We start from the raw sequence: 115,343 nt of genomic DNA on the forward strand, positions 1-115,343 counted from the left end.
TCTAACAAAAAAGTGGCCCGCTTAACACAGGGAGCAGCATTCCGTTACCTCTCTCATCTATCTGAAATCAACTATCAGGCAGCAAGGGATCTCGATAAAGAACTATTGAACCGACTTTCTTCGTGTCAGTTTATTCAACAAAAAGAAAACGTTCTGGTTACAGGTCCTACTGGTGTTGGAAAAAGCTTTATTGTATCAGCATTGGGGCACCAGGCTTGTGCAATGGGTTATAAAGTGGCTTACTACAATACCTCTAAACTTTTTACCCGACTGAATGGTGCCAAGGCAGACAACTCTTTGTACAGAGAGATAGCGCGTATTGAAAAACAGGATCTGCTCATTCTTGATGACTTTGGGCTTCAAAATCTGGATAAAACGCAACGAGATCTATTGATGGAAATTATCGAGGACAGGCACAATAAGAAATCTACCATAATTGCTTCACAATTGCCTGTAAGTACCTGGTATGAAGTGATTGGTGAGGGAACTATTGCCGATGCGATACTTGATCGCTTGGTGCATGGCGCACATCGTATAAGTTTGTCGGGTGAATCGTTGAGGAAAGTAAAAAAATAATCTTATAATTGCTGGCCCGGTATCACCGATACGGCTGGCCCATCTTGAAGCGATACGCTTGGCCCACAATCACCGATATATCCAGAAACTACAGACGGTAACACACCGCCATAAATTGCATAAATCGCACAGAGAATAAAACCTGATGTACAAGTTGGCGTAGTTGGTGAATAAACATAACTTGATGGTAGGCTAATAGGAGATGGTACTCCCAAATAAGCATACCATCTTCTATAATGTGGTGTTCCTGCAGGCATAATAAAGATTCTTTTATAGATCAAAAAGAAACAAAAACTTTAATGTAAGACCTACTCTTTTTAAGGTTTTCGGTTTTCCCTTAATTATAAAATGACTTAATAATACAATAAATATTAGTCTAAGCAGTTTTGCCGTATACAAAAGCTTTGGCTCCAAGTGCACTTGGTTGAGGAACTCCTGTAGACAACACGTTTGAAATATAAATTTGCAATCCAGAAGTAATTAAACTAGGGTTTGCCCCAGCATAACATGCATATATTGCACAAACAAAAAAACCATTACGACATGTTGGCCCCGCAGGGGAGTAAAGCCAACTAGATGGTAAATTGAAACTACCTCCTACATAATTGTACCATCTTCTTTTGCAGCCTGGCATGATAAAGATCCTTTTGTCTATCAAAAAGAAACAAAAACTTTATGTTAACACCTACTCTTTTAAAGGTTTTCGGTTTGCCCTAAATAATTACTGATTATTAAGTTACAACAATTCATTATCCTATTTCAAGACAATATTCACAAAAATCCCCATCCAGAATATCCTAAACGAACATTCCATTTTTTTTTAAAATAAGGTAAATCTTTATCAATGTACTGTTGTTGCTGTTCGACAGTTTTACTGCTTAACGTTCTGCTTTCTAAATGATCTACAATAGAAGAGGTAACTAGAGCATGTTTGATATCTAGGATAAAAAGTGTATTCGCATAATCATTATCAGAGCACCAGAATTTATAATTTTCATCCAATTTGCCAATTAATTTTAAAATATCCCTTTTCAAAAAAATGCACCATCCTGAAATTTCCCGTCGAACGCCATATCCAGGATATATTCCGCTATTTAAGTTAATTTGAATTTTAGGATGATGTATGGAACATATGGGAGATCCGCTGGAGAGATTATAATTTTCGAAGGCTTCAACCATATTTGTAGCCCAATGATAATGAAATATTAAATCATTATTACACAAGCAAATGAAAGGAGAAGAAGTTAAGCCGATGCCAATATTCATATATTTATTATAACCAAATTCCTGATCGGTATAAACGGTTTTTGAATAAGGATATTGGTAAGGTTCTAAATTTCTATTAGATTCTATTACAATAATATTAAACTTTATAGTTCCCGGATCTTCAGAAATCATCAACGACTGAATACATTCATTAGTCATTTGTATAAAATCCAAGTTTTGCGCATAACTCAAGATAATAATATCTATTTCTATAGTAGGTAACATGTTGATATCTGTTTTTCTCCATCAAGGATGATATACAAGTTAACGCTAAAAGACTCAAAATTCCGGGACATTTGCCCCTTTTTGTCAGTGTCAAATTTCTTTAATTTTATTTTAAACATAACGGGAGAAACCGAACACCCATAATATAGTAGGAATAACTAAAGTTTTTAAAGCTTTTGATCAACAAAGCATCTTAAAATTATGGACAATGAAAACAAACTCAAAAACTGGTATGCCTATATTTCAGGAAGCCCATTCGATTGTGAAAATTATTTTTTAATACTTACTAAGCCACATCATGTAGGCATAGGCAAAACCATCTCTGCTATTTATGCTACAAGCAACGGATTAAAACCAGAAGAATTTTCCGTTGAAACGAAAACTGAAATTGCTAACGCATTAGCTATGCAGGTTCCACAACCTGTACATTCTAATTATCCAACTGTCTTATTAAAATCTTAAACACAGATGAGTACACCTCTTGTTTCCTGCATCATGCCAACAGCCAACAGGCAAAAGTATATTTCTTTTGCCATTGACTATTTCTTAAAACAGAGTTACCCTAATGCTGAATTAGTAATTATAGACGATGGCATAAAATCTGTCGCTTCATTGATTCCTGATCACCCGAAAATTAGATATTTCTATTCAGATCCTATAGGAACTATTGGCATAAAACGTAATCATGCATGTGAGAAATCAAGTGGAGAAATCATTATGCATTGGGATGATGATGATTGGTATGCACCCGAATGGATTAGTAGACAAGTTGATGCATTAATTACTTCTAATGCTGACATAACAGGATTAAATAGGGTAATCTTTTATTCTCCAACAATTGAAGCACGATGGGTGTACGAAGACCTGGACATTGAGAAGCCCTGGTTATGTGGCGCAACAATGGCTTATAAAAAATCTTTCTGGCAAGACAACCAATTTATAGATCTTCAAGTTGGTGAAGATTATGATTTTGTATGGAATTCTAAGGCAAAAATATTTGCTCATGACTATTTTGAAGGTTTTGTAGCCATTTTACATCCTAATAATACAAGTATTAAACCAGTAGAAAATCCAAAACATAAAAAAAATCCCACACTTTGGAAGGATCCTAGTGAAATAACTGAATCATGAAAACGCCATATGTTTCCTGTATAATGCCAACAGCCAATAGAGAAAATTTTATTCCTTTAGCCGTTAGTTCCTTTTTAAATCAGGATTATAGAAATGTGGAATTAGTTATTATTGACGATGGTAAACGATCTGTTAAAAATTTAATTCCAGATCACCACAGAATTAAATACTATTACACATCACCGCTAGGCACTATTGGTCAGAAGCGCAATTATGCCTGTGACAAAGCAAATGGAGAAATCATTATGCATTGGGATGATGATGATTGGTATGCATATGATTGGATAAGCAAGCAGTTAAGCTTTTTAGAGACTTCTAAAGCTGATCTTTGTGGACTGAATAATATTATCTTTTTCTCTCCTCTAGTGGGCAAGTTTTGGAGATATCATGATCCAGGAAATGAACGTCCTTTCATCGCAGGAGCAACCATGGCCTATGGAAAAAAATTCTGGGAAAAACATCCATTTAAAGATTTACAAATTGGAGAAGATTATGATTATGTCTGGAATTCTGGAGCTAGCATTTTTGCACACGATTATACCGATGGTTTTATAGCCACTCTGCATGCAAGAAACACGACACTTAAGCCTTTTGAAAACCCCAAACATAAACTGCATGCGATACAATGGATGAATATTCCTTTTAATGGAAAAAGAGAATCAGAAGAAAATAAACAGTAAAATAGTTTGTAACACCTGACCCTATGAAGATGCGAAATAGCATCGTAAATTAGTACTATGATTTAGAGATTCATCTATTTCACCTGATCAGGTAAAAGCAAAGGGAAAACCGAAAACCTTGAATAGAGTAGGTAAAAAAATAAAGTTTTTGTTTCTTTTTGATTGATAAAAGATTCTTTATTATGTCAGCAGTAGTAAAAAAAAGATGGTATAGTTACCTCGGTTCACCAGCAGCTGTGAATTTACCATCAAGTTATATTTATTCGCCAGCTACGCCAACTTGTACAGCAGGTTTTACACTCTGTTCAGTTTATGCTATATATGCAGGGGCGCTCCCTTCTATAATTACATCAAATCTACAAACTTATATAGCTTCAGTGTTATCAACAGGTGTTCCTCAACCAACAGGAATAGGTAGCCCTAAAGCATTTGTTTACGGTAAAGCTTAATTATATTTAAAATTATTGCAGGAGGAAAATCTCTTCCTGCAACAATTTTAAACATATCAACTCGAATTTACCTTGATATTTCTTGCTTCCTTAGTACACTAAAAGCCTTATAAGCATTTACAATCCCCCCTGACAAACATAAGTCGGAAAAAAACAATTCTTCACCCAAATTATTTTTCACCTTATGATCAGGTTTAACGACTGTTTTCATTATAATATCTTTCACTTCTGTTGCCTTCAAAGCGGGATAATAAGATCTGATTTCAGCTGCTAATGCAGAAACTACTGGCGCGGCCATACTAGTTCCACTTAATTTCAAATATCGATTATTTGGCCAAGTTGAATATATATCTACCCCTGGAGCAAAGACATCTATTGTATTTTTTCCGTAAGTTGAGAATGCGCTCAATAAACTTTGATCATCTTTCCAGCCTGAAGCGCCAACTTCTATCCATGCTTTTGCCTCTTCACCATTTAAGTATTTTTTATTTGGATAGCTATCAGATTTTTGTTCTATTCCTTCATTCCCCGCACCATGAACAATTAGTACATCATTTAACATTGCGTATTTAACCGCATTATCTATTACTTCCTTATCAGGCGAGAAACTAGTAATCAAACTCAAATTAATTACTTTTGCTCCATTATCCACCGCATAACGGATAGAATTAGCAATATCTTTATCATAAGCTTCTCCAATAGGTACTGCACGCAATGACATAATTTTGACGTCTTTTGCAACACCTTTAATCCCTATATTATTACTCCTATCTGCAGCCAGAATACCAGCTACATGAGTGCCATGACCAGGCTCCTCCCCGATTATATCTGTATTGCCATAACATTTTCTTTGATATTCTTTATTTCCGGCTCTAGGATCATAATTGATATTCACTAAATAAGCTAATTGATATTTAAGTTTTCCATATCGCCCATCTAGATTAGATTTAAATGTTAGAAAATCGATTTTATCTTTTAATGCTTTAACTATAGTAATCTGCATCATAGTCTCATCTTCACTTTTACAATGATAATTTCTCCATTCTTCTTGGGTAGGATTTTCTTTGCCTATACTTTTAACCATAGAATAGAGCAATTCTCGCTGTATTTCCACAGCTTTCATTTCCTTTTGTAAAGGAAAAATATAATCATCCAATTTGGATTGTAATTCTTTTCCTTTAGCTGAACTAGGCGATTTATTTAATTCCGCTCTTAACAAGCGAACTAAGTCAATATTATCATATTGAAAACTGCCTTTGGAAGATCCAATGAAATTCCACCCATTAATGTCATCCACATAACCATTTGCATCATCATCTTTACTATTTCCCGGCAATTCTTTTGGATTAAAAAAAATTACGGACTTTAAATCTTCATGATTAATGTCTATCCCACCATCAATCACAGCTACGATCACCGGCACTGATTTTTTTCCATTTAGCAACTTGGAATAAGCTTTTTCCATACTAATACCATATACACGATCAGTTGCCAAATCCATATTTTGCCAGTTTTTTAAGTCATTTGTGGATTTCTGAGCATAGCCATTACAGAAAGAAAAAAAAGAAAACAGACTTAAAGCCAATTTTTTATATATCATATTATTTAATAATTTGAAGTAATTCCAATTCAAAGATCAAAGTACTATTTGGAGGAATTGTTCCTCTCATGGTATGTTCACCATAGGCTAATTCCGCTGGAACATAAAGTATCCATTTAGAACCAACGCTCATTCCTGCTAATGCTTCTTTCCAACCTTGAATTACATCTGTCGTATTAGTAATGAACGGTTTTCCTTTTTCAAATGAACTTTCAAAAACCTGACCATTAATTAACATTCCAGTATATTGAACACTAACTCTTTCATTTCCTATGGGTTTAGTGCCATTTCCCTGTTTTAAGATTTTATACTGGAGGCCAGATGGGGTATTAACTACTCCGACTTTCCTTTTATTAATTTCTAAGAATGATTTGTTATCAGTAGGATCAATAGTCTTCGCTTGTTGTATTGAAGTTCTTCTCCTCGCATCAGCATCTTTCATCATCTTACTATCTAATACCATTCCTCCATCAACTTCAGTAAAGATTAACTTATCTACTAACCTCTTTTCTTCTATTAAGTCAAGACCATAAGGTTGAATAGTTTTTCGAATATTCTGAATATCTGTCCAAGAAGAAAAATTAAAATCAATATTAACTTCTTCTGAATATCCAGTTTCGTCAAAGACGTAAGGGTTATTTTCCTTTTGATTTAATTGATATACTAAAGTTTGCAGAAAATTTTTATGATTGAAATTATGTTTAGATAGTAAATCAGATTTTGAAGTAATAATTAGTTTTAATACTTTTTCATTCCGCTTTTCCCAACGTACATGTAATCCTAAAAGTCGATCTAAATCATTAACTATACTTTTATATACCATTATATCCGCCTGTCCGGTATCAGGATTCACAGATTCAAAGCAAATACCATGTATCCTAATCCAATCTTGTGTATAACCCGATTTTGTTTCATATTTATATTTAGATCTATCTGATACCTCCCAAACAATTTGATTTGGATCAACCAAATAAGAAGGTTTAACCAAAGAATCCATAGAAACGATTTTCGCGAAACTTTGAATATACGATGTGTAGATAGGTTGGTTCAAGAAATAGGCTCTTACCGTTTTACTATTCGCATCTCTTATCACACCAGCCCCTCCACTAAAACCTTCAGAATTCACTTTTTCTCTATAGTCGCTAATTGCGGAATATTTAACAGCAGTAGATTTTACATCTACTTGATTGCTATCTAATATAAATAATGATTGTTTTGATCCATTAAAAGAATAAAAATCATACTTTAATGGCCAGTCTACTTTTTCATCATTTAATACTTTTTTAATATGATAGGCATCAACATATTCCGAAGAAGTTATTGCAATAATTTTCCCTTTGTTAACCCATACTTCATGCGGTATACTTTTATGTGGAAAATAAAGAGAGAATACTTTATCTTCAATCACACTAGGTAGATGAACATTTTTAGTATACTTATTTCTCCTCCAAAAATTGACAGTTAACGTTCCAGGTTCATCTGTGACCGGAAGAATTTTTATTTTGTAATTGAACTGATGCTGTAAGGTATCATATCTGGGTAAAGAGGCAACGCAACCCGAACAAGTTGTCTCCCAAAAATCAATGATTAAAAGTTGATTTTTAAAATCTGAGGTTTTAAAACTTTGTAGATTTGAATTAATTATCTTATTTATGGTTATTTCAGGTAAATTATCACCTAAGGTTAAAGGTTTAATGTCCTTTTGAGCCATTATATTGGAAAAAAAGAATATAGCAATAGCAGTTATAATATATTTCCGTCTCATTAGTTATTTACTTCTTTAATGACAAACATTTTCATTTCCCTCATCTCTTCTTTTATGTCCAAATCATAACGCTTTAGTTCTTTCCGTAAAGAATTTAAATCAATCGAAGAATTAGTTTTTAAATCAAGATCTACAGGGAGCGTATATCCTGTTTCATCAACTAATAAAGGTAACCCTACATCATATATAAACTCATGAAATCTAGACAAAGGTAAATTATGAAATAAACCATTTTGATTATAGTCACCGGTTCCGGATCCTGAGGATTTGAGCTTATCACTGCTAGAAGTACGAAATAAGACCAGTATTTTAACCATTCGATTCTCGTATCCAAATTTAATTTTCAGATTATAAGCGAGTTCACTCTCTAACTCTGACAGAGGTGTTAAACCAACAGGAAGCACGAGTTCAAAACAATGTCCATTTTTTCTCAACCAGTCATCTTTTGTATCAGATTTAGCATCAAAGCGATATTTTGAAGGATCTTTAACCTCAAGAATAATACGATCAGGATCTGCAAATCCATGTGTAACGATATCTACAATAGATAAATTAAACATACTTATTCTGCGCGTATGAGTAATTGTATCTGTAAAACCATTAAAATTACTTATACCCTGTATAGGCTGAACACCTTCCCGATAACCAGTTAACACAAAAAATCTTAATGATCCATTCTTATTAACAGATTGTTCTTCATTGTATTTAAATACAGGGCTTATATATTGAAAATCAAATAAAGGCTTATGATAGCTATATGAACTATCGATTTGAGCATTTACCTTATTTATTAAGGTTGCTAAAAATATTGAAATAAAATATTTACTATTCATATTTATGATTTAATTAAAATGGCATTTTATTATATTTATTCAATAATAAAATACCATCTTAGCATGCTCTAACGTGGGTTTTGTGGTATACTGGAATTTTTTATTACAGGATCAGGAATCTCTAAAACATATCTCAAATCATTAGGCGGTAAAGTATAAGTTTGATTGTTAATCACTCTTTTCAAAGTGACAGCGAATCGCGAATCTGTGTTTAACCGCTTTAAATCCATCCACCTGACACCTCTCATCAATAACTCTTTTCTTCTCTCAGTCAATATTTGTGACAAAGCATCATCCGCAGTAGTAGCCGCCATTGCAACATAGGAGCCTGTTTTCCAGCGTGTAATCAACAATGTATTTAAATCTGCCATTGCTGCTGTTATATTTCCAGATCTGGCATAACATTCTGCACGTGTTAAATACACTTCATCTATTGCAAGACCATTAAATAAATTTGTATATGTATTGGGCTCGTAGTTGCCTGTAAAATAATACCCTCCATTATAACTTTTTAAATAAATACTTTTTCTTAAATCATTAGTTTGATAAGAAGAAGCAACTGTGGAATCCATTAAAGCATAATTTGCGCTTGTTATTTGTGCACTAATGGTATAAGAATGAAATAATACTTCCTTATTAAAGCGAGTAAATGGAAAATCGGTAGATGGATCTAAATTGTTAAAATCCATCAATTGAGCGTTGATATTTAATACAGAACTCGCATTACTCAGAGCATCTGTATAATTACCCATAGACAAATAGATTCTGGATAACATTGCATAAGCAGCCTCCTTACTTGGTCTAGACGTTATGCTTGGTGTCGGCGGTAAAAGGGTTGCCGCTTCTTTTAAATCCTGTATAATTTGATCATAGGTTTGTTGAACGGTTCCTCTAGTAGATACTCCATTTAAATCAGAACTTAATCTTAAAGGAATACCGGAATCCTGATTCGCTGTAGATCCAGTATAAGTTTTGGTATACAACTGTGCGATGTGCCAGAACGCATAAGACCTGTAAAATAATGCAGATCCCCTCAATGCGCTTAAAACAGTTAAATCCGTTGTCCCTCCTTTTAATTTTTCTATTGCTTCTAATACTAAATTGGCATTATAAACAATATAATATGGATCTGTCCATTCTTCTGTAGCGGTACTTCTTACGGCATTAGAAGACCATTTATAGATGTTTTGATCGTCCCCTGGTTGTAAAGCAAGATCACCATCATGCAAATAATAATCATCGGATGAAGCCACCTGATCATTCGGATAATTGGAATTCATCGTATTATAAGCATCCAATAACAATTGGCATTGACTAGCTGTGGTAATAAAAACTTGAGTACTATTCGATTTCTCCTCTAAATATTTTTGACATGAAAATAAAAATGTAAAAACAAACAATAGGAGTAATAATTTATGTGTTTTCATCGGAATGTAATTAATTAAAAGTTAGCACTAAACCCAAGACTGTAACTTGTTGGCTGGGGATAATCAAATGAATCAGGATCAAGCCCTAATTTATTCGCTCTCCAAATAATGCCTAAATTATTGATGTTTGCATAAATCCTCGGGTTTTTAACAAACCAATGCGATTTATTAATAGCATATGAAAAGTTAATTTCCTGCAATCGGATATTATCCCCCTTCTCAACATTTATATCTGAGTATTGATAGACAAGATCTCTCGAAGGCGAATTTACATTTACTAAAGAAGGAACGTTAGTAAATTTCTCGTCACCTGGTTTTTGCCATCTATTTTCGTATTCCGCACCAGAAATAGCTCCTTGATAAAATTCACCGTAATAGTTTACTAAATTGGATAAAGGTCTCCTAAAAAAAAAGCCCAATTCATATTTGATATTTGCAGAAATAGAAAATTGCCCGTAGTTAAATGTGTTCCTAAAAGATCCGAAATACACCGGAACTGAAGAACCAAAGTAGTGAGCTTCTGATTTCGGTTGATTAATTAGGGGATTAACATCTGCAGATGTAGTATTATTATTAAAAGTAACAATTTTACCGTTTGGCCCGTACAATCTTGGATCGCCAGTATTTGGATCCAGACCAGCCCACTTAAATGCGAATATCCTATTTAGATCTGACCCAACATTATATGAAGGAAATCCAGTTACAACATTTCCAACTGTTTCAGCTTCTCCTGTATAAACCTTAGTTACGATCACTCTACTGTAACTAAATAAAAAATTACTTACCCAACTAAATCGACCAACTTGTAGGTTTTTAGACTTTAAACTAAAGTCTATACCAGAGCCTTTTAAATCAGCGGTGTTATATGTAGTGTAATCATACCCTATACTTGGATCTAATGGAGAGTTTGATAATAGATCTGTGGTTTTCTTTAGATAATACTCAAAACTGCCACTTAAACGATCACTAATTCCAAAATCTAATCCCAAATTTAAAATCCCTGTTTTTTCAGGACGAAGCTTACTATTAGTAACTCCACCACCAAGAACATTATAAGGTAATTTAGTATTCGGATCTATTAGATTGTTGGAATAATTACCTATTGTTGGAGCAGCAAGAACCAAATTATTCACATTTCCATTATATCCAAAAGTGGCTCGCAATTTCAAATAGGGCAACCATGATAAATTATAAAAGTGTTCATTATTAATTACCCATGCTGCCCCAAGTGAATAATAAGGTGTTCCCGTTTTATTCGTGCCAGGGCCGAACAGACTCGAACCATCTTTCCTTATACTAGCAGATAAATTATATTTATTATCATATGAGTAGTCTGCATTGGCATATTCACTTAAAGTTCTGGTTTTATAGTCATAAAAACCATTGTTAAATAAAGGAGTAATGGAGCCGCTAGATGCATTATTATAAAACAATTGGTTAAAAGTAGAAACATAATCAACTCTACTCGTTCCAGCCAATGTATTTGGATCATATCCAAAATAGCCATCAGTTGTCATTTGAAAAGTTTTATTCGCACTTATATCTACACCAGCTATAGCTGTTAATTTATTCTTATTCCATGTCTTATTTAAATTCAGGCCACCACGTAAGGTCTGTGTATTAGATGTATTACGATAAGGATTATAATAACCACCTAAAGGTATAGCTCTGTTAAAATTTACAGGATCAGTATATCTATTAATTAGATCACGCATGAACCAGGAATCTACGCCTTCATATGAAGCATAATCCAATAAGGTTTTCCCATAATTGTATGAAATATTCGCTGATAGAGAAGAAAGAATATTATAATTTGCATTTAGTATAATTCCCATCGTTTGGTTTTCTGTCTTAACATATCCGTCATTGATATCATCTAACGGTTTGTAATCATAATTTAAAATATTACTTCCATATTTGGCTGCCAAAAGCGATTCAAACTCTGTTCTATATTTTTTTGGAACTACTGATGCATTTCCCTCGGCATCAGCTAACGAAGTGTATAAAAAAAATGGGGCAGATATACTTGCACCCACAGAATTATTTTGTGCTTGTCCTGTTATATGACCTTGTGAATAAAATATATTTGATGAAATACTTAAATCTTTCATTAATTGATAAGAAGTATTATAACTCAACACAAGACGATTAGAACTTGAATTAACTGTATTATTTAAGCTATTGTCATAAGCAGCGGAGAAACGATAAGCAACCTTTTTAGATCCTCCATCTAAGGATAAAGAATAGCTTTGAGTTACTGCAGCACGATCAATATATTTGTCTAAATCATTTCTAATATCATGATTCCTTAAAGCATTAATTTGGCTATTTCCTTGTGTCTGAGTAATTAATCCCTGTTGTATCTGACTTAGAATATCCACAACCGGTGACACGGCTACTCCAGCCTGAGTTACTGAAGTAACAGGTGGCAAGACTGTTCCGTCTGCTTTATATTTATAAATTTCTACATCGATATAATCTGAAGGAGTCATAATTTTTGTATAGAATTGATTCAATTTATCAGTAACATTTATACTACTATTGAAAGAAATTCTTAACGGATTATTGTATTGTCCTTTTTTAGTTTTAACTACAATTACACCATTGGCAGCTCGAGATCCCCAAATCGATGCTGCTGCTGCGTCTTTTAAAATAGTAATACTTTCTACATCATTTGGATTTAATTGATCAATGGAATAAGCACTTGCAATACCGTCAATAACAACCAAAGGTTGTCCACTTGAGTTACTACCAGCACTATTATTAGTGTTACTGAAACTATTTAGTGTGTTTCTACCGCGAATAGTTAAAGTGATTAGCGGAGAAATTCCATAATTAACAGCCGCAGAGTTTACAGCATTATAGTTATTACTTGGATTAAAATTCAGACTGGTTGTTATACCATCTAAACGTTTCAATAAATTTGGATCAGTACTGTGCTGTAAATCTTCTTTGGTGATCAATTCGAAAGATCCAGTTGTACTTTCCTTACTTTTATCCTCGTAACCCGTACTCACAATGTTTACTTGTGATAATTGTTTTGGATTAATCGCTAAAGTAATTTTAAAAATATTTTTGGAATCCGCAGTTGTTAAAGTAATTTCTTTATCAATAAACCCTATGTATGATATTACTAGGACGGCTTCTTTTGGTGCAGATATATAAAAATTACCATCTGAATTAGTTAATGTTGCTTTTTTACTATCTTTAATTCTTACAGTTGCCCCTGGCAAAGACTTACCTTTTTCATCTTGTACAATACCTTTATAATAAACAGAATCCCGAGGAGAACTTTGATCTATCCTGCTGCCAGTATCTTTCTGTCTAATTATTATACTTTTGTCATCTATTATAAAAATTAGCCCTTTATTAGTGATGCATTGTGCCATTACATCATTTAAGTTCGCTTGATTGAAATTAACATTTAGACGCTTATTGGCATTTAATTTATCCGCTTGCCAAAGCACGTCATAACCAGTTTGGGCTTTAATCTCTTTAAAAACTTGTTTAATCGTTATATTTTTTTTTTCTAATGTTATTTTCTGCCCGTAAGTAGTTATTGCACTTACCTGCATGATTCCTACAAAAAACAAAATGATCATGAATCGCATTGCCAATAAAAATTTATACAGGTTACCTGACAGGCAACCTGAGAGTTTAGTATAAAATTTCATACATTTGTTTGCTTGGTTTATTTGCGAAGAGAGGGATCGGCTAGGTTATTCTCTGCGCATTAATTAATTGGTTGTTTGAATTGATTAATGTAAACCACATAGTCAGGGGTGTTGTCGCACTCCTGGCTTTTTAGTTTAATGAGGGTAGAGTTCATTTCATGACCATAATCCTCCTTCCATTGATACTAAAGTGAACAGATTGTGTTAATTCTAATTTTTTCAGCACTTTAGAAACATCACTGTATTTAGATAGCGTACCACTAAATAATTTATTATTCAAATCTCCGTCCTGATATTCAATATCTACATCGTACCATCTGGATATTTTTCTTAAAATACTTTCCAGCGGTTCATTTTCAAACATAAAATATCCATTTTTCCATGCTACAGCCTCGTCGGTATCAATTTCGGAACTATTGATCGTGGTTTCACCACCCTTGCCCTCCAGGGAAGATTGCTCACCTGGTTTAATAATAATTTTAGCATTGGATTGTAAACTGCTCACACTCACACTTCCTTCCAGTAAAGTAGTTTTAATAGTCCTCTCATCCGGATAGGCATTCACATTAAAATGAGTGCCTAATACTTCTACCTTTTGGCGTTTGGTGAATACTCTAAAAGGCTTAGCCTTGTTTTTTGCTACTTCGAAATACGCTTCTCCAGTTAATTCCACTTTTCGTTCATTAAGAGCAAACGTTAAAGGGTAGCGTAAAGACGATGCTGCATTCAACCATACTTTAGTTCCATCTTGTAGAATTAATTGGTATTGTCCGCCTTTAGGAATTTCTACCTTATTGTAAGCTAATTGTCCTTCGGTATTTTGATGTTCATTATTATAGATGAGCTCACCATTTTTTGTTTTTTGAATACTCATTCCAAATTGTTCAGCAATCTTTCCATTTTTTGTACCATCTAACGAGATCTTTGAGCCATTAGCTAAGGTTAAGATCGCTTTATTACTGCCCGGTAAAATAGCCGCTGCTGTTTGAGAACTTTTATTAGATAACAACATAAATTCACGATGGTAAAAAAAGACTCCTGCAGAAACAATTAATAAAATGGCTGCCGCTACTGAAAATGCTTGTTTTTGATATAAAGAAAAAACTGGTATTTTTTCATTTTGTATACGTTCATCAATAACAGCTTTCATCCGGTTGCGAATATTTTGCTCCTCTATAGGAGAAGAGTTATCCAAAAGATCAACTGATCCGGAAAATAATTCATAATATTTCTCAACGATAGTTACCTGTTGAGCAGTGGCCCTACCTTTTAACCAGGCACTGACTAATCGTAAAAACTTTTTTTGTTTGGAGGATTTCATAAGCTTATACCTATACAGTATATAAAAACATAACAATGTCCTATGCCGACCAAAAATATTTTTTTGAGACTTTTGACCCAGATTAAACCCTATTTGATGAGTAAATTCAGGACTAATTGATCTAGATAACATTGAAATGGAAAAGCCACTCGTTTCCTGTATTATGCCGACAAATTCATACAGACAAGTATTTATTCCTTATGCCATAGATTATTTTGTACATCAGGATTATCCCAATGCTGAATTATTGATCTTAGATGACGGTCCAGAGCCTGTCTATGACAAAATCCCTCATCATCCACGTATTCATTATCATCATAGTACTTTAACGTATCGCTTAGGTATATTGAGAAATATCTGTTGTCTGGAAGCAAAAGGAGAAATTATTCTGCATTGGGACGACGACGACTGGTATGCGCAGGACTGGATCAGTAAACAGGTTGAGGCGCTAATCAGTTCTGGAGCGGACATTACCGGTATTAGCAATGTCAATTTTTTCTCCACCCGATTGAACAAAATATGGAAATATAGAGACACAGCTAATCTTCCATGGGTTTATGGTGCAACCCTCGCCTATTGGAAATCGTTTTGGGAAAAACATCCTTTTAAAGAAATGAATGCCGGAGAGGACAATGAATTTATCAGGTCATCCGGAGCGAAAATTTACGCACATGATTATTCAGCAGGTTATTTGGGAATTGTACATACCGAAAACGCAGGCATACAATGGCAGGAAGATCCAAGACATAAACGGCAGCTGATTAAATGGCTGAAAAAGATTGAAAGCCCAATAGTTTATGAAAAGAACAACAGAGTAACCCTGGGATCGGATTCTCCGATGGTTACCTGTATCATGCCTACAGCTAACAGACCTAATTTTATTTCGCCGGCAATTGATCATTTCCTAAAACAGGATTATCTGAATAAGGAATTAGTCATCATTGATGATGGATTAGAACCGATCGAAGACTTAGTGCCAGCTCATCCTGCAATCCGTTATTTTTATTTTGAACCATCAGCAACTATCGGTAAAAAACGTAACATAGCTTGTGAAAAAGCTAAAGGAGAATTGATTACGCATTGGGATGATGACGATTGGTATGCACCAGACTGGCTTTCACACCAGGTAGATGCGATAACGAATTCAGCAGCAGACATCTGTGGAATCAACCAGGTTCAGTTCTTCTCTCCTACGCTCGATACCTATTGGATGACTAAAAATAGTGATTCTAAACGCCCCTGGTTAAGTGGACAAAGCCTGATCTACTGGAAATCATTCTGGGAAAGGCATCCGTTTAAAGACCTGCAGATTGGCGAAGATGACGATTTTATCAGGAACTCCGGTGCCAGGATTTGTGCACATGACTATTTCCAGGGTTTTATGGCTACCCTTCATTCCCATAATACCAGTCTTAAATTTTTTGAGGATCCAAAAGACAAAATAGTCAACTAACGTTTGCCTTTAATGAAGCATTTATGACATCAACCGTTTATGTACTATGTCCGGATTTAAAATCACCTTTTGGAGGAGTAATGAAATTATATGAACTGGCGGATACCCTGAATGCGAATGGAATAAAAAGTTTTATCGTTCATGAAGATAAGAATTTAGAGATAGATTGGTTTAATCACACCACTCCTGTAACCGATTTTAAGTCTATAAAAGTTAAAGCGGATGATCTATTGATCATACCTGAGGTATTTGGAAGCCAAATTCCTAATTTTTATCCTGGTGTTAGGAAAATCATCTTTAACCAAAATTCCTTTTATACCTTATTACCATTTAACTGGGATATAGAACTGGCTAGAAAGGTATATTTTCATCAGGACATTGTACAGGTGATTGTAGTATCCGAATATGATTTCGACTTTTTTAGCTGGTTATTTCCTGGACTCAAAATAAGCAGGATCATTTTAGGTATCACTGATAAGTTATTTTATGATCAACCTCATAAACAAAAAATCATTGCGGTAATGCCCAGAAAAGTAATTGATGATTACAACCAACTCATTCAATTATTACTGTTAAAAAATGATCTGGATGGATATACCATTAAAATTATTGATAACCTTACCTTAAAAGAGTGTGCTGCCATCTTACGTGAAGCAGCGATTTTTTTGTCCTTTAGCCATAAGGAAAGTTTTAGCCTTCCCCCTGCAGAGGCCATGGCCTGTGGCTGTATCGTCATTGGTTATCATGGTCAAGGAGGAAAAGAATTTTTCAGAAATGATCTGACTTTTGTAATTGAACAATCTGATATGATCAGTTATGCAAAATGTGTGATGGATGTAATCGACAAATTTAAGACCAACCCACTGGAAACACAGAAAATTGGAAAAAGAGCCTCTCAATTTATTTTAGAGAGGTATTCTTTGGCCAACCAGGAAAGATCGATATTAGAGGTGATCAGAAAGTTCATATAGTATTGGTCTGATCCATCCAGGTTACTGTATTGATATTCTTTAAGTTTTTAATGCTAGTGTTGTGGTCATGTAAGGTGGCAATAAAACCATTGGGATAGTCTAGTACAGCTATTTGTCCCTTAGTATTAAAAATAAAGTCAGAATCTTCACCAACCTGCAGATCAGCGAAAGGATGACATTTCCATATTGATTTTTTAAAAGCAAGAGTTGCTCCGCATAACCATTTATGATGTTCGGCATCTTCATATCCAAGGTACTGCTGCAATGAAGTAGAATAAAATACAATTTTATTTAAACCCGTAATGTCAGCACCAGAAATTAACAATAGATTTACCTGTCGACTGATCCAGTCAGGCGCATACCAATCATCGTCGTCCCAGTTTAAAATGAATTCTCCATTTGCTTTTTCACATGCCACATTACGCTTCTTACCAATCGTACTTATAGGCTCAGTATAAAAATAACAAATTTGATTGTTATCAGGAATCAGATCAGCGCAAGATTTAATGCCATCGTCTATAATGACCAGCTCTGCATTGGAATAATCTTGTTTTAAAAAATTATCGATAGCAAAAGGAATAAATTCTTGTCTATTTGCTGTTGGCATAATGCAGGTAACCAAAGGTATGCTCATTATTAAAAGATTTAATTTATTTAAATTTCTATCATAAAATTAAACTTAATCAGAATGGCTAACCGGGACAGATGGCACAAAATCTTAAAACTAGGTAAGACAGTTCAATATCTTTTTAACTTGTTTTGAATTTATAAACTAATTGAGCAAAGAGTTATGGATATCCAAACAATAACAGCAATCGATGTGATTATATTGAGTTATGCACACACCAATGAATTAATGCAAACCACTATCAATTGTATTAACTCGCTCCAGACCTCAGAAGATTCCTCGAAAATAAAATTTAACATCCTTGTGATGGAATCTCAAAAGGATTTAGGAAACTACCAATATCCATTTTCTAAAACTATTTACCCCGATCAGCCTTTCGGTTACCATACCTATATGAATCTGGGTATTGAAATGACCAATGCCGCTTATATATGTTTATGCAACAATGATTTGATATTTCATCCCAATTGGGCTTCAGAGATATTAAAAACAATGAACCAAATTCCCGATTTGTTGAGTGCCTCACCGATCTGTTCCATTTTACATCCAAATCATGGTTTCGATCTATATAGCGGGATAAAACAAGGTTACCGCATAGGACTTGAAATTGCAGGCTGGTGCCTTTTTATGCGGAGAGAGCTCTTTCAGCTTACCGGAAAGCTGGATGAAAATTTCACTTTTAACAGTGCCGATTACGATTATGCCAATACTCTAGCTGTACTCAACATCAAACATGCATTGATCACTTCTTCTATTGTTGACCATTTATACAATACCACCGTAAACACGCATAGTAAAGAGCGACAAGAAGAATTAAATATAACAGATTATTATTATTTTAAATGGAGCCATCGTTTGTTGCCTTTTTAGCTTTTATAAACTAATCAGGATCATTAGCTTACTCAAGAACTCCCTTAAGCTGGCAAAGGAAGTCAGCAGTTGATTCTGTACAGTTTTTTGAGAAATCCCAAGAATCTCACTAATCTCTTTCGTAGACCGCTCCTCCATATACTTCATTTGAAAAATCACACGTCTCTTTTCTGGTTGTAAAGACATCCATATAGCAATACAACCTTTTAGCTCTTTTTCATTCAGCAAAGAATCTGCCTGCAAATCAGCTAAAGCGATATGTTCCAAAGGTTCTATAAACTCTGGTCCTGCCTGCCCTCTTCTGTAAACCATGAATACCTGATAGCGCAATGCGGTAATCAGGTAAGGATAAAGACTGTCAATTTTCCTGCTGCCCCTTTTGGTCCAGAGGTCAGAAAAAACATCCTGAACTATTTCATCAACAACTTCAATTCTGCGCATCCGTTTAAAGGTTTCATTATATAACTTCTTCCAATACCTCTCATAAATTTCATCAAAAGCCCCCCTATCGCTTTCTCTTAAATAAGCGATCAACTCGGCATCAGTGAAAGACGTGTAATTGGCAAGTTTCGATATCATAGTCCTCTTTAAATAAATCCTCGATTGCCAAAAAATGGCCATCACATAAAATTTTTATTAAAAAAATGAAGTAAATAATAACTTTAGCTAAATGCTTTTAAAATTATTCTATAAACGTTTTTGGAGTAAAGACGGATTTTAGACCGGCTAAAATATTTTTATTTTATACCGTAATATTCTAAAATACAAATATTTATGTAATTTAGTCGCGCTGATTTTCACATTTACGTATATGAGTGTGGTTAGCAATTAACCAAATATAATGCAGCCTGTGGACCCGGTCTTAAGGCTAAAAGTATGAATATGAAATTTAAAGCAATTTTAATCAATCATTTAGTGCTGTTTGGAATATTTACGGCAAAAGGCCAATCATCGGCCATCAATCCGGCCTTGTTAAAAGGTGCCTGGAGTGCCGGCTGGATTACCCATCCTACAGCAATGCAGCGTGAATATGGTGTTTATCATTTTAGAAAAACCTTTACCCTTCCCATTGTTCCTGCAACTTTTTTAATTCATGTATCAGCAGACAACCGCTACCGTTTATTCGTCAACGGCATTCCTGTTAATTCCGGGCCAGCCCGGGGTGATCTATTCAATTGGTATTATGAATCACTGGATATTGCAGCTTATTTAAAACCAGGCGAAAATACGATTGCCGCGATGGTGTGGAATATGGGCACGCTAGCTCCTGTAGCACAGGTATCCAATCAGACCGCTTTTCTGGTTCAGGGAAACACCAGTGCAGAGGAAATTGTAAATACCAATACAGGATGGAAAGTTTTACAAAATAAAGCTTATACCCCCTGCTCATTAGATAACGGAGAAAGATTGAAAGCTTATATGGTGATTGGTCCCGGAGACCAGGTAGATGGCAGCCAATACCCATGGGGTTGGGAATATCCGGGTTATAATGATGCCAGTTGGGAAAATGCAATGGAAATTACCCATCCCGAACCAGTAGGTTATGGTACTGATAACCGCTGGACATTGGCACCAAGGAATATTCCTTTATTTGAAGAACATTTGTCACGTTTTCCGGTTGTCCGACGTTCTTCAGGTATAAAAGTGGAACCAGAATTTTTAACTGGAAAAAAAACCTTAAAAATCCCTGCGCATCAAACTGTGAGTATATTACTGGATGCCATCAATAATACAGTTGCTTATCCCCAGCTACTGGTAACTAAAGGAAAAGGCTCTTCTATAAAAATGACTTATGCGGAAGCCTTATTTGACAAACAGGGAAATAAGGGAAACCGGAATGATATAGAAAATAAAGAGATTAAAGGAAATTATGATATTTTTTTACCGGACGGCGGAGAAACCAGAAAATTCAGACCATTATGGTTTAGAGGTTACAGATACCTCCAGCTGGATATCACTACTGCAGATGAACCGCTTTTAGTAAATGATATTTACAGTATGAAAACAGGTTATCCTCTGCAGCTGAATGCCACCTTCACCAGCAATGATCGTGAATTACAGGAAATCTGGAAAGTTGGATGGCACACAGCAGAACTTTGCGCAGGAGAGCTCTATTATGATTGCCCCTATTATGAGCAGTTGCAATACACAGGAGACAGCCGGATACAGGCACTGATCTCTTTGTATGGAAGTGGTGATGACCGGCTGATGCGCAAAGCCATTTTAGATTTTTATCATTCCAGAACACCAGAAGGGTTAACGCAAGGCAGGTATCCAAGCAACCGCTTGCAGATCATCCCTACCTTTTCCTTGTTCTGGATCTCTATGGTATATGACTACTGGATGCACCGACAGGATGATGCCTTTGTTAAACAGTTCCTGCCAGCAATCAATGAGATCCTTGAATGGTATAAAACAAGAGTAGACCAGCGGAAAAAAATGCTGGGACCACTAACGTGGTGGAATTTCGTAGACTGGGATAATTTTAACGACTGGGGTACTGCTCCCGGCGCAGATACCGGGGGTTCCTCTATTATTACTCTACAATATGCTTATACCCTAAATCAGGCAGCAGACCTTTACCGGGCTTTTGACCATGCCGGACAGACAGTAGATTGCAAATTGCTGGCCAGGGAACTAAATGACCATACCTTTGCTGCTTGTTACAACGCAGAAAAAGGATTACTGGCAGATACACCTGAGCAGAGAACTTATAGTCAGCATGCCAGTATCTGGGCAGTATTAAGCGGGGCAGTTCCATTGCCTGAAGCCCAGCGTTTAATGAAAAATTTGCTGAAAGATAAATCTATAGGCCAGGTGACTTTCTTTTATCGGTTTTACCTGATCCAGGCGCTTAAAAAAGCAGAAATGGCTGATTTATATTACAGCGAGCTGCAACCATGGAGAGAAATGCTAAAACTGGGCTTAACCACCTTTGCAGAAAAGCCTGAGCCTACACGCTCGGATTGTCATGCCTGGAGCGCCAGTCCCAATTATGATTTCCTGGCTACGATCTGTGGGATTATGCCCGAGACACCGGGATTTCGCACGGTATTGATTAAACCTGCTTTAGGAGAATTGACTGAAGCAGCAGCTACCTTTCCCCATCCTACAGGAAAGATTACAGTGAAATTTATACGACAAGGAAAAGACGGCATTCATGCTGAGATCACCTTACCTGAAAGCCTGACTGGAACATTTATCTGGCAAGACAGGATCATCAAGATACATGGTGGCAAACAGGCCATCACTATTAACCAACCTAAACAAACCAATTCATGATTTCTTTAACCAAAATTCCACGTCCGCCTTAAAAGTCATTTATCCTTTAGGTTTCGATCACAACCAGGCTAATATCCAGACAGAATTATTAACATTTTGAGCGGACATGAAGCTCCAGGATTTTAACTTTTAGGATAGCATCTCTGAATGAGACTGATTTTTAGGGTTTAAAGGGATCAAATTTCAGCAATGAATTTGATCCCTTTGTTAGTGGATTGAGTGTTAATTAAAATCAGCTTCGATATTAAATAATTAGTTTATTATAAATATTTTTTAAAAACAAACATAAGAATAGGCAGTTTATTTATCTTAAAATTCTTTTGGTATCCATCAATAAAATTGATAAATCCACGAATTTTAATCCATAAAATAGCGCGACAAGGGAACGATTTTAAAAAAAGACAAGGTAGTTAATGGGCTTTTTTATAATGTGACAAATGACACATCGTCTATAGATGTAAAAATTAAAACGTTAAAAAGGGTAATTATGGGTAATAATTGATAGCTATTATAGATTAGCAAGGATCAGAGCAATTATTTAAGTAAAATGATAATATGCAGTTATAACTTGGTAAAAAATTGTTAGTATATTTAGTGCTAATAAATAATTTATTAAATGTATTTTTTCGTATTTTGTTGAATATAAATAATTTGATCGCCTATGAATTGCACATTATTGGTTCCTACTTAAAGATTTAAGCAGGATAGTTACACTAAGAATTTGCCGTAGTGTTTTAACACTGCGAGGCAAATCAGCCCGAAATTAATTAATTGTTCGTGTCATATTTAAATTATCGTATGAAATGGAAAATGAGGAATTGTTCAAGTTATTAGCTGGAAAATATTCTTTGCGTTTGGAGTTAAAAGAAAAGCTCAACGACATGATTAAAAGAGAATACTACGCTAAAAGTCAGATTATCTTAAAGCCTGGTCAGATAGCCAACCGGGCCTGGTTTATCGAAAAAGGATCTGCTATGGGGTTTGTGTATAAAGAAGAAAAGAAAGTACCATTCTGGTTCTGGAACGAAAATGAACTCATGGTTTCGCTCAATAGCTTCTTTAACCAGGTGCCATCAGAATCTTACATTGAATTGCTGGAACCCAGCGTGTTGTTATCGATCTCTTTCGACCATGTGAACGAGATCGTGAAAGGATTTCCGGAATCCAATGATTACATCCGGAGGATCATGAATGAATATCAGCGGATGAGCGAAAAAAGGATACTGGAGTTCGCCGCTTACACACCCGAAGAACATTACCTTCATTTGATGAAGGACTGTCCTGCGATTTTCAGAAAAGCTTCTGTAGAAAGCATTGCCGCTTATTTAGGCATATCACGTAAAACACTCAACCGAATTAGAACCAGAACCAGACGGATGTAAAATTTATTAAATTAATGCTTCTCTGAAAAGGGACAAAAGACCGGTTTTTGGGTCCTTTGTCCCTTTTTTTTTGTCGCCCCCACCCGTAACTTGGTGATATACTAAGTGCAAAAAATATGAACCCACAACCTTTTATCATCATCATTACCGGATTTCTTATTCTGCTTTGGGCCTATGCTTCCTTGTCTAAAGTATTCAATTTTTATAAGTTTAAGCAGGCTATGCTGACCCAGGTTTTCCCAAGATGGGTAGGTAAGATCTTTAGTTACCTGGTGCCTTTAGTGGAACTGGTGATCATTGTGCTGCTGGTATTACCTGATACGAGGTTACTGGGTATGTATGCTTCGCTATTCCTGATGGGACTATTTACCCTCTATGTTGGAGGAGCCGTATTCCAGATCTATGAGCGCCATCCATGCGCCTGCGGTGGCCTATTTGCCCGCATGGGATGGTACAAACATTTTAAAGTAAATATCGTGCTCACCTTTATCGCCCTTGCAGGTGTGATACTGATGCAGCTATAAAGAAATTAACTACGAGCCTGGTTAATGAATTGTTTTTTTCATGATGACAGAATGGGAAGCCTGGATGGATGTCCGGCTTCCTCTTCAAATTAAACAGTCACATTTAGGCGATATGAGATTCTTCCAATTTGGCATGAAGCTGATGAAGTCGCAGCATAAAAACATCCGCAGATTTTAAATGGCCATTTTTTTTGATATAGCTAAAATGCGAATCGAGAAACAAGGGCAGGTCTTCTATGACTACTCCTTGCACCAATTCAATCTTTTCCGGCAGTTCAATCCCGGTAAAATAAGCTTCTAATTCTTCTATTGACATCCGACGAATATAAATAAATTAAAAAAGAGTTTTATGAAAACACTACTCACCGTTTTAAAAAATATTATCGTCGGTTTAATTATCCTTGTAGTAATTCAGATTGCCATCAATTTATATAAAATTATGAAAGCACCGGATTCCTATCATTCTTATAATCCTTATATTTTTTATACCAGTTTTCCGCCACATCAGGATGCTGTAACTGTATTGTTATTATTCATCGCTTTTTTTCTCACCATAGCCTTATTGATTATAAAGAGCCTAAATAGTTGAGCTCAAATGGGTGATTTATGTAACCTTTGGCCGTTTTAGCACTCGCTGTTATCCTTAATTTTAAGAATGAGCGAAAATTATCCTTTAATTTCATGCATTTGCATATCAAATGGCAATCATGCGTTGCTTAACAGAGCTATTGCCTGCTTCCAGTCGCAAAATTATCCGAATAAGGAGTTGGTCATTTCTTATGATCAAAACAAACAGCAAATTAAAGCTGTAATTGAAAATTTATCTGATGATCGGGATTTACAGCTATCAACTATCGAACAGACAGATCGATTTGGAGACGCTTTGAATAATTCGGTAAACGTAGCTACAGGAGATTATATTTGTTTGTGGAATGATGATGACTGGTATCATCCAAGCCGTTTATGGTTCCAATACAATTGTATACAGGGAACCCGATATGATGCCAGTGTACTCAACCGGATCATATTGTATGATGCAATTTCGTTTAAAGCTTATGTTTCCTCTTCTTATCTCTTGTCCAGCAGTTTATTGTGCAAAAAAATGTTGATCCAAAGCCATCCGTTTAACGGTTTAAGTAGTGGCGAAAATTTGCCTGTCATAGATTTTCTGGTAAAAGAAAAATCGCTGTTCTACATGGATGACTGCCCATTTCTTTACGCATTTATATATTATGGGAGAAATAATATTGACTATTGGATTTACAAACATATTTTCAACAAAAGTGAATTGCTCAATAAGGAACTCACAAACACTATTTATGATCTATTGGAAATACCTGATTAATAACATATTCCATTATGAGACATTTGACCTGTAATAACCATTTAATCGTTCATAAATTGCTAACAGCTTAATTTATAAATAAAATGATAGATAAACTTTACAAAGAATTTGCGGAATATTATGCAAAAATAGCTAGTGATAGAAACTACAAAGACCATCTGGATATAATTTTGGAATCATATGAACCTGAACATCAATGCCATACTTTATTAGAATTATTTGCTGGTCAGGCATTGCATAGTATTAATGCATCAAAAAGAAACAGTATCGATGTATGGGCAATAGATTCAAGTGCCGAATTGAGACAGGTAGCCCTGGTTAATGGATTTAAAAACCAAGGTCAATATCTGGTTGGTCATCTTCCTGAAGCAATTTTAGATTATGTAGGTAAAGTGAAATTTGATTGTATTATCTGTTTGTCTCTCTCCATTGCGCATTTAAACAAAAAATCAGTTTATGAATTACTTTATAACATTAAAGAAGTATTAAACGAAAAAGGTAAAGTATTTATAGAAGTTGACGATATACGTGCAATCATGGAATATTTACAAAGTGGGGCTCCTATTAGTTATTATGAAGTCCAGGACACTAACGGAGATCACATCAAATACGCATGGCCATCCAATAAAATGAAATTTAACCATTATAGTCATACAGCAGAAGTTCCTGTGAAAGTAATTATAGAATCTACAACGGGTACAGAATCTATGGAATTTATCTCGGAAGAAAACATGTATGGTGCTGATGATATCCTATTTATAGCTGACCTTTTGGGCTATAATGGTAGAATATTAAGTAAAGAAGATCAATGGGCAAAAGCTTTCGAAAACACAGTGGTCATTGAATTGTCGCATAATTAATATGAAAACAGGGAAGATCTAAAATACTGTTTAGTAACAATGGGTTTTCAATTTATCAAGTTGATAAGAAATTAAATAGCGGTGCCAAATTATTAAAGAGAAAATTCCTTCTTAATAGTTTGGCGCCGCTATTTAGGCTTTACCGTATGCGAATAATTTCGCACCTGTAACGCTGGTTGGTTGGGCAACGCCTGTCGACAAGACAGCTGCAATATAATTTTGCAATTTAAAAGTGATCACACTAGGGTGCGCTCCTGCATAACAAACATAAATTGCACAAACACTAAAGCCGTTGAGGCATAGTGGTCCTGCCGGGGAATAAAGCCAGTCGACTGGTAAAGTAGGATCTCCACCAGTATAGTTATACCATCTTTTTTTACAGCCTGCAGACATAATACAGATCCTTTTATACATCAAAAAGAAACAAAAACTTTAAGTTTTACCTACTCTATTTAAGGTTTTCAGTATTTCCTTTTTATCTAATTAAGTATGCATAAAGGAATTTCTAATGCGATCTTATTAGATTTTCATTAAAATTATAATTTTAAATAGATCATTTAGTACACGAATAACAATACCAATTTGAGTAATTTTTTATCTTCATTTGAGGCCATTGTCCTCAAACAATTAATGCATAAATTCTTTTGGGACAATTGACTCTTTTGACAACGCTAATTCATCTTTAAATTGCTACAGAAAAGGGATATACCGAACACCCTGAAAATAGTAGGTCAAATATTTAATTCTTTTAATATGCCATGGTTTGAATTAATTAATAATGATTTGGATTTATGTAATCCTGATAGTTATGTAATGTTAGAAAAAGCACCCGATGCAGTAGATGGACAGTATTTAAATGCCATCTTTGCCGACGAAATACCAGATGATCCTCAACACAGACCAGATATTGAGGGTACTCCGGGATTATTGTTTTATATGATCAGAGCTTTAGCAAAGGGAAAAGGACAACCAGCATCAGATTTCCCTCCTGTACCCTTGGAAGTTAGAATGTCTCCTACCCCCGCCAATGGCACGATTAAATCACCGGAATTAATTGCAGAAAATTGATTAGCTAAAGAGGATAAACATTTATCCTCTTTGGGTTTAATATCCTACTTCGGCTAATTCAGTACAATCCAAATAATATGCTTTACTAATTGCCAATACCTACATCATTAATGGAAAAAATAAAGATCATTGAAGCCACCAATGGATTAGGTATTGGAGGTACAGAATATGTCATCCAGTTGTATTGCAAATACTTAAACAAGGAACACTTTGATGTTAAAGTAGTATGCTTGTATGCTGGAGGAGAGAGAGTAAAACTTATTCAGGATATGAGTATAGAGGTGATTGTATTGAATGGCGATTTAAACAGACTACCGCAATTATTAAAGGAAACTGATGTGTTTCACTGGCACGGTCCAGGTAGATTAAATTTGGAACTCTTTACACTGGTTAAAACCAATAAACCCAAGGTTGTGATACAGACTAATGTTTTTGGAGATTATGAGGATTCATTATTATACGATACCATAGACTATGACCTGTATGTATCAAAGATGATTTTGATACGTCGGATGTTAAAGGATAAAGAGCTGAAAGATCATTTTTCTGAAAAGCGGAAAACATTATCCAATCCTGTTGATCTTGATCACCTTTGCAGTTTGCTCCCATCGGAAGAGCTGATCAAAAAAATCAGGGAAGATAATCAGCTTAAGGATGTTTTTATCGTAGGAAGAATAGGCCGAGCAGATGATGCTAAGTTTGATGTTATTACATTAGATGGATTTGCAGCATTCGCAGCCAAAGTCAGCAATGCAAAGTTTTTATTGGTTGGAGCTACGGCTAACATGATGGAATATGCAAAAAAACTGAATCTATTGGATAAACTGATTGTCCTGGACAATTCTTTAAATCTGGAAGCGTTGCTCATCTATTACAGATTGATGGATGTATACCTAGCAGTGAGCAATCTTGGCGAAAGCTTCGGAATGGTGATTGCAGAAGCCATGACAGCAGGAGTTCCGGTAGTAACGGTCAACACACCAGATAAGGATAATGCGCAGATTGAATTGGTCGACAACGAAAAAACAGGATTGGTAGTAGCATATGATGTTAAAAAAATTGCTGCCGCTCTTTTCTATTTGTATAAAAATGAGCCCATCAGGACGGCCATGGCTATAGCAGCCAAAGAAAAAGTAAAAAATGAATACCAGGCATCCAAAATTGTAAATAGCCTGGAAAATTTAATCTATAATCAGCTCCAATTAATCAGCCCTCATCAGGAAAAATCAATGATAGCAGATTATTCACCAGAAATGAAAAGGGATTATGAAAACAGATGTTTAAACCTATGGGAACCTGAAATAAACTAGTCAACTAGTTTACTCAGCATGAACAGCAATGATTTCACTACCACCTTTCCAAAGTACTTTTAAAGTAAAAGGTACAGATGACTGTACTTTAATTTTAGGCCGATCTGTTTCCTTTTTCCGTTTGGCGCACCAAAAGTTAATCAGACCTTGTGCAGCAAAAGGATATTTTTTTACACCAAATTCATCGAGCAAACGTATATCCCAGGTAATCATATTTTCGGGTACATTAGGTCTGATGCCAAACACATATTCAAAAAGAACTGAAATAGGCACCAGCCCGGTCCAGCCCACCATTTCTTTCTGACCATTTCCCTGAACTTTGTCGGGCGCATAGTTTTCCCAGATTGTTCCAGTCTGACTGAATACTTTGACCACATTCTCCAAATGATTTAAGGCAATAACATATGCTAATGAATCTTGTTTATATTTAGTCAGCCCCCTGAGTACCATGTAAGAAGTCGGCGCCCACACACCGCCACGCCAGTATCCCCCATCAGCCTTAAAATCCACATTATCTGCAGAAAGCGTGGGCACCCGGTGCAAACGAGCAAACTCATTGGGGTTCTCCAAATGTTCCACAAATTTATCCAGTTTACCTTCGGGCACAACTTCAGCCAATAATCCCCAGTAAGCTGCGATACTTTTTACCGTAGACAAAGATCCGTTACGGTATCGATCATAAAAAAAGGAGGTCTTTTCATCCCACATCTGCTGCTGCACATAACCAGTGAGACGTTTTATTTCAGTTTCAATATCCTTTACCTCGTTTTTGCGGTTTAACTGGTTGGCCATTGCCAGTAAAATCTTTCCGGTAAAAATCTGTTGTAAGGTAATATCTATCCAGGACATAAAAGCAGGGCTGAATTCCGGGCTAAATCCTGCTGGTACACGCGGCAGATTATCCATACCACAACCCCAGCCTGTCGAAAAATAAGTACCGTCTGGCCAGGAACGATAAGTACGGTACCATTGGTAATAGGCTAATAAAGGATCAAAGACTGCTTTTAACCTTTGGATATCATTAAAATTCAGAAAATATTCCCATTCTGACCAGGCCATAATATTAGGACCTGTACTGGATGGATCAAACCGTTCAAAAATTTCATCACCATTGCTTTCCGCTATCTCCCGGCAGATATAACCATCTCTGTGCTGCCGGTGATAAAAGTTATCCAGGCTGGACTGAAAATTAAAAGCATTGTGCCCATAACGACCAAATAAAACCATGAAACTGGTATCCCACATAAAAATGTGCTGGTTAAATGCAGCGTCTATATAGGGTGAAATAAAGCCATTTTCTTTAGTTACCTGATGCAGGTTTGAAAATGCGATCTCCCATGCTTTCCAATAACATAAGAGCACATCTTTTCTCGCAGGCCATACCGGCTCCGGCAATTTTGACTGACTATTTTTAAATGTAACAGGCAACTGTAGATCAGGATTTTTTTTCAGGTATTCGTTATGCTGAACGATTGGATTGACCACATAAGTATCTGCATAACTTTGCGCCTCACTATAACCAGGAAACATAAAAAGGCAGCAGGAAAATAACAAGATATTTGACAATCGCATAACGGCAGGTTTGTTCTGTTAAATAAACAAAGCTATTTAATAACATTATCCCAACCATCCTTAACAGTCTTATTACCTATTGGTATTTTAATCGTATTCAATTTATCTGCGGGTAAATTTCACCAACCGTTCTTCTTAATCCCACAGAAAGTAAAAATAATTTCCAAAATAGCACAACCGGTCAAAATTCATTATTTTTATAATTTACTATTAAAGATCTAACCAAAAAATCCTTAAGAACCGTATGATCAAACGACTTACCCTATGTTTATTATTGAGTACCAGAATAATATCAGGTTACGCACAACGTATTGAATTGACCTCACCATCTGGCAATATCCATGTAATTGTACAAAATATAGATAAACTGAGTTATCAGATCTTAATGGATGAGAAATTGATCATCGCTGATTCTCCACTCGGATTTAAGTTTAGTCATGAACCTGATATGGGGACGGATCTTCTGTTAACGGATCAAAAGGAACAGGAGGTTAAGGAGAATTGGGTACCGGTAATCAAATCCAAACATGCCGTCATTAACGATTATTACAAATCCATTCAGCTATTTTTTATAGAGAAGGCCGGATTAAGAAGAAAAATGGATATGGAATTACGTGCCTATAATGATGGTATAGCTTTCCGTTATCATTTATATCCAACAGAAAGAATTGGCAATAGGAACCTGACCAAAGAACTTACGGGTTTTAATTTTGCAGGAGATCCTAAAGCCTGGATCGCTGATTATAAAAAATATACTTCCTCGCAGGAAGAATCTTTCCAGCCACAAAAAATAAGTACAATGACAAGGGATACAAAGGCTGGACTTCCCTTTTTAGTTGAGGTAGACAAGGAACATTATGCGGCAATAACCGAAGCCAAAATCGATAATTATCCTGGTTTTTATATGGGGATAGATCAAAACGGCTCATCTTCTACAACTCATTTGGTGACTAAGCTTGCTCCTATACCATTTGAGGCAGAAGATAGCGTGAAAGCAAGGTTCTCTGATAAGTTCTTTACGCCCTGGCGCATAGTCATGCTGGCCAAAAGCCCCGGTAAATTGATTGAATCTGAGATCATACAAAACCTGAATGATCCTTGTATCCTGAAAGATGTTTCCTGGATCAAACCAGGAATCAGTGCGTGGGACCATTGGTGGAGCGGTGAAGTGAAACAGGATATGCCAACGATTAAGCAGTACATTGATCTTGCTTCTGCACAGGGGTGGCCCTATATGATCATCGACTGGCAATGGTATGGTCCATTTAATAAACCTGAGGCAGACATTACCAAAGCTGCACCGCAATTAGATATGCCAGAATTACTGAGTTATGCCAAACAGAAAAATGTAAGACTATGGCTCTGGTTATACAGTTCTGATGTAAACCGTAACAACCAGTTTGAAGAAGCTTTTGCATTATACGAAAAGTGGGGTGTTGCAGGGATAAAAATAGACTTTATGGATAGTGATGATCAGGAAATGGTAAATTGGTACAGAAAGATTATAGTAACTGCTGCTGCGCATCATTTGATGGTAGATTTCCATGGGGCTTATAAACCGGACGGAATTATCAGAACTTATCCAAATATGATTACCCGCGAAGGTGTGATGGGTGAAGAATATTCAAAATTTTCGACCAATATTATACCCGAACACAATGTCACATTACCCTTTACACGGATGTTAGCCGGCCAAATGGATTATACACCCGGCGGTTTTTTAAATGTGACTAAAGCACAGTTTAAAAAAGGTTCGCTCCCTACCCAGGTCATGAATACACGTTGTGCAGAGCTATCAAAATTTGTCATTTATGAAAGCCCGCTGACAGTTTATTGCGATCGTCCTGCTAATATCTTAAACCAGCCAGGGGCCGATTTCTTAAAGGACGTACCTACTGTATGGGATGATATCCATGTGATTTCGGGTTACCCCGGGGAACATATTGCCCTGGTTAAACGCACAGGTCGGAATTATTTCTTAGCTGCCATGAACAATAGTTCAGCAAGATCGTTAAAAATAAAGCTTGATTTTCTGCCTGCAGGCATATACGAACTCACTTCCTGGGCAGATGCTAAAGATGCGGGTACAAATCCTTCAAATCTGGTTAAAAGTAAACAACTCGTCACTTCAGCCAGCATGATCAATATTAATATGGCTATAGGTGGCGGTTTTGTGGGAGAATTGAGACCAGCGGTTAAATAGCGCTGGTTTCATCCTGAATATCAGCCAGCATTCTTTCTGACATTTTAAGATATTGCTGGTAGATCAATAGATGTGGCTCTAAAGTTTTGTCGCCCCCACTTTCAATGCGTGCCATGGTAGGTCCGGTAAAATGAACCAATACAACGGGGAATTTATCTTCAATATTTTCACCCCGGTTTAAATAATCGTTTCTGATCTCCACATTCCAGTCGGCCATGTTGTATCCCAGATGCCGGCAGATGATAGTCTCTGGAAAGTGTATACACATTAAATCCAGGTAGCGCTGATCCAGCATCAGCCCTTTCGCCAGGTCAATTTCAATACCCGTCATGCAAGCCTGTGCCCACCAGTTGAGCGCAGGAATGCCTTTCGCATTTGCGGTGATGCAGCCTGCGTTAAAAAGCCCATATAAATAATTATCCCTGAATTTACCCAGGTTAGGTGTCGGAAATAAGGGACCCCAATGAGGAGTTAGGACTATCCCACCCTGATCGGCGTAATCAAACAAATGTATTGGATTTCTAAAAAAACACATATCGCAATCACAATAAATCACCCTGGAATCTGAATACTGATTCAATAAATACCGGATAACAACCGTTTTAAATGCCCACCTTAATTCATCATTTTTTCCCAAATAAATTTCTGCCAGCAATTTAGCTTGCTCATCTTGTTCTATAAGTTGGTCAAGGCTTAAAATGGTAATATCCTCTACAATTAGGTCCACCGGTTCAGTAACGATCAGATATAACAATACATCCTCATTATGCATTCGGAGAGACATCAATGTGGTAATACCCTTATGGAGGTGTGACGGTGATACAATAGTACAGCAAATGTTTTTTCCCATAATCGTTAAGCTTAAATTAACTTAAAGATAATGTTGGTTCAAAAAGACAACAGGGACAATTGGGACAATAATTAAACCATCTTCCAGTTTCTCCCTAGTCTTGGAAACCATTTCTTTTCATAATATGGATTTTGCGCCTGTGTAAGGTCCCAGGTTATTTCTTCATTCTGTTTGTGCAGCGTTTCGCTGCACAAAAACTACTGAGCATTTCACCAAAATATGTTTCAGGTTTAAAACCTAGAGTGTAAAGCCATAATCATTGGTGGCACCGTAGATTTTTCGTCTCAGCAATAACGGTTAATCACCACTTTCCGTTTTTCTACCAGCTTATTCCAATTACATTCACCTGAAAGCTTAAGTCCTGTGCAAATCCATTCAAGATTTTTTATAAACCATAAAGAAGGTAATTCAGGTCGACTTTAACAAATTGAATACAATAATTTTCAAATCAAGGTGTAAAATCTATTTCTGCTTCAGTAGCATAGATAAATACAATACTGATTTTCTATTCATCAAGTACACCCTTCTCGAGGTTAGCTCTTCCAGCTATGTTATTACAAAACTTGTTTAACTCTGCATTCATCAGTTATAGCTAAAACGTTGAGGGCCGACTACGGAAGTTTGGTGGTCTTCAATTTCAGATGACTATGTGGATGTCCAGACAAGATATCCCTTTTATGAAAAATAAATAAGCATAATATAAGAACTCGATATTTTTCTCCAAACCTTAAACATCCCTGATCATAAAAGATAAATAAGGTGTTTGTAAACGGGATATTCCCTCATTGTGAAAACTGAATTTCCCAGAGAATCAAAACGGTTGACTACATCTAATATATTAAGTGTGTTTTGTTTTCCAAATTTAAGATGGTAAGTAGCAATTGATCCTTAATTAAGGAAGTAGGTATCTTAATAATACTTGTTTTAGTCACGAAAATATATGGATAAGTAAAGTCATTATTTATGGCGAGTTCATTGTCCCAATTTTGACTGATGATAGTATTGACGGTTTGAAAATGAGTTTTTTCGGGATGAAAAGATTGTTCGTATGCAGTAGTGACAATAAAAAAATACCCATAAAATGATACCTCTTTTAATCGTGATTATTGTGTATTGATTGATTAAAACCAGCGTATAGAAATATACTACCGAAATAAAACGGCAAATTCACGATTTAAATGACTAAAAATAAGTAAATAGTTTTTGCTGTATACGATTAACTAATTTTAAATTTCATATTATTATATATTTTCCAGGATATTCAAATATCTTTTATAAGGTTTTTAGTATATAACTATAATTTGGGATTATTGGCTAACTTCCTGTGTATATAATTCTGTAACTTGATAATGAGCTTTTCTAAAATAATTTTCATTATTAAAATGAGAAAAAAGCTAATAGGGAAACCGAAAACCTAAAACAGAGTAGGTAGAAATCAAAGTTTTTAGTTCTTTTTGATGGATAAAAGAATTCACAATATGCCAGCAGGAGGAGGAGGTTCAAATAGAAGATGGTATTCATTTACAGCAGGAGGGGTTTGTATAGTAACAAGTTATATTTATTCGCCGGCTACCCCAACTTGTATAAATGGGTTTACACTATGTGCAATTTATGCAATTTATGCAACTAGTAGTCCATCAGTAATTTCATCAAGATTATGTTCTTATATTGCTGCTTTATTAGCAACAGGCGTTCCTCAGCCTAGTGGAGTGGGACAAAAACCATATGTTTATGGAAAAGTTTTATAAGTTCAATTTGTACTTTTAATTCTGGAAGTTAATAATCCAGAATTAAAAGTACATTAAAACACTTTAGTCATTCCTTAAACTCCAAAGAAGCGCAAGTGATTCCGGAGCGGTAAAATATGTTTTACCCTCTCTATTTTGCATCCTGTATAAATTATAACAATCCTTTTTTGACAAGGTTGTTTCATCCTGCATACCACCCAGCCAATCCTCATAATACCACCTAAATGTTTTGATTTCAGGTTCCCCACAACTTAACAGATAATTACCCCTGGCATACCAGAAGTTAAACCAGATCCAGCCTCCCCTTGATCCTGATTTAAACTTGTGGTCCATATCTTCTAAAGCAGGGAACAACCCTACTTTGTTAATGGCTGGATCTTGAAAAGGTTCTAATTTTTTGCGCCAGTTTTCAAATGTTCCGATTAATAGCGCAATTTCTTCAGCTGTCCTTGATTGAATATTATAACTCATTCCTTTGGTATGGAAGTACATGAAAATGGTATCTGGATCTTCTTTTGCTAAATCAAAAGCCAGTTTAAGGGCATGGTATTCAAATCGGTTTTCATTTGATGTACTGATGACCGCATGGGGAACTATGTCCTTTAGCCTATCAATCACGTCATCAAAAACATTGGTAGTATCAGTGATGTGAACGTATACATCTGCCTCATCCAATAAACCATAACTTTTAAGTTGTCCTAATTGACCGGAAATCACTGCTTTCCAATTTGAATTCCTATTGATGTAAGCATAGTAGATCAGCTTAAATTGCTTCTTGATCACATTAAGATCAATTTCGATATCAAGGTGATAACTATCCTCAATGATATTATATTTTCGATTTCCAGTTAATAATTGTAAAAAGGCTGTTTTTCCGGGATCAGGGTTTGGAAAGATTTGATGAAAATCAGTTTTAGCCGGGATGATAATTTTCCCTTTGGAAAGAAAAAGATCAGTGACCATCGTTGTAACATCAGTTACCTGCTCTGCTTCCATATCCTGATTAAAAGTACCATAAATGGCCTTAAAATTTAATTGATCCATATTTATTTGTCTGGTGATTAGTCAAATAAAGATCAATAAAAAGCAAAAAGTAAACAGGGTCATATGCCCCAATGTCATATGACCCTGTTTAAACTAATATGCGTCGTTTAATGCAAATGAAGGTTCACTGTACATCCATTTTCCGCTGGTGAAATCAGGGAAATCTACCGTCTCATTCCCCAATTCGATCGATTGTTCACTTAATGGGGCAATAGCGCTCCAGGTAGCTGCATCATACACATCCATCGGGGTTTTGGCGCCATGTTTTACGGCTTCAATAAACGCGTTGATCACGAAGAAATCTATGCCCCCGTGTCCGGAGCTTTCTGCAGCCTTACCATATTTTTTCCAGAGTGGATGATCATATTTTTCCAGCCATGCTGTAGCACTATCCCATACATGCGGTTTACTCACACCTTCTATGAAGATTGTATCGCTCACCTCCATCCATAAGCCGTCGGTTCCCTGCACTCGAAATCCTAAGGAATAAGGTCTTGGGGAGTTGGTGTCATGTTGTAAAATAATTGTTTCTCCATTTGCGCAAACGATGGTAGTAGTTACGATGTCACCCAATCTGAAATTAACCTTGGCGTTTGGATGACTTTCGCCCCCATGGTCGACAATGTATTTATGCAATCCTCTGGACTTGGTAGCGAAAGAGCTTAGTTTAAGGAATCTATTTCCTCTGTTGATATTGATACATTGCGCTATCGGACCAATGCCATGTGTTGGATATAAATCCCCATTACGGTGAACAGAATGGTTTGTTCTCCAGCGGGCTTCTGAAAACCCTTTTTCATTAAACTCTACCCCACCGCCATATTTTTGAATACCGTTATTAAATTTCACTTCCCTCAGGTCATGCTGATATCCTCCCTGCAAATGTATGATCTCACCGAAGATCCCCTGTCTTACCATGTTAAGGACAGCCAGCACATCTCTTCTGTAACATACATTTTCCAGCATCATGACCTGTGCGTTGTATTTTTCGGCAGCATGAACCACATCCCAGTGATCTTCCAGGGTAATCCCTAAGATTACTTCGGTAGCCACATACTTTATACCTGCTTCTATCGCTCCGATGATCATTGGCTTATGCCATTCCCATGGAGTGGCAATTAAGACACACTGAATATTTTTATTCCGGAGCAGTTTCTTCCATGCATAGTCATCTCCGGTAAATACTTCCGGCATTGGATTTCCGCTTTTATTAATTAGCCCTTTTGCGATGTCCAGCATCCGCTGATCAATATCGCAAATGGCTACTAACTCAATGTCAGTTCTGTCCATTAAATTTTTAATATGATCTTGTCCCCGGTTACCTACACCAATAATGGCTATTTTAACCTTGGTATCTTTAGGGTTGGCAAAAAGTGTTTCTTCTGGCATTACAGTTAATACTGCGGCAGCCATACTGCTCATATTAACAAATTCACGTCTGTTCATAGCTTATTATCAGTCAAATTATATATGGTTAGCTCATCTACGATGAGTTTATCAATATATTAGCTTACAGATAAAATCAGCATAAAATAAATTATATTTATTTTTAAGGTTTTATTTAACCTAAAAAGAAATCATGCTTTAAAAAACTGCTATCCATAATATTTTCCGGATAGACTTTGTAGTTCACTTGGTGTTTATATAATAAGTAAGGCAGGCTCAATTGATCCTGACCTGAGTACAGTACATTCTCTAAAAACCAGTCTTTCATCAGATTAAATTCTTTGTTTTTTACCAGATCACTGGTGAACATAAAACAACCTAAAGAAAAAAGCTGATCATCAATAAAATTCTCATCTGACAGATATAAATTTACCTGCTCTTTTATATATTCACCACCGTATCTTTCTACCCAATAGGTGTACATATCCCCAATTTTATTGTTTACATAATCGGATTCTGCTTTTATAGATGATCTTCGGGGATGCTTAAACAGAAACAGATCTGCTTCGCCTTCATAACGGAACAGATGCTCCAGGAAACCTTCGTGAATGGTAAACTTGGAATCTACCCAGATATAAAAATCGTAATCTGGATAATGCAGCCATTCCATCATTTTGGGGATCTTACTTTTTAACCTGGTGGTTAAGCTATTGTGTCTTGATTTCGTGTTGTCGTTATTATATAATGCCACATCAACCACATAATCCTTATAGATTAAGGGAGATTGAATAACCAATTCTTTAGTATCATCTCCAAACGCTGCGCTAACTAATCTTATTCGTTTCATATAAATGTACTTATGATTCTAAAATAAGGTTATTTAAAAGAGATTCTTTAGCCATTCATACTTTGGGACATTTGTCTGCAGATTACAAATCTCCTTTTGAGTCCTTTGACCCTGTTATAAAGGGTTATGACTGATTAACTTTAAACTGTTTAGCGTAATTAAATGATTTTCACACGCATGGTAATCATTCAATTCTCCTTACAAAAACAAGGTCTTTTTCAGACATAACTCAATAAAAATGATTGACAGATTATATCAACAATATGCTGGCTATTACGCCGGGGTAACAAGCGACAGAAGTTATAAGGATCATTTGGATTATATCATAAATTCGTTCAGCCCTGAACAGCCCTGCCAGTCTTTTCTGGAATTATTTGCAGGCCAGGCCTTACACAGCATAGAAGCACTGAAAAGAAAGGACATTGATGTTTGGGCTATAGATTCGAGTGCAGAAATGAAGCAGCTTGCATTGGAAGGCGGTTTTGAAAAGCCGGATCAATATCTAGTTGGTTTGCTGCCGGATGCGATTTTAGCATTTGCCGGTAAGGTGAAATTCGATTGCATTCTTTCTTCCTCCTGCTCTATCTCTTACCTGAATAAAAAAGAGGTTTATCAATTGCTTCAAAACAGCAAAGAGCTACTGCATAAAAACGGTAAGGTTTTTATTGAAATGTATGACATCATTAGTTTTATGGAAGGTTCACATTTTAGTGCTTACGGATATTCCTGGTTTCCTAAAGTTCAGAATACAGCTGGTGAAATTATCAGATTAATGTGGCCAAGTGGCAAAATAAAATGGGACCAGAACAGTTACAGCGTATCTATACCAGTAAAATTAATGGTTGAGTCGTCTAAAGGTACAGATGTAACAGAATTTATCTCTGAGCAGCATATCCATAGTGCTGAAGATATAATATTTATAGCTGATCTGCTGGGCTATACCAACAAAGTATTATCTAATGACATAGAATTGAAAAATTCATTTGATAATGGAGTAGTTATTGAACTCACCTACGAATAAAGGATATGATGAGCAGCCATAACAGCCACCCACCATAGAACCCTAATCTTAAAATTCATTTTCATCTGCACTCGGCCCATAAGAAGCCGGTATCGGTACATCCAACAATCTCAGAAAAACACCCAGTTGCGCACGATGATGGATGGTCTGACTGATGGCATGACGAACCAATTCCCTTTTAGTCATGGTAACCAAGACCTGATCTCCATTTTTTAACAACCAGGTTGGATTTAGTTCTTCTTCCTTACCTTTCTCCAGATGCATAGTTGCTTCTGCCAGCGAACGCTCAAAAATATCCAGTAATTCCAAATTATCTTTCCATAAAACGGGTTCGTAAGGCACTGTAGCAAAGTTGAGCTCATTAGTAGTAAAAGCCATGGTGATCCATTGCGGTAATTCTTCCAGATGGCTGGAAAGCCGCCTGATCGTCATACTTTTTACATGAGGCTGCCACTCGTATTTGTCTGCCGGAATACGTTCCAGCATTTTACGGGTAACTTTAGATTCCTGATGAAGCTCTTTTAAAAATTCTTTTAGTGTTGACATAGTTTGTTTTTTATATATACCAAAGTAATGAGGAGTGAGTGACAGCCCTATGTCAGCAGGAACTTTAGAATTATTTTTTAAATAGATAAAGCGTAATTCATATTTAGGGAGAATCAGGAGCTTTTTCATCTAAAATACTAGCCTCAATTTTTGCCCATAATCGCTGGCGAATGACCTCAGTTTGACTGTCAGTAAAAGTATCTAAATGACCCACTTCAATGGAGAATAGGATGAAATAATCCTCCAATGTTAAATCTTGTTTTAGATTATAATCGCAATCCAGAAATGCGCTTAGCATTCTTAAAAAATCTTTTTCCCTAGATGATCCCATAATTTTAAGACATTAATATATAATTATAGTATACAAATGACGGGCAATGTCCTATAAGAAATGAAAATATATTTTTACTAAGTGAATTTCCTGTTCCTATAACGAGGTTATTCCTTTGTTTTTAAAGCTACTAATACGTTTTTATGAAAATTAGGAAGCCTATAAATCCTTCATTTTTTTTGAAATATCCCGGAAAAGGGATTTGACCCTGGCTTTGAGTTCTTCGGAATGAATGATCGTTGCATAATCTGCAAAGGTCATAAACCACCTGGCGAAGCCCTCAATAGAAATGGTAAGGAAGTACATTTCTACTCCGTCTGGTGTATAATTTTCAGATACATATCCTTCATAATACTTTTGTTCTCCCAGATGGAGATAGGCTTCCTTATCTACCCTCAAAGTGATCTCTTTGAACTCATATTTCTGATACTGATCATGAAGATAACTTTTCAAAGATGGGTGCTGATCTTCAAATAATTCTTCAGTAGCAAAAACTGAGTTGATCCTGTCAAAACGAAAATCACGATAACTTTCACGCTCACGGCACCAGGCAATCAGGTGCCAGTAATGATCCAGATAAAATACGCCAATAGGTTCTATCAAACGGCAGGTATGTTCCTGGCGGTAATAGGAAAAATAGTTGAGCAGCATCACTTGTTTGGAAGCGATTGCACCCAGAATGAGCTGTAAAGGATTGGCCTGGGAAAGTAATTCTGGTGGCCGCTTGTTTTTCACTACCTCAATCCGGTGGTCGATATGTTCCAGGTAATCTTTATCGGCTATCTTTAAAACTGCCCTAATCTTGTCCAGTGCCAGGCTATAAGCATTACCATTAGCCGGATCAGTGAGGCTTAATACCAGTTTTTCTGCAGTGACCAAAGCTGTAGCTTCTTCCCTGTTAAATACTACCGGAGGCAAACGATAACCTTCTACCAGGGAATAGCCTACCCCTGCTTCCCCAATTAAAGGTACACCCGCTTTTTCCAGCGATCGGATATCGCGGTATACGGTACGCAGGCTAATTTCGAAACGATCTGCTATATCCTGCGCCTTCAGAATTTTCCTGGATTGCAGTTGGATGATAATAGCAGAAAGGCGGTCAATTCGGTTTAACATCAATTTAAATTCAGGTTTGGAACTCCTAAAGAATATACAATAAGATAAGCAAATAATTTTAATCTTCAAATAGGTTATCAAACATTAAATCCTTCCAAAGCGCTTAACACCACGAAAAATATTCAGTATCATTACGTTTTGTAATGATACTGAATATGAAGACTGTTTTAAAAAATATTACCTTCTGGGTATTGATCGCCATTATCGCAGGAGTTTTATTGGGATACTACCAACCAGCAACAGCGGTAAAGATGGAAATCATCGGTAAAACGTTTGTGGATATCATCAAACTCTTTATTGGTCCTATTATCTTTTTAACAATAGTTTTGGGTATTAGCGGAATGGGAGATTTAAAGAAAGTTGGCCGGATAGGTTTAAAGTCTTTGGTTTACTTTGAGGTCCTCACCACCTTTGCCCTGGCAATAGGTATCATCGTTGGTGTAATCATTGAACCAGGAAAGATCAGTAAAGCCGGCTTACAAACCCAGGATCCTTCAAAATACACACAAGGCTCTGCCCATGCCGGTTTCGACTGGGCGAATTTCTTTTTGTCCAATTTCACCTTGCAGGTATTGCTGGTAGCCATTATTGTTGGAATTGCTTTGAATTTCTCAAAACACAGGGAAACTGCAATCATCACCCTGGGAAAACTATCCAAACTCGTTTTTAAAGGCCTTAAATACGTAATGTACTTAGCGCCATTGGGTGCTTTCGGCGGAATGGCCTTTACCATCGGTAAATTCGGCTTGCACACGCTAGTCCCTCTGGCAAAATTAATGGGTACAGTTTATCTAACCATGTTTCTTTTTGTATTCATTATCCTTGGAGCCGTTTTACGCTATTACAAGATCAGCATTTTTAAATTCCTGAAATACATTGAAGAAGAACTATTGTTGGTGCTGGGAACCTCTTCTTCTGAATCAGCCCTTCCTTCATTAATGATCAAACTGGAAAAAATGGGTTGCAGTAAATCTGTTGTGGGACTGGTAGTCCCGACAGGTTATTCCTTTAATTTGGACGGGACTTCAATCTACCTCTCCATGTCGGTCATTTTCCTGGCACAATTGTACAATGTCCACCTTTCCCTTGCTGAAATGGGCAGTATCATTGCCATCCTGATGATCACCTCTAAAGGTGCTGCCGGCGTTACAGGAAGTGGTTTCATTATCCTGGCCTCTACCCTTACCGCCATTCATAAAATCCCCCTGGAAGGCCTCGCTTTCCTATTAGGTGTTGACAAATTCATGAGTGAAGCCAGGGCCATTACTAATATCATTGGAAATGGCGTTGCCACGATCGTGATTGCTAAAAGTGAAAATGAATTTATCGCTCCAGCCAGCGGAGAATTTGGGTAACCCGATGACTCTTATTGCTTTTCGTCTTCCATAACTCATAACTTCCTAAACAGAAGTAAGCTATTCCAATTAGAATCAGGGATGCCACCTTTAACGACAGGTGATAGTGCGTACTATAGGAAACATATGCCAATACACCAGATATAATGGCCATCAAATATCTCCAGAATACAAGAGGGAATAAATTGATCATATTTTAAGTATTAATGTTGTTCTAACAACCCACCAAAAAAAATGTTTAGTCAAAAACAATATTTAACATTTACAACCGCTCTCCTCTTGATTTTACATCAGGCATATTGAAATGGATTATATTAAAGTGCTTTTAATATCAGAAAAAGTATAGGATAAAAATTTATAAGAAATCATGCAATATGCCATTCTATCCATCATGCAAGTTTATACATCTTGCAAGCTCATACATAATGCGGTTTATACATCATGCAAGTTTATACATCTTGCAAGCTTATACATAATGCGGTTTATACATCATACAAGTTTATACATCATGCAAGCTTATACATAATGCGGTTTATACATCATACAAGTTTATACATCATGCATGTATCCAATTTCCCCTTTCGGTTTTCCCCTCATGTCGGATGGAAAACATTCATTGCTGTCAGTTAGAAAAACCAGAGATGGTCTTAAGCTCCATGCCAGACATGAAATAAAAAAAACAGGCTGGTGTATTTCGACATGCAAGATTTTGCCCTTCAGCAAAATATTGAGGAGAAATACACCAGCCTGTTTTTTTTATCTATTCTTACGCAGCATCTCCAGCCTGCTCTTCTGTTCAGCAATGCGGCTTTCTAACCGATCATGCTTATCCTTGTCATGTAGCGTTCCGCTAATCCCACGATCCAGCTGATGCTCATGCGTAGCCACCCAGGTTTCATACTGTTTCTCCTGATGTTCTGCTTGCCCACTCAACTTCCTGATCAGGTTTTCTCTTTCAATCTTCAACAACAACAGCTTCTCATTCCACTCTGGAAGATCTTCTTCTTCAGCAGCCAGATATCCTGTTTCAGCTTTCTCAATCTCTGTATGTAACCTTTCCAGCTCAGTCTGCGCAGGAACAAAAACTTCATCCTCCAGGTTAGTTCGGTAAATGGTGGAAGTGAGCGGTTGCAAAACCGTATCTATGGGCGCTTCCCAATCTTCCCATATATGGGCAACCAATAAAGACTTCCCATTAGGTATATTTGCTGATACGGTATCCAGGTAATCTGAAACCCCTTCAGCACGGACAGTATCTCCGGCGGCCCCGGCCACCATTCCTGCTCCGATACCTACCAGTAAACCCAAAGGTCCGGCCAGTAAGCCAATTAATCCACCTATAATTCCTCCGCCAATAGCGGTATAACCTTCTGCCTGATCCTTAGCAGAATTGATAGATATGCTTCCAGCCTCATCCTTGGATAACACGTAATACTCCCCTAACGAAATATCCTGTGCAGAATCCAGTTGCTGCAAAGCTAACAAACCTTTAAACGCCTCATTGTCAGTATCAAATAAGGCTTGAACCATTCTTTCCATAATTATAATCGATTTTAAAGCAGATATACCTTATATAATAAAATAACAGCCATTTTGTTTTACCTAACCATTGATTATCTCATAAAAAGAGAAGGAAAAAAAACAGCTAAAATCTTATAGCAAATAGTTTCACCAAGGGAATATGGGCGTTCGTGTAATAATGTTGAATGCAAAAAAAGTAAGTCTTAAGTTTGGAGTATGAGATACTTAGCCATAAACATCAACTACAAACTAGATCAGGATTGGTACCATAGATGCGGATCAGTGCTGGAATGTTACAAGTACTTTGAGAGACTGGGCCCCGGCGACGGAGGCAAAGCGGCCATTTACGACACGGAGATTAACAAATACCTGTGGATAGATGAAAAACAGTTTGATAACGACGACAGGTTAAACAAGATCGTAGTTGAAGCTGTTAACAAGATTAAAACCAACCTTAAATAACATCTACCTCAAAGGGCAATCCTTACAGCGTTTGCCCTTTTTCCATTTCTCACAGCACTTCTTTTTGCTGGATTTATCTTTTTTGTCTTTCTTTTTCTCCGCCATCCACTCTAAGCCGGGGATACCTTCAGACCAATCTGATGTCACTGAACCATTTTTCATAGATAGCATCAAAGGTACCATTTTCTTTAAGCAAGTCCAAGGTTTCATTGATCTGCTGCTTTAAGGCCAGGTCACCCTTTTTCATAGCAATAGCATATTGTGAATCTGTTTCGGGCATGAACATGCCGATAGCGAGGTCGTTATGTTTGTGTAAGAACCCACCAACAATTGGCGAGTCATCTATCAGTACATCGATTCTACCTGCCTGTAATTTCTGGTACAACTCATTATTGGTTTCGGCATGGAAAGTAAGGTTGGCAGGAAATTGCGCCATCACATACTTCTCTGCTTCTGTAGCGATACGGATACCGATACGTTTATCTTTAAAATCACTCATGGAGGAAAGATCCTCTCCTTTTTTAACCACTGCACATAAGCGAAACTGCAGATAGGGCTTACTGAACTCCAGGATCATTTGCCTGGAGCTGGTCATGGTGACTGCGGAGCAGATCATATCGAGTTCACCTTTGTATAACTTTTCCAGAATATTTTGCCATAAAGAAACTTCATAATGTAATTCCAGATCAAGAACTTCAGCAACAGCACGGATCATGTCGACTTCAAATCCTTCAAATACAGCAGAGTTGTAATCACTGTGTAGTGGAAAGGGAGCGGCTGAATCCAGTCCTATTTTCAATATTCGCTTCATATGTATATTTATATTCTGTTTTAGAGACCGGCAATCCGCCTTTTACTCCAATTTATAACTCCAAAAAGCGCTTAACAAGTCGCTGTTTGAATATATCGTTTAATTCTGACAATTTTAACAAAATTTAAGACTCTTTTCTTCACTAATTACAATATAAAGCATCTTTTGACGGTTAGTAAACTAATGCAGCCAAATTAGGCTGAGCAATAGCGCTACTCCTGCGGCAAATAAGGTGCTGAGGAAATTTACCCAGTCGTTGGTCAATAGGTTTCGCCGTTCTAGAGTGGCACCAAATAACGAATCGGAGAAATTGCCTGCGGCAGCGGCAATGACGATGATAATGATCCGGTAATCAAGTTTTACACCCAATGCATAGATCAAAGCGATAAATATTGCCCCTGCAATGCCAATCAATGTTCCCTCTAAACTGATCACTCCATCCAATCCGCGCTGGTCTTTTTTCCAGGTGAGACAATTGTAAAAACTTCTTCCATAAAGCATACCCAGTTCTGAAGATAGGGTATCGGCAGTTGCCGAAGCAATACTTGCCGCCAGCGTTAATAAAAACAGACTTGCCTGGTTAGGAAACAGGATCATCAGCAAAGCAAAAAACGTAGCAGTACCGGCATTGGCCAGTACCTGACCAGGTGTACGCGCTGTAGATTCTTCTCCGGGAACCAGATCCTGTTTTATTCTTTTCCCCCAGGAAGTGGATAAAGTACCCATTAGGAAAAAGGCGGTCAGCAGCATCAATCCGGTATATCCGGCACCGAGATAAAGAATTGAACCACAAACAAAACCTGTTAAAGCCGCCAAAGATGTAAGTTTTTTACGGCTGACACTAAAGTAAACCCCTCCCAGTAAAAGGAGAAAAGCCGGAAGCGCATGGAGATAAACAGGCATGATATTCAAAGATATTCAATCAGGTTTTAAAGTTAAATTAATGAAACGGGATTAAGTATTAAATAGTAATTTTACCTTTCAAACTCAATTACATGAATAAAAAATTACCTACTTCAGTTTTTCTACAGCTTTCAGCTGGATATTTGAACCCATCAGCGCGAGCTTAATAAGCTGGCCCCAAATCAACGATAGTGTTTAAATTTGTCCTTTCCTGTATCCTTTCTGCATTGCTGCTGCTGACAAGCGGTGGCTTTCTGTTTGCACAGGAAAAGGTGGCGCTGGATAAAAAGGCAACGAAGATAGTACTGAAAGAAGACACCTTAAGTACAGATGTAACAGGACAGGTGGATGTAAGTGATGTATTCAACAGCGTTTTTAATAAGGGCAAAAAGAAAGATGATAAAATAAAAAAGAGTAGTTTAGCCTTATTACCATCTATCGGTTATACGCCAAGTACAGGTTTTCTATTTGGCGTGGACGTTTCAGGTTCTACTTATTTTGGAGATCCAAAGAACACGACCTTATCTGTTTTTGATGCTTTTGCAGCTATTTCCACCAATCAGCTAGCCCTGATCCAGTTAAAACATAATATCTATTCCTCAGGCAATCAATGGAACCTGCAGGGCAACTGGAACCTGGGGAAAACATTGGTACTGGATCATGGGATTGGTACCGAAAGAGAACAGCCTGAAACCTTCCCTATTACCTATACTTACCTGAACATTAACGAGAGCGTTTACCGGAATGTATTACCTCACTTTTATGTAGGTGCAGGACTAAGCTTAAATTACTATACCAAAATTGACGATAAGCTGTTAAGCCCGGAGGTGATGCGAACACACAATACTGTTTACAGTTTAAAAAACGGTTATCCGCCGAATGACTATTTTGCGAATGGAACGGTGATTAACTTTCAATACAATACACGTGATCAACCCTACCGGCCTTACCGGGGTTTATATGTAGATGTAATCCTGAGAACCAATAGAAAATGGATGGGCAGTGAGCACGATGCCGTACAGTTAAAAACCGAAGTCAGGAAGTATTGGAGTTTATCAGCTAAAAATCCTGAAGAGGTGTTGGCTTTCTGGTTATGGGGTTCTTACCTGCTAAAGGGTTCTGTTCCTTACCTGGAATTACCCGGAACAGGCAGTGATACCGATCAGCGGATTGGCCGCGGATATACGATCAGCCGTTTTAAAGGACCTTCCTTTTATTATAATGAACTGGAATACCGTTTTCCCATTACCAATAATAAACTGCTGAGCGGCGTAACATTTTTCAATATAGAAACTGCCAGCGATCAGCATGACATCAAGTTGTTCCAATACTGGGAACCAGGAGGTGGTGCAGGATTACGTATCTTATTTAATAAACATACCCGCTCCAACCTCTGTATCGATTATGGTATCGGAAACTATGGATCGAACGGGATCTTTGTTGGGTTAAACGAAGTGTTTTAGAATTCAAACTGTATCCTGCCCCTGATGCCATTTTTAGAAACCCCCGGGTTTTCCAGGTAAGTAAAACGTCTCACATAGTCGATACGAATAATTTTAAAGATATTTCCAATCCCTACACCACCTTCAATATAAGGCGTGTGCCCCAAAGCATAAGTGACAGGTACGCCAGCGCTGTTGGTTTGAAATTGCAGTAATGAAGGGTCTTTATTGGGATTATTCTCATCACGCAATCCGCCATATAATGCCTTGAAAGAGAAGTACTCCCTAAGTTTTAATTTATTGACCAAAGGGATATGATTAAAAATCAATCCGTTGAAATTATGGTCGATATTGATACTCGCATGGTGATCATCTACAAACTCCAGGAAGTTCATCAGGTTATAGGCATATTGTTCATAGTCATAAGTTTGGTTAGCGCGACTAATGTTCAACAGCGGAAAAGGTACTCTTCCTGAAGTATAGCCAAATTCCAAACGTACATCGGTACGTCCAAACTGCGATAAATAGAATCTTTTATCGATGGTACCAACAATATTCTGATAGGCATACTGACCTCCAAATAAGCCTTTCACATCTTGTGAGATATTCAGTTCAAACACAGGATATTTCTCGATGATCCGCTCCCGGTAGGTTTTACCCTGATAGAAATGTTCATTGGGGGCATAACGCAGATCGAGATTAAACTCCGAACTGGTGACCGACCCTACATTAGTCAGCACATTGTTCTGGTAGTTCTGGTAGATCAGCGCACTGGCAGGATTTTGTGTCCATTTGCGGAAACTCAGGTTAAAGGAGAAATGACTCTGGTATTCCTTCATCCATTCCAGCCGGTAAAAATCATCGTACAAGAACAGGTCATTTACTCCACGGCGGAAGGATTGGCTAAAGTTATCTTCTGGCACGATCGTTTTGGAGGCATCACCAGGAATATCTACATCACGCTGGAAGCTGGCCCGGATAAAGTCCTGGGGAAAAGTATAGATCGACTTATTGTTAAAGGCATAAGCGGCTGTACCTGAACCTTTCCATTTTTCATCCTTAAAACCATAGGCACCATAGGCGCTCAGGTACCAGCGGGTACTAAACTGGGTAGTGGTCCTGCCGCCCAATCTTCCGCGGAAACCCTCCAGGTTATTGTAACTGTAAAAACTATAAAATGGCCCTACTTCTATAGGCCCGAATTGTTTGTAACCAATAAAGAAGAAAGACATCACGTCCATCAGACGCTTAAAAGACTTCATCTGGCTCAGGGAATCAATATTCCCGTAGATCTTGATTTTATCCTTAGCTAAAGTATCCAATCGGTTATTCGCCCAAAACTGGTCGGACTTTTTCTCCGCATCCGGAGCGGTGACGATACTTAATCCTTTATATACACTATCAGGACGGACAATACCAGTTTTGTAATCTTTAATCACTACCGTTCTCTCCCCTTTGAAACCTCTTCCACCTTCCTTGCCCAGGCCAAAATCTTCCAGCAGATGGCTCTTGCTCAAATGGTATTTTCCGGTAGTAGAATCTTCTTCAAAATTCAGTTTCACTTCCAGCGCCCTTACAAAATTGACGTTCACTCCTTTTCCGATCTTCAGAAAAGCATCCTGAACAGCATATTTGCCATCCATGGTGATATAGATCTTGCCTTCAAACAACAATGCATTTGGATTGCGGGGAATAAAAGACAGCTCAATTAAATTGGGTTGGTGTGTTTTGATGGTATCTGTGATAAAAAACTTATAAAAAGCGGGTGCACCATCGGCAATAGGACTCAGAAACTGGCTGTTGGTAAATACGATATTGTTATCATAGATATTTACATCTGCATACATCCTGGCGAAATAAACACCAATGGCATTGTTATCTACCAGGCCTTCATCAAAATTTACATGTTTATCGGCCAGCGTGATCACCTTGGTTTTCTCCGGGTTCTTACGATAATAGTTTTGTGATAAACGTTCGCGGAAATAAACCGGCAGCGTATTCTTACCACCTACTTCCGTAGAATCCTGCTGATCGAACAGGAACTGGTATTTCTTAAAGATCTTTTTGTTTTTGAACTTATCCGACAGATTACTCATTGAGAACTGCATCCAGTCGTACTGCTGAAATTCTACCGCCACATCGCTCTGCATCCTGTTCATCGGTTTATGCTCAATCACCTTGCGGATCAACTCTACTGCGGGATTATCCTTGTTGCGGTATTTGGCTTTTTTGCCGGAACTGATGGTGACTTCATTGAGGTTCTGTGATTCTACAGAGATCCTGACATTGATTACCTGTGTAGTGGAGGGCACTACCGACAAAATACGGGTTTTATACCCCACGTAGTTGACCTGTAGCTGTGTATAGGGTGTGGCACTACTAATGGAGAATTTACCCTGGTTATCCGTTTTAGCAAAAATTTTGGACCCTTTAAAAGAAAGGGTTACATAAGGCAAAGGATTTTTATCCCTGCTATCGGTTACCGTTCCGGAAACTACCGTACCCTGGGCAGAAACCCCAAGTGTAAAGCATAAAAACAGACCTATAAAAACGCAAAAAGACTTTTGTTGAATATCACTCATAATTGGAAAACGCCGGGCATGAAAAGTCTTTTTTGTTACTGGAGCGAAACATATAGCTCAATCTACGCTATATAGACATCATTTCCCAATGCAAAAACACGAAAATGCCAAATTAAATCTGCATTCAGATGTTAATTAGTGTTAAATGTTAAAACGGCATTAAAAATGTTACCTGACAGATGAACAGCAGGACTAAGGATTTGTTTTCTCCCGGAAAGATTTAGGCACCGCCATGGTTTGGCGTTTAAAGAAGAGATTGAAGTTGGCAGGATACTCAAAACCAAGGCAATAACCAATTTCAGAGATGTTCCACTCTGTATGTTTGAGCAAAGCGATCGCTTCATTGGCAATACGGCCGGAGATATGTTCTGACGTGGTTTTGCCGGTAACCTCTTTTACGGCATGGTTGAGGTGGTTGACATGGATAGACAGGCGTTCTGCAAAATCGTTGGCGGTACGCAGCTCCAGTACATGGTCGGGCGAATAAATAGGGAATTGTCTTTCCAGCAGTTCAAAAAATAACGATGAAATACGGGAAGAAGCATTGTTTAGTTTAGCATTGTTATCTACTCTGGGCTGCATTTTGATGGCCTCATGGATAATAAGGTTCACGTAATTGCGGAGCAGATCATATTTATATGCATAATCACTATCCATTTCTGCCATCATTTTTTCAAATATGCGGCTGATATAGGCTACCTGGTTGCTGTTGATATAGAGCACAGGATTATCCTGTAAGCGGGACAGGATAGAATCTTTAGAAGCCTCCGTACGCTCGCGCATAAAGTTCTCGGTGAACACACAAAAGTAGCCCGACTGAAATTCTGAAGTGGTTTCCCAGGAATAAGGGACAGTAGGATTATTGAAAATCAGGGCAGTACCATTGATTTCGATTTGTTCATTGGGATAGTGCAGAATGCCTTTTCCGATGATCAGGGAGATCTTATAAAAATCCCTCCTGTTGTATGGGGAGGGATTTAATATACAATATCCTAATCTTTTAAATACGTTAAAATGTCCTGTATGAACGTCCAGGATTGAATTGGGAATAGTCACATCTGGTCTGTTTGCAGCAAACATTTGATAAAATTCCAAAAGAGACATACTTTTCTTCACGCCCTAAAAATGCATAAATTTTTAGAAGCGTGAAGATTTTATTTTTAAAATTTCCTAAAGCGATCAGTGAATGTAAGTTACAAACTAAGGTTTGATCGGGTCACCCTGACGAATTTCTTCGTTACCTGAGGTTACCAATTGATCGCCTTCTTTTACATCACCAAAGATTTCAATTTTGCCATCTTGCTCGCGTCCGGTTTTCACTTCTACCCTTTCGGCTTTGTTGTTATTGTTACGGATCACATAGATACCTTCTGCCCCATCAACCACTGCTGTTTTAGGAACTACAAAAGTTTTTGCGTCTGCCGGCAATGGAATAACTACATCTGTTACCATATTTGGCAATAATTTTTTGTTGGTGTTTGGTACATCCATCTCAATTCTTTCTGCACGTAAACGCGGGTCTAAAGCACCGGCTAAACGTACTACCTTAGCAGTGAATTTTTGATCTGGCAATGAGTTCACCGTAAAAGTGATTTCATCACCTTTGGTTAAATAACCAGTATACAATTCCGGTACCGAAACGGCCAGCCTTAAATGTGTCTGATCTACTAAAGTAAACAATGGCAGTGAAGAGCCTGATCCTGAAGGACCAACATAAGCACCTAAGTTTACATTTCTGGCAGAGATAATTCCTGAGAATGGTGCGCGGATCTCCAGGTATGCCTGAATATTTCCTGCTTCTTTTAACGAAGCTTTTAATGCATTTAACTGTGCCTGATCAGAATTCTTTTTCGCAGCGGCGATATCCAGGTCATTTTTAGAAATGGTTCCAGGGATTTTTGCAGTTTCAACCATACGGTCATAAGTAGCTTTGCTGGACGCATAAACAGCTTGCTGAGATTGCAAACGTGAATCTGCTGCAGCCAGCTGAGCGTTAAGCTCTGGTGCTTCCAGGGTCATTAATAATTGGCCCTTTGTTACTTGTGAACCGATATCAGCCTTTAATGTTTTCACATAACTGGCCACTTTGGCATAAAGATCTACCTGCTGATAAGCAGTTAGCTCTCCCGGCATGGTTAGCGTAGTGTTTAAAGTTTCTTTGGTCAGGGAGAAGGTCGGGATAGCCGGGTCCTTCTCTACTGTTTTTACTTCTTCTTTCTGATGACAGCTACTTAGGAGCGCTACGAAAGCGATACTGCTAAATAGGTAAGTGCTGCGACGTAATATTGTATTGTTCATTGTGTTTGTTGCTCTATGTTTTTGAATATAACTAACCTTCTGTTAAACCTTTAATGTAATGTGTACTTTCTGCATCTTCCGGATCCAGTGATGGAGATACCAGAGGCACATTGCCTTGTACCCATGTAAATACCATTGGAAGAATGATCAGCACCGCGAAGGTAGAGAAAAGTAATCCTCCGATTACCGCTCTTCCCAGTGGAGAAATTGCATCACCACCTTCACCTTCACCGATCGCCATTGGCATCATACCCACAATCATGGATACGGAAGTCATCACGATTGGACGGAGACGTAAGCCGGCTGCCTCTCTGGCCGCACCCCTTGCGTCACCACCGTTCGTTTGCCTGATCTCTTCTGCATTGGTGATCAGCATCACGGCATTGGATACGGATACCCCTACCGACATGATGATACCCATATAAGACTGCAGGTTGAGTGTTGAACCACATAAGGTTAACATGATGAGTGAGCCTAAAACTACCGCCGGAACAGTGGCCAGTACAACTAATGGAATCCTGAACGATTGGAAGTTGGCCGACAGCATCAGGAAGATCACTAAAATAGCAACGATCAAACCTGATTGTAAACTAGATAAAGTATCGTTTAATACCGGACCCATACCTACTTGTTTTACGACCAATCCCCTTGGCAGTTTACCCAGTGAGTTTAAGATTTTCTCTACATCTTTATTAGCAGAACCTAAATCTTTATTGTTGATGTTAGCTGTGATTGACAGATAAGGTGTAGCACCCATATCATCAGCCTCACCATAAGTGGTATCCTGAACGATAGTAGCCACATCGCTTAAATTCGGACGGGTATTATTAGCTGTCAGGGAGATATCACCAATATCTGATTTACTTCTCATCTGGTTGAAAGGAACCTCTACCTGAACGTTGTAAGAAAGACCGATCTTGGTATCAATCCAGGTATTCTTATCCGTAAAACGGGAAGAAGAAGTGGAAGCTACCAGTGATCTGGTGATTTGATCCAAACCTAAGCCCAATTGTGCAGCACGTACCCTATCAATGTTAATATTCAACGCAGGGTAATGGTTAGGCTGTCCAAATTGGATATCCCTCATATAATCTACTTTTTTCAATCCGGCAATTACTTTATTTGCGAATGCCTCATCAACTTTTTTGTTCTTACCGATAAAGCGAACTTCAATTGGTGTGGTAGATCCCTGACTCAATACTTTCTCTGTTAATTCGATTGGCTCGAAGGAAAGTTTCATTTCCGGAACCAGTTTTTTCATGTGTGCACGAAGTTCATCTTTGAACTCGTCCATATTACCTTCATAATCTTTAAAGGCAACCTGGAAAACAGCTTCATGAGGACCACCCATAAATAAATAGATTGGATTTACCGAATAGGCTGATGGATGCTGACCTACATACACAGAAGAAATACTTACGTGTTCTGGTCCGACAATCTTTTTGATCTCTTTTAAGGTGATGTCTACTTTTTCTTCTGTACGCTCTAAACGGGTACCATCTGGTAGCCTGGTACGCAATTGGAACTGGCTGCCGTTTACTTTTGGCAATACGTCGCGTCCGATACTTACTACAAAGAAAGCGGCAAGCATAATTACCAGCACCAGGTACAGCATTACCACTGTTTTGGTGTAGACAAACAGACCATCGATCATTTTCAGGAAGCCATTTTTGAACCTGTCGAACAATCCTATTTTACCGTTAGGTTTTTCGTGATTGGCTTCAATCAGTATTTTTTTCTGACTTAAGGTTTCTTTTTCTGATTCCAGTGATAAACCGGTCTGGTTAAATTGATCTTCATCATCGGTAATCGTTGGATCAGTTTTAACATGCGGGTGTGTATGTGGTTTCATCATCCAGTTGGCCAGGATAGGCACAAAAGTTTGAGATAACATGAAAGACACGATCATAGAGAAACCAATCGCCAACGCTAAAGGTAAAAATAACGCACCCGGTATACCTACCATGGTAAATGCAGGAGCAAATACAGCCAGGATACATAATAAGATCAGTAATTTTGGGAAGGCAATCTCTTTACAGGCATCCCAGATCGCTAAAGCTTTGGGTTTGCCCATGTCAAAATGCTGGTGAATATTCTCAATGGTTACCGTGGACTCATCGACGAGAATACCGATGGCTAGCGCTAGCCCGGACAGTGACATAATATTGATCGTTTGCCCGGCAAGTTTTAAGAAGAATACCGCGGAGATGATACAGGTAGGAATGGTAAGGATTACAATTAATGCCGCACGTCTGTCCCCTAAGAACAGCAGTACCATTAAACCTGTTAATACCGCACCGATGGTACCTTCCTTGATCAAACTTTTAACCGCGTTGATTACATAAACCGACTGGTCAAATTCATAGGTCAGCTTTACATCTTCCGGTAAGGTATTCTGAATCACACCTAAGTTAGCTTTTAAGCCTTTTACCACATCCCATGTAGAAGCATCACCAGATTTAGCGATACTTACATATACAGAACGTTTTCCGTTGATCAGGGCGTAACCGGACGTTAAATCTGCACCGTCTTTTACCCTGGCTACATCACGCATATATACGTTCTGTACGCCTCCTTTAAATAAAGGAATATTTTCGAAATCTTTTACGCCATCAATGGTATAGTTGGTTGGGGTAAGGTAATTCATATTCCCTATCCTCACGTTTCCTGATGGTGCTGTTTGGTTATTGACATTGATCGCATCTACGATCTGTTGTGTTGTTAAGTTATGCGAGCGCATTTTAGCCGGATCTACATCCACCTCAATGGTACGCGGGCTACCTCCAAAAGGTGCTGGTGCCAGCAATCCCGGAATGGCAGTAAAGGAAGGCCTTACGTAGGTATTGGCCAAATCCTGAAGTTCATCATTACTACGTTTTGCACTGCTCAGGATCAGCTGGCCAACTGGCAGTGATGAAGCATCAAAACGGATAATGAAGGGTGGCTGTGAGCCCGGAGGGAAACTTGCCTGGGCTCGATTGGACAGTGCACTGAGCTCCGCCGCCGCCTGGGCCATGTTTGTTCCTTCGTAATAGGTGATCTTCATCAGCATGAAACCCTGTGAGTTCTTGGTGTCGATGGATTTGATACCATTGGCAAAAAGCAACACGTTCACATAAGTTTTTGCGAAGTAAGCTTCCATTTGGTTTGGTGTATAACCCCCAAACGGGTGGGCAATATAGATAACTGGCAGGTTCATCTGGGGTAGAATATCTACCTTGATACTGGTCATGGCATTGATACCAAAGAACAACATCCCTGCTACAAACACCATTATGGAAATGGGTTTTCGTAGTGCAAAACGTATTAGATTCATATTGTGTAGTTGTGGAACTGCTTAAAATTCATTAATAAATATGTTATAATCGCCTACCGCTGCCGATTTCAGTAAAAGTGCCTGCCATACATTGGTATAAGCGATATCCTGATCTGATTCTGCACGGTTCAACGCGAACAAGGCTGTGGTTAAATCAACCAGTGTAGCCAGTCCGTTTTTATACAAAGCACTTTTTTGCAGGTAAGCCTGTGTAGCGGCCTGTACCTGTTTTGGTGCTTCAACATAATTGGCGAGTGCATTTTTGATTTTGGTTTGCGACAGTGCCAATTGTGAATGCAACTGTTGATCTACCAGATCGTATTCATTTTGAAGTCCCATTGTGGTATAACGCTGCGCCCTAACCTGAGGTGCATTACGTAAAATGGTAGTTAAGTTCCAGACCACACCTACACCTACCAGGTAATTTGCACGGACAGGATTTACCCCATTTCCGTAACTGGTAGAATAGTTGCTCTGATCAGTTCCATAGCTAGATGGGAATCCTGATCCCCTGCCCTGAAATACACCCAGAGCGGTGAAAGTAGGATATGCTAGTCTTTTATAGTAGTTGGTTTGTTCATTACTTACATCTACCCTATTTTTTAAGAACTGTAAGGTAGGGTGATTGGCAAAGTTTACACTGGTATCCTGATTCTGAGAAGACATGATCTCTTTAGGCACACGATTTACAAACGTAGTATCGAGTGTGAAGTCGGTAGCGGTAGTACTTAGCAAAACACCCAGCGCATTTGCTTGCTGTTGTTGTAAGTCGATTGCGTTAGTGAGCAGAATTTTAGCAGCAGATACTTCTGCATTGGCCAGTGTAGAATCTACTCCTGCCAATAAACCATTTGCTGCACGTGCTACGGCATCGTTTTTAAATACGATAGCCCTGTCCAGGTTTTTCTTTTGTGTAATGGCCAGGCGCTGTGCTGCCAGTAAATTCAGGTAAGCTGCTGAAACACGAATTTCCTGTTGGAAAATTTCTTGTCCCAGGTCGTTCTGATCTCTTTTCAGCGATTGCTGAGCAACTTTAACTTGTTCTTTAATACGACCGAAAGTGAAAAAATCCCAGTTAATACTACTGAGATAAAGTGCGCCGAAGGCAGCATTCCAATTCTGGCTGGCTAGTGTTGGTCCGGAGGAGGCGACGTTTAAACCGCCTAAACCAGATAGCGGTCCGTTTTGTCCGTTGACTGTACCGTAATCCTGCTGTGCGCTTAGGGTTACTACCGGAATGTAATTCCGTTTGGCTTGCTCCACATATTGTTTGGAAGCATCCGCATAATTTGATTTTGCTTTAATCGTACCGTAGTTGGTTATTCCAGTTTTCACCGCATCCTTCATATTGAGGGTTTGGGCTTCTACAGTAATAGTGGTACACAGACAAGAGCAAAATAGAAGGGTAGATAAGGGTATTCGAGGCATCACCAATGATATTAAATTTATATTCTACTTAGTGTTTTTGTTACACAACAAAGGTATATTATGAGTGCTAACATGAAAATATTCCGTTCAAATCAATTCTTATTAAATTCAAACAATTACGTAACAAAAGCATCTCAATTTTATTCCATTTATCACAGAAATCTCATTTGAAGGCTATAACACCCCTATTTTTGTTACAAATTATGAATTAAACATCTGCCCTTTGTTTCGCATAATTTACACGTTCTATTTCAGGTTTCTGACCTTTTACAACGTATCTTTTGATCAACTCAAATCGTCAGTTCCTGGTTAAAACGTCTGTTCTTTGTTTTGCTTTATCAAAATATCTGATCCTATTTCTACTACTGTCAACATATCTTTTGATCAGTCAGGATTGTCAGTTAGTGATCAAAACATATATTTCTGTATACTGCAATATTGGGTATTTTCAATTGGACAAGACCTCTCCTTTTCATGATCTGGCTGCTTAATTAGCTGGCGATCTCAGTTATTTATAACATCTTCTGTTTTCCTATACACAATGGCTTTGATAAATTTGCCATAATAAAAAGCCGTATCCAGCAAAAGGTAATGATGTTCTTCAAAGTGATGCTCCGTATTGATCAGCTCTTTTGCATCGATATTTGAAATCTGAGCAAAAAACAGGTACATCACTTTTAATAAGTACGATTGCCAGCGCTTTCCGGATCTTTTTGTATAATAAAAATCGGAAAATAGCCATAGTCCACCTGGATTAAGCAGTAAGTGAAGCTGTTGAAAGACGGGCGGCAGGCTTATTGCAGAGAAATTATCAAAGAAAAAGGCAGTGAAAATGACGTCGTACTTCGCATGACCAGAAAACTTTTCCATGGAGGAATGAACGTAAGTCACTGTATTTGCTTTGACGTCCCGCTTACGGGATAAGTTTAGCATTTCTGATGATATTTCTACATAGGTGATCTGTAAGCCTTTGGAATGAACTTTAGCGATTTCCTCCAGGATCCAGCCTGTTCCTCCACCTGCAATAAGAATGGTACTGTTTTCCGGAATGTACTGGAGTTGGTGGATTTGCGATTGGAGCTGTGAACGAAAGAAGACCATCCTGCTCAGAACATCATAATACCGGGCTATGCCGTCGTAATTGTTATTCATGTCCTACTATTCATCTTTATTTAGATTAAACGATATGGGGTGCCAAATAGTTTTCAAATCAATTTATAGTTTACAAAAGCTATCTTTAATTTTGCTTACCTATCAATTTTGTAAGCTGGTTCTAAATTATTTGTGGCATTATTGATTAAATAAATGATGACTTTAATGATCAGGATCAGATAAATTGCATCCCAATGATCCCACAGAGCGCTTTTACCAGGATCAATCCGTCAATAACGATCAGGTAATAAAAGATCTTTTTTCTTTGGTTCATTGACCAGGCAACAATGATGGTGAGCACAAAAGGAATCAAGTTAAAAAATATCCGCCCCGGAAGGAAATGCTCAATGAAAGAAAACAGCAGCAGGGATAGCAAACCTGCAATCAGCAGAGGCGTAAGCACATAATAAATGGTTTTCTTTAAGCCCATCCGCACCACAAAGGTTTTGAGCTGACTGTTGGAATCAATGGCATAATCTTTCATGTCAAACATGATTGCATTAACCGTGCAGAACATCCAGTTTTTCATAAACAGGAAAACCCAGAAACTGGATTCTGTAACATCTACACCAGATTCGATCTTTAGCAGGATCAGCGGGATCAGGTTTGCCGTAGCTGCCCAGATAAAGCCGATAATAAAAGGCTTAAGCCAGCCGGTATTCCTGAGGTTAAGGTTAAAAAAGAAAACCGGAACCAGGCCATAATATAAAACCGCCATCATGACCACGATGCCTACAATGATCCAATATTTAATGGGTAAATGCAGGATAGCCATATAGTCTCTCCCCAGCATATGAAAAAATGCGGCAAGGGTGATGGTACATAAGATCAATTGGCTCCACTTAACCAACATGGAATGCCTCGAATACCAGTCTGTCCGGGGATTTTGACTACCATCACTGATGGTTGCCCCCATGTAGGCATAAGTATAATAGATAATGGGCACCAGGAACACCAGTATATAATAACTCAGGGAATTAAAGGGAACTTTTAATTGTAAAGTAGATTCAATGGTTAAGGCCACGGCTAAAAGCCCTACGAAATAGTTACCAAAAAAAATGAACTTTAAAATTTTTAATCCCATGTTTTAATTCCCTGAGTCTGATGAACCCCTATTCACCCGCCTTAGCCTTTCCGTTACATCTGGTTCAGGTTCCGGCTTTTTTGAGTTCCTCAATTATCTTGTGAATCATAATTTGAACAAACAAAAATAGCCGTAATTTTCAGCAAACGTCCAATTGTAAACATTCATTTTAAATGATATGATTAATCAAACAAAATATGTTAGTCGGAGGGATTATTTCTCTGACAAGTATTTCAGGACTGCAATCATATCTTCTTCACCATGTTTCTCTAAAGCGCCCTGTAAGGTAGCAGATAAAGACTCACCTACTGGTGTATCCATTCCGCTTGCTTTGGCCAAACGAATATCTTTAGCCAGCAATTTCAGTGCAAAGGCAGGTTTGAAATCATTATGGATGATATTTTCCGTTTTCATTTTGGTGAGTCCGCTGCCTACAGCTGCTGCATTAATGATAGGAAGTAATGCTTCGGCAGCAAGGCCATTTTTACGGGCAAAGATCACTGCTTCTGATAACCCCTGTACAACAATACCCAGGAAAAGGTTAACAGATAGTTTAGCCACATTAGCTTTACCGTTTTCGCCCAGGTAAATAGAAGCTTTTCCCAGTGCATCAAATACTGGTTTAACTTTTTCATATACCGCTTCTTCACCGCCAACCATAATGACCAGCTGAGCATCTTCTGCTGGTTTAACACTTCCTGCAACAGGGGCATCCAGGTAAGAAATCCCTTTTTCCCTGCATAAGGCAGCCAGTGTTTGCGTGGTTTCTGGTGCAACAGTACTCATATCAACCGCGATCAGGTCTTTCCGGCTTGCCGCAGAAAAGATCCCATCAGCGCCTTCATAAACTGATTTGACTGCCGCATCATCAGTTAGCATGGTGATGATCACATCCGATTTTTCTACCAGTTCAGCGGGAGAACCGGCAATACCGATGTTGATCTCTGCTGCCAGGGCTTTCGTTTTATCCGCACTGCGGTTATATACGGTAACAGCAAAACCTGCTTTTACCAGGTTTTTAATCATTGGAGTACCCATGTTACCCAGGCCTATCCATCCTATGTTCTTCATATAATTCTGATCTTTTTTTCTTCGCTAAAGATATTGTGTTATTTGCAATAAAGCGATCATGTGCTTATTTTGTTGCATTCAGCAGAAGTTGATCAACTGATCGAGGTGATGAATTTTTAAAATTTAATGATAGTAGTTAAGGATACTTTAAGCGCCGGGATATTTCTTCAGGATATCTTCTATCCTGGCATCGGGCACCAGTTCTGTAACAGCAATCAGTTTAATCTGCTTAAAATCAGGATGCAGGGTATTGATCACATAATTGCTGGATTCTGGCATTACTGCAGAAGGAACTTTTAAAACAGGCATCCTTAAATCGTCAAACCAGCGATTGCCTACAGGCTGACAATGGCTGTAATCATAGGGATCACGCCAATCGGGATCCAGTTCGCTTTCATCCACCTTGCTGATCAGCAGGTCGTCGGGAATTTCTATACAGGTAATTTTGAAATCATGATTAAAGCCCACTCCCTGTCGCCTTACCATATTTTCGAGGAAGGCTAACGGGATATTCTCTGCACAGTAGATCACAGGCCTGCCTGCAGCTGCCCATCTTCCGTTTACCCCGGAAGCAGTAAGTGAAGTAGCGTAGTTTTTATGCCCTATTCTAAATACGATCATTTGGAAGGATTGCGTTCTTCAAAGACTATACGGCATCGCCATAAGCCATTTTCATCAGTTCATCCGCAACCAGGTCTACACCGCCTGGTGTGGTTAACCAATCCATAGGGCGCTCTTTTGAATTCCAGAAAGGCTTGTTGAGCCAGTAGCTAAATTCATCTACTGTGCGAAACATTTCTACACCTTTTTTATACAGCCCGATCAGTTTGAGCAGGTGTTCCCCGTAAACAGGTTCCAGTAATTTCTTTTGCTCTTTGTAGTTGCTGATGGTGCGGGACGAAATATTGATCAGATCTGCCAGCGATTTGTTAGAAATATTGATCGCTTCGGCAAAGTCATAAAAAAGCCCTGGTTTTAAGCCCTGACGGGCATATTGAAAAACCTTCATATCGTCACTTACATCAATCGCGCTGAACTTAATACGAAGTGTTTCTGTTCTTTTATCTGAAAGTAAAACATTGGAAACTGACATAGCTCTGTTTTTAAATGACTAATGTACGAATAATTTCACTATTAACAGTGAAATTATTCGTAATGATATTTAAGGGACAAATGTCCGGATCACTTCACCAATTTCTCTGCCCTGAAAAGATTATCTGCAGCCTGAAGGATCTTCGCTTTCAGCTTAGGGTTATAACCGGGATGATGTTCCAGGAAACCACGCACAATAGAGGCAGCAGCAGCACTCTGATAAGGCCCTATACTGGCCTGCAGCCAGGATTGCGGGAAGAAAATATCACCCGTAGACTGTATTTCTCCAAGCAGATCTAAACTTTGCTGTAAATAATTAATACCTGAAGCCTGTCTGAGCGGATGATGCAGATAATATAAAGCAGCCAGTACATTAGCCTCTTTGCCTCTGTTAGACAATAACTTCAAGCTTTGAAAGAAATCATCACGTTTTCGCTGATCAGGAGAAACAGCAGGCATAATAAATTCAAACCTCTTTTTACGATCGGGGTTAGTGATGCGTCCATCCTGAACTTTTAATATATCAGGATCGGCATCATTTCTCAGCACGAGGGAAAGTGCCAGACCCGTATAATCATCTTCTGAAAGACTGATACCGACCGGTGCCTGCTGGTTTTTCCATACCTGATATAACCTGTTGCGGGCAATGGAGCTCAAAAAAACATCCTGATATGCTTTAAACAGCAGTTTTTTGTTATTTGCGCTTTGCTGGTGGAGCATAGCGGTCCAGATTTGATCTTCCAGCATAGCTGATGAACGCTGCCTGTCCTGCGGACTGCTGAATTGCCAGTAAATGCTGCTGATATAATTGGTGAGCAGTTTAACATTCAGCTCTTCCTGTTCTTTTTCCAGCCCCTGACCAAAAAGCGATAATAAAACCGATGGTTTAACTACCTGGCCACTTAGCATTTGCTCATAAAGGGCTATGTAGGCAGATGCCCGGTGTAAAGGTTTTTCAAGCGTAAACAACGACTGAGGCAGTGCAGGATCAACAGGCCATAAGCCGTAACCATCACCAGCGGAATTAAATAATATCAACTGTGGTTTGTCTAGTCCTTTTGCAGCACTGAGTTCCAGTTGTTCTCCCGTTAAGCTGACAGGTAATACTTTAACCGATCCGGGGTAAAAAAGACTGATCTCAAAAGTTTGAGGCCAAACCCTTTTTTTACCATATTCAGATTGCTGATTAAGCAAAAAGCTATTGATCTTCCCGTTTTTGTAGCTAATGGTATAACTGATCACAGGGCGTCCGCTTTCATTTACCCAAACTTTATTCCATTTCTCCAGGTCGGCAGGCGTGTAACGATCCAGGATCTGGATCAGATCTGGCCACGAAGCATTACTGTTGGCAAATTTATGCAGGTATTCCCTTACCCCTTTTTGAAAAGACTCTTTGCCCATCAGGCTCTCCAATTGCTGCATCATAATAGGTGCTTTATGATAAATGATATTGCCATAAAGACTACCTGCATCTTTGAGGTTATCTAAGGGCTGACGAATAGGATTAGCACCCGTGGTGCGATCTACTGCGTAAGCAGATGTAAAGTGATCGATCAGGAATTTGAGGTCATAATTGTCTTTTCCACCAGATTCTTCCGAACTTTTATCGGCCATAAAATTGGCAAACACTTCTTTCATCCACACATCAGAAAACCAGTCCATCGTCACCATATCGCCAAACCACATATGTGCAGTTTCATGGGCAATTACATTACTTCTGGCATTGAGCTGATCTTTTGTCGCGCCCGCATCCAGGAATAAGGCCCCGGCTTTGTATTGAATATTACCAGGATGTTCCATGCCGCCAAATTGGAAGTCAGGGATAGCCACAAAGCCGAATTTCTGAAAAGGGTAAGGAATGCCTGTCCAGTCCTCATAATACTTTAGCGCAGCAGAATGGGCAGCAAAGATTACAGGCACGCTCAGGCCAATTTTAGCTTTATCTGTTTCACGGTAAAGGAAATCTGCATTTTGACCATCTAAAATACCGCTAACACGCTGAAAATTACCGGCAGCGAAAGCAAAAAGATAAGTACTCAATAAATTAGAAGGCTGATAATGATATGTTTTACGGCTTTGTTGCAATACTGAATCCTTAAGCTGCGCATTGGCTATAGCTTTCCAGGATTGTGGAATATGCAGGGTAAGGGTATAGGTGGCTTTGAGATCCGGCTGATCGAAACAGGGGAAAACAGTTCGGGCACGATCAGGAACAAATAAAGTATAGAGGTAATCTGAATTTCTGTTTAATGCCCCATCTCCTGCCTGGAACAGGATCTGCAACGTATTTTTACCTTTTTGCAATAAAGCCGCAGGTAATATCAAATGTTCTTTCTGGTAGTCGACAGCTATTTGATGTCCATTGATGATCAATGAACTGATCTTTGCAGGGTCTTCTTTAAAATCCAATTGTATTGGCAAGCGCACAGAACTCAATTGAAAGCTAAGGTTTTCCTGTGCAGTAATAGGTGCTGATTTTTCTGCAGGGATATCTAATTCCAGTGTATAGCGGATATCACTCAATACAGCTTTACGGTATAACGCCAGCGACCTGTCTATACCAATGTCCAGTACAGGATCTGATATCGCCCTGCGCGATGAACAGGAAGCAAAGATAAGCAAGAGAGGGAGCAGTAATTTAAAGTGACGAACCATTCGGCAATTTACATTTTTACAGCATAACCAGGAATGCGTAACAAGGATATTTCTTTTGTCACTAAATTTGAATTATCGAGTTAGAAAGGCTGCCAAAGCTGGTATGATAAAAAGAATAAATACGGAAAATAGTTACGGTTTTAAATACTCCTTATAAAGGACCTGTTTAAGTTTGATCTGCTGCATTGGGATACAAACAAGTGCGGAACATCTTATCAAAACCATGAACCTTAAGCTGTTTACCAATGATCACAATTTTAGTTTCCTTTACCTCATCAGGAAGCCAGGTTTCCCCAAGCGTGATCGCCAAAGATTTCCCAACCGTTTGCAGTACCAACCGGCTCTCAAAAAGGTGGCTGTAAATAATACCTTTTACGCGGTAAACACTGGCCGACTGCAATATGAGAAACACCATCATCCTATGCTCCAGTTCGCTGGCGTTCATACTCTCTTTATACTTCAACAAAATAGTTTCAATATCACTGTGCTCGTGACGGTTATGTGAACTTGAAGAAGCAACCAGAGATTGTTTTTCAAGTGTTCCGCTACCCAGACTGAAGATTCCCCTCGGGGTAACCACAGGTTTGGGGTTACTGTAGAAATTGGCATAACGTTCCCTGGCAAACATAGTTTTGATCTTAAAATCCTGTCCGGAAGCAACCAGTGCTGATGCAAAGGGATTGATCGTTTTTAATATTCCCTGAAGTTCAATAAGGTATTCTGCACTTACTTTCTCCACTTTATTCAGCAGGATAATATCACTGAAAGCAATCTGCTGGATAGCCTCAGGGCGATCTTTTAGCTGGTCTTCGATCAGTTCGGCATCTACAATGCAAATTACCCTTTTCAGGTCGAAACCACGTTTTACATTGTCGTTGGTTAAAAAAGGGTGTGCAATATTTGCAGGATCGGCAATTCCGGTAGCTTCAATGATCAGGTGGTCCCATGATTCTCTTTTGTCCCACAAGCTGTTTAGCAGATCGTATAAGTTATCGTTCAGGGTACAGCAGAGACATCCGTTATTCAACTCTATGATATCATCCTCCCCTTTCAGGATCAGTTCTGCATCTATACTTTCTTCACCAATTTCATTTTCGATAATGGCAAAGCGGGTGTCTTTCATTCCTGATATCACCGCATTCAGGACGGTTGTTTTTCCTGCACCTAAAAATCCGGTTAATAGTGTTACTTCTTTAGCTTTCATCACATTCTGGTCATCATCATAAATTAGTTACAATTCCTCAGCGGTAATTTTTGATCGTTCTTTTTAAAAACTACCGAAATATTGTACATTGCCCGGCAAAGATACATTAACGCAATACTGTTGCAAAATAGATTTCAGCAGTATGCTAATTTAACACACAATATGACTAAATTATTAATTAAACCAGTAATCCTCGCCACAGGACTACTATTCACTTCGGCCTTTGGTTTTGCCCAGGATAACCTGGTTAACTCGTTAAAGAACAACCAGTCGGCCAACAGTACCGCAGGTTTCAAGTTTACGGATGTAATCAACCTGGAAAACACCTCCGTTAAAAATCAAGGTTCTTCCGGAACCTGCTGGAGTTATTCTACCAACTCTTTCCTGGAATCGGAAATGATAAGAATGGGAAAAGAGCCTGTAACCCTGTCTGAAATGTTTTCTGCACGGAATGTGTATGTAGAAAAGGGAATTAACTATGTGCGTATGCACGGATCGGTTTCACTGGGCGATGGAGGTGAGCTGCATGATGTAATTAACATGTATAGAAAATACGGTGCGATGCCACAGATCGATTATACAGGTTTAAACTATGGTACTAAAATCAACAAATTCGGTGAGCTGGGCGCTATCATGAGCGGCGTACTGGAAGCTGTAGTTAAAAATGGCAATGGCACTTTAACCCCTAACTGGCAAAAAGCTTATACTGGCGTAATTGATGCTTACCTGGGTGAAGTTCCTGAGAAATTCGATTACAAAGGCAAAAGCTACACGCCGCAAACTTTTGCTAAGGAAGTTGTGGGTATAAAACCAGATGATTACGTAGAGATTTCTTCGTTTAACGATCATCCTTTTTACAGCAAATTCACCCTTTTGGTACCGGACAACTGGTCGTTCGATCAGGTTTATAATGTACAGGTGAATGAAATCACTGATATTATCGATAATGCATTGAAAAAAGGCTATTCTGTAGCGTGGGCAACAGATGTAAGTGAGAAATCATTCTCTTATAAAAACGGTGTAGCTTATATCCCTGCTAAACCTGTAGAAGAGATGTCTGCGGAAGAGCAGCAAACAATGTTCAGTGGCCCGAAACCAGAAATGGAAATCACGCAGGCTAACCGTCAGGCAGCTTTCAATAATTACCAGACCACTGATGACCATGGTATGCACATCGTAGGTTTAGCAAAAGATCAGAATGGTAAAGAGTATTACATCGTTAAAAACTCATGGGGTGCAACCAATGATTACAAAGGTTATTTATACGTGACTAAAAACTATGTGAAATATAAAACCACTGCTTTCTTATTGAACAAAGGTGGCGTACCAGCTGCTATCAGCAAAAAACTGGGTATTTAATTCGATTCCACAAAAAAACAGGGGTGCCTTTCGGTTACCCCTGTTTTTTTTTGCAGCAAAGCTGCATATTCTGGCCGTGAATCAGGTTGTCCTTTGACCTGTATCAAATAAACAACTCGATAAAATTAAGTATTCAACCTATTTTATCATAGGGTAATACGTCACTAAATAAGGATGTTATATCAATCACAACAAGGCTTAACGAAACAAATCAGTCCATCCTATTTCAATATGGCAGTAGGCTTTTTGTTTTCATCAATCGCGACAAAAGAAAACTCCCCGCTCACTGCCTTTTCACGATGATCAGAATACATCTGTTCTACAAAAATATCTACTTTAACTTTCATACTGGTATTACCGATATGGGTAATAGACCCAACTAATTCTACAATTGTTCCTGCTGGAATGGGTTTGGTAAAATCTATCCTGTCGCTACTGATAGTAACCATTCTCTGGCGGCTAAACCTTGTAGCAGTGATAAAAGCTACCTCATCCATCATCATCATTGCCGTACCACCAAAAAGCGTATCATAATGATTGGTGGTATTGGGGAATACAGCTTTAAATATCCGCGTTTCTGCGGATTGAATCTTTTCTTCTATGGTCATTTAATATATATTTCTTTTTTTAACTGGCCAGGATCTGGTCAATACGCTGCAATTCTTCCTGACTAAAGTGAAGATAGTTCAGGCATTTTAAAGAATCTGCCAGTTGTGAGGCTTTGCTTGCCCCTACCAGTACCGAGGTAATCCTTTCATCACGCAATATCCACGACAAAGCCATTTGGGCCAGGCTCTGTTCACGTTCCAAAGCCAGGACATTTAACTTTGTTAATTGAGAAAGAACTTCTGGAGTGATCTGACTTTCCTTTAAAAACCCGCTCGGTTTAGCTGCCCTTGAATCTTCAGGAATACCATGCAGGTATTTGTTGGTCAGTAAACCCTGTGCCAGCGGAGAAAAAGGTATACACCCTACTCCTTCTGTTTCCAGGATATTCAGCAACCCATTCTCTATCCACCTTTCATACATGGAATATTTAGGCTGGTGGATCAGACAAGGTGTACCCAGGTCTTTTAATAGTGCTATGGCTTCAGCTGCCTGAGGAGCAGTATAATTTGAAATCCCAATATACAGCGCTTTACCCTGACGAACCATCAGATCGAGCGTTGCCATGGTTTCTTCCAGCGGGGTTTCGGGATCTGGACGGTGATGATAAAAAATATCCACATAATCCAGTCCCATGCGTTTTAAACTCTGGTCGAGACTAGATACCAGATATTTCTTAGAGCCCCAGTCGCCATAAGGCCCGTCCCACATGGTATAACCTGCTTTGGTAGAGATGATCATTTCGTCCCGGTAAGCCGAAAAATCCTGTTTTAAGATCCTGCCGAAATTCTCTTCTGCTGAGCCCGGAGGCGGTCCGTAGTTATTAGCGAGATCAAAATGGGTAATCCCACTGTCAAAGGCGAGTTTAAGAATATCCCTGGAATTTTCCAATTGATCTACGTGACCGAAATTATGCCATAAACCCAGGGATATGGCTGATAATTTTAATCCGCTTTTACCACTGCGGCGGTATAACATGTTTTGATAACGTTCCGGAGCTGCTTGATAGGACATAAATGTAAAATACAAAGAGGGTATCAAAATAAGTAAAAAGGCTTTCACGCCCAGATACTTTCCCTTTGAATACCCTCTTTTAGGTTAGGTTGTGCTAAAATTATTTAGCTGAATTTTTTTTCTCTGTTACTTCAGTACGAATGTCCTGAGCAAGAACTTTTAAATCCTGCATGGCTTTACGTACCCTTGTACCTGCTGCACTGTTTCCAGAATTGTAAAATTTGTCTGCATCAGCTTCAACTGAAGCAAGCAATTCTTTTAGTTTTGTAAATTTTTCCATGTTCTAATTTTATTAATATTGGCCAAATATATAACTTTTAAGAAATAAACGAATAAATCCGCATTTTAATTTCATTTTAATGGTCAAATAAATGAGATAAAACAATTTTGCCCCTCATTGGTTCTATAATCACACAAATAAATGTAGATGGCTAAACAAATATATATTTTGGAAGATGATGAGGATATCAGGTTTATTGTGAGTTATATCCTCAATGAAATAGGTTACGAAGTGACAGAGGCAGAAACACTAAAACAATTTCATCAGCAACTGGAAACTGGCCTGCCCGACCTGATGTTGCTTGATATTATGCTGCCAGATGGAAACGGATTGGAACTTTGTGAAGAGCTTAAAAAAGATCCTGCGATTAGCCATATCCCTATTATTATGATGTCTGCACATGCTGCCCAGGAATTTGTACAGGAAAAGGCCTGTGCGCAGGATTTTATCAGTAAGCCTTTCGATCTGGATAACCTAACCAATATGATCAGGAAGTACCTGCCCAATTAAAATGTGACTTTATATCTATTCAATTTTAATTTTTCTATCTATATTTGTATATTCCAGTATTTCATCAGTTTAAGGCCTGTCTGGAACTATAAATCGATTTATGAAAAAGAAGATACTGGTATTAGAAAAGAATAAAGACATTCTTGATCTAATTGAATACATCCTCACTGATCATGGCTACAATGTTGATTTGATCTCATCGGATAAAGAAGTATTCAGCCATATTAAAGACTTTCAGCCAGACGCTATTCTTTTGGATGTAATTACTCCTACGCCGGAAGGAACTGCCATCTGCCAATCCATAAAGGCCGCAGAAGACACCAGCCATATCCCTGTTATTGTATTGTCTACCCATCCTAAGGCCGAAGTAGTAAAAGATATTTGTGCCGATGAAGTAATTCACAAACCTTTTGATATCGATTTGCTGGTCAGTGTAATCCAACAACAGCTACTCATCGCTTAATAAAATGAGCAGCTGCTGTTTAAATGTATATCAGCTTAATTAAAGCTCGTGGTGTTTTTTCAGGAACTTAAGATACTTTTTATCATCATCAAACAGCTGTTGTCCTTCCATTTGATAAGCAGTCAGTAAATATCCCAATGCTTTTTCTTCCTGGCCCAGTTCAAAATAAGCTTCTCCCAAACGTAGCAATACAAATGGGTTACTATTTTCGGTGCCGTAAAAAGTATTGGCAATCAGCATTTGCTCCAGAGCACCTGCAAAATTACCTGCGCTAAATAAAGCATCTCCTAAAGAAGCGGTAATGTAACCTGTAGCTTCCCAGTCTTCCTGAGGTTCAGGTAACACAGCGTAAGCTTTCTGAAACCATTCGGCAGCAGCAGCATAGTTTTCTTCGTCCATCTCGTGGTTACCTTTTTCACAATAGCTGTCCATCAGATCCTGCTGTTCATCCGTCAGTTCATCGTCTTCTTCATCCTCATCTGCAGGAACATAGTTCTTTTTAAAATCTTCAAAATCCTCATCAGCGGCTAAGGCCATGAAAAGAAAATCAGGATTGTAATCTGCAAAAACTTTTTTCTTTCCTAATTTAAAGGCGATCTTAAAATATTCCCTTGCTTTATCCAGGTCTTCCAGTGCATAATAAATGCTTCCGGTAGTAACGAAATGGACGATACCTTTTACTGGTTCGGTTTGCATTTTCTCTTGCAGGTAAGCCGTTTCAGTCAGGAAAAAAGGCAGTGCTTTTTCCACCTGGCCAATCTGATCATAAAAAGAGTAAATATTATCCAGCATGAGTGAACCAACACTGCAGCTTTCTTTGGGATCTGGGATAGAACCTTCAATCTCCAGCAGCAGTTCTTCTGCGGCTTCAATATCCTCAGCTTCTGCCAGCAGGTAAACCTGTTCTATCTGATCAAAAAACTCTTCTTCTTCTTCGGGGCTGTATACTAACATGAGCTGTTTAAATTATTTCTTGACGAAGTTAACAATTATCGAAGGTTTTATAAGGGTTGGTTTTCCATCTGCTTTATAATTTTGTTGACCTCCGTTTCGGTAGAGCGGAGCTTGGTTTGGCAAAAGGCGATCAGTTCTGATGCACGTTTTACTTTTTCTGCCAGTATATCTACTGAAACAGCTTCCGTTTCTATTTCCCTGGCGATCTGTGACAGCTCACTGTAGGCTTCTTCATAATTCAAATTCTTTTCCATGTTGGGGTGATTTAGCGATTACTTTAGTACGAATTTCTGTCTGGGCAAGAGTAACGGTCATCTCCATTCCCGGAGTGATTTTATCGGCATTGCCGGCGATAACCCCGTTTACCTTTACAATTGCAAAACCTTTGTTTAATATATTTTGCGGGCTCATTAAGCGCACCACAGATTCAAAATGACCGATATACCTTACCTGATTGGTGAAATACATGCGGCTGAAAGAAGTAAAATTGGTTAGCAGGTTGCTGAGGTCTTTTCTTTTATTGGAAATGATGATCCTGGGATTGGTGAGGATCATTCCGGAAAGGTTAAGCATGTCCCTGTGTTTTTCATGCAGCAGGTTTTTCACCGAATTAATGGTGATCTGATTGAGATGGTTTAGCTGTTCCTTATGATAGGTCATCATTTGAAAGGTCTTGATCACCAATTGCTGCTGGATAGACAACATCAATTCTTCGAAATTCCTGTTGTGGGCAATCAGCAGTTCTGCTGCTTTGGTAGGGGTTTTTGTAGAAGTGTGCGCCATCAGGTCGGCAATCGTTTCATTTTTCTGGTGCCCTATCCCAGTGATTACCGGAATGGGAAATTTCGCGACGGCACGGCTCAGTTCGTAATTATCAAAGATGAGGAAATCTGTCTGGGCACCTCCGCCCCTGATGATCAGCAGTGCATCGTATTTTTTACCTGAATCAAATACCTCAATCAGCTTTTGTAAAAACTGTTTCGCATTTCCTTCTCCCTGCACCAGGGCAAAGTAGTCATCGATCTCAAAATGATAACCAAAAGTATTATTTTCCAGCGTATGCCTGAAATCCTGGTATCCCGCGGAGGTAGCCGAGGAGATGACTGCAATGCGTTGCAATACACTATTTAAGGGCAGTGCACTATTTCGGGTAAGGTATTGTCCGCCTTCAAGTCTGATGAAAGCGGGGTTATCCCTGAGCAGCCTATGGAGCGTTTCTTTGCGCTGCTGTTCAAACCTGCCCAGTGTGAAGTTGGTATCAATATCCAGTAAGTTTAGCTGCAGTCCAAAAGCAGGGTTATATTGTACAGCTACCTGCACGAGTACATTGATATCATTTTTAAATTGCTGACCGGTAGCTTTTTCAAAGTTAGAGATATTCACAGCAGCATTCCCCCATGCCCTGGCCCCTATTTTAGCGAGGATCTTTACAGAAGACTGATCTTTTTCTACCAGTTCAAAATAATGAAAGTTACTTTGTGGTTTATACGTGTGACTTGTTACATCAGCAATTACCCAGAACGTACGTGACCCGAAAACACCACTAATGGTATCATGGATCTGCGTGGTCAATTCAGATAATCTGATAGAAGGTATCGCTGTCACAATTTTATAATTACACTCCTAATTTAGACAATATCTAGCGGATAACCACCAGCATTTTTTCTACGAAGGCATTCAGCGGCTGGCGTTTTAGCAACCAGTTAAACAGGAGGATGCCCGTTATGGCACAGGTAATACCAGCAAATACATCCAGCACGTAATGGTGACTGGCATATACCGCTGTAAACCAAATTCCAAGAACTACTGTTCCAAAGATCAGATTAACAGCTCCCAACCTGTTTTTTATTCCATAATATAATACAATTACCGGATAAGAAGAATGCAGGGAGGGCATTGCTGCAAAAACATTGGAACCCTGTCTGTAAATGGACTGGAAGATACCAACCTTTAGCAGATGGTCAAATTTAATCAGTCCTGCGGGATTGGAATGCGTATGTGCGATAAATACAAAACCGTGGTATTGTACATACCATGGCGGTGCTGCAGGGTACAGATAATAAATTACAAAACCGATCAGGTTAACCAAAACAAAGGTCATGGAAAACTTAAGAAACTCCTCTTTTTTTGCAAAAAACAGATAAGCGGCAAAGCCCAGGGGAACAGGGATCCACATCAGGTAGAATATTCCACCAACGATATCGATCCATGCACTTCCATGGATACGCAGATATTCATTAGGAGTTAACAATACCCCATTGGAATGAATACCAAACAGGTGTTTTTCCAGCTCATATAATTCACGGATATGAACCCTATTGAAATTATAATTAGGAAAGGCCTTCATGTAATCGAACAGGATCCAATACACAATGAAGATAGAAAAACCAAGAATGAATTTCCTGGTAGGTACCGAAGCATAATAGAGTCCGTTAAAGATCAGCACCAGCACTACCTGGTTGGAATTGAACCCTACTAAGTAATAGGAAAGAACAAGATAAAATAAGGACATCGCGGTAACGATCACGATGTCCTTGATATTGTAAAATGGCTGGTTAGACCCTAACTTTTCTGACATTATTTTTTATCGAAATCTGATCCAAGGACCTTATCCCAAATTGCAGAGCTCACGCCATAACCTTTGGAAGGATCTGAATAATGATGTAACATATGGTGTTGTTTTAATTTTTTCCAAAATGGGCTTTTAAAATTGGCATGATGCAAGGCATAATGTAACTCGTCATAGATCAGATATCCCACCAGGAAACCAGTGTAAAATGCGTATATCGTTCCTGAAGGTAAAAGGTACAGGAACATGAAATATAAGGCCGTAGCCATAGGAATGCTCGCGGATAACGGCATCACTAACCTTTTCGCATCATTTGGATAATCATGGTGTACGCCATGGAAAATAAAATGTATCCGCTGCCCTATTTTAGAAGAAGGATAATAATGAAATACCCAGCGGTGCATAATATATTCCGTAATGGTCCAGATAAATAAGCCAATGGCAAACCATTCAATAAAATGAAGAAAGTCCATATGTTCACTGGTAAAAGAGAGATAGCCTAGAAATATGATTGTAGGAACAAATACAACCAGAGGTACTAGATAATGAACTTTTGACAGATTCTCCAAAAAGTCATTTTTAAACATTCTTATAGAATCGGACGAGTTCGAAATAAAATTCTTTTTCATGGTTTTAGATTTTTATCCGTTCGGTAATTAAACTATTGGTTGAAGTGTTCATGCCTTTGATCTCTACGTATTTTACATTAGGCAACCAGAATGAACCGCCTTCTATCCGCAAAAATATGCGTTCTATTTGAATCTTTTTGTTATTTACTGTCACATAAACATGATATTTTTTATCTTCTTCAGATTTAATGAGATACATGGGTAATTTTTTATGCGAAACGAAACGTAATTCGTATTGATCTTTACCAATAAACTTAGATTCTACTCCGTAAGCAAACTTGCGCTGAATATATCCAAGCTCCTTTCTTTCCCCATTTTCCTGGTAGCGCAACCAATAGATCAGCACAGGCTGGTCTTTATCCACTACGCCCTGGCCGTCTACATTAAGCTGGCAGATAATTGTATTCGTATTGGGGTCGCGCTGCAAATAAAATAACTCATTAGAAATCCCTTTAGGTACAGGAAATTTGAGCGGCGAAGGATCACTTGTATCCTGTGTTTGTGAAAAAGCTGTACTTACGTTTCCTAAACTTAATAAGCTGGTCAGCAAAAATAATCCGATCACTACCGCCGGCAATGCGCGTTGTTTTTGCACCGGTTCTTCCTTTACTTCTTCTTTTTCCAATAACTCTCTCGCATCCAATGATTTTTTCGCATCAATTAATCTTTTTATCGCTGTAATATTTGTCATTACTGCCATCACGGTGATGGGAATAGTAAAGATAGACATGGTTTCAAAAATGTGAAAAGAAATTCCTGGTACATAGATCTTATAATCACCACCAATATAATGGCCGGTAATGCCACAGGCTAAAGCACAGATACCAATAGTTACCACACGTTCCGGGCGCTGCATTAATCCACCTTTACTTTGTACGCCTAATCCTTCTGCCCTGGCCCTGGTATAACTTACCATAATGGAACCGATCAAAGCGATAAAGGCAAACAGTGAGCTTAAAAAATAATGGTGGGAAACCAGGTAATAACAGATTCCCAGGAACATGATCATTTCACTGTAGCGGTCCAATACAGAATCATACAATGCCCCAAAAGTAGAACTCATATTTCCCAATCTGGCGACCTGACCATCGAGCATATCAAATAAGCCCGCAAAAAGTACCAGCGCACCACCCCAGCCAATAAAGGAAAGATCGCCCCTGTTACTTTCTTCTGCACCAAAAACAAAGATCACTGCTACACCAATGTTTAAGATCAGGCCAATAGTGGTCACCGCGTTTGGCGTGAGACCCATCCTGATGAGGCCTTTAACAAAAGGGTTAATGACCTTATAAATCATTTGCTGTAAACGATCACGAAATGATAATGCTTGCATAATACGCTGTTTTTTATTCTATTCTATTAAAAATCTAATTTAGCCAGTGCCCTCAGACCATATTGGGAGACACCTGGATTATTAAGGTAATTAAAACGCTTCACCATGTCTATACGTAATATCTTAAATATATTACCGATACCCACACTCCCCTCCATATATGGCGTTCTGCCCAATGCATAAGTAGTTTGCTGGCCTGCCGCATTGGTTGGATATCTGAATAGAGAAGGATCATTATTTGGATTATTCTCGGATCTTACCCCACCATACAATGCTTTGAACGATATTGTTTCCCTTAATTTCAGTTTTTTGATCAATGGTATTTTATTAAAGAAGAAGCCATTGAAATGATGATCAATATACAAACTGCTATAGTGATCACTGACAAACTCCAGGAAGTTCATTAAGTTATAAGAATCCAGCTGATAAGCATAAGTCTGGTTGGCACGGTGGATGGTCATTAATGGAAAGGGCACCTTACCAAAAGTATAACCACCTTCGAGCGTGACATCAGAATAACCGAACTGGGAAAGATAAACACGTTTGTCAATACGTCCGATAACGTTCTGGAAATTATACTGACCATCAAATACACCTTTGAAGCCCTGTGTATAGTTCAGTGTGAAGATAGGATCTTTATCAATGATCGGCACCCTGTAGATCTTACCCTGATAAAACTTCTCATTCGGTGCATAACGCAGCGTTAAGCTTACCTCAGAAGTGGTCACCTGATCAACTGAGTTGATGGTGTTATTTTCTGTATTTTGATAAACCAAAGCACCTGCGGGAGCTTGTGTCCATTTCTGTGCGGTCAGCTCATAAGAAAAATGGCTTTCAAACTCTTTCTTGTAATCCAGTTTATAGTAATCATTATACAATAAGATATTATTTTCACCACGCTTAAAGGAAAGCAGGAAGTTGTCTTCCTGAACAAACTGCAGTTCCTGACCCGGAATTTTAGTATCCCTCTGGAAACTTGCCCTGATATAATCCTGAGGGAAAGCATAGATAGACTTATTATTGATAGAATAAGTTGCACTTCCAAAAAACTTAAACTTCTCGTCTTTTAAACCATAAGCGCCATACGTTTCAAAGTAATACCTTTTACTCAATTCTGGGGTAGTACGACCACCTAAACGAAGACGTAAGCCCTCTACACTGTTAAAGCTATAAAATGTATTTACCGGACCTACTTCAAATGGCCCGAAATTCTTGTAGCCTGCAAAGAATAAAGTCAGCAAATCTGCTGTTCTCTTGAAAGAAGGTATAGTCTGCAGGGTATCAATATTTTTATAGATCTTCAGATTGGTTTTCAAGGTAGTATCTGCCGAACGCTGCGCTGTCCAGAACTGGTCTGATTGTGCTTCAGCAGTAGGTGCAGTAGTTACTGCCAATCCTTCATATATCGTTGCCGGCTGTGGTTTATTCAATTGATAATTTTTTACAATTACCGTACGCTCACCTGTAAAACCTGTTCCACCATTTTTATTGATCCCAAAATCTACGATCAGGTCGGTCTTAGATAAATGGTACCTGCCATCAGGATTTTTCTCGAAATCCAATTTAGCCTCCAGCGTCCTTACAAAGTTAATATTCGTGTTTTTATTGATGGTCAGGTAAGCATCCTGTACAGCATAATTGCCATCCATGGTGATATACATCTTACCTTCAAATAAAAGGTCGGTATTGTTTCTCGGGATAAAAGATAACTCGATCAGGTTAGGCACATGCGTTTTAATCGTATCTGTTATAAAAAACTTATAAAACGTTGGCGATACATCCGCAATCGGGCTCAGGAACTGGTTACTCATCAGCGAAATGTTACTCTGATAAATGTTCACATCAGCGTACATTCTTTCAAAATATTTACTTAAGCCTTTTGTATCAATAAATTTAGCATCGTAATTGACGTGTTTATCACCTGTAAAGATCTGTTTTTTCTTTTCTGGTGATTTCTGCAGATAATTGTCTGATACCTTTTCTTCCAGGAAAATAGGAAGAATAGTTTTACCGCCTACTTTGGTAGAATCCTGTTTTTGGAAAAGGAACTGGTAATTTTTGAAAATACGTTTATTTTTAAACTTGTCAGATAAATTACTCAGGGAGAACAGCATCTGCTCATATTGCTCATACTGTACGTGATCGTAATTCGTATTCTGGTTTTTCGCTTTATTTTCGATGACCTTCCTGATCAGTTCTACAGCAGGGTTATTTTTATTTCTGTAAGCGGGCCTTTTATTGGATTTAATAGTTACTTCGGTAAGGCTTTGCGATTCAGATTGCAACCTTACATTAATTACCTGTGTCTCTCCTACCTTGATCGTATAAAAAGCCGCTTTGTAACCTACATAAGTAACCATCAGCTGATCGTGTTTTTCTGAAGTGGAAATCACAAACTTTCCATCGGCATCAGTTTTAGTAATGATTTGTGTTCCTTTAAAAAGAACCGTAGCATAAGGAATAGGGTCTCTGTCTGCAGCATCAACTACTACACCTGTAATGACCGTTTTCACAGGCGCTGGCGCCACAGTTGGAGCAGGTGTGGGTGTTTGTGCAGCGGCCTGGAATACAACGAATGAAAGGGCCAGGGTAAAAATGAATATGAAGTTCTTAAAATGGAGTTTCGAGCTCATGATGCTTTCAATATTAAATAAATACAAATTTCTTTTGCATCAGGAAGTTATAACCGGTTCCGACTGTACAAGAGACAATTATTTTTGACAAAATGTAATTCACGTGCAGGTAATGGGTAACCAGGAAGACCCCTGCGGTGGTCAGCAATAAATTTCCGGTCCATACTAAAATATATTTAAACACCTGAATATGCATGCGCCGCTCCCGGGATTCAAACACCCAGTTACGTCCCATCATAAAATTAACAATTCCGCCAGCTGTGGTACCGAGCACACTGCCAAGCAGATACCACGCATGAAATACCTGCGTACAGACTAATGTAGTAAGAAAGTCAATAATTGAGGCCGATAAAGAAGCGACCTGAGCTTTTACAAAAGTCGCCATATCAATGAATAATAAATCTTATAATCACCTGCAGCATTATATTCGCATATACACCTGCAAGGACGTCGTCAAACATCACTCCCCATCCCCCTGGTAAGTCTTCCAGTTTCCTGATAAAAAGCGGCTTGAAAATATCAAATAGACGAAATAATAATAATCCGATCAGGACATTGGTTAACGTAACAGGAACCCATAAAAGGGTGATACACATTCCGGCAACTTCGTCAATCACTACCCTGTTATGATCTTTGCCCCAGATGGCTTCTACAACATTACCCGACCAAATACCAAGCAAGGTAATGAGACAGGTGATGACCAGTGCAGGTATAAAATTAAAAGCACCGGGATGCACAAAATACCAAACCAGACAGGTTACAGCGGCAGCAGCAGTCCCTGCTCCTTTACCGATATACCCTATACCAAAGGTGGTAGATGTGATCTTATGAAATAACATTTTGTATATATCTTCTGCTAATTAACCCTGTTTATAACCAACTATTTTCTTTGTACCATCTAACTGTTTCTACCAGGCCTGTTTCCAGGTTATAATCAGGACGAAACGCCATGTCCCTGTTTAACCTGAAGATATTGCATGCCCAGTTGATTGCAGTCAGTTCATTCATTTTTTCTTTGTTCAATGCGGGCGAGACCGAAGAATTTTTGTACAGCCATTCCATCAGGGAAGCCAGTGATGCTACCAGAGAAACGGGTAAATGCAATTTCAGCGTTCTCTTTTTCATTGCTTTTTTCACGCCGTCTGCCAAAGCATAACGGTCGTATATATTCCCATCAGACACATTGTATTGTCCTTTTGTTACAGGCGAGAACAGTGCTTTAACGATCACCTTAGCCAGGTCCTTTACATAGATAAAACTCATCTGCTGCTTAAAACCACCAATATGAGGTTCCAATCCCTTGTTAATGGTTTGGAAGAGAATAAAAATATCCTTTTCTCTGGGTCCGTAAACAGCGGTAGGCCTGATAATGATCAAAGGTAATGCTTCAATTGCAGACAGGTACTGTTCTGCCAGCAGTTTACTTTCACCATATTGGGTTACAGGATGAGGTGTGGAATCATCTTCAATTCTTTCTGAGAAATCACGAAGGGGGCCCAGCGCAGCCAGGCTGCTTACGAATATAAATTTTTGGAGATCAATACCAGCAGAAACTGCGGCAAGGGCAAGGTTCCGGCTGTAAAGTGCATTTACCTCATTGTATTCTTCTTTATTTTTAGCTTTGGTAATGCCTGAGGCATGTATGATATAATTGTACTTCTTCTCCTGCATTTCATTTTCAAGACTTGCGGAATCATTAAAATCCAGGAAAGTATATTTGATATCAAATTTTGCGAGATGCTGAATATCACTACTTGGCCTCACTGCTGCAAATACCTCTAAATCTGAGGCCAGTGCAGCAACAATTAAATGGTATCCTACGAAACCACTTGCTCCAGTAATTAAAACGCGCTTCTTCATATAGGTCTTCTGTCATCTCCCCGCCATTCCTGGCGAAGAGATTTGCAAGACAAGTATATTTATCATATACTCACCTTTACAGGGGTTAACTGCACTTCTTTAAAAGCAGCGTACATTTTTTCGACTGCTTCATCAATCTGGGCAAAAGTATGGGTAGCCATCAGTGAAAATCTAATCAAAGATGAATCTGACGGTACAGCGGGTGAAACAACAGGATTGACAAAAATTCCATTCCTGTGAAGGATGTTGGTGATCAGGAAAGTTTTATCATTATCTCTGATGTACACAGGAATAATCGGACTGTCAGTATGTCCAATATCAAATCCCGCGTCTAAAAGTAGTTTTTTTGCATAATTTGTATTATCCCAAAGTTTATCAATTCTTTCTGGTTCTGATTCAATGATATCTAATGCAGCGATTACACTGGCTACAGACGATGGCGGCATACTGGCACTGAACATTAGCGACCTTGCCCTATGTTTAATAAATTCGATCGTATCTTCACTGGCGGCAATAAAACCACCCAGGGAAGCCAGTGACTTGCTGAAAGTGCCCATGATCAAATCTACCTTGTCAGTCAGGTTAAAATGTGAAGCCACACCGGCGCCATTAAAACCAATTACGCCTAAACTGTGTGCATCATCCATCATGATATTTGCACCAAATTCTTCGGCAATCTGGACAATTTCAGGTAACTTAACAATATCACCTTCCATACTGAATATACCGTCAGCAACAATCAGTTTTGCAGAATCTTCCGGTAACCTGCTTAATTTCTTACGCAGATCATCCATGTCATTGTGTGCATACTTAATCGAACGTGAAAAAGAAAGTCTGCTTCCGTCAATGATAGACGCATGGTCATATTCATCCAGGATCAGGTAATCATTCCTATCCAGCAAGCACGAGATTACACCCAGGTTAACCTGAAATCCTGTACTAAAAAGCACAGCAGCTTCCTTGCCTACAAATGCAGCCAATCTTCTTTCCAGTTCAAGGTGAATATCTAATGTTCCGTTTAAAAATCTCGAACCGGCACAACCAGTTCCATACTTATCGATAGCTGACTTTGCCGCTTCCTTAATCTTCGGATGATTAGTCAGTCCCAGATACGAATTTGAACCGAACATTAAAACTTTCTTCCCCTCAATAATGACCTCAGTGTCTTGTGCTGACTCTATAGATCTGAAATAAGGATATAATCCTCTTTCCTTAATTGCGTTTGCATCTTGAAATGCTGCAACCCTATCACCCAATTTTTTACGCATGCCTGAATTGTATAATGTTTACTTCAGATAGATTCATAATTTTATTTTATTCATTTACAGCTTAATACTAAAAATACTGCACTGAAAGATGTTCTAATATATTAAAAATATGTTAATTTTAAGATAGACAAAAGTAAATTATTCTTAGACCATAACCGTATTTTAGTCTATAATATTATTGTCAAATAAATAATCCAACTTTTTGCACCCTTTTTTATTATCAAATTCTCCAGTATATTTAGTTAAAAAAAATGAAATAACTGATTTAATTCTATTTTTTAGTCCGTTTTCTTCTTTAATGTGTCATTTCCTATGCCTGCTATCAGCATATCTATCATTTCGTCAAAATAATCGTTGGTCTGAAGTTCTGATAACTCAATAGACAAAGGAAAATGAAGGCCCCGAAAAGCGGTTACCATCACAAATGACATTTTATTCATCCTGTCTGTTGACATTTCTTTAAATTCTCCCGACTGAGCGCCTCCCAGTAAGATCTCCCTGATCATATCAATCTGGATTTGCTCATATCGTGATTTGATAAAGATCAGCATTCTCATACTGGCCACCAGATCATCAAATAATACTTCTTTAAAGGAATGGAACCCAATGATAGAGGTAATCTGTGCCTGCAGAAATGCTTTTAGCTTATCTTTTGCAGTGAGAGAGACGTTTACGGCTTCGCGTATCCGTTTCACCACATTTTTCATTTCATCTTCAACTACTGCTTCAAAGATCTCATTTTTGCTGGGAAAATAATAATAAAGCGTACTCTTCCCTTTACCAGCGGCAGTAGCGATCTCTTCCATGGTTGTTTTTTTTAACCCATGTTTTCCAAACAGCTTCTTTGCCCCTAATAATATCTCCTCAATTACAATCTCATCCTTTTCCATTCCACAACATTATAAATAATTAGACCGAAATTCAATTATGGTCCAAAAGTATTACAAATATTTAATTTTACACTATTTAGCTATCAATTGAGACATTCAAATGATATTTAATGTTAATTTAATAAGAAGAATTATTCAGTTTTGAACCTTTTTACTGCGAGGTCTTCTCTTTCATACAATTCAATGAGTTTCCCCTGCAAACGAATTACATTTAATTCCAGTGCAGCAATTTTTTCATTCAGACTTTCGATCTGCATATCTGCAGCATCTTTTTCTTCTCCAACATTGATCAATTGCTTGAGGTCCATTTTATGGATTTTAGCAATTTCCATTACCCGGCTATAGCTGGGATCTGTAAGGCCGGTTTCAATTTTGGAATACGCAGGCACAGATATTTCCAGCATGTCTGCAATATCTTTTTGGGTGTAGCCGCTTTTCAGGCGAAGGGTTTTGAACTTCTGTCCTAGTGATTTCATATAAGAGGTTAATTTGTTTAGTATTAAAATACCAATTATAAAACATAATTATCCCCAAAAGTAATTAAAAAAGTATAAAAACAATATTTAATTAATTTATACAGAAACAAAGAGAAATTTCACCGTTTGAGGCAATATTAAGGTGGTAACATTAGAAAGCCAGCTGGAACTTGATACCGCTGTTCATCAGTTTCAGGTCTTCATCAGAAAGTTTTCCAATGGGCAGTTTAACGAAAGGTTCTATCAGGATATCATAATGATTAAAGATGTGCTGTTTGCGGCCTATAGAAAAATTAAAAAAACCAAGATAACTGTTCCCCTGTAAAGGACTATCTGTAACCGGCTCAGAAACTTCCTGGCTTACCAGCGCTTTGTAAGAAGCAGGAACTCCTGTAAATTGATTGACAGTCATCTGGTTAACCTGCGCAACCTGAACAACTGTGTTATTACGCTTATCACTCAACACATTAAAATAAGAGATACCTGCGCTGGTATAATAATGCTTGTTCACATTATAAACCAATCCAAGAGGAATATCAATCGCTTTAATGTTCGCATCCACACCCACCAGCTGTTTGCTGGAAAGGGTACGTGCAAAAGACTGCATGTTACCCATAGCAGGCGGCGAGATACTTTTCCCTCCTTCCAGCTGTACCATCGCGATCCCTGAACTGATGGAGAATTTGCTGGAAATTCTATATGCAGTAGTTACTGCAGCCCCCACATTGGTACTTGCACTGGTTGCTGAAGGAATGACAGCCAATCCGAAATCCCATTTGGATCCCGCTTCCTTTCTTTTCACAGCTACCGAACCAGCTTTTGATTCTGCAGTCAGGAAATCGATTGTACTCATTTTTTTATTTTTTGTGCTTGCAGCAGTATCCTGTTTTCCAATAGCAGGAACTGCCGTTGCAGCAATTCTGTTCTGTGCGGTTTGCGGGTTTTTCTTTTCCTCGAGGAAAGTATTTGGTGTTTCAGGATTTTTCAGGGGTTTCTCCTTTAACTGCTCAGCCGAAAGCTTTGCGGTAGACGTATTTAAATGCAGATTTCCATTGGAAGAGGATTGTTTTTTATCAGTTGCAGAACGATGATTAACTTTTATTCCGGATATTTTATCGCTGACAGCAGCAGCTATATTGTTATTTGCAAGTTGAGTAGCAGAGCTTGCATGAGAAGTTCTGGCATCGCTTTGAATAGTGGTATCCTTAAGGCCTGCCGATGGCGATGCCAAACCGGCGCCCGTAGTTTTATCAGGATCAGGCGTTTGACCAGGCTTAGATTTCTGAAAAACCAGGTGTTCTGTACGACCCTGAGGGATAAAATCCTTCCGATTAAAAAACAGTATCGAAGCGACAAGGAAGAGCACTGCGGCAATTCTCATCCATAGGGGAAATAAAACCCGTTTCTTTTCTTTGGTTTTGATAAACGACTCCCATTCGCCCGGAACATAGGTTTCCTCATAATCTTCGAAAAGATCTGTAATTCCCTTTATCAATTCTTTTTTAGGCTGTTCCATTACTTAATCTCAATACTTTTTAAATAGAGCTCCCTTAATTTTTGTTTGGCCCTGGTCAGGTAGGTGCGACTGGAACTAACAGGTATCGTTAGCATCTCACCGATTTCATCATGGCTAAATCCTTCAATTTCATATAAATTAAAAACAGTGCGGTGCAGATCGGGCAGTTCATACAAGAGTTTTAGTATATCTTCTACAAACAACTTCCCTTCTGCTTCTACATGACTTACCGGTAATTCATCAGTGTATTCCTCTACATAGATCAATGCAGATTTATTGGCCCTGATTTTATCCAGTGCAGTGCGAACTGTAATTTTTGCCAGCCAGGCTTTAAATGTTTTCTGAAAATCTTCCAGGTTATGATCATGCCTAAAGTCGTACATGGTTTTAAACGCTTTCATAAAACTATCGTTCACCACTTCCCTGGCAATATTCCTGTCTTTGAAATAACGGGTAGCTACGCCCATCAGATAACCCCAATACTGGATATATATACGTTCCTGTATACGGTCATCACGGGCACTCAAACCCGCGATGATCTCTTCGAACACCGTACTTTTATTATCCACGCTTCGCGAAGCCAATTTTATCAGTCAATCTGTCTATTTTTTTTTGCCTTGCATTAAACGCAGCATCTACATTTTGGGTATAAACGTAGCTGCCAGTCAAAACGCTACAACAAATAAATTTATTAAAAAATACCAAAACATAGTGTAGCGTTCTCCATTTACCCTGCGTTTTAAGACCAAAAGCATCATTAAAATTATTAAACATGAGATTTAAATTTACCCCATTATCAAAAAATTTCCGGAGATCCGGTGTTTTTCTATCCTTGCTCGGTATCACTGTTGCCTTCAGTTCCTGCGTTAAAAATAATGATTCCTATCAGGCTCCACAGCAAGTTGCTGCTTTGGCAATAACCAATGCATCTTCTAATTCAACCTCTCTGGACTTTTACCTTGACAATACTTCTACAAGAGTAAACTCCAATCCTTTATTATACGGTCAGAAAATTGATTATGTCCGTGCCTATCCCGGTCAGAGAACTGGTATTGTAACCAATTCAAACAGCTCGTCCGTGGTATATACCAATAAATTTACGCTGGTTGCCGGCGATTATCATTCGCTTTATATTGTAGACAAAGGGGATTCATTGAACTTTTTACTGGTAAAAGATCAGTTTACCACACCTCCCACCCATAAAGCAATGGTACGTTTTGCCAATCTTTCACCAGATTCCATTGCTTACAGTTTGGAATTGGTTGGAGACACTACTGCCTTTACCGGCAAAACTTTTAAAACTTTAACCAGCTTTAAACCAATTACCCCTTCCTCTACTTATACCATTAATTTAAGGAACACAGCTACAAATACTATCGTAGCTACCTTGACAAATGTATTACTGGTAGATCAGACGTTTTATACCATCTGGGCTAAAGGATTAGCGAATACCACAGTAGCGGCACAGAAAACGGCGATACAGGTAAGCCAGCATTAAACGAATTTTTTAGCCGAACCATCTGACCGTTATGGTCAGGTGGCTTTTTATTACCTGCTGCCCTGTTTCAAAATAAAGGCACCCAGCATAATAGCAACCACCAAGCCCGAAATTCCGGGAAAAAGGATGAAGAGATACAGAATACCACTTACTCCCGCTACTGCGAGAACGAACAACAATCCTTTTAAAGGCGTTTCCATTCTAAAAGCAGCGATAACTGCAAATAAATAAAAAACGGCAGCGAGTGTAGGTAGGAACATGTTACAAATATGCTAACTCAATGTTAAGTTAATGTTAACACCTGCGCATATTTCATTTAAATGACATTCTTTTGCTGTTAACTCAGTAAGTCGGGTCTTTCCTGATAAGTTTTCCATAACAATTCTCCAAACATGGTATTTACCCATGGAAAAGAAGCCCGGGTATACTGCCTGGCATTGTCTACATGAAAAGATTCATGCATAAAACCGGTATCCCCATGGCTTTTTTGAAGCATACTCAGACAGGTTTTGATCTCTCCCTCATCAGTAGTAGTCAGGGCCCTCACAATAATACTCATTGGCCATACCATGTTCTTCCCGATATGTGGCCCCCCTATACCTTCTGCTACCTTACCTTTATAAAAATAAGGATTATCAGCCGACAGTATCATTTTCCTTGTGTTCAGGTAAATAGGATCACTCATAGATACTGTCCCAAGGTAAGGTAGGGCTAGTAAACTGGGGATATTGGCATCATCCATCAGGTTATAACTACCATAACCATTAACTTCATAAGCAAATACCTTTCCATAGGTTTCGTGGTCAATGATCGCATATTTTTGCAGTGCATGTCTTACTTCAAGCGCAAGCGCTTCCATATCCTGTGCCACCTGCTCATCACCCTTAACGGCACGGATCATTTCAGCCGCTTGTCTCAGGCTAAGTACGGCAAAGAAATTGGAGGGCACATGAAAAGAGAACGTAGCCGCGTCCTCACTAGGCCGGAAAGATGAACAGATCAGTCCCACTGGTTTTACAGGGAAACCAAATCCCTGCATGGGCAGGTTATCCGTAGCCCAGGCGGTAGTACGCTGGAAATGATAAGGGCCATCATTATCTTTACGTTGTTGTTCTTTAAAAGTTTTCAGGATAAGCTTCATTGCCGCCTGCCAATTTGCATCAAAATGGCTGGTATCTTTAGTCTGCAGCCAGTAGCGGTAAGACAGGCGAATAGGATAACATAAAGAATCAAGTTCCCATTTACGTTCGTGAACGCCAGGCAGCATCGAGGTTAAGTCGTCTTTAAATTCAGAGATCTTTGTTGGGTCATTAAAAAACGAACTGGCATAAGGATCGGTAAGAATAAACTTTACCTGTCTGTTTATTACCCCTGCTACCATGTCTTTTAAGGCTTTATCTTTCCGCAGAAACGGAAGATAAGCCCATACTTCAGCACTGCTGTCCCTAAGCCACATGGCATCGATATCACCACTGCTTACATAAGTATCAGGCAAATTATTTACAGTAGCGAAAGCCACGGAGGTATCTAGAGAATTTGGGAAACAATTATTAAACAGCCACGCAAATTCTTTATTTTTTACTTTAGCCGTAAAATCTGACACCACATTATCAATCGTTTTACTGGTAAAACGACGTAATGCAGGCAACTTCCTGACTACAGGAAAAGCCGGGTCATCTGCAAAAGCAAGTAATTTGCCAGACAACATCGCCGCAGTTAAAAGTCCCGCTTTTTGTACAAAAGATCTTCTTTTCATTAATATTTAGCTGCTAAAAGCATTAATTCAATTCAATGATAATAATTTTGTTTGTTCAAACCAACCCCGCAAGGGTTATTCTACTCCTTTAACCAGCATAGGTATCAAATAGATTGCTTTAGATGCCGTGATAAATAACTGGTTACGATTTTTACCGCCGAAACATACATTTGAAGTCCAGGGTTCTTTTACTTCAATATGACCTATCAGCTTTCCTTCCGGATTATAGATCGATACTCCGTTACCAGCAAGGTAAAGATTTCCTTTTTCATCGATGGTGATACCATCGGCACCCTGACTGACAACCTGCTTTTGCTCCGTTAAATTACCACCTGCATCAATTGCGTAGCGGTAAGTTTTATTCCGTTGAATATCGGCTACATATAAAAACTTACCATCAGGTGTTCCCACAATACCATTAGGCTTGGTCACATCTTCTGCCACTACCCTTACTTTTGCAGATTTGCCCGGCGGCAGATAATAGACTTTTTGCCCTTCAATTTCCGCATGCTGACGCAGCCAGTAATCACGCTGGTAATAAGGATCGGTGAAATATATTCCTCCCTTGCTGTCTGCCCACAAGTCGTTGGGCCCGTTTAACTTTTTACCATCAACATTCTCCAGTAAGACTTTAACTTTTCCATTTTTGCTGACCGACCAGAGTTCATTGTGCTCATCGGCGCAAACCAGGAGCTGACCATTGCGGGCAAAATACATTCCATTGGCACGACCTGCATGATCTTTAAATAAGGACAGTTTTCCATCCGTACCGTATTTCCAGATCTGATTATTGGGCTGGTCGGTAAAAAAAATATCTCCTTCAGCATTCACTGCCGGCCCTTCTGTAAAAGCAAACTGGCGTGATATCAGCTTCAGGCTATCCTGACGGTACAATTGTGCATTGGTTTTAACTGTATTCATCATTAATATAAGCATCAGCATTAAGCACAGGCAAAATCTGCCGCGTAGGTAAAAGTATCTCATCGTGTAATATATAGAACAACCTGCTATTTAAGCCCAAAAATCAGACCATCCATCAAAAATTTGACAGTTTAGACTCAAAAGCGTGTTAAAATGTAGATTTTTACTTTTAAAGATTACATTAGCTATATGCATAACTTCTACAGGAATTATAAAGGTATTTTATGGCTGATTGCCGGTATTATTGCGGGCAGCATTGCAGGATTGATCTTTGGGGAACGCGTTAAAGTTTTAAAGCCTATTGGCGATATTTTCTTAAATCTCCTGTTTACTGCAGTTATCCCGCTGGTATTTTTCTCAGTTTCTTCTGCCATTGGCGGATTGAAGGAAACCAATAAACTGACACGGATGATGACCGTAATGACACTCGTATTTTTAGCTACCGTACTGATCTCTGCCTCGCTGACTATCCTGGCCGTTAAATTATTCCCTGTACATGAGCATATGACTGCAGCACCGCTCACAGAAACAATCGTTAAAAAGCCATTCGGCGATCAGCTGACACAATTGCTAACTACCAGCGAGTTTTTTGAATTGCTTTCCAGGAAAAGCATGCTGGCCATGATCATCTTTTCCGTGCTCACGGGTTTTGCCACTTTACGTTCCGGCACAAAGGGAGGCGACTTCTCCAGGTTTCTGAATGCAGCAAATGAAGTTTTTAAAAATCTGTTTGTCATTATTATGAAAATTGCACCGCTCGGTTTGGGTGCTTATTTCGCATATCAGGTAGGTGTTTTTGGACCGCAGTTATTTGGCACTTATGCCAGGTCGCTGGGTATTTATTATGGCACCGGTGCTTTTTACTTTGTAGTTTTGTTTAGCTTTTATGCTTTTGTTGCTGCCGGGGTAAAAGGAATTAAAATCTATTGGAAAAATAACATTATCCCCTCTGCTACAGCTATAGGCACCTGCAGCAGTATAGCCAATATTCCTGCCAACCTGGAAGCTGCCGGCAAAATGGGCATTCCGGAATACATTACCAGCGTCACCATTCCATTGGGCGCTACCTTACATAAAGACGGATCCAGTATTTCTTCAATTGTTAAAATGGCGGTTGTATTTGCCCTTTTCGGTAAAGGTTTTGACAGTGTAGAAACCATAGCGCTGGCCCTGGGCATGACTGTACTGGTAAGTATTGTAGAAGGAGGAATCCCTAACGGAGGATATGTTGGAGAGCTGCTGTTTATCTCTGCTTATGGTTTTCCACCCGAAGCATTGCCGCCTGCTATGATCATAGGCACTTTAGTAGACCCTATGGCTACCCTGCTAAATTCTACAGGTGATACCGTTGCCGCGATGCTGGTTACCCGTTTTACCGAAGGAAAAAATTGGCTAACTACAAAGGCATAAAGCCATTCTCTACATTTTCATCCTGCAGCCCAAGAATAGAATAGTGACGGGGAAGGTACCACGTTACCGTTTGCATCATATTTTTATAATGGGTTTCTGATTCAAAAAACTCAGGGGTAATGTTAAAGGCAAGATCCTGACTTACTTCTTCCCCATTCTTACGAATCATCAACAAGACCTTTGGATTTTCTATCCCGTTCAGTTCAAAAAACTCCCTTAATAATTTCCTGCTTGGCACTGGAAGAACAAACTCTGAGGGCTGTCCAATGGTAATCTCTTCTCCTTTAGAAAGTTCTTCGGGAATATTGATATTGCCAAAAGGGCTTTCCGGTTTAAAGAAACTGCCGTTCAAATAGTAATTTAAAATATCGCCGTAGCTGAGTATCCAGTCGGGCTGACCGGTTCCGGGATTAATCACAATGCCATAACCTCTTTTGATCAGGAAGTCTGGCACCATTTGATCAATGACAAAAGATTGAAATTCTTCACCTGGCGCAGGTACAAACAACTGGAAATAAGGAAAACCATCAGGCCCCGCTATTACCTGCGGAGTACCACAACGAAAGCTGGCTAAAGGAAGATTGGATAAAAAATTTCCTGCCCATTCTGCATCGCGAAGTGCTGCAGGTTGATTGAGCAATGTTTCGATGAGCGCTGTTTTTTCCAGGTCGCCTGCATAATTGTTCAATTGATCTTTATTCGCTGAGTCAGCAATAGGCTCTGCCTGAACAACTTCGGCAGGCTTTACTGATTTTTCCGTTTCAGTCTTTTTAAAAATATCGAACAACCCCATATCAATCTGTCTTTTTATACGCTATAATGCTATTCAAATTTAGCAAAAATCAATAAAAGGAGCTAATTAATTAATCACTGTAGCTATATTTTTATATAGATTTTTCTCTTATCCATTACATATCCTAACAGCCAGCAAAGCAGCATAAAACAAATAGCAAAAACCAGTGTACCGAATGCACCCGGGAAAATCCGCTGATAAAAAACCGCATTTATCCAATTATAAAGACTTACGTGAGGCTGTATCCAAATCAGTTCCATACAGATCAGTATCAATTCCGAAAGCAGGTAGATAGCCAGCGAATTTACGCCAAACACCAATAGAAAGCGGGTTCCCCAGTTTATCTTTTTCAGTTCTACGGCATAAATTAAAATACCAATGATTACCATATCTAAGCCAATAGTCAGTAAAGAAAAAGGACTGGTCCATAATTTTTTGGCGATCGGAAAGAATTGCCCCCAAAATAGAGCAATGCCTATCAGCAACACACCATATAAGAGCAAATTAGCTACAGATTCATAATTTCTACCTTTATGCTGGATATAAGCCCCTGCCAGGTATCCTCCAATAACATTGACTATACTTGGTAAAGTACTTAAGATTCCTTCCGGATCAAAAGCCGGTGCGTGGCCATGCTGATTATACAGATGGTCTGTGCCTAAAAGAAAAACATCGAGCAGGTTACTGGCATTGCCCATCATGGTATATTCCAGCCCGGGTTGCCCAAATAGCAATAGAAATGCCCAATACCCTAATAAAAGGAAAACAGAAATAATTACTGCTGTCTTTTTGGAACAGTAATGCACAATTAAAGAGCCGAAGAAATAACATAAAGCTATACGCTGTAAAACACCCAAAATCCGGGTATGACTAATAGCGTTAAATGCCCAGCTTCCTTCTTCCCTGTGCATAAAAGGAAACCACGACAACAAATAGCCCAACATGAAAATGATCACTGTGCGCCTAAATATCTTGCTCAAAAAAGCGCCGTCACTTTCAAATTTCTTTTTTGAAAAACTTAAAGCGTTGCCTACTGCAAAAAGAAAAGAAGGAAAAACGAGATCGGTTGGCGTAAAGCCAAACCAAAGGGCATGGTCCAGCGGAGCCCATTGTACCGCCCCGGAACCCGGGGAGTTCACAATGATCATAAAACATATGGTCATTCCCCGAAAAATATCAAGGGTAATAAATCTATTGCTGGATAATTCCATTTTTGTGTGAGCGGTTAAATAACTTAATCTGTGTAAGGGAAAGAAATAAAGCCCTAATATATAAATAGTATTGATAATTGAAGATCTGTGCGAGCGTCCCTTTCCTCCTGATCAGTAGTAACATGATTTATAGCTGGTCCCGGTTTTTATAGATCAATGTAATTTTCAAAACCAATTATTTAAAAAAATTATCCGCATGTGCGGATAATTAAATGCTTTTAGCAAAAAATTACGGCATTTCCAGAAAAAAAGCAATAGATTTTAATATTATTTTTTTATATAATTGTTATAAATACTGCTGTATTTAAGAAGATTATTAACCATTTAACAACATTACCAAAGTTGACTTCATACCGAAAATTCACCGATGCTGAGCTAGTCATTTCATTTAAGCTGGGCGATAAAATCGCATTTGATGAGATTTATGAAAGATACTGGAAAAAGCTCTATAATGAAACATTCAAGCGATTGAAAAGAATGGAAATTGTTGAGGAAATTGTACAGGATGTTTTCACAGATCTATGGCAAAAAAGAGAAGTAAAGGAAATTGACAACCTATACCCTTACCTGCTGATAGCGGTACGCTACCAGGTTTACAGCAATTATAAAAAAGGGAAATCAACACCACAGTTCGAAGAACCTCTGGAACATATGGCACTATCACATTTACAGGCAGATTCGCTATTAAATTTGAAAGACCTTAAAGGCTGTATTGCCATATGGCTGGCTATGCAGCCCGCTAAACGGGCCGAGATTTTCCGCTTAAAGTATATGGAGGAATACAGTACCCGGGAAATTAGTGTAATGTTGGGTATATCTATAAAAACCGTACAAAACCAATTGCTCACCTCTTTTGCAAGTTTGAGGGACTTCCTTAACAAACTAATGATCATCCTGAGCCTGGCTTAATCATCTTTAAAAAAAGCCGTATTACTCATCCTTTTTTCATAATAGCTATGCGCTCCCCGATGGACTTGTGCTCAATGGCCGTGAGTTGCTTTTATGTCCTGTTTACCGCCAGATTTGTCTGCTTCACTGAATTTTAATCTATTTCAGGTTTTACAATCATCATCTTTCGCTATAATTAAGTTACAAATAGCGCACAAACCTTTTCAGGATACTTTAGTCTTATCAGGGCTCTTGATTTGGTCAATGATGACAAAAAAATACTGGTATTAAAATTTTATGAAAAAATCAGTGAAATTCCTCAGCTGCTTAGCCCTATGCATTTGTTTGTTTACCTGTGCTTTTAGTTCTTTTAATCCTGATGCGATCCTGGGAAGCTGGAAAAACGAACCTGGCGACCGCTCAATGGAGATCTATAAAAAAGAAAATCGTTATTACGGGGAGATCACCTCTTCTAAAGATGAACATAAAATAAAAACAGGCACGATGATCCTTAGGGATTTTGTAGCTACAAAATACGGATATACGGGAAAATTCTATATTCCTTCAACAGATAAAGAAGAAGATGCAGAGCTGCTGATACAGGATAAAGATACGATTAATATAAAAGTGACCATCGGTTTTGTGAGTCAGTCCAGAAAGTGGATCCGGATAGGGAAACCTTAGCAACGTGTACACAATTTCTTCGTGTATTTAATTCCTCATTACGTATCAGCAAAGTCACGACAAACAAAATACTGACAAACTTATCAAAATAGTGTTAGTCCAGTTTTTAGATGATATAAACATTGAAAAATCTATTTAGCAACCGCATACGTATACCTTTTACTGAAGTATGGTACAACAATTGCATGCAGCTGATCAGCACTTATCCATTTCGTTTTTATGAACAATTCTATTTTTTCATCAGACCAGGATTTATTAAACACAGCTGAATTAGAAAATGAATTTTTCAGGCCGTTTATTAAACACACGGAAGGATTTAAACACCATGAAATCGCCTATATCCTTGAAATCCCTGTAGACATGGTTAAAACTCGGATCAAAATGGCACAAAGAGTGTTGAAATATAAATTCAGCCTCTATCAGGCAGATTTCAAACTGAATTTGAATATATAATTTAACAGCTGATTATTGTTAATTATCCAATAAGATCAATTTTCCAAAATCGGTAGACAATAGCATCAATTACATATACTTTCCTTACCATTTCTTTAAATTGTTTAGTTAAATTACGAAATAAACAATAACTTGCTTAGACCAAAACGCTCTGTCTATGCAACTTATCATCCAGCATTTATCTAAAACTTATTCCAATGGCGTTCACGCGCTCAAAGACATCAACTTAACGATCAACTCTGGAATGTTTGTCCTTTTAGGTCCTAATGGGGCAGGAAAATCAAGCCTGATGCGTACCATATCAACCCTACAGGAACCTGATTCCGGATCTATACAGTTGGGTGTCCTTAATGTACTCCGCGATAAAGAAGAAGTGAGGAAAACACTGGGTTACCTACCGCAGGAATTTGGTGTGTACCCAAAAATATCAGCAGAAGACCTGCTGGACCATCTCGCTGTATTAAAAGGAATTGGGAACAGGAAAGAAAGAAAAGAACTGGTAACCTCACTGCTGCATAAAACAAATTTGTTTCGGAAATGAAAAAAAACTACCCCAGTTAGAGATTATTTTGATATCGGTGTATTTTCAATGGTTAAAGGCAAAGAGAAACTAATGTATTTAAAACGCGAAAAGTTTACGAAATAAAAAAACACTCTCACTGTAAAAATGAAAGATAAACCGGTACGTGCAGGGGTTGACCCTGTATTTAAAATGATTGACCGCAATACTGATGACAATACTGCTCTGGTAGAGATCAATTAATAATTGACTTCAATCACATCCTCTGCATTTTTCAACAATGTTTTACAATCATCACTGAGATGGTACAAATGTAATCTCTTACCGGCCTGCTTATAGCGGTCGGTAAGTTTATTTAAAGCATCAATGGCCGACATATCTGCTACCCTACTGTCTTTAAAGTCTATAATTACTTCTTCAGGATCATTCAGCACATCAAATTTCTCATTAAATGCAGTTATGGAACCAAAGAACAGCGGTCCGTAAATTTCATAATGTTTTACTCCTTTGGCATCCAAATATTTGTTCGCCCTGATCTGCTTTGCGCTTTCCCAGGCAAAAACCAATGCAGAGATAATCACACCAATCAATACAGCTAAAGCCAGGTTATGCAGCCATACCGTAATTACAGCAACCAGAATACCGACAAAAATATCCTGCCGGGGCATTTTATTGATGATCCTGAAACTCAGCCATTCAAACGTTCCTATTGCCACCATGATCATAACGCCGGTTAAAGCTGCCATAGGAACCTTTTCTATAATGGATGACCCAAACAGGATAATGAGCAGTATGGTTAACGATGCAATTATCCCTGATAATCTTGCCCTTGCTCCCGCAGAAAGATTAACCAGTGTTTGCGCAATCATAGGACATCCACCCATACCGAAGAAGAATCCGTTGAGGATGTTGGCACTGCCCTGGGCGATACACTCTCTGTTGCTGTTGCCCCTGCTGGCGGTCATTTCATCTACCAGGTTTAGCGTCAGCAATCCCTCGGTTAAACCAACACCGGCCATAATCAGTGCATAAGGAAAAATGATCTTTAAGGTTTCAATGGTGAAGGGTATGCGCGGAATATGAAAAGGCGGAAAACCTCCGCTTACAGATGCAATATCTTTTACCGTCCGCGTATCGATATGGAAACCGAGCACAACCAAAAAGACAACTATAATAGCTATTAATGAAGACGGCACGGCTTTGGTAAAACGGGGCAATAGAACTACAATCACAATCGTTAAAGCCACCAATCCGCTCATAATGAGCAATGGGGTGCCAGACATCCAGGTCAGTTTACCATTAACAATAGTTTTAAATTGTTCCAGCTGTGCCATAAAAATGATCACCGCCAGGCCGTTTACAAATCCGTACATCACGGGCTGAGGTACTAGACGAATGAATTTGCCCAGCTTAAAAAGCCCGATCAGGATTTGAATGATACCTGCCAGTGCAACGGCAGCAAAAACATATTCCAAACCGTTAGATTTCATCAGCGCAATCAATACCACCACTACAGCTCCTGCGCCGCCAGAAATCAATCCCGGCCTGCCCCCAAATATAGAGGTTACAATCCCCATAATAAAAGCGGCGTATAAACCAGCCAATGGTGGAAAGCCACCCAGAATAGCAAAGGAAAGTGATTCCGGCATCATGGTCATTGCCACCGTCAGTCCTGCAAGAATTTCTGTTTTGTAATTTACCTTTTGTGAAAAATCAAAAAGGGATAAGTAACGAGAAGCCATTACGCAAACATACAAAAGATTTTTTGCTCATTATGGCACATCCACACTGAACAGGTTACATATCCCGATTACAGGAGTTAACTCACAGATATTTTTAAAATGCCCTGTCGGTCATCACCATGATGGTATAACTATCTGCGGCAACAGTAGTCTCGAAAACATAGCCATCGGCAATATAATAGGTACTCAGCTTATTGTCTTCAATGCTTTGTTCGTTTTTACGTTCCGTAGCAGTTTTTTTTATCTCTTCTAAAAGAAGAGTATATTCTTTTAAACCCGGTACCTGATAATACATTTGATTCACAATACCGTTATCTGCGTGGATCCTGAACCAAGCCCTGGCTTTTGCCTTTTCTTTTTTCAGGTGGCCAAACGAGAACGTCTGGTATAACTGATTTAGTTTTTTACCTGATAACTCTGGTCTAACTACCCATCCTTTTTTCTGCAGGGTGTCTGTCACTTCAATAGCTGGCTTAAAAATAAAAGATTTGAGCTGATTCAGTTCCAGGTTCTGCGCACTGCTGAATAAAGCGCAAAGACAAAAAAGAAAAGTTAGGCTATATTTCATGAAAGCAAAGGTAATAAAACGTAAAAGGTTGAGCCTTTATTAATTTTACTATTTACACCCATCCTGCCTTTATGGTTGTTAATGATTTCCATGGAAATATATAATCCCATGCCCAGACCGCTGGCCATAAAGTTCTTATCATCCACACGGTAAAAACGTTCAAATATCTTTTCCTGCTGTCCGGGAGAAAGACCAATACCAAAGTCTGTAACCGAAATCTTTACATCCTGCTCCTCCTGTTCAACAGAGATGAGGATATCCTTATGTAAAGGAGAATATTTCACTGCGTTATTAATCAGGTTCATCAATACCTGTTCCAATCTTTCTGCACTACCTTTTACCTGATAATCTTCTCCTGCTTTATAGCTGATATTATAATCGGGGAACATGTATGTTGCATTTTCTACACAGGTATTGATTAATTGATTGATGTTCAAAGGTACCATGCTAAAATGGAGCTTGCCAGCCTGTATCTTACTTACATCTAAAAGGTCGTTAACCAGGTTTTGCAGTTTGCCCAGCGAACCTTCGGCTTTAACAATGAAATTTTTAACCTGAGGAGGAACGGTCTCTTTTTTGTAATTTGACATTAACTGAAGATAAGCCTTTAAACTTGTTAATGGAGTTTTAAGCTCGTGGCTGGCAATGCCGATAAACTCATCCTTCTTTTCTATCGCTTTGCGCTGATCGTCAATGTCTGTAGCCGTACCTACCCAGAACAACAGTTCCCTCGCTTCATTCTTTAACGGAATACTTCTGTTCAGGTACCATCGATATACCCCGTCATTTCTTTTATAGCGGTTTTCCATCTCAAATATTTCACCTGTGGCCATACTTTGAGCAAACTTTTTACGCGTGGCAGAAAGATCATCAGGATGGATCACGTTGGTCCAGGCCTGTTCAAAAGTTTCATCAAAAGACAGTCCTGTATAGTCATACCAGCGCTGGTTGAAAAAATTGAATTGTCCGCCAGGCAAATTTGTCCAAGTGATCTGGGGAATATTGTTCGCCATTAAAATAAAATGCTCCCGGCTTACAGAAAGATCTTTTGTTCTCTTGGCAACGGTATCTTCCAACTCGTCATTTAGTTTTAGTGCTTCATTTTTGGCTGCTTCGAGTTCGTTATTTTTTGATCTCAGCACACGCTGCGTTTCCTTTTGCGCGGTAAGATCGGTGAGCAAAATGCTCAATACGGTCCCTTCTTCCAGATTAAGATTGGTGATGGATAACAATACCGACATGGATGGAGCGCCTATGCGGTACAAAACCTCTTCCGTTTTATAATCCGTTAATCCGCTATTATTACTAATTTCTTTGATCTTATCCGCTGAATAGCCATAGATGAATTCATTAAAGTGCCTCCCTATTACTTTATCCAGCGATGTACCCGCCATTTCAGCAAAACGCGTGTTACTATAAAGGATCAGCCCTTCCTTATTAAGCGTAATGGCCCCCTCGCCCATTTTTTCGATTAGTACACGATAAGTTTGGTCGGCTGTTTTAAGCGTATATAACTGATGGCCATCCTCGCCGTGAACCACAAAAGCATCCACCATACCCGTTCTGATTGCCTCAATGGTATCTGTAGCTTCTTCCAATTGCAAGCGCAATTCATTGATTTCCGCTTCTAGTGTCGATTGTGTTTTTTGCGCATCCATTCTTAATCATTAATTACTATTCCCAATCCACGCAAAACTTTAGCCGTATCAGACATATCGCCAACCAGTCTTCTCTGTGGTGAAGGGTTCTTTTTAATCAGGGTAGGTAAGGCAATGATCTGTTCCCGCTGAGCGATCTCAGGTAATTGATAAACGTCAAATATTTTCAGTTCATAATTTCCTTTCAAATACTCTTCACAAATAGACTTCACATTATTGATAGCCCTTACTGAATTAGGCGAAGTTCCGGTAATGTAAAGCTCCAGGTGGTATTCTAATGCAGACTCCACCTTAAATTTTTACTAAAGGCCTAATATTCAATCCTACCAAAACCTTTTCCTCATTACTGAGGTCACCAATAATTTTACGTATCGGTACAGGCACTTTCCTCACCAGGGTGGGAACAGCGAAGATCTGATCACCTTCAGCCAATTGAGGATGAAGCAACAGATCGATAACTTCTATTTTATATTTCCCTTGTAAGTGCTCTTCACAATATTTATTCAGGTTATTTAATGCACTTACAGATTTAGGTGTTTTTCCTGCGATGTAAAGCCTAAGTTCCCATGTTTGTTCTGCTTCGCCCATTTTATTTCTTTTTAGCTACCGGTGATTGTACTTTATTTTTAGCTTCTTTTCCGATTCGCCTTTCCGTCAGTTCCTGACGCGTTTTATTTTGTATTTCGGCTTTTAATTCTTCTTCAAGATAAACTTTATTCAATTCTTCTTCTACGGATTCAAATTCTGTTTGCAGACCCGCAATTTTTGCTTCCAAAACTTTGCGTTTCCTGGAGATCTCCCGGTCCTTTCTACTGATTGCCTGATCCTGCAAGGCCAACCCGGTTTCTTCACGCAAAATGTGTGCCTCTCTTGCCGATCCGGTTAAAACTCCATCAGGCCCCAAATAAACGTCTACCAAATTCAGTCCTTGGGAAGTAATAATAAACTCCCTGACCTGGTTGGAGTGCCCCATACCTCTGGACTTCATTACGTACAGGCCCCTGTTGCGCTCTCCGTTATTTTCTATATCGCGGATCAGCAGCCAGGCGTCAACCAGTGAAGAAATACCTTCATCTGTTTGCTCATTTACAGTGTTATTTAATGCAAGGGCAGTGAACATCACCGTGATTTTCTCATTTTGAAGAAAATCTACCAGCCTGATCAGCATAGCTTTCACCTCACTTACCGAACCAACAGTGATCAGGTTAGTGATAGGATCAAGTATAACCACATCAGGTTTAAATCTCTTTATTTTTTTATGAATGGAAACCAGGTGCATTTCCAAACCGTGAAGCGTTGGTCTGGAGGCATGAAATTCCAGAAAGCCATCTTTTATGGGACCCCTAAGGTCTATTCCAATGGATAACATATTCCTGATGATCTGACTTGGCGACTCTTCAAAAGCAAAGTACATACATCTCTTTTTTTCCAGGCAGGCGGCGTTGGCAAAACTGGCCGCAATACTGGTTTTACCTGTACCTGCTGTACCAGACACCAGTATACTGCTGCCTTTATAAAAACCTTTACCCCCTAACATCCGGTCGAGAGTAGCAATTCCGGAAGTCAGCGTGTCGGTGGAAACCTCAGTGTCCAGCTGCAGGGAAGTAACTGGTAAAACGGATATTCCTTCTTCATCAATTAAAAAAGGATATTCGTTGGTTCCATGCATAGACCCCCTGTATTTTACAATACGCAACAGGCGTGTGGAGATCTGATTGGTAATCCTGTGATCAAGCAAGATCACGCAGTCAGAAACATATTCTTCCAGTCCCTGTCTGGTGAGCGAACTTTCCCCGCGTTCTCCGGTAATGATCGCTGTTACCCCTTTTTCTTTTAACCATTGAAAAAGCCTTCGCAGCTCTGAACGGAGAATATTTTCATTACTTAATCCTGAGAACAGGTTCTCTATTGTGTCCAATACCACACGTTTCGCGCCTATGCTATCTATCGCATAACCCAAACGGATAAAGAGCCCATCCAGGTCATATTCTCCTGTTTCTTCAATTTCACTACGCTCAATGTGTACATGATCCACTCTAACCAGCTGATCTTTAATTAGCTGTTCCAGATCAAATCCCAAAGAGGCTACATTTAAAGCCAGCTCTTCTGCCTTTTCTTCAAAAGCCATGAACACACCTGGTTCATTAAATTCCAGTGCACCCCTCATGATGTACTCGATAGACATCAGCGTTTTGCCACATCCGGCGCTTCCACAGATCAGTGTAGGCCTTCCAAGGGGTAATCCCCCTCTTGTAATTTCATCCAGACCACTGATGCCAGTAGGCGATTTTTGCAGTAAGCCAATTGTTGGATCAGGGAGCGATTTAGATTTTTTTTGATTCATTGTACGACCTCAATATTCTAATTATAGCAACTAAATGGCTATTTATTCCAAAATAACAAAAAGACGGCCAATTTTATGAATTTTGATATATTTGAATCATGGCTGATTTAAAAACAGAATTTACGGTAACTTTTGAAGGCGAAAATATCCCTGTAGTGGTAACAGAGACCGAAGATGGAGATGAAATTATTTTTTTCGCAGAAATCCCGGGACACAAAAAGTTTGAGATCTTCCTTTCTGAAGAAGACGATATGTGGGTGACCAATGATGAAGTAGACATTGATGAAGACCTAATTTTTATGATTGGTGACGAATTTGAGCGCCTGCAGCCCTGATCCAATAGCTTAAAGGCCCAGGAATTTATCTTTGTTGCGGAGCAGCTTAAATTTAATCTTGCCATTATCACCATCAATAGCCTGGACGTGTACCACTATACCTTTCATTCTTCTGTCATTCACCTCCTGTTTGTCGGCGATATCCGCATCCTTTTTAGGGTTCCTTAGAGGAATGTCCAGTAAAATGTTGGTTCCTTTACCCAGGGAATAAACCCCTGCAATATCCATATTCAGCACACTGGAACTGATCTGCATGGGATCAATCGTGATTTTCTCACCGTTCAGTATAAAATTCCCCTTCAGATCATTAAGTGTAATGTGATTGAGGTCCCTGAAAGGAAAGGCAAATTTCCCCACACTTTTAAAGGATTCAAAGTCATCAAGCGCACCGTTTTTAAGTTCAAATGACAGTGTACCATCAATAGAATGGGAAATAACTTTTCCCTGATCGGTAATATTTCCCGTGACCTTCGCTTTCGCAGAAAGCTGACCTCTCAGGTTTTTATAGGTCAAACTTTTCAGTCCGAAATTATCAAATGCATAAAAAAAGTCCCTGATACTGGTATTCGAAACCACAGCATTTAAATTAAACTTGCTCAATTTATCCGTCTGACCAATATTTCCATTCATGCTGATAGATCCGCCGGCGTTTTTCATGCTTACGTTTTTCAGGCTTAAGCCCTCCCTGGTAAGGAAAATGTCCGCCTTGGCATCTGTTCCAAAAAACCGGTTGTAATGGACTTTATCAACGCGGATATTGATCTCAGCTTCTCCTTTTTCCAGCATGGTATTGAACTGATCGGCAAAGCTGGACGATTTGTTTTTCGACTTCATTACTTTTCTGTCTTTCCTTAAACCCAGAAAGCCGATAAATTCACCCAGATACAGATCAGGGCTTCGCATTTTCCAGCTGATCACAGCTTTCTCCGGATCTGTATAATATACATTCATGAAGTTTTTTATACTTCCCTCCATAAAAACAACGCTCCTGCCGCTCTCCAGTCTAATGTCTTTAATCAGCAGGTCTGCACCCCTAAAATCAAGCGTTACTGATGTGTTTTTAAAATTCACATTCCTGGGTACATAACTTACATCAGAATTTTTAACGGAAATGATTCCCGTGATCTTCGGTTTGATCAGCTGTAACTTTGCTATTTCCGCCTGGTAGTGTAATTGCAGGGTTGCTGTGCCCCTGGTGAATTTAAGCAAGTCATTCCCCAAAATATTATTGAACCTGGAGACATCAAATTTAGCGTTAAAGGTACCCATCACCAGCGGGGTATTCATATTGCGGAGAAAAGCAGTATCAATAGTAAAAGGAATGTCCTTATAACTGGCCGAAAAGCGGTATAATTTAATGGCAGAGTTATCATCGGTAAAACCTTTTCCATTGATAAAATTATTGGTGTATACTCCTGCAAAACTACAGTTGTCAACCACTCCGCCCGGAAAGCTGAGCCTGTTGTTTTTTATGGAAGCATTTACGAAAATTGAAGGATCCCCTCCTCCTCCCATATCACCTTTAATGATACACTTTGCTGCTATTGGCCTATCCATGTTGAACATATTCAGGCTCAGGGATATGTTATGCGCCAGCAATGCAGAGGCATTGCGCCATAAAATATTTCGCGCTTCTATGTTAATGGTAAACTCTGTTGGATCTTTAGCGATGTTAAAAGTGGCCCCGATAATAAAAGGATCGTCTCCAATAGCTAATTTGGCAGGTTTAACCTCAATTACACCAGTTTCTTTATCATAACCGACATCCATTTTTCCCTTGATAAATTTGTCTTTGGCAAAACTTCCGTTTTTGGTGTTAAAAGCCAGGCTTCTCACCAGTACATTCAGGTTAACCGCAGCTTTCCATCCGGAAGAAGGGTAATCTACTTTACCGCTAAAATCCTGTATGGCAAACAAAAATAACTTATTGCCCTTCCTGTTATCCAGGATAAAGCGGACATTATTCAGCTCAAAAAGACTAATCTCTGCCGGGGAGGTTCTTTTTTCCTTTGAAACCGGGGCAGGTTTCTTTTTTAAAATGGAAGAATTGCTATAACCGTTACTATCTGTATAGAGATAGATGGATGCATCATTGATAGAAACCTTCCTGATGTCAATAGTCCCTCTTAACAGGGCCATGGTATTCACAGCTACATCCAGGTCTTTAGCTGTTAACAGTGAATGGTGGTGCACTTTCCATAAACTATCTTTGATCTCTACGTTCTTCAGCGAAATAGAAACCCCCGGGAACCCCTGAAGAAATGTGGGCTCCATGCTGCCAACGGTCAGGCTGCCGTTTAAGTTTTTATTCAGCTCTTTAGTGATCGATACCAGCAGTGTTTTTTTATGGATATTCACGTAGAATGCCAATCCAAGAAAAATAACGATGACCAGTAAAATTAATGAAATAAAGATTTGAAGGGAGCGTTTTATCCAGGTCGACATAAAGAATTATTTTATCATAAACATTATATTTCATGATTTGTTTAAAGGTGATTTTATTCTGTTAATTTGATTAAATTAGTACCTGTAAATTCAAAAAATATGAACACCCAAAATTTGTTAGTTAAGAGAACTTTGAAATCCGTTTTTACCCTGGTTCTCCTCGGTCTTGCAGGAAGTATGTCTGTACAAAATGTACAGGCACAGTCTACTGATGTCACTAAGATCCACTTTAAAAAGGACAAGTACAACAGGATCTTTATTCCTGTAAAGATTGGAAGGGATAGTCTTACCCTGTTGTTGGGAACCTATTCTAAAACTTTAAGGGTTACTCCCTATTTCATGAAAACAAATGCTTTATCTTACAGTGGACAAGGCATTACGCTCACTGATGCAGAAGGACAGGAGCAAAAAAGACTGATCTTTAATATGCCAAAGATCAGAATTGGGAACCTTAAATTCCGTAACGAGGAAAGTATAGTAAACTATTCTTTTCCGGACAGCATCGCTACCGGTTCTACAGGAACCATGATGCTTCAGCCCTATAACTGGAAGATAGATAATGATAAAGACCTATTATCCATCTCTAAAACACCATTTGAACCGTATAAAACTTATACAACTATCCGTTATAAAAACGATTCTTATCCTAAAGCACCTGTTGAAATGGATGGTTTTAAAGGTATTTTTGCGCTTGATCTGGGATCGGGAAGTAATTTTGAAATTAATGCCGACAGTGATTTGGGCCGTCACCTGATCATGAAGTATGATCTTCAGCCTGTGAATACAGTAACCTCTATTATCCACGGCCGTAAAACAGTTGATGTGATTTATGAGGTGAAAATCCCTATGATCCGCTTTAACGGTATCGTATTGAAAAATCAAAAAGTAATCTTAAGTTCTGCTTCTCCAAGAGATGTTATTGGAACAGGATTTTTGAGTAAGTACAATGTGATCCTGAATAACTCGAAAAAGAAAAATATTGATAATATCCTGATCCTCGAAAAAAGAGCGATATAAAAAAAGCAGGTAGCTGTGCGGGTAATTGTTAAAAAGGCTTTATCCTTTCCGTCTTCATTGCGACAGAAAGGATAAAGCCTTTCTCATTTGTAGTTCTTTTTCGAAATAGAAATCGGGTGAGCAAATTGATTACAGATCAGTAATTGGTTTGTATTTAGGCACCAGGATCTTCATCACCACCCATGCAATCAGGTAAGCTACCGCGCAAAAGCTAAATACAATGGTATAACCCGTTGCGGTGTGTCCCAATGATTTATAATAATCAAACAGGTTACCGCTTATCTTGGAAACCAACACTCCTCCAATCCCTCCGGCCATGCCACCTATACCAATAATGCTACCTATTGCTTTTTTGGGGAACATGTCAGAAACCGTAGTAAAAATATTGGCCGACCAGGCCTGATGTGCGGACGCTCCAATGCCAATCAAAACTACAGGAACCCAGAAGGTAAAATGCCCTAGTGGCTGTGCCGCGAGTACCAGTAGTGGAAAAAGAGCGATAACGAGCATTGCCTTCATCCTGGCATCGTAAGGAGTTAATCCTTTTTTCATAAAGTGAACAGGGAACCATCCACCGCCAATACTGCCAATCATAGTCATACTGTACAATACCGTTAGGGGGATCATTATGGAAGTTCCTTCCATATTGTACTGGACTTTTAAATAAGAAGGCAGCCAGAAAAGAAAAAACCACCATACGCCATCTGTCATAAACTTACCAAAAGCAAATGCCCAGGTTTGCTGGTAACCCAGCAAGCGGAACCAGGATACCTTTTCTGCATCTTCGACCTCAACAATGCCGTCGTGATGTAATCTGTCGCTATTAATATAAGCCAGTTCTGAAGCCGAGATATTCTTTTGTTTTTCAGGAGGAGCATAAAACATAAACCAAAAGAACAGCCAGATCAGTCCTGCTGCGCCAACGATCAGGAAGGTACTCTCCCATCCCCACTTTTCAGCAATCCATGGGACAGTAAGCGGAGCCAGAATTGCGCCTATATTAGCACCGGAATTAAAGATACCGGTAGCGAAAGCACGTTCTTTTTTAGGGAAGTATTCTGCAGTAGCTTTGATGGCTGCCGGGAAGTTACCTGCTTCACCAAAACCCAGTACGGCACGGGAGGCAATAAAGCCCAATACCGAAACGGGAATTAAGCCCAGCCCGGCCCAACCTAATACAGCGACTAAACTTTGTCCTACAGGAATGGCCGCAGCATGCATTACCGCCCCTGCCGACCAGATAATTAAAGAAATAGCATAACCCCATTTTGTACCCAGCTTATCTACGATCCTGCCCGCGAAAAGCATTGATATAGCGTAGATTAACTGAAAGGCTGAGGTAATGTTGGCATAATCGCTATTGGTCCAGTTGAATTGCTTTTCCAGCAGCGGATGCAGCAAACTCAGTACCTGCCTGTCAAGATAATTAACCGTAGTCGCAAAAAACAATAGCGCACAGATAGTCCAGCGATAATTGCTCATTTTGTTTTCTTTCATCAGTTTATATTGGTTTATATTTGGTTTGGTGGGCTGGGTTATGGTTTAACTCAGCCGCGTTTCATTGATTATTTTCAAGGTTTTTTGTGTTAAATTGAATAATGTATCATAATCCCTGCCGGTCAGTATTTCTTTACTGATCATTTTACTACCCATACCTACGGCACAAACACCAGATTTAAACCACTCACCGATATTATCCGCAGCAATTTCTACTCCGCCAGTTGGGATAAAGAGCTGCCCGGGAAAAAGGTCCCTGATAGCAGACATAAAGGCCGGGCCCAATAAATTTGCAGGGAACAGTTTGATCAGGTCAGCTCCATGCTGAATAGCGGTATTGATCTCCGTTGGCGTAAAACAGCCGGGAATCCAGAGCAAACCTGCTTCATGCACCATTTTACCTACTTCTACATTGACCACCGGGCTTACTAGAAAATGTGCCCCTGATTTAAGAAAATCGGTAGCTTCATTTGTGTTTTTAACCGTGCCGATTCCCAGGTGCAGATCGGGCATTTCAATGTTCACAGCATCAATCAGGATCTTAAAATTCTCCAGTGCGGCAGGCCCCCTGTTGGTATATTCTAACACGCGAATGCCTGCGCGGTATAAAGTACGTACCACTTCCAGGCTTACGGCTGCGTCTTCATAAAAGAACAGCGGTAATAAGCCCTGATCTGTAATTACTTTTAGAGAATCTTTTTTAGTTTTCATTTTTTATATATTGATTTTTAAAGGTAATGAAGCTTGCATGAGCTTAGTCAATTATTAAGAGTTGTAAGCTCATGCAGGTTTCATTTTTTTATGTATTGATTTTTAAAGGTAATGAAGCTTGCATGAGCTTGGTCGATTATTGAGAGGTGTAAGCTCATGCAGGTTTCATTTTTTTATGTATTGATTTTTAAAGGTAATGAAGCTTGCATGAGCTTGTCGATTATTGAGAGGTGTAAGCTCATGCAGGTTTCATTTTAGTAGATATCTATAGATAATTAGCTTGAATAAAATGATTTGATTTTATCGCTGACAATTCTATTCAGGATTCATACTTACTAACTATGGATTGTATTTCTTCTAATTTGGTTGTGTTAAAGTCACTCTCTGTAAATAGCTTGGCAAAAGCAGCAGAAGTTGCAAAATCTACGATCTCCTGTGCCGGAAGCTCCTTGTAAAAGCCATAGATCAACCCGGCCATAAAACAATCTCCACTGCCTACTTTTCCTGCAATCAGCTCCGACTGATATTCCTTAGAAATAAACAGCTGTTCATCGGTATATAGGGTAGTGTAATATTGTATTCCATCCCCATGATCAAAACGGAAAGTATTCGCTACAGACTTACATTTAGGAAATTGCTCCAGTATTGCCTTTGAAGTGACCTGCGATTGCTGTAGATATGCACTTTTATCATGTTCCTCAACCAGATTTTCAGCTACAGCTATACCCAGCATTCTTTCTGCCGCCCATACATTTCCCATTACCAGATCACAGTATTGTACCAAAGCAGGAAGAATTTCTGCAGGTTCCTTACCATATTTCCAAAGCTTCGCACGATAGTTCAGATCGATAGAAATAGTAATATTCCTGGCGGAAGCTGCTTTTAGTGCTTCTTCACAAACTTCGGCAACCGACTGGTTAATTGCCGGGCAGATTGCGCTAAAGTGAAACCAGTTGATGTCTTCGAATATGTGATCCCAATTGATGGTGCCAGTTTCCAGTTCAGAAAATGAAGAATATTGACGGTCATAGATCACGCCTGCATGCTTGAGGTCTTTTCCTTTATCCAGGAAATACAAACCGATCCTGTCACCCGCATATTGAATGGCTTTAGTGTCTACATTTAGCTGATCCAGGTAGTCCACCAGCTGCCTTGCAATAAAATTATCCGGAATAGCCGTCATATAAGCCGATGGAATTTTCCATAAGGCCAATGCTGCCGCCACATTAGCTTCTGCTCCTCCAACATATACAGGAAATGAATTTTCTTTTAACCATCCACCTGCCGAATCAGGGCAGATCCTCAACAACAACTCTCCGAAACTTAAAACTTTACTCATACAGGCTTTTAGAAATTGAAATACGATTTAGCATTATAATAACAGATATCCTGTACAATTTTACCCGTCCAGGCGATATCGTTCGGAATTTCGCCATTTTCAATATCTTCTCCTAATAAATTACACAATATTCTTCTGAAATATTCATGTCTGGGAAAGGAAAGAAAACTCCTTGAATCGGTGAGCATCCCAACGAAACGACTAAGCAGTCCCATATTAGACAAATCGTTGATCTGTTTTGTCATGCCATCTTTCTGGTCCAGGAACCACCAGGCAGCACCAAATTGAATCTTACCGGCAACGGTTCCGTCATTAAAATTTCCAATCATCGTGGCAATCAACTCGTTGTCTGCGGGATTGAGGTTATAGATAATCGTCTTTGCCAATTGATCACCACTATCTAATCTGTTCAGGAATTTAGACAAGGCTGTTCCCTGCTGAAAGTCTCCGATAGAATCCAGTCCGGTATCAGGCCCCAGGTTCTTCAGCAGCCTGCTATTGTTATCTCTTAGCGCACCAATATGAAATTGCTGTACCCAATTTTTATGATGGTCCCAAACAGCAAAAGTATGCAGCATTGCAGATTTAAACTGCAAGACCTCTTGTCTGGTCAAAGTTTCACCAGCAGTAATTTTCTCAAAGATGCCGCTTACTTCTTCTTCTGTATAATTCTCTGCATATAATTGCTCCAAACCGTGATCAGAAAGCACACATCCGTTTGCGGCAAAATAATCGTGTCTTCTTTCCAGGGCATACAGGTATTCCCTGTAATTCGTAATTGCCGAGCCATGCACCTTCTCCAGTCTAGCGATATAAGCATTCAGTGCAACCAGGTCGTCCACATTCATCGCCTTATCCGGTCTGAAGGCAGGCAATACTTTTACTTCAAAACCATCAGCTTTTAACCGCTGGTGATGGCTCAGATCGTCAATCGGATCATCCGTAGTCGCCACAGTAACTACCTTCATTTTTTTGAGCAGGCTACGCACACTATATTCAGGAGTTTGCAGTTTTGCATTACACTCATCATAGATCTTTTTTGCCGTTTCCGGGGACAGGATATCGTATACATCAAAATATCGTCGAAGTTCCAAATGTGTCCAGTGATACAATGGATTACGCAAGGTATAAGGAACAGTCTCTGCCCATTTCTCGAACTTTTCCCAGTCGCTCCTGTTTCCTGTAATATACTCTTCGGCAACACCATTGGCACGCATAGCCCTCCATTTGTAATGGTCGCCAGATAACCACACCTGAGTAAGGTTCTCGAAATTGCTGTCTTCAGCAATCTGATCTGGCGGAAGATGGCAATGGTAATCTATAATAGGCATCTCTTTGGCATACTGGTGATATAACACCTCGGCAGTTGGATTACTCAGTAGGAAATTGTCGTCTATAAATGCTTTCATATTGTTATAATCTAAATTTATAAGGAAATACCGCGTTTCCAGGGAATAAAATCATCCTGTATATGACGTACGGCACTTACAGTAGTTTCACCACTGGCCACGCCGATCACATAATCCAGGATTCGTGCACCGGCTTGTTCTATCGTTTCCTCACCGGCAATGATAGAACCGGTATCGAGGTCGATAATATCATTCATCTTATTGTAGAGGACCGTATTGGTGGATATTTTTACCACCGGTGCTATCGGATTACCTGTAGGGGTACCCAGACCTGTAGTAAACAGGACAATATTTGCGCCTGATCCAACTTCTGCCGTGGTAGATTCTACATCATTGCCTGGGGTACACAGTAGGTTTAAACCTGGCTTAGTTACCTTTTCGGGATAATCCAACACATTTACCACAGGTGATGTGCCGCCCTTTTTTGCTGCTCCGGCAGATTTTATGGCATCAGTAATAAGGCCGTCTTTAATATTTCCCGGAGAGGGGTTCATATCAAATCCGGAACCGGCTTCAGTAGCCCTGATGCTGTACGTTTTGATCAGTGAGGCGAAACGGTCAGCATCAGCGGGGTCAACACACCGGTCGATGATATTTTGCTCCACACCGCAGAGTTCGGGAAATTCTGCAAGAATAACCGAACCGCCCAAAGCCACCAGCAGATCAGAAGTATAACCTATGGCAGGGTTAGCGGATAAACCAGAAAAACCATCCGACCCGCCGCATTCTAAACCGATACAAAGCTTACTTAAGGGCGCCGGCTGCCGAACAGTGGCATTTGCCTGTATCAGCCCCGCAAAAGTCTGACGGATAGCAGCAGATAACAGATCGGCTTCCGTACCGATTTGTTGCTGATCCAATATATAAAGCGGTTTATCAAAACCTGGACTTCTTTTCTCTATTTCTTCTTTTAGAATACTTACCTGGGCATTCTGACAGCCCAGGCTTAAAACCGTGGCCCCAGCTACATTAGGATGCGTAATGTAACCAGCCAGTAAACCGCATAAAGTTTGAGAATCCTGACGTATACCTCCGCAACCTCCGTTATGGGTTAAAAACTTAATGCCGTCTACATTTGGAAACAGCCGGTTCTTTTTTGCCTCCGGTTCTGTATGGATGAACTGTGCGTTTAATATCTCATCCACTCCGCTTCCACTCTGGTACATCGCCATTAATTCTTTAGCCTGCGCCTGGTAGGTTTCATTTCTGCCATAACCCAGGTTATTTAGTAAAGCCTCCTGTATCACATCCAGGTTACGGTTCTCACAAAAAACCATTGGGATCACTAGCCAGTGATTGGCTGTACCCACCTGGCCGTCACTGCGGTGAAAGCCGTTAAAAGTTCTGTTTTTCCAGGCAGAAACATCAGGAACATTCCAACCTAGATGGTCATGGCTTGTATGGAAGCCCGTAGCGGCATGTTTTAGGTTCGCAGTAGTGAGTAAAGATCCTTTTGAAACAGGAACCTGTGTTTTACCAACTAACACACCGTACATAATCACCTGATCGTCGGCCTGCAAGTCCTGAATAACAAATTTATGTTTTGCCGGTACGTTATCCTGTAAGATATAGACCTGGCTTTCATCAACTATTGGCTCTCCCTTTTTCAGATCTACCAATGCAACCAGCACATTATCCCTGGGATGAACCTTCAATATCTTCTTTTCCATAATTGTCTTCAATTAGCAACAGCAGAACGGGATATCAGATCCTGAACTGCCATTTCAATTCCTTTTTCAAGGATATCCTTATAATCTTTTTTAACAGCATCTATAAAACCCTGCAATTCAATCAAATCAGCACCCCATAAATGGCTATCCTTTAATACCGCATCGGGGTAATCAACTTCGTTTTCTTGCTTTGTCTTCTGATAAAAATATGCTGCGCTATCGTCATTGATTACATACTCCCGCCCGTTATAATAACCATAATATTGACCAGACTCCTCTCTGCGGACACGCATAAAATGCAGAAAGGCGGCAAAGCCAAAAGTGATAAATGGAGGGATTTCGTTAAACAGCAAATGATAATTGAACAAAACCGGTAAAATGCGTATTTTCATTTTCATGGTATATTGAACAGTAATATTGAGCCATAAATGCCTGATATGGGGATTAGAAAAGCGGTCTATCACCGTATTGGAAAAAACAAGTGCTTCTTTCAAAGTAACCTGATAAGGTATGGCGGGTGCAATCTCCTTGCGCATCACATCTACAATATAGTCATGTACCGCAGTTTGAAACATCCCATCACGTACCGTTTCTACACCAGACAGAAAAGCTATTCCTGAACTGAGGCTATGTGTACCGTTTAGCAGTCGGACTTTCAATTCACGGTATATTTCGATATCAGGTTTAACGATCATCCCCTCATCCGCTTTCATAAAACTAAGAACGCCGGCTACTTCCTCATTTCCCTCAACTGCCCAAAGGCTGTAAGGTTCTGCCAGGATCAGCAGTTGATCTTCATAACCCAATTCATTCTTTAGCTGGTGCAGTTGATCTGCATCAGGCTTACCTGGTACAATGCGGTCGACCAATGAATTGCAAAAAGTACAGTTAACCTTTGCCCAGGTAACAAACTCTTCTTCCAACTGATTGTAAGCAGCAAGTTCGTAAATGATACTTTCCAGCTTTTTACCGTTATCAGGAATAAGCTCTGTAGCAACAATCACCAAACCAGCACCTTGTAACTCTCTAATTGAAGTAAATCTTTCATACAAAACTGCCAGTAATTTGGCAGGAAATGAAGTCGGAGGGTATCCCTTTACGGGCTCATGAAACAGCTGGATACCTACTTCAGTAGTATTGGATATGATTATCTTAAGTTCAGGATCCCTGGCAAACTCTAGAACATAAGACCAGTCTTTCTCTGCCGAGATCACCCTTGATATGGCTGAAGAGATGATGTTTTCTTCTACATTTTTGCCGTTTTTTATACCCCGTATGCCAATGGTGTATAAACTATCCTGGGTATCAAAATCCGAGGTATCGCCATTGCCGGTAGACTTTACCACTACCACACGGCCATTAAAAATCCCCTGCCTGTTGGCTTTATCGATAAAATAATCCGGCAGGCCCCTTAACAGTACGCCTGTGCCAAACTGCAATACCTTTTCAGGAAGGCCAAATAAACTTTCTGCCGGAACAACTACTTTACTGCTATCTAAATCTTTTAAAATGGCTTTAGTTAATATCATGTATAATTTACAAATGTACCTTAAACAATTCTAGTGAATAATCGTAAACAAAGGCCTGTTTTGACCTTATTTATTTATGCAAACGTTACCGTATCTGTTCAGAGATCCATTGGATCAGATCTGCTGCTGCATCGAAATTATCATATTCGGCCGGTAATTTCCTGCCGTCGGTGTATTCATTATACAACCATGGATCGCCAATAGCAAAAATACTGCCTTTGCCCAACTTAGAAATGGCGATCACCACATTACCATCTTTATCCTTTAACACGGAACTTGCAGGAGCGGTGAGCTGGAGGCTACTATATTCTTTCACATAGATCTGCCTGGTATTTTTAAAAAAAGGATCTGCTGGTGGAATGACCAGCTTTGCCATCTCAAATTGCCTGCCTGTCACCTTGCCCTTACTATCCTTATTAAACCGTATACCGAAATTAGTGGCCAGCTGATTAAAGTGGTCAAGCTCTGCATTTCCGGTATCATTAGCCATCAGAACCAGTACCCCTCCGTTTTTTACCCATTGGGTGATGTTTGCAACATCCGCAGCACTGATAAAATTGGGCTTAGGGTTTTCCTTTTCAATATCAGGATCGGTAATGATATAAACGGAAGAGCTTTTCAGGTTAGCCAATGTTGGCGCTACAGGCAAGCTTTTCAGGCGGAAACCTTCATGTTTAAACAACTCTCCCCACATCGAATAACCACCATTGTCCCATTCGTCCCATTTATAATGCCACTGAACCACATGCCCGCTCTGATCTTTTTTTGTTTCACTGTTAAAAAAATAATCAAGCATCACCGTTTTATCGCGACCAGGGTGTGTCCAATCTGCCAATACCATTTCATTGGTCGCCAATAAAAATGCGCCCACACCTTTAGCATCATTGGTGACCACTTTTTCATGGATATAATATCCATAAGAGCCATCCCTATAAGGTGTTCCCCCTAATCCGGAAACGCTTACAGTACCTTTCAGGTTTACCTGATCTGCCCCGGCATCTTCAATAAATTCCTTTTTGATACCTTCATATCCTTTCTTTGCCAAAGCAGCATAACCTGAAGGCAGATAAGATAGCCTTACCCCTTTTTGCAAAGCATATACGAACATGCAGGAAACCGATGCTTCTTTATAATTTCCTTCAGCCTTTGGTTTGTCGAGAATATCATACCATAGCCCTGATTGAGGATCCTGGCTTAATTGAATAGCTTTGGCTAGCCTGGATAAGATGGCGAGCAGTTCCTGTCGTTTGGGATTTAATGCAGGAAAATTATCCAATACATCTACCAGGGCCATGGCATACCATCCCATCGCCCTGCCCCAGAACTCAGGGGAATGCCCGGTTTTAGGATCAGCCCAGCGTTGTTTGCCCGACGCATCCCAGCCGTGGTACAATAATCCTGTTTTATTGTCTCGGCTATGTTTTTCCATCAGGATAAATTGGTTGGCGATATCATCAAAAGCCTTGTCATCCTTTATCAGCGCAGCGTATTCTGCATAGAAAGGTTCGGCCATATAAAGGCCATCCAGCCACATCTGATCAGGATAGATCTGTTTGTGCCAGAAACCACCCTCACTGGTACGCGGCTGTTGTTGTAATTGTTCCCACAGCAAAGTAGCAGCTTTAAAATACTTCATCTGACCGGTCACTTTGTATAAGGTAAGTAATGAACGACCGGTTTTGATATTATCCAGGCTTTGTGCTTTGGCACTATAGGTAATAATTGTTCCGTCTTCTGCAATAAGCGGGTCAATACTTTTTTGAATATACTTGAAATAATCGCCATTGCCTGTTCTCATCCAAAAGGCCTCCATACCTTCCAGTATTACGCCTTCATCGTAAGTCCATTTAGCGGGTGGCGTGCGGGCCATCACTGTTGCGGCCATCTGCTTCGGTATTGCTTTGGCCTGCGCAACAATTGTATCGACATGACTTCCGTACACAATTATTAATAGTAGGAAAGGCAGTTTAAAAGATCTTAGCATCTTATTTTGTTTGAGTAGTATTTTGTTCAGTAACTATGTTTATATTCTTCTGGTGTATATTTTTAGCTTCTTGTATCTGAATTCCTGCTTTAGACTGTATAGTGATATTTTCCAGATAAATATCGGTGATATTCATTTCAGGAAGTCCCCTGATAAAAATTGCTTTTGCAGCGCCATCACAAACAATATTGCTGATATGAAAATCTTTGAATACCGGTGTTTCTTCTGTTACGGGATAGTTAACTACTTTAGGTGTTTCTCTTTTTTCTCCCTTTAACGGAACGGGATCCTGGGCAGCATAGTACATATCAAACAATATAGCTTCCCCACCAATATCTTTCATTACGATGTCTTTCGCGTAAACTGCCTCGACCACGCCCCCCCTTCCCCTGGTTGTCTTGAAGCGCAAGCCAACATCGGTTCCTATAAATGAACAATTATATACGAATAGATTATTTGCCCCGCCAGACATCTCACTTCCAATCACAAATCCCCCATGTGCGTGATAAACTGTGCTGTTGCGGACCACTACATTTTGTGTGGGCATACCTCTCTTACGTCCTGCGGCATCGCGACCCGACTTGATGCAGATACCATCATCGCCTACATCAAAGGTGCTTCCTTCGATCAATACATTTTTACAGGACTCCAAATCAATACCATCGCCATTTTGCGCATTCCATGGATTCTTGGCATATATATTTCTTACGATCAGGTCCTCGCACATTAACGGATGTAAATTCCATGCCGGTGAGTTTTGAAAAGTTACCCCCTGTAGTAAAACACGCTTACAGCTGTTCAGCACTAATAAATTGGGACGGAGAAAATCCTTGACAGACGCATAAAATTCGGGCGTTTTAACTGCGTCTATGGCCCCCGCATTTTTAAGTTCAGAACCTTTCTGGCTTTTGGCTGAAGGAT

105 protein-coding genes (1 of these 105 running past the window's edge) are annotated in these 115,343 nt (G+C 39.0%); 33 read left to right on the forward strand and 72 right to left on the reverse strand.

The window, feature by feature from the left end:
* A partial coding sequence (gene istB / locus GSQ84_RS11445; RefSeq protein WP_158797405.1) for an IS21-like element helper ATPase IstB occupies positions 1 to 576 on the forward strand: 576 nt, incomplete at its 5' end.
* Between the two features lie 771 nt (positions 577 to 1,347).
* Here istB and GSQ84_RS11450 read toward each other — a convergent pair.
* Positions 1,348 to 2,067, reverse strand: a complete 720-nt coding sequence (locus GSQ84_RS11450; protein ID WP_158797406.1) for a glycosyltransferase family 2 protein — start codon at positions 2,065 to 2,067, stop codon at positions 1,348 to 1,350.
* Between the two features lie 201 nt (positions 2,068 to 2,268).
* On the opposite strand from GSQ84_RS11450, the gene GSQ84_RS11455 reads away from it, so the two are divergent.
* From GSQ84_RS11455 to GSQ84_RS11470, 4 genes are all read left to right on the forward strand, one after another.
* Positions 2,269 to 2,529: a hypothetical protein gene (locus GSQ84_RS11455; protein WP_158797407.1), complete on the forward strand. Its 261-nt coding sequence runs from the start codon at positions 2,269 to 2,271 to the stop codon at positions 2,527 to 2,529.
* A 6-nt stretch (positions 2,530 to 2,535) separates the two neighbouring features.
* On the forward strand, positions 2,536 to 3,198 hold the full coding sequence (locus GSQ84_RS11460; RefSeq protein WP_158797408.1) for a glycosyltransferase family A protein: 663 nt from the start codon (positions 2,536 to 2,538) through the stop codon (positions 3,196 to 3,198).
* Positions 3,195 to 3,878, forward strand: coding sequence for a glycosyltransferase family A protein (locus GSQ84_RS11465; RefSeq protein ID WP_158797409.1), 684 nt, complete (start codon positions 3,195 to 3,197; stop codon positions 3,876 to 3,878). Before GSQ84_RS11460 ends, GSQ84_RS11465 begins: the two co-directional genes overlap by 4 nt.
* 182 nt (positions 3,879 to 4,060) lie before the next feature.
* Positions 4,061 to 4,327, forward strand: coding sequence for a hypothetical protein (locus GSQ84_RS11470; protein ID WP_158797410.1), 267 nt, complete (start codon positions 4,061 to 4,063; stop codon positions 4,325 to 4,327).
* Positions 4,328 to 4,394: 67 nt separating this feature from the next.
* Here GSQ84_RS11470 and GSQ84_RS28265 read toward each other — a convergent pair whose 3' ends face one another.
* The 6 genes from GSQ84_RS28265 to GSQ84_RS11500 all read right to left on the reverse strand — a co-directional run bounded on the left by GSQ84_RS28265 (position 4,395) and on the right by GSQ84_RS11500 (position 14,947).
* Entirely contained in the window at positions 4,395 to 5,927 is a 1,533-nt protein-coding gene (locus tag GSQ84_RS28265; RefSeq protein WP_158797411.1) for a S8 family serine peptidase, read from the reverse strand.
* Position 5,928: 1 nt separating this feature from the next.
* Positions 5,929 to 7,638, reverse strand: a complete 1,710-nt coding sequence (locus tag GSQ84_RS11480) for an FKBP-type peptidyl-prolyl cis-trans isomerase (protein WP_158797412.1) — start codon at positions 7,636 to 7,638, stop codon at positions 5,929 to 5,931.
* Between the two features lie 53 nt (positions 7,639 to 7,691).
* Positions 7,692 to 8,525 carry a hypothetical protein gene (locus GSQ84_RS11485; RefSeq protein WP_158797413.1) on the reverse strand — a complete coding sequence of 278 codons (834 nt, stop codon included), beginning with the start codon at positions 8,523 to 8,525 and terminating at the stop codon, positions 7,692 to 7,694.
* A 68-nt stretch (positions 8,526 to 8,593) separates the two neighbouring features.
* A complete protein-coding gene (locus GSQ84_RS11490; RefSeq protein WP_158797414.1) occupies positions 8,594 to 9,952 on the reverse strand; it encodes a RagB/SusD family nutrient uptake outer membrane protein in 1,359 nt (452 codons plus the stop codon).
* Positions 9,953 to 9,966: 14 nt separating this feature from the next.
* Positions 9,967 to 13,626: a SusC/RagA family TonB-linked outer membrane protein gene (locus tag GSQ84_RS11495; RefSeq protein WP_158797415.1), complete on the reverse strand. Its 3,660-nt coding sequence runs from the start codon at positions 13,624 to 13,626 to the stop codon at positions 9,967 to 9,969.
* A gap of 151 nt (positions 13,627 to 13,777) precedes the next feature.
* Positions 13,778 to 14,947 (reverse strand): FecR family protein, encoded by a 1,170-nt coding sequence (locus tag GSQ84_RS11500; RefSeq protein ID WP_158797416.1) that lies wholly within the window; start codon positions 14,945 to 14,947, stop codon positions 13,778 to 13,780.
* 136 nt (positions 14,948 to 15,083) lie between these two features.
* Here GSQ84_RS11500 and GSQ84_RS11505 point away from each other — a divergent pair, with 136 nt between their 5' ends.
* Together GSQ84_RS11505 and GSQ84_RS11510 are read left to right on the forward strand one after the other, a co-directional pair.
* Positions 15,084 to 16,400 (forward strand): glycosyltransferase, encoded by a 1,317-nt coding sequence (locus GSQ84_RS11505; protein WP_158797417.1) that lies wholly within the window; start codon positions 15,084 to 15,086, stop codon positions 16,398 to 16,400.
* A 23-nt stretch (positions 16,401 to 16,423) separates the two neighbouring features.
* On the forward strand, positions 16,424 to 17,371 hold the full coding sequence (locus tag GSQ84_RS11510) for a glycosyltransferase family 4 protein (RefSeq protein ID WP_158797418.1): 948 nt from the start codon (positions 16,424 to 16,426) through the stop codon (positions 17,369 to 17,371).
* On the opposite strand, the gene GSQ84_RS11515 is transcribed toward GSQ84_RS11510, so the two are convergent.
* Positions 17,364 to 18,005 carry a glycosyltransferase family A protein gene (locus GSQ84_RS11515; protein ID WP_158797419.1) on the reverse strand — a complete coding sequence of 214 codons (642 nt, stop codon included), beginning with the start codon at positions 18,003 to 18,005 and terminating at the stop codon, positions 17,364 to 17,366. The two genes, GSQ84_RS11510 and GSQ84_RS11515, sit on opposite strands and share 8 nt — an antisense overlap.
* A gap of 156 nt (positions 18,006 to 18,161) precedes the next feature.
* On the opposite strand from GSQ84_RS11515, the gene GSQ84_RS11520 reads away from it, so the two are divergent.
* Positions 18,162 to 18,869: a glycosyltransferase family 2 protein gene (locus GSQ84_RS11520; protein WP_216848909.1), complete on the forward strand. Its 708-nt coding sequence runs from the start codon at positions 18,162 to 18,164 to the stop codon at positions 18,867 to 18,869.
* Between the two features lie 3 nt (positions 18,870 to 18,872).
* Here the strand turns inward: GSQ84_RS11520 and GSQ84_RS11525 are convergent, their stop codons facing one another.
* The gene (locus tag GSQ84_RS11525) at positions 18,873 to 19,448 is read right to left on the reverse strand and encodes an RNA polymerase sigma factor (protein WP_158797420.1); all 576 of its coding nucleotides are present in this window, start codon (positions 19,446 to 19,448) and stop codon (positions 18,873 to 18,875) included.
* Positions 19,449 to 19,751: 303 nt separating this feature from the next.
* Between GSQ84_RS11525 and GSQ84_RS11530 the strand changes: the two genes are divergently transcribed.
* The 3 genes from GSQ84_RS11530 to GSQ84_RS11540 all read left to right on the forward strand — a co-directional run bounded on the left by GSQ84_RS11530 (position 19,752) and on the right by GSQ84_RS11540 (position 24,057).
* Positions 19,752 to 22,151, forward strand: a complete 2,400-nt coding sequence (locus tag GSQ84_RS11530) for a family 78 glycoside hydrolase catalytic domain (RefSeq protein WP_158797421.1) — start codon at positions 19,752 to 19,754, stop codon at positions 22,149 to 22,151.
* Positions 22,152 to 22,954: 803 nt separating this feature from the next.
* A complete protein-coding gene (locus GSQ84_RS11535) occupies positions 22,955 to 23,533 on the forward strand; it encodes a Crp/Fnr family transcriptional regulator (protein WP_158797422.1) in 579 nt (192 codons plus the stop codon).
* Between the two features lie 116 nt (positions 23,534 to 23,649).
* A complete protein-coding gene (locus tag GSQ84_RS11540) occupies positions 23,650 to 24,057 on the forward strand; it encodes a MauE/DoxX family redox-associated membrane protein (protein ID WP_158797423.1) in 408 nt (135 codons plus the stop codon).
* Positions 24,058 to 24,160: 103 nt separating this feature from the next.
* On the opposite strand, the gene GSQ84_RS11545 is transcribed toward GSQ84_RS11540, so the two are convergent.
* Positions 24,161 to 24,373 carry a hypothetical protein gene (locus GSQ84_RS11545; protein ID WP_158797424.1) on the reverse strand — a complete coding sequence of 71 codons (213 nt, stop codon included), beginning with the start codon at positions 24,371 to 24,373 and terminating at the stop codon, positions 24,161 to 24,163.
* 33 nt (positions 24,374 to 24,406) lie between these two features.
* Between GSQ84_RS11545 and GSQ84_RS11550 the strand changes: the two genes are divergently transcribed.
* The 3 genes from GSQ84_RS11550 (at position 24,407) to GSQ84_RS11560 (ending at position 26,262) form a co-directional block, all read left to right on the forward strand.
* Entirely contained in the window at positions 24,407 to 24,646 is a 240-nt protein-coding gene (locus GSQ84_RS11550; RefSeq protein ID WP_158797425.1) for a hypothetical protein, read from the forward strand.
* 66 nt (positions 24,647 to 24,712) lie between these two features.
* On the forward strand, positions 24,713 to 25,402 hold the full coding sequence (locus tag GSQ84_RS11555; protein WP_158797426.1) for a glycosyltransferase family A protein: 690 nt from the start codon (positions 24,713 to 24,715) through the stop codon (positions 25,400 to 25,402).
* Positions 25,403 to 25,485: 83 nt separating this feature from the next.
* Positions 25,486 to 26,262 (forward strand): class I SAM-dependent methyltransferase, encoded by a 777-nt coding sequence (locus GSQ84_RS11560; RefSeq protein WP_158797427.1) that lies wholly within the window; start codon positions 25,486 to 25,488, stop codon positions 26,260 to 26,262.
* A 132-nt stretch (positions 26,263 to 26,394) separates the two neighbouring features.
* Here GSQ84_RS11560 and GSQ84_RS11565 read toward each other — a convergent pair whose 3' ends face one another.
* On the reverse strand, positions 26,395 to 26,655 hold the full coding sequence (locus GSQ84_RS11565; protein WP_158797428.1) for a hypothetical protein: 261 nt from the start codon (positions 26,653 to 26,655) through the stop codon (positions 26,395 to 26,397).
* A gap of 360 nt (positions 26,656 to 27,015) precedes the next feature.
* Here GSQ84_RS11565 and GSQ84_RS11570 point away from each other — a divergent pair, with 360 nt between their 5' ends.
* Positions 27,016 to 27,330, forward strand: coding sequence for a hypothetical protein (locus GSQ84_RS11570; RefSeq protein ID WP_216848910.1), 315 nt, complete (start codon positions 27,016 to 27,018; stop codon positions 27,328 to 27,330).
* Positions 27,331 to 27,440: 110 nt separating this feature from the next.
* Positions 27,441 to 28,640 carry a glycosyltransferase family 4 protein gene (locus GSQ84_RS11575; RefSeq protein WP_158797430.1) on the forward strand — a complete coding sequence of 400 codons (1,200 nt, stop codon included), beginning with the start codon at positions 27,441 to 27,443 and terminating at the stop codon, positions 28,638 to 28,640.
* A gap of 9 nt (positions 28,641 to 28,649) precedes the next feature.
* Here the strand turns inward: GSQ84_RS11575 and GSQ84_RS11580 are convergent, their stop codons facing one another.
* Complete coding sequence (locus tag GSQ84_RS11580) at positions 28,650 to 30,212, reverse strand: trehalase family glycosidase (protein WP_158797431.1); 1,563 nt, start codon at positions 30,210 to 30,212, stop codon at positions 28,650 to 28,652.
* Positions 30,213 to 30,456: 244 nt separating this feature from the next.
* On the opposite strand from GSQ84_RS11580, the gene GSQ84_RS27885 reads away from it, so the two are divergent.
* Positions 30,457 to 32,415: a glycoside hydrolase family 97 protein gene (locus tag GSQ84_RS27885; RefSeq protein WP_216848911.1), complete on the forward strand. Its 1,959-nt coding sequence runs from the start codon at positions 30,457 to 30,459 to the stop codon at positions 32,413 to 32,415.
* On the opposite strand, the gene GSQ84_RS11590 is transcribed toward GSQ84_RS27885, so the two are convergent.
* Entirely contained in the window at positions 32,408 to 33,265 is an 858-nt protein-coding gene (locus GSQ84_RS11590; RefSeq protein WP_158797432.1) for a hypothetical protein, read from the reverse strand. The genes GSQ84_RS27885 and GSQ84_RS11590 overlap by 8 nt on opposite strands.
* A 1,457-nt stretch (positions 33,266 to 34,722) precedes the next feature.
* Here GSQ84_RS11590 and GSQ84_RS11595 point away from each other — a divergent pair.
* Positions 34,723 to 35,013 carry a hypothetical protein gene (locus GSQ84_RS11595; RefSeq protein WP_158797433.1) on the forward strand — a complete coding sequence of 97 codons (291 nt, stop codon included), beginning with the start codon at positions 34,723 to 34,725 and terminating at the stop codon, positions 35,011 to 35,013.
* A 63-nt stretch (positions 35,014 to 35,076) separates the two neighbouring features.
* Here the strand turns inward: GSQ84_RS11595 and GSQ84_RS11600 are convergent, their stop codons facing one another.
* The 3 genes from GSQ84_RS11600 to GSQ84_RS11610 all read right to left on the reverse strand — a co-directional run bounded on the left by GSQ84_RS11600 (position 35,077) and on the right by GSQ84_RS11610 (position 38,290).
* Complete coding sequence (locus GSQ84_RS11600; protein ID WP_158797434.1) at positions 35,077 to 36,057, reverse strand: hypothetical protein; 981 nt, start codon at positions 36,055 to 36,057, stop codon at positions 35,077 to 35,079.
* Between the two features lie 93 nt (positions 36,058 to 36,150).
* A complete protein-coding gene (locus GSQ84_RS11605) occupies positions 36,151 to 37,503 on the reverse strand; it encodes a Gfo/Idh/MocA family protein (protein ID WP_158797435.1) in 1,353 nt (450 codons plus the stop codon).
* A 115-nt stretch (positions 37,504 to 37,618) separates the two neighbouring features.
* A complete protein-coding gene (locus tag GSQ84_RS11610; protein WP_158797436.1) occupies positions 37,619 to 38,290 on the reverse strand; it encodes a glycosyltransferase domain-containing protein in 672 nt (223 codons plus the stop codon).
* Positions 38,291 to 38,528: 238 nt separating this feature from the next.
* On the opposite strand from GSQ84_RS11610, the gene GSQ84_RS11615 reads away from it, so the two are divergent.
* Positions 38,529 to 39,311 carry a hypothetical protein gene (locus GSQ84_RS11615; RefSeq protein ID WP_158797437.1) on the forward strand — a complete coding sequence of 261 codons (783 nt, stop codon included), beginning with the start codon at positions 38,529 to 38,531 and terminating at the stop codon, positions 39,309 to 39,311.
* Between the two features lie 48 nt (positions 39,312 to 39,359).
* Here the strand turns inward: GSQ84_RS11615 and GSQ84_RS11620 are convergent, their stop codons facing one another.
* The 3 genes from GSQ84_RS11620 to GSQ84_RS11630 all read right to left on the reverse strand — a co-directional run bounded on the left by GSQ84_RS11620 (position 39,360) and on the right by GSQ84_RS11630 (position 41,304).
* Complete coding sequence (locus GSQ84_RS11620) at positions 39,360 to 39,857, reverse strand: DinB family protein (protein WP_158797438.1); 498 nt, start codon at positions 39,855 to 39,857, stop codon at positions 39,360 to 39,362.
* 103 nt (positions 39,858 to 39,960) lie between these two features.
* The gene (locus GSQ84_RS11625) at positions 39,961 to 40,188 is read right to left on the reverse strand and encodes a hypothetical protein (protein WP_158797439.1); all 228 of its coding nucleotides are present in this window, start codon (positions 40,186 to 40,188) and stop codon (positions 39,961 to 39,963) included.
* Positions 40,189 to 40,347: 159 nt separating this feature from the next.
* Positions 40,348 to 41,304 (reverse strand): YafY family protein, encoded by a 957-nt coding sequence (locus tag GSQ84_RS11630; RefSeq protein WP_158797440.1) that lies wholly within the window; start codon positions 41,302 to 41,304, stop codon positions 40,348 to 40,350.
* A gap of 155 nt (positions 41,305 to 41,459) precedes the next feature.
* Here GSQ84_RS11630 and GSQ84_RS11635 point away from each other — a divergent pair, with 155 nt between their 5' ends.
* On the forward strand, positions 41,460 to 42,659 hold the full coding sequence (locus GSQ84_RS11635) for a cation:dicarboxylate symporter family transporter (RefSeq protein ID WP_158797441.1): 1,200 nt from the start codon (positions 41,460 to 41,462) through the stop codon (positions 42,657 to 42,659).
* 756 nt (positions 42,660 to 43,415) lie between these two features.
* On the opposite strand, the gene GSQ84_RS11640 is transcribed toward GSQ84_RS11635, so the two are convergent.
* Entirely contained in the window at positions 43,416 to 44,198 is a 783-nt protein-coding gene (locus GSQ84_RS11640) for a DUF1269 domain-containing protein (protein WP_158797442.1), read from the reverse strand.
* 198 nt (positions 44,199 to 44,396) lie between these two features.
* Between GSQ84_RS11640 and GSQ84_RS11645 the strand changes: the two genes are divergently transcribed.
* Positions 44,397 to 44,642, forward strand: a complete 246-nt coding sequence (locus GSQ84_RS11645; RefSeq protein WP_158797443.1) for a hypothetical protein — start codon at positions 44,397 to 44,399, stop codon at positions 44,640 to 44,642.
* A gap of 127 nt (positions 44,643 to 44,769) precedes the next feature.
* On the opposite strand, the gene GSQ84_RS11650 is transcribed toward GSQ84_RS11645, so the two are convergent.
* Together GSQ84_RS11650 and GSQ84_RS11655 are read right to left on the reverse strand one after the other, a co-directional pair.
* Complete coding sequence (locus GSQ84_RS11650) at positions 44,770 to 45,453, reverse strand: ABC transporter substrate-binding protein (protein ID WP_254070839.1); 684 nt, start codon at positions 45,451 to 45,453, stop codon at positions 44,770 to 44,772.
* 180 nt (positions 45,454 to 45,633) lie between these two features.
* Positions 45,634 to 46,356, reverse strand: coding sequence for a DUF92 domain-containing protein (locus tag GSQ84_RS11655; protein WP_158797444.1), 723 nt, complete (start codon positions 46,354 to 46,356; stop codon positions 45,634 to 45,636).
* A gap of 191 nt (positions 46,357 to 46,547) precedes the next feature.
* On the opposite strand from GSQ84_RS11655, the gene GSQ84_RS11660 reads away from it, so the two are divergent.
* A complete protein-coding gene (locus GSQ84_RS11660; protein WP_158797445.1) occupies positions 46,548 to 47,819 on the forward strand; it encodes a BamA/TamA family outer membrane protein in 1,272 nt (423 codons plus the stop codon).
* Here the strand turns inward: GSQ84_RS11660 and GSQ84_RS11665 are convergent.
* The 12 genes from GSQ84_RS11665 to GSQ84_RS11720 all read right to left on the reverse strand — a co-directional run bounded on the left by GSQ84_RS11665 (position 47,816) and on the right by GSQ84_RS11720 (position 65,680).
* Positions 47,816 to 50,380: a DUF5686 and carboxypeptidase-like regulatory domain-containing protein gene (locus GSQ84_RS11665; RefSeq protein ID WP_158797446.1), complete on the reverse strand. Its 2,565-nt coding sequence runs from the start codon at positions 50,378 to 50,380 to the stop codon at positions 47,816 to 47,818. The genes GSQ84_RS11660 and GSQ84_RS11665 overlap by 4 nt on opposite strands.
* Positions 50,381 to 50,572: 192 nt before the next feature.
* Complete coding sequence (locus GSQ84_RS11670) at positions 50,573 to 51,460, reverse strand: AraC family transcriptional regulator (RefSeq protein ID WP_254070840.1); 888 nt, start codon at positions 51,458 to 51,460, stop codon at positions 50,573 to 50,575.
* Between the two features lie 120 nt (positions 51,461 to 51,580).
* On the reverse strand, positions 51,581 to 52,678 hold the full coding sequence (locus GSQ84_RS11675; protein WP_158797448.1) for an efflux RND transporter periplasmic adaptor subunit: 1,098 nt from the start codon (positions 52,676 to 52,678) through the stop codon (positions 51,581 to 51,583).
* 31 nt (positions 52,679 to 52,709) lie between these two features.
* On the reverse strand, positions 52,710 to 55,994 hold the full coding sequence (locus tag GSQ84_RS11680) for an efflux RND transporter permease subunit (protein WP_158797449.1): 3,285 nt from the start codon (positions 55,992 to 55,994) through the stop codon (positions 52,710 to 52,712).
* A 21-nt stretch (positions 55,995 to 56,015) separates the two neighbouring features.
* Positions 56,016 to 57,422: a TolC family protein gene (locus GSQ84_RS11685; RefSeq protein ID WP_158797450.1), complete on the reverse strand. Its 1,407-nt coding sequence runs from the start codon at positions 57,420 to 57,422 to the stop codon at positions 56,016 to 56,018.
* 504 nt (positions 57,423 to 57,926) lie between these two features.
* Entirely contained in the window at positions 57,927 to 58,574 is a 648-nt protein-coding gene (locus tag GSQ84_RS11690; protein ID WP_158797451.1) for a bifunctional 2-polyprenyl-6-hydroxyphenol methylase/3-demethylubiquinol 3-O-methyltransferase UbiG, read from the reverse strand.
* Positions 58,575 to 58,749: 175 nt separating this feature from the next.
* Positions 58,750 to 59,658 carry a hypothetical protein gene (locus GSQ84_RS11695; RefSeq protein ID WP_158797452.1) on the reverse strand — a complete coding sequence of 303 codons (909 nt, stop codon included), beginning with the start codon at positions 59,656 to 59,658 and terminating at the stop codon, positions 58,750 to 58,752.
* Between the two features lie 213 nt (positions 59,659 to 59,871).
* Positions 59,872 to 60,729 (reverse strand): NAD(P)-dependent oxidoreductase, encoded by an 858-nt coding sequence (locus tag GSQ84_RS11700; protein WP_158797453.1) that lies wholly within the window; start codon positions 60,727 to 60,729, stop codon positions 59,872 to 59,874.
* Between the two features lie 147 nt (positions 60,730 to 60,876).
* The gene (locus GSQ84_RS11705; protein WP_158797454.1) at positions 60,877 to 61,350 is read right to left on the reverse strand and encodes an RES family NAD+ phosphorylase; all 474 of its coding nucleotides are present in this window, start codon (positions 61,348 to 61,350) and stop codon (positions 60,877 to 60,879) included.
* Between the two features lie 25 nt (positions 61,351 to 61,375).
* Positions 61,376 to 61,822, reverse strand: coding sequence for an antitoxin Xre-like helix-turn-helix domain-containing protein (locus GSQ84_RS11710; RefSeq protein ID WP_216848913.1), 447 nt, complete (start codon positions 61,820 to 61,822; stop codon positions 61,376 to 61,378).
* Positions 61,823 to 61,911: 89 nt separating this feature from the next.
* Positions 61,912 to 64,476, reverse strand: a complete 2,565-nt coding sequence (locus tag GSQ84_RS11715; RefSeq protein WP_158797455.1) for a M1 family aminopeptidase — start codon at positions 64,474 to 64,476, stop codon at positions 61,912 to 61,914.
* Positions 64,477 to 64,642: 166 nt separating this feature from the next.
* Positions 64,643 to 65,680 carry a GTP-binding protein gene (locus GSQ84_RS11720; RefSeq protein WP_158797456.1) on the reverse strand — a complete coding sequence of 346 codons (1,038 nt, stop codon included), beginning with the start codon at positions 65,678 to 65,680 and terminating at the stop codon, positions 64,643 to 64,645.
* Between the two features lie 162 nt (positions 65,681 to 65,842).
* Here GSQ84_RS11720 and GSQ84_RS11725 point away from each other — a divergent pair, with 162 nt between their 5' ends.
* Positions 65,843 to 67,039 (forward strand): aminopeptidase C, encoded by a 1,197-nt coding sequence (locus tag GSQ84_RS11725; protein ID WP_158797457.1) that lies wholly within the window; start codon positions 65,843 to 65,845, stop codon positions 67,037 to 67,039.
* 221 nt (positions 67,040 to 67,260) lie between these two features.
* Here GSQ84_RS11725 and GSQ84_RS11730 read toward each other — a convergent pair whose 3' ends face one another.
* The 3 genes from GSQ84_RS11730 to GSQ84_RS11740 all read right to left on the reverse strand — a co-directional run bounded on the left by GSQ84_RS11730 (position 67,261) and on the right by GSQ84_RS11740 (position 68,939).
* A complete protein-coding gene (locus tag GSQ84_RS11730) occupies positions 67,261 to 67,647 on the reverse strand; it encodes an acyl-CoA thioesterase (protein WP_158797458.1) in 387 nt (128 codons plus the stop codon).
* 19 nt (positions 67,648 to 67,666) lie between these two features.
* Positions 67,667 to 68,659 (reverse strand): L-glyceraldehyde 3-phosphate reductase, encoded by a 993-nt coding sequence (mgrA, locus tag GSQ84_RS11735; protein ID WP_158797459.1) that lies wholly within the window; start codon positions 68,657 to 68,659, stop codon positions 67,667 to 67,669.
* Positions 68,660 to 68,759: 100 nt separating this feature from the next.
* The gene (locus GSQ84_RS11740) at positions 68,760 to 68,939 is read right to left on the reverse strand and encodes a histone H1 (RefSeq protein WP_158797460.1); all 180 of its coding nucleotides are present in this window, start codon (positions 68,937 to 68,939) and stop codon (positions 68,760 to 68,762) included.
* A 147-nt stretch (positions 68,940 to 69,086) separates the two neighbouring features.
* On the opposite strand from GSQ84_RS11740, the gene GSQ84_RS11745 reads away from it, so the two are divergent.
* Both GSQ84_RS11745 and GSQ84_RS11750 read left to right on the forward strand, forming a co-directional pair.
* Positions 69,087 to 69,449 (forward strand): response regulator transcription factor, encoded by a 363-nt coding sequence (locus GSQ84_RS11745; protein ID WP_158797461.1) that lies wholly within the window; start codon positions 69,087 to 69,089, stop codon positions 69,447 to 69,449.
* Positions 69,450 to 69,549: 100 nt separating this feature from the next.
* Positions 69,550 to 69,912, forward strand: coding sequence for a response regulator transcription factor (locus tag GSQ84_RS11750; RefSeq protein WP_158797462.1), 363 nt, complete (start codon positions 69,550 to 69,552; stop codon positions 69,910 to 69,912).
* A gap of 39 nt (positions 69,913 to 69,951) precedes the next feature.
* Here the strand turns inward: GSQ84_RS11750 and GSQ84_RS11755 are convergent, their stop codons facing one another.
* The 15 genes from GSQ84_RS11755 to GSQ84_RS11825 form a co-directional block, all read right to left on the reverse strand.
* Entirely contained in the window at positions 69,952 to 70,866 is a 915-nt protein-coding gene (locus GSQ84_RS11755; protein WP_158797463.1) for a lipopolysaccharide assembly protein LapB, read from the reverse strand.
* A 47-nt stretch (positions 70,867 to 70,913) separates the two neighbouring features.
* Positions 70,914 to 71,120, reverse strand: coding sequence for an exodeoxyribonuclease VII small subunit (gene xseB, locus GSQ84_RS11760; RefSeq protein WP_158797464.1), 207 nt, complete (start codon positions 71,118 to 71,120; stop codon positions 70,914 to 70,916).
* On the reverse strand, positions 71,098 to 72,471 hold the full coding sequence (gene xseA / locus GSQ84_RS11765; protein ID WP_254070841.1) for an exodeoxyribonuclease VII large subunit: 1,374 nt from the start codon (positions 72,469 to 72,471) through the stop codon (positions 71,098 to 71,100). The genes xseB and xseA overlap by 23 nt, the downstream gene beginning before the upstream one ends.
* 34 nt (positions 72,472 to 72,505) lie before the next feature.
* Entirely contained in the window at positions 72,506 to 73,444 is a 939-nt protein-coding gene (locus GSQ84_RS11770; protein ID WP_158797465.1) for a phosphatase PAP2 family protein, read from the reverse strand.
* Positions 73,444 to 74,064, reverse strand: a complete 621-nt coding sequence (locus tag GSQ84_RS11775; RefSeq protein WP_158797466.1) for a sterol desaturase family protein — start codon at positions 74,062 to 74,064, stop codon at positions 73,444 to 73,446. Before GSQ84_RS11775 ends, GSQ84_RS11770 begins: the two co-directional genes overlap by 1 nt.
* A gap of 4 nt (positions 74,065 to 74,068) precedes the next feature.
* Positions 74,069 to 75,397, reverse strand: a complete 1,329-nt coding sequence (locus GSQ84_RS11780; RefSeq protein WP_158797467.1) for a DUF4833 domain-containing protein — start codon at positions 75,395 to 75,397, stop codon at positions 74,069 to 74,071.
* Positions 75,398 to 75,423: 26 nt separating this feature from the next.
* Positions 75,424 to 78,030, reverse strand: a complete 2,607-nt coding sequence (locus GSQ84_RS11785; protein ID WP_158797468.1) for a DUF5686 and carboxypeptidase-like regulatory domain-containing protein — start codon at positions 78,028 to 78,030, stop codon at positions 75,424 to 75,426.
* A gap of 13 nt (positions 78,031 to 78,043) precedes the next feature.
* Entirely contained in the window at positions 78,044 to 78,415 is a 372-nt protein-coding gene (locus GSQ84_RS11790) for a GtrA family protein (RefSeq protein ID WP_158797469.1), read from the reverse strand.
* Position 78,416: 1 nt separating this feature from the next.
* Entirely contained in the window at positions 78,417 to 78,869 is a 453-nt protein-coding gene (locus GSQ84_RS11795; RefSeq protein ID WP_158797470.1) for a phosphatidylglycerophosphatase A, read from the reverse strand.
* Positions 78,870 to 78,900: 31 nt separating this feature from the next.
* Positions 78,901 to 79,890, reverse strand: coding sequence for an NAD(P)-dependent oxidoreductase (locus GSQ84_RS11800; protein ID WP_158797471.1), 990 nt, complete (start codon positions 79,888 to 79,890; stop codon positions 78,901 to 78,903).
* A gap of 62 nt (positions 79,891 to 79,952) precedes the next feature.
* On the reverse strand, positions 79,953 to 81,158 hold the full coding sequence (locus tag GSQ84_RS11805) for an aminotransferase class I/II-fold pyridoxal phosphate-dependent enzyme (protein ID WP_158797472.1): 1,206 nt from the start codon (positions 81,156 to 81,158) through the stop codon (positions 79,953 to 79,955).
* A 278-nt stretch (positions 81,159 to 81,436) separates the two neighbouring features.
* Positions 81,437 to 82,048: a TetR/AcrR family transcriptional regulator gene (locus GSQ84_RS11810; RefSeq protein WP_158797473.1), complete on the reverse strand. Its 612-nt coding sequence runs from the start codon at positions 82,046 to 82,048 to the stop codon at positions 81,437 to 81,439.
* Positions 82,049 to 82,179: 131 nt separating this feature from the next.
* The gene (locus GSQ84_RS11815) at positions 82,180 to 82,524 is read right to left on the reverse strand and encodes a helix-turn-helix domain-containing protein (protein WP_158797474.1); all 345 of its coding nucleotides are present in this window, start codon (positions 82,522 to 82,524) and stop codon (positions 82,180 to 82,182) included.
* Positions 82,525 to 82,675: 151 nt separating this feature from the next.
* Positions 82,676 to 84,040, reverse strand: coding sequence for a hypothetical protein (locus tag GSQ84_RS11820; RefSeq protein WP_158797475.1), 1,365 nt, complete (start codon positions 84,038 to 84,040; stop codon positions 82,676 to 82,678).
* A complete protein-coding gene (locus GSQ84_RS11825) occupies positions 84,040 to 84,609 on the reverse strand; it encodes an RNA polymerase sigma factor (protein ID WP_254070842.1) in 570 nt (189 codons plus the stop codon). Before GSQ84_RS11825 ends, GSQ84_RS11820 begins: the two co-directional genes overlap by 1 nt.
* A 203-nt stretch (positions 84,610 to 84,812) precedes the next feature.
* On the opposite strand from GSQ84_RS11825, the gene GSQ84_RS11830 reads away from it, so the two are divergent.
* Positions 84,813 to 85,538, forward strand: coding sequence for a DUF4397 domain-containing protein (locus GSQ84_RS11830; protein ID WP_158797476.1), 726 nt, complete (start codon positions 84,813 to 84,815; stop codon positions 85,536 to 85,538).
* A 50-nt stretch (positions 85,539 to 85,588) separates the two neighbouring features.
* Here GSQ84_RS11830 and GSQ84_RS11835 read toward each other — a convergent pair whose 3' ends face one another.
* The 3 genes from GSQ84_RS11835 to GSQ84_RS11845 form a co-directional block, all read right to left on the reverse strand.
* A complete protein-coding gene (locus GSQ84_RS11835) occupies positions 85,589 to 85,798 on the reverse strand; it encodes a hypothetical protein (protein WP_158797477.1) in 210 nt (69 codons plus the stop codon).
* 77 nt (positions 85,799 to 85,875) lie between these two features.
* A complete protein-coding gene (locus tag GSQ84_RS11840) occupies positions 85,876 to 87,294 on the reverse strand; it encodes a glycoside hydrolase family 125 protein (protein ID WP_158797478.1) in 1,419 nt (472 codons plus the stop codon).
* Between the two features lie 75 nt (positions 87,295 to 87,369).
* On the reverse strand, positions 87,370 to 88,218 hold the full coding sequence (locus tag GSQ84_RS11845) for an SMP-30/gluconolactonase/LRE family protein (RefSeq protein ID WP_254070843.1): 849 nt from the start codon (positions 88,216 to 88,218) through the stop codon (positions 87,370 to 87,372).
* A 186-nt stretch (positions 88,219 to 88,404) separates the two neighbouring features.
* Here GSQ84_RS11845 and GSQ84_RS11850 point away from each other — a divergent pair, with 186 nt between their 5' ends.
* On the forward strand, positions 88,405 to 89,625 hold the full coding sequence (locus tag GSQ84_RS11850; RefSeq protein ID WP_158797480.1) for a dicarboxylate/amino acid:cation symporter: 1,221 nt from the start codon (positions 88,405 to 88,407) through the stop codon (positions 89,623 to 89,625).
* On the opposite strand, the gene GSQ84_RS11855 is transcribed toward GSQ84_RS11850, so the two are convergent.
* Both GSQ84_RS11855 and GSQ84_RS11860 read right to left on the reverse strand, forming a co-directional pair.
* Complete coding sequence (locus GSQ84_RS11855; protein WP_158797481.1) at positions 89,612 to 90,418, reverse strand: hypothetical protein; 807 nt, start codon at positions 90,416 to 90,418, stop codon at positions 89,612 to 89,614. The two genes, GSQ84_RS11850 and GSQ84_RS11855, sit on opposite strands and share 14 nt — an antisense overlap.
* Positions 90,419 to 90,501: 83 nt before the next feature.
* On the reverse strand, positions 90,502 to 91,629 hold the full coding sequence (locus GSQ84_RS11860) for an acyltransferase family protein (RefSeq protein ID WP_158797482.1): 1,128 nt from the start codon (positions 91,627 to 91,629) through the stop codon (positions 90,502 to 90,504).
* Between the two features lie 342 nt (positions 91,630 to 91,971).
* On the opposite strand from GSQ84_RS11860, the gene GSQ84_RS11865 reads away from it, so the two are divergent.
* The 4 genes from GSQ84_RS11865 to GSQ84_RS11880 all read left to right on the forward strand — a co-directional run bounded on the left by GSQ84_RS11865 (position 91,972) and on the right by GSQ84_RS11880 (position 94,195).
* Positions 91,972 to 92,538, forward strand: coding sequence for an RNA polymerase sigma factor (locus GSQ84_RS11865; protein WP_158797483.1), 567 nt, complete (start codon positions 91,972 to 91,974; stop codon positions 92,536 to 92,538).
* Positions 92,539 to 92,814: 276 nt separating this feature from the next.
* Positions 92,815 to 93,201 carry a DUF2147 domain-containing protein gene (locus GSQ84_RS11870; protein WP_158797484.1) on the forward strand — a complete coding sequence of 129 codons (387 nt, stop codon included), beginning with the start codon at positions 92,815 to 92,817 and terminating at the stop codon, positions 93,199 to 93,201.
* 219 nt (positions 93,202 to 93,420) lie between these two features.
* Positions 93,421 to 93,654 carry a hypothetical protein gene (locus tag GSQ84_RS11875; RefSeq protein ID WP_158797485.1) on the forward strand — a complete coding sequence of 78 codons (234 nt, stop codon included), beginning with the start codon at positions 93,421 to 93,423 and terminating at the stop codon, positions 93,652 to 93,654.
* A 157-nt stretch (positions 93,655 to 93,811) separates the two neighbouring features.
* Positions 93,812 to 94,195, forward strand: a complete 384-nt coding sequence (locus tag GSQ84_RS11880) for an ATP-binding cassette domain-containing protein (RefSeq protein ID WP_158797486.1) — start codon at positions 93,812 to 93,814, stop codon at positions 94,193 to 94,195.
* A gap of 218 nt (positions 94,196 to 94,413) precedes the next feature.
* Here the strand turns inward: GSQ84_RS11880 and GSQ84_RS11885 are convergent, their stop codons facing one another.
* The 6 genes from GSQ84_RS11885 to kaiC all read right to left on the reverse strand — a co-directional run bounded on the left by GSQ84_RS11885 (position 94,414) and on the right by kaiC (position 100,486).
* Positions 94,414 to 95,916, reverse strand: coding sequence for a SulP family inorganic anion transporter (locus tag GSQ84_RS11885; RefSeq protein WP_158797487.1), 1,503 nt, complete (start codon positions 95,914 to 95,916; stop codon positions 94,414 to 94,416).
* A gap of 94 nt (positions 95,917 to 96,010) precedes the next feature.
* Positions 96,011 to 96,484, reverse strand: coding sequence for a hypothetical protein (locus GSQ84_RS11890; protein WP_158797488.1), 474 nt, complete (start codon positions 96,482 to 96,484; stop codon positions 96,011 to 96,013).
* Positions 96,481 to 98,142 (reverse strand): ATP-binding protein, encoded by a 1,662-nt coding sequence (locus GSQ84_RS11895; protein WP_158797489.1) that lies wholly within the window; start codon positions 98,140 to 98,142, stop codon positions 96,481 to 96,483. Before GSQ84_RS11895 ends, GSQ84_RS11890 begins: the two co-directional genes overlap by 4 nt.
* Before the next feature lie 2 nt (positions 98,143 to 98,144).
* Positions 98,145 to 98,432 carry a circadian clock KaiB family protein gene (locus GSQ84_RS11900; protein ID WP_158797490.1) on the reverse strand — a complete coding sequence of 96 codons (288 nt, stop codon included), beginning with the start codon at positions 98,430 to 98,432 and terminating at the stop codon, positions 98,145 to 98,147.
* 1 nt (position 98,433) lies between these two features.
* Entirely contained in the window at positions 98,434 to 98,730 is a 297-nt protein-coding gene (locus tag GSQ84_RS11905) for a circadian clock KaiB family protein (RefSeq protein ID WP_158797491.1), read from the reverse strand.
* A gap of 1 nt (position 98,731) precedes the next feature.
* The gene (gene kaiC, locus GSQ84_RS11910; RefSeq protein ID WP_158797492.1) at positions 98,732 to 100,486 is read right to left on the reverse strand and encodes a circadian clock protein KaiC; all 1,755 of its coding nucleotides are present in this window, start codon (positions 100,484 to 100,486) and stop codon (positions 98,732 to 98,734) included.
* A 98-nt stretch (positions 100,487 to 100,584) separates the two neighbouring features.
* Here kaiC and GSQ84_RS11915 point away from each other — a divergent pair, with 98 nt between their 5' ends.
* The gene (locus GSQ84_RS11915) at positions 100,585 to 100,821 is read left to right on the forward strand and encodes a hypothetical protein (protein WP_158797493.1); all 237 of its coding nucleotides are present in this window, start codon (positions 100,585 to 100,587) and stop codon (positions 100,819 to 100,821) included.
* Positions 100,822 to 100,830: 9 nt separating this feature from the next.
* Here the strand turns inward: GSQ84_RS11915 and GSQ84_RS11920 are convergent, their stop codons facing one another.
* Positions 100,831 to 103,266 (reverse strand): AsmA family protein, encoded by a 2,436-nt coding sequence (locus GSQ84_RS11920; protein ID WP_158797494.1) that lies wholly within the window; start codon positions 103,264 to 103,266, stop codon positions 100,831 to 100,833.
* A 99-nt stretch (positions 103,267 to 103,365) separates the two neighbouring features.
* On the opposite strand from GSQ84_RS11920, the gene GSQ84_RS11925 reads away from it, so the two are divergent.
* Positions 103,366 to 104,283: a hypothetical protein gene (locus GSQ84_RS11925; protein WP_158797495.1), complete on the forward strand. Its 918-nt coding sequence runs from the start codon at positions 103,366 to 103,368 to the stop codon at positions 104,281 to 104,283.
* A gap of 129 nt (positions 104,284 to 104,412) precedes the next feature.
* On the opposite strand, the gene GSQ84_RS11930 is transcribed toward GSQ84_RS11925, so the two are convergent.
* The 8 genes from GSQ84_RS11930 to GSQ84_RS11965 all read right to left on the reverse strand — a co-directional run.
* Positions 104,413 to 105,780, reverse strand: coding sequence for an MFS transporter (locus GSQ84_RS11930; protein WP_174238656.1), 1,368 nt, complete (start codon positions 105,778 to 105,780; stop codon positions 104,413 to 104,415).
* Positions 105,781 to 105,825: 45 nt separating this feature from the next.
* Complete coding sequence (locus GSQ84_RS11935) at positions 105,826 to 106,491, reverse strand: bifunctional 4-hydroxy-2-oxoglutarate aldolase/2-dehydro-3-deoxy-phosphogluconate aldolase (RefSeq protein ID WP_158797496.1); 666 nt, start codon at positions 106,489 to 106,491, stop codon at positions 105,826 to 105,828.
* A gap of 319 nt (positions 106,492 to 106,810) precedes the next feature.
* Positions 106,811 to 107,830 (reverse strand): sugar kinase, encoded by a 1,020-nt coding sequence (locus tag GSQ84_RS11940; protein ID WP_158797497.1) that lies wholly within the window; start codon positions 107,828 to 107,830, stop codon positions 106,811 to 106,813.
* A gap of 8 nt (positions 107,831 to 107,838) precedes the next feature.
* Positions 107,839 to 109,239: a glucuronate isomerase gene (gene uxaC, locus GSQ84_RS11945; protein ID WP_158797498.1), complete on the reverse strand. Its 1,401-nt coding sequence runs from the start codon at positions 109,237 to 109,239 to the stop codon at positions 107,839 to 107,841.
* A 17-nt stretch (positions 109,240 to 109,256) separates the two neighbouring features.
* Positions 109,257 to 110,909, reverse strand: coding sequence for a UxaA family hydrolase (locus tag GSQ84_RS11950; RefSeq protein ID WP_158797499.1), 1,653 nt, complete (start codon positions 110,907 to 110,909; stop codon positions 109,257 to 109,259).
* Between the two features lie 8 nt (positions 110,910 to 110,917).
* Positions 110,918 to 112,438, reverse strand: coding sequence for a tagaturonate reductase (locus GSQ84_RS11955; protein WP_158797500.1), 1,521 nt, complete (start codon positions 112,436 to 112,438; stop codon positions 110,918 to 110,920).
* 85 nt (positions 112,439 to 112,523) lie between these two features.
* A complete protein-coding gene (locus GSQ84_RS11960; RefSeq protein ID WP_158797501.1) occupies positions 112,524 to 114,422 on the reverse strand; it encodes a glycoside hydrolase family 88 protein in 1,899 nt (632 codons plus the stop codon).
* A gap of 1 nt (position 114,423) precedes the next feature.
* Positions 114,424 to 115,343: the 3' portion of a glycoside hydrolase family 28 protein gene (locus GSQ84_RS11965; RefSeq protein ID WP_254070844.1), read on the reverse strand. It continues 583 nt past the right edge of the window; only the last 920 of its 1,503 coding nucleotides appear in the window; its start codon lies beyond the right edge, outside the window — the gene reads right to left on this strand; it ends in the stop codon at positions 114,424 to 114,426.

This window comes from Pedobacter sp. L105, assembly GCF_009765875.1.
Taxonomy (GTDB): domain Bacteria; phylum Bacteroidota; class Bacteroidia; order Sphingobacteriales; family Sphingobacteriaceae; genus Pedobacter.

What these genes read in the sequence shown, in the direction of transcription:
- GSQ84_RS11565 (WP_158797428.1), bottom strand. Translation starts at nt 26,655, where the DNA reads ATGTCTGCAGGCTGTAAAAAAAGATGGTATAACTATACTGGTGGAGAT.
- GSQ84_RS11800 (WP_158797471.1), bottom strand. Translation starts at nt 79,890, where the DNA reads ATGAAGAAGCGCGTTTTAATTACTGGAGCAAGTGGTTTCGTAGGATAC.
- GSQ84_RS11860 (WP_158797482.1), bottom strand. Translation starts at nt 91,629, where the DNA reads ATGGAATTATCCAGCAATAGATTTATTACCCTTGATATTTTTCGGGGA.
- GSQ84_RS27885 (WP_216848911.1), top strand. Translation starts at nt 30,457, where the DNA reads ATGATCAAACGACTTACCCTATGTTTATTATTGAGTACCAGAATAATA.
- GSQ84_RS11780 (WP_158797467.1), bottom strand. Translation starts at nt 75,397, where the DNA reads ATGCAAGCATTATCATTTCGTGATCGTTTACAGCAAATGATTTATAAG.
- GSQ84_RS11920 (WP_158797494.1), bottom strand. Translation starts at nt 103,266, where the DNA reads ATGTCGACCTGGATAAAACGCTCCCTTCAAATCTTTATTTCATTAATT.
- GSQ84_RS11885 (WP_158797487.1), bottom strand. Translation starts at nt 95,916, where the DNA reads ATGGCTTCTCGTTACTTATCCCTTTTTGATTTTTCACAAAAGGTAAAT.
- GSQ84_RS11795 (WP_158797470.1), bottom strand. Translation starts at nt 78,869, where the DNA reads ATGTTATTTCATAAGATCACATCTACCACCTTTGGTATAGGGTATATC.
- GSQ84_RS11805 (WP_158797472.1), bottom strand. Translation starts at nt 81,158, where the DNA reads ATGCGTAAAAAATTGGGTGATAGGGTTGCAGCATTTCAAGATGCAAAC.
- GSQ84_RS11750 (WP_158797462.1), top strand. Translation starts at nt 69,550, where the DNA reads ATGAAAAAGAAGATACTGGTATTAGAAAAGAATAAAGACATTCTTGAT.
- GSQ84_RS11455 (WP_158797407.1), top strand. Translation starts at nt 2,269, where the DNA reads ATGGACAATGAAAACAAACTCAAAAACTGGTATGCCTATATTTCAGGA.
- GSQ84_RS11925 (WP_158797495.1), top strand. Translation starts at nt 103,366, where the DNA reads ATGAACACCCAAAATTTGTTAGTTAAGAGAACTTTGAAATCCGTTTTT.
- GSQ84_RS11875 (WP_158797485.1), top strand. Translation starts at nt 93,421, where the DNA reads ATGAACAATTCTATTTTTTCATCAGACCAGGATTTATTAAACACAGCT.
- GSQ84_RS11905 (WP_158797491.1), bottom strand. Translation starts at nt 98,730, where the DNA reads ATGGGCGAAGCAGAACAAACATGGGAACTTAGGCTTTACATCGCAGGA.
- GSQ84_RS11580 (WP_158797431.1), bottom strand. Translation starts at nt 30,212, where the DNA reads ATGCGATTGTCAAATATCTTGTTATTTTCCTGCTGCCTTTTTATGTTT.
- GSQ84_RS11575 (WP_158797430.1), top strand. Translation starts at nt 27,441, where the DNA reads ATGGAAAAAATAAAGATCATTGAAGCCACCAATGGATTAGGTATTGGA.
- GSQ84_RS11790 (WP_158797469.1), bottom strand. Translation starts at nt 78,415, where the DNA reads ATGGCGACTTTTGTAAAAGCTCAGGTCGCTTCTTTATCGGCCTCAATT.
- GSQ84_RS11515 (WP_158797419.1), bottom strand. Translation starts at nt 18,005, where the DNA reads ATGAGCATACCTTTGGTTACCTGCATTATGCCAACAGCAAATAGACAA.
- GSQ84_RS11880 (WP_158797486.1), top strand. Translation starts at nt 93,812, where the DNA reads ATGCAACTTATCATCCAGCATTTATCTAAAACTTATTCCAATGGCGTT.
- GSQ84_RS11645 (WP_158797443.1), top strand. Translation starts at nt 44,397, where the DNA reads ATGAGATACTTAGCCATAAACATCAACTACAAACTAGATCAGGATTGG.
- GSQ84_RS11890 (WP_158797488.1), bottom strand. Translation starts at nt 96,484, where the DNA reads ATGAAATATAGCCTAACTTTTCTTTTTTGTCTTTGCGCTTTATTCAGC.
- GSQ84_RS11810 (WP_158797473.1), bottom strand. Translation starts at nt 82,048, where the DNA reads ATGGAAAAGGATGAGATTGTAATTGAGGAGATATTATTAGGGGCAAAG.
- GSQ84_RS11845 (WP_254070843.1), bottom strand. Translation starts at nt 88,218, where the DNA reads ATGATGAATACAGTTAAAACCAATGCACAATTGTACCGTCAGGATAGC.
- GSQ84_RS11615 (WP_158797437.1), top strand. Translation starts at nt 38,529, where the DNA reads ATGATTGACAGATTATATCAACAATATGCTGGCTATTACGCCGGGGTA.
- GSQ84_RS11675 (WP_158797448.1), bottom strand. Translation starts at nt 52,678, where the DNA reads ATGAACAATACAATATTACGTCGCAGCACTTACCTATTTAGCAGTATC.
- GSQ84_RS11730 (WP_158797458.1), bottom strand. Translation starts at nt 67,647, where the DNA reads ATGACCATAGAAGAAAAGATTCAATCCGCAGAAACGCGGATATTTAAA.
- GSQ84_RS11535 (WP_158797422.1), top strand. Translation starts at nt 22,955, where the DNA reads ATGGAAAATGAGGAATTGTTCAAGTTATTAGCTGGAAAATATTCTTTG.
- GSQ84_RS11930 (WP_174238656.1), bottom strand. Translation starts at nt 105,780, where the DNA reads ATGAAAGAAAACAAAATGAGCAATTATCGCTGGACTATCTGTGCGCTA.
- GSQ84_RS11520 (WP_216848909.1), top strand. Translation starts at nt 18,162, where the DNA reads ATGGATATCCAAACAATAACAGCAATCGATGTGATTATATTGAGTTAT.
- GSQ84_RS11895 (WP_158797489.1), bottom strand. Translation starts at nt 98,142, where the DNA reads ATGGATGCGCAAAAAACACAATCGACACTAGAAGCGGAAATCAATGAA.
- GSQ84_RS11470 (WP_158797410.1), top strand. Translation starts at nt 4,061, where the DNA reads ATGTCAGCAGTAGTAAAAAAAAGATGGTATAGTTACCTCGGTTCACCA.
- GSQ84_RS11775 (WP_158797466.1), bottom strand. Translation starts at nt 74,064, where the DNA reads ATGAAAAAGAATTTTATTTCGAACTCGTCCGATTCTATAAGAATGTTT.
- GSQ84_RS11495 (WP_158797415.1), bottom strand. Translation starts at nt 13,626, where the DNA reads ATGAAATTTTATACTAAACTCTCAGGTTGCCTGTCAGGTAACCTGTAT.
- GSQ84_RS11815 (WP_158797474.1), bottom strand. Translation starts at nt 82,524, where the DNA reads ATGAAATCACTAGGACAGAAGTTCAAAACCCTTCGCCTGAAAAGCGGC.
- GSQ84_RS11870 (WP_158797484.1), top strand. Translation starts at nt 92,815, where the DNA reads ATGAAAAAATCAGTGAAATTCCTCAGCTGCTTAGCCCTATGCATTTGT.
- GSQ84_RS11725 (WP_158797457.1), top strand. Translation starts at nt 65,843, where the DNA reads ATGACTAAATTATTAATTAAACCAGTAATCCTCGCCACAGGACTACTA.
- GSQ84_RS11490 (WP_158797414.1), bottom strand. Translation starts at nt 9,952, where the DNA reads ATGAAAACACATAAATTATTACTCCTATTGTTTGTTTTTACATTTTTA.
- GSQ84_RS11915 (WP_158797493.1), top strand. Translation starts at nt 100,585, where the DNA reads ATGGCTGATTTAAAAACAGAATTTACGGTAACTTTTGAAGGCGAAAAT.
- GSQ84_RS11540 (WP_158797423.1), top strand. Translation starts at nt 23,650, where the DNA reads ATGAACCCACAACCTTTTATCATCATCATTACCGGATTTCTTATTCTG.
- GSQ84_RS11715 (WP_158797455.1), bottom strand. Translation starts at nt 64,476, where the DNA reads ATGGTTCGTCACTTTAAATTACTGCTCCCTCTCTTGCTTATCTTTGCT.
- xseB (WP_158797464.1), bottom strand. Translation starts at nt 71,120, where the DNA reads ATGGAAAAGAATTTGAATTATGAAGAAGCCTACAGTGAGCTGTCACAG.
- GSQ84_RS11655 (WP_158797444.1), bottom strand. Translation starts at nt 46,356, where the DNA reads ATGCCTGTTTATCTCCATGCGCTTCCGGCTTTTCTCCTTTTACTGGGA.
- GSQ84_RS11770 (WP_158797465.1), bottom strand. Translation starts at nt 73,444, where the DNA reads ATGTCAGAAAAGTTAGGGTCTAACCAGCCATTTTACAATATCAAGGAC.
- GSQ84_RS11720 (WP_158797456.1), bottom strand. Translation starts at nt 65,680, where the DNA reads ATGAAAGCTAAAGAAGTAACACTATTAACCGGATTTTTAGGTGCAGGA.
- GSQ84_RS11630 (WP_158797440.1), bottom strand. Translation starts at nt 41,304, where the DNA reads ATGTTAAACCGAATTGACCGCCTTTCTGCTATTATCATCCAACTGCAA.
- GSQ84_RS11620 (WP_158797438.1), bottom strand. Translation starts at nt 39,857, where the DNA reads ATGTCAACACTAAAAGAATTTTTAAAAGAGCTTCATCAGGAATCTAAA.
- GSQ84_RS11605 (WP_158797435.1), bottom strand. Translation starts at nt 37,503, where the DNA reads ATGAACAGACGTGAATTTGTTAATATGAGCAGTATGGCTGCCGCAGTA.
- GSQ84_RS11555 (WP_158797426.1), top strand. Translation starts at nt 24,713, where the DNA reads ATGAGCGAAAATTATCCTTTAATTTCATGCATTTGCATATCAAATGGC.
- GSQ84_RS11460 (WP_158797408.1), top strand. Translation starts at nt 2,536, where the DNA reads ATGAGTACACCTCTTGTTTCCTGCATCATGCCAACAGCCAACAGGCAA.
- GSQ84_RS11830 (WP_158797476.1), top strand. Translation starts at nt 84,813, where the DNA reads ATGAGATTTAAATTTACCCCATTATCAAAAAATTTCCGGAGATCCGGT.
- GSQ84_RS11690 (WP_158797451.1), bottom strand. Translation starts at nt 58,574, where the DNA reads ATGAATAACAATTACGACGGCATAGCCCGGTATTATGATGTTCTGAGC.
- GSQ84_RS11480 (WP_158797412.1), bottom strand. Translation starts at nt 7,638, where the DNA reads ATGGCTCAAAAGGACATTAAACCTTTAACCTTAGGTGATAATTTACCT.
- GSQ84_RS11960 (WP_158797501.1), bottom strand. Translation starts at nt 114,422, where the DNA reads ATGCTAAGATCTTTTAAACTGCCTTTCCTACTATTAATAATTGTGTAC.
- GSQ84_RS11850 (WP_158797480.1), top strand. Translation starts at nt 88,405, where the DNA reads ATGCATAACTTCTACAGGAATTATAAAGGTATTTTATGGCTGATTGCC.
- GSQ84_RS11465 (WP_158797409.1), top strand. Translation starts at nt 3,195, where the DNA reads ATGAAAACGCCATATGTTTCCTGTATAATGCCAACAGCCAATAGAGAA.
- GSQ84_RS28265 (WP_158797411.1), bottom strand. Translation starts at nt 5,927, where the DNA reads ATGATATATAAAAAATTGGCTTTAAGTCTGTTTTCTTTTTTTTCTTTC.
- GSQ84_RS11650 (WP_254070839.1), bottom strand. Translation starts at nt 45,453, where the DNA reads ATGAAGCGAATATTGAAAATAGGACTGGATTCAGCCGCTCCCTTTCCA.
- GSQ84_RS11955 (WP_158797500.1), bottom strand. Translation starts at nt 112,438, where the DNA reads ATGATATTAACTAAAGCCATTTTAAAAGATTTAGATAGCAGTAAAGTA.
- GSQ84_RS11590 (WP_158797432.1), bottom strand. Translation starts at nt 33,265, where the DNA reads ATGGGAAAAAACATTTGCTGTACTATTGTATCACCGTCACACCTCCAT.
- GSQ84_RS11820 (WP_158797475.1), bottom strand. Translation starts at nt 84,040, where the DNA reads ATGGAACAGCCTAAAAAAGAATTGATAAAGGGAATTACAGATCTTTTC.
- GSQ84_RS11705 (WP_158797454.1), bottom strand. Translation starts at nt 61,350, where the DNA reads ATGATCGTATTTAGAATAGGGCATAAAAACTACGCTACTTCACTTACT.
- GSQ84_RS11625 (WP_158797439.1), bottom strand. Translation starts at nt 40,188, where the DNA reads ATGGGATCATCTAGGGAAAAAGATTTTTTAAGAATGCTAAGCGCATTT.
- GSQ84_RS11485 (WP_158797413.1), bottom strand. Translation starts at nt 8,525, where the DNA reads ATGAATAGTAAATATTTTATTTCAATATTTTTAGCAACCTTAATAAAT.
- GSQ84_RS11670 (WP_254070840.1), bottom strand. Translation starts at nt 51,460, where the DNA reads ATGTTTGCTGCAAACAGACCAGATGTGACTATTCCCAATTCAATCCTG.
- GSQ84_RS11755 (WP_158797463.1), bottom strand. Translation starts at nt 70,866, where the DNA reads ATGTTAGTATACAGCCCCGAAGAAGAAGAAGAGTTTTTTGATCAGATA.
- GSQ84_RS11695 (WP_158797452.1), bottom strand. Translation starts at nt 59,658, where the DNA reads ATGGGATTAAAAATTTTAAAGTTCATTTTTTTTGGTAACTATTTCGTA.
- GSQ84_RS11855 (WP_158797481.1), bottom strand. Translation starts at nt 90,418, where the DNA reads ATGGGGTTGTTCGATATTTTTAAAAAGACTGAAACGGAAAAATCAGTA.
- GSQ84_RS11500 (WP_158797416.1), bottom strand. Translation starts at nt 14,947, where the DNA reads ATGAAATCCTCCAAACAAAAAAAGTTTTTACGATTAGTCAGTGCCTGG.
- mgrA (WP_158797459.1), bottom strand. Translation starts at nt 68,659, where the DNA reads ATGTCCTATCAAGCAGCTCCGGAACGTTATCAAAACATGTTATACCGC.
- GSQ84_RS11610 (WP_158797436.1), bottom strand. Translation starts at nt 38,290, where the DNA reads ATGAAACGAATAAGATTAGTTAGCGCAGCGTTTGGAGATGATACTAAA.
- GSQ84_RS11665 (WP_158797446.1), bottom strand. Translation starts at nt 50,380, where the DNA reads ATGAGTGATATTCAACAAAAGTCTTTTTGCGTTTTTATAGGTCTGTTT.
- GSQ84_RS11635 (WP_158797441.1), top strand. Translation starts at nt 41,460, where the DNA reads ATGAAGACTGTTTTAAAAAATATTACCTTCTGGGTATTGATCGCCATT.
- uxaC (WP_158797498.1), bottom strand. Translation starts at nt 109,239, where the DNA reads ATGAAAGCATTTATAGACGACAATTTCCTACTGAGTAATCCAACTGCC.
- GSQ84_RS11935 (WP_158797496.1), bottom strand. Translation starts at nt 106,491, where the DNA reads ATGAAAACTAAAAAAGATTCTCTAAAAGTAATTACAGATCAGGGCTTA.
- GSQ84_RS11545 (WP_158797424.1), bottom strand. Translation starts at nt 24,373, where the DNA reads ATGTCAATAGAAGAATTAGAAGCTTATTTTACCGGGATTGAACTGCCG.
- GSQ84_RS11510 (WP_158797418.1), top strand. Translation starts at nt 16,424, where the DNA reads ATGACATCAACCGTTTATGTACTATGTCCGGATTTAAAATCACCTTTT.
- GSQ84_RS11570 (WP_216848910.1), top strand. Translation starts at nt 27,016, where the DNA reads ATGCCATGGTTTGAATTAATTAATAATGATTTGGATTTATGTAATCCT.
- GSQ84_RS11550 (WP_158797425.1), top strand. Translation starts at nt 24,407, where the DNA reads ATGAAAACACTACTCACCGTTTTAAAAAATATTATCGTCGGTTTAATT.
- GSQ84_RS11505 (WP_158797417.1), top strand. Translation starts at nt 15,084, where the DNA reads ATGGAAAAGCCACTCGTTTCCTGTATTATGCCGACAAATTCATACAGA.
- GSQ84_RS11710 (WP_216848913.1), bottom strand. Translation starts at nt 61,822, where the DNA reads ATGTCAGTTTCCAATGTTTTACTTTCAGATAAAAGAACAGAAACACTT.
- GSQ84_RS11840 (WP_158797478.1), bottom strand. Translation starts at nt 87,294, where the DNA reads ATGAAAAGAAGATCTTTTGTACAAAAAGCGGGACTTTTAACTGCGGCG.
- GSQ84_RS11835 (WP_158797477.1), bottom strand. Translation starts at nt 85,798, where the DNA reads ATGTTCCTACCTACACTCGCTGCCGTTTTTTATTTATTTGCAGTTATC.
- GSQ84_RS11940 (WP_158797497.1), bottom strand. Translation starts at nt 107,830, where the DNA reads ATGAGTAAAGTTTTAAGTTTCGGAGAGTTGTTGTTGAGGATCTGCCCT.
- GSQ84_RS11745 (WP_158797461.1), top strand. Translation starts at nt 69,087, where the DNA reads ATGGCTAAACAAATATATATTTTGGAAGATGATGAGGATATCAGGTTT.
- GSQ84_RS11785 (WP_158797468.1), bottom strand. Translation starts at nt 78,030, where the DNA reads ATGAGCTCGAAACTCCATTTTAAGAACTTCATATTCATTTTTACCCTG.
- GSQ84_RS11680 (WP_158797449.1), bottom strand. Translation starts at nt 55,994, where the DNA reads ATGAATCTAATACGTTTTGCACTACGAAAACCCATTTCCATAATGGTG.
- GSQ84_RS11950 (WP_158797499.1), bottom strand. Translation starts at nt 110,909, where the DNA reads ATGGAAAAGAAGATATTGAAGGTTCATCCCAGGGATAATGTGCTGGTT.
- GSQ84_RS11560 (WP_158797427.1), top strand. Translation starts at nt 25,486, where the DNA reads ATGATAGATAAACTTTACAAAGAATTTGCGGAATATTATGCAAAAATA.
- GSQ84_RS11600 (WP_158797434.1), bottom strand. Translation starts at nt 36,057, where the DNA reads ATGGATCAATTAAATTTTAAGGCCATTTATGGTACTTTTAATCAGGAT.
- GSQ84_RS11595 (WP_158797433.1), top strand. Translation starts at nt 34,723, where the DNA reads ATGGATAAAAGAATTCACAATATGCCAGCAGGAGGAGGAGGTTCAAAT.
- GSQ84_RS11640 (WP_158797442.1), bottom strand. Translation starts at nt 44,198, where the DNA reads ATGGAAAGAATGGTTCAAGCCTTATTTGATACTGACAATGAGGCGTTT.
- GSQ84_RS11685 (WP_158797450.1), bottom strand. Translation starts at nt 57,422, where the DNA reads ATGCCTCGAATACCCTTATCTACCCTTCTATTTTGCTCTTGTCTGTGT.
- kaiC (WP_158797492.1), bottom strand. Translation starts at nt 100,486, where the DNA reads ATGAATCAAAAAAAATCTAAATCGCTCCCTGATCCAACAATTGGCTTA.
- GSQ84_RS11740 (WP_158797460.1), bottom strand. Translation starts at nt 68,939, where the DNA reads ATGGAAAAATTTACAAAACTAAAAGAATTGCTTGCTTCAGTTGAAGCT.
- GSQ84_RS11530 (WP_158797421.1), top strand. Translation starts at nt 19,752, where the DNA reads ATGAAATTTAAAGCAATTTTAATCAATCATTTAGTGCTGTTTGGAATA.
- GSQ84_RS11525 (WP_158797420.1), bottom strand. Translation starts at nt 19,448, where the DNA reads ATGATATCGAAACTTGCCAATTACACGTCTTTCACTGATGCCGAGTTG.
- GSQ84_RS11450 (WP_158797406.1), bottom strand. Translation starts at nt 2,067, where the DNA reads ATGTTACCTACTATAGAAATAGATATTATTATCTTGAGTTATGCGCAA.
- GSQ84_RS11700 (WP_158797453.1), bottom strand. Translation starts at nt 60,729, where the DNA reads ATGAAGAACATAGGATGGATAGGCCTGGGTAACATGGGTACTCCAATG.